This window comes from Cupriavidus sp. SIMBA_020, assembly GCF_046535395.1.
Lineage (GTDB): Bacteria > Pseudomonadota > Gammaproteobacteria > Burkholderiales > Burkholderiaceae > Cupriavidus > Cupriavidus campinensis.
Genome location: NZ_JAWRWU010000005.1, coordinates 1 through 115343 on the forward strand (window position 1 = coordinate 1; position 115343 = coordinate 115343).

Below are 115343 nucleotides of genomic sequence, written 5' to 3' on the forward strand. Positions count from 1 at the left end.
CTTCTCGTTCCCAACTGCTGACTCCGGTTTCATCTTCACACTTTAACAAGGTGTCCACCGGGACGGCAGCAGCCCACACCTTCAACTACCAACTGGCCGGCAAGCTGCGGCAACCCACCGGTGCTTCAGGGACGGCCCCCATTGGCGATCCGTTCAACACAATCCAATACGATGCCGGCAACGACGTCAGCCGCACGGTCGATCGGAATGGCAGCGATACCCGCTACAGCTACGACGCGCAGGGCCGCGAGACGCAACGCATCGAGGGCTACGGTACGGCCGACGCGAAGACCACGACGACTGAGTGGCATCCGACGTGGAATCTACCGCTGAAGGTAGCGGCACCAAGGCGTGTCGACTATTTCAGCTATGACGCGAAGGGCCAAGTACTTGTGTACGGTTGGTATCCGACCAACGACGTTACGGGTGGCCAGGGGCTCAATGTCCAGCCGTCGGGCGACGTGACGAGCACAACTTGGACGTACGACGGGAACGGCCTGGTGGCGACGGCCGTCGACAAGGTCGGGGACACGGTCACCGGGCAATGGAGCTTCGCGTACGATACCCAAGGCAACTTAACTACTGTGACGAACGGCGCAGGCCAGATCGGCTATGCAGTGCAATACGATGGCGCGGGCAGATTGCTTGAGGCTGTGGACGTCAACGGGTCCAGAGTCAAGTATGCATATGATGCGCGCGGCCGGATGACCGACGTCGATATCGACGGGATCCATACGCGATATGAGTACGATGCCGTCGGGCAGCTTGTCGGCGTCGTCGGACCCTACGATTTGGTGACGCGCTACACTTATGACGCCGCTCACAGATTGATCCAGATCCTGGACAACATCACGATTCCGGAGGCTGTCAACGAGGCAAGCCTGGTGAGCCCTTTTTCTGGGAACGACACGGCCTCTCCATCGTCGCTGGATTCCGTCTCCAACCGTCTAGCGTCTGGCTGGAACGCAGTATTGCGGTGGTTGAAGGACTGGCTCTCAGGCATCATCAGCTCTGCACATGCCCAGACGTCGCCGATGCCGAACGCGTACACGCCACCCATGCAGCCAGGGCAAAGCATGCCGGCCTACCCGGCTTCGAGTGCTGCTTCTGACCTTGACCCGAGTCTTACTAGAGAAAAGGTGACGCCAGGCTTGCATGTCTTGAGATTTTTGGTAAGAGTGCAGCAAGCGTGCGGGCAAGCCATTTCACAGGTTGTCAACCAGGTTTTCAACAAGAGCGATCCGCCTGGAGACTGCGACTGGAACAAGTACACGCAACTACGTGACGCTGTGGAGGCAGAGTGCAAAGATGTGGGCGCATTTAGTTGCCGCAGCACAGATGCGCCAGAGTTACTGCACTACAAGCGTGCACAGGCACTACGTTGCGCCCAGGCCCGCACAAGGATCATGCGGACTTGCTTCAGAGGCGGTGACGCGGCTCACGAGATGTCCGAGAGAAACGCTTGGCAGGCTGTAGCCAAGTGCGATTCGTATTTGCCAAAACTGTAGTTTGGAGTTTTGAATGGACGCCCAGGAAGTCATTACCACAATTATCGAGGCCTTCAGCGACGTTGAGCCTCCACCGCCGTGGTCAATTGTTAGCAGCAAGGAAGGACATGAGCCCGCTCGTGTTGAGAAGACGTTCGCCAGAAAATTGTGGAGCGAGTTGACGGATGATGAACTCGATCGTGATCCGGCACTTTCATTCTTCTCCGCGGAAGCATTTCGATACTTTCTTCCGGCTTATCTGGTCAGGGAGCTGGATGGGCACGAGTTCCAACAGAATCATCTGGCTTTTGTGCTCACTTATGGCCTGACAAATGACGAACGGAATAAGCCAGTCAATCCGCGCCGGTACGGGAATCTGACAGCTTGGGACAGCGCGAATCACAAATTTGCACCACTGACGAAGCAGCAAGTAAAGGCGGTCGTCGAATTTCTCAAGTTCCGGATGGAACACGATCGACAGTATGATCCATTTGACTACCAGCTCGTATCCGAGGCGATGGAGAATTATTGGATTCCGCGGAGCAATGAATAAGCGCCTGGCGGTAGTTCAATTCATCAGGCCTGTGCGTAGAAGTCAGAATGAGTACCAAATGCCACTGTACAGTGGTCGCAATTTCGTTCGCAAGTCGGAAACCGCACGATCGCCACGTGACCTTCAGTGGTGAATTCGCGAGGGTGCTGGGCCGAGGAATGTGCCCGATTGGCGTCGGCTCCTTGGCCCACAGCGGACGCTCGCCGACCAAGATGCGGTGGCCGAAACTGGCCGGTAAGGGACCGATTGACTGTAAGAACGCTTACCGCGCAGTCGGCAGCTGTGTATGGACGTGGAGTGATCGGGAAAGCGGGGCGGCTCCCCCTGCGACCGTAGGGTGCAATTGGCGTCCGGCGTGCCGTTATAAGCAGCGTACGCCGAGCCGGCGCCCATTCCAATCGCCCAACGATCCATGCAGCTGTCTTTACGAGTCCCGATTTTCGCCACGACGCTGTTGCTTGCCGGTTGCGCGCGCCCGCCATTGATTCCCGTTGCCCCCGCTGCGTCAAGGGTCTGCTGCCAGTCGCTGCAGCAATTGCCGGTGGATACCCTGACGTTCGAGGACACCAAATCGGTGTCGTTCGATGCCGAGCGTTCGCCGGTGTTTACGTTCCCCGAAGGCAATGGCGTTTTTGCGGCCTACACGCTGCCGACGGCATCGGAAGGCGCCGTGCTTGAGCTGCGCGCCTTCGTAAAGGGTGGCCCGACGATACCGTCGATGTCGATTTTTAGGCCAAATGCGCTGTTTCTCGATACGGCGCGCAATCCGCTACCCGGCCCGCGCGAAGCGCCATTGCGCACCCGCAAGGGAATTCTCGCGCGGTCCATGTCGAAAATCGCGACATACGAGGTGCCGGCGCAGGCGCGATTTGTCGTCGTGTATTCCGGAAGCCCGCACGCTGAGCGCAGCACCATCAGCTCGGAAAACGGCACCATGTACGGCATTCCCTATTCGTACACCGGGAGCGTGGATATTTCGTTGAAAAAGGCCCACGCCAAATGACGATATTGCATCCGCGACAGATCAGAATCCTGGCAACGGCTGCCCTGGTCACGATGGCGACGCTCCTGACCGGCTGCGCCACGATCATCGAAATGACGACAAACGCCGATCCCGGCCCGGATGCCGCGCGCGTTCGCTTCCGGCTGGAAGCGCCCGGAAACGTATTCATCCGGGAAGCATCCGCGACCCAGTGCTTCTACTCGACCGACGCCACGAATGGCCGAATTGCAGCTCTGAGCTACAACACACAGGCTATCCGGTGGATCGTCGAAAGTCGGCTCGACCGTATCGGCATGCCAGGCGGCGAACAATACTCGTCGATTTCCTACACCGAAGCACGGGTGCGTGCTGGCACGCCGGTCGCCTTGCGCTTTATCGAGTTAAAGGGTGGCATCAACTCGATTCCGCGCTATGCGCAATGGGTCGTCACGTTGGAGCCGGGCAGGGACTACGAAGTGCTGCTGGGCAATGCGCTTGGCTCGGTGACGGTATCCGAGATCGTGACGAGCGACGGCTTGAGCCAGCTTGTGCCGGCGAACATCGCCGTACGCACGCCATATTGCACAGGTCAGTAAGACCGAGACGCCGAAAAAGGGGGGCGCCGCCTGGCCCCTGCACGGCTCACCTACGCCCCGGCATCCTCCTGCCGTGCCGGCGCGGGAGGGCACAAGGTCCGGCAATACGATGGAGGGCAGGTAACCACGCAGGTCAGCATAACAATTGTCCACCCCCAACTTGATCATCAACCGATCAAGAAGCGATCATGGTTTTTGCCCAGCCACGGTGGCGCGCGGCCGCGACCCGACCGCCATCGCAACACACTAAACTTCGATACACCGGCTGAACGACTCCATCAAGCTGTTGCGTTGACCGGTTGAATCCGCCGAATTCACAGCCGCTCGCTGCCATAGACGCTCCTTAGCAAGGGCTTGGCAGGCGCCAAGCAAGTACCGCCCATCAGCGTCGTTCGACGCATCCGCGAGGTCGAGGCGGCGCAAGGACATCGTCCCGACTTATAGCGTGCCTGTCCTCCGGTTCGGTCAACGCACTTCCGTGCATCCCATTCTTGGTACACACGAAAGCGAAAATCTTGGTTCTTCAATTCGCGCGGTCGAGCGTACAGAATGCGGACATCAAGACGGTCTCCCAGTCACTCAGCCAGCGCCAAGTGAGACGGTCTCTAAGCCCTACGCCTTTGGAGAGCTGTCGTCATGGATCGTCTCGTCTCGATGCAGGCTTTCACGCGAGTGGTGGACGTCGGCAGCTTTGCAGGCGCCGCGGAATCTATGAATCTTCCCAAGGCCACGCTTACCCGACTGATCCAAAAGCTGGAGACGCATCTTGCGGTCAAGCTGCTGCACCGGACCACGCGCCGCATCAGCGTGACCACCGAAGGCGCCGCCTACTACGAACGCTGCGTACGCATCCTGGCCGACATCGACGAAGCGGAGTACCTGCTGACAAGCCATAACAACTCGCCGCGCGGCACGCTGAACGTGGACACCACGAGCGGGATCGCGAAAATGGTCCTTATGCCGCAACTGCATGACTTCTGCAATGCGTATCCGGAGATCAGGCTCGAACTGACCAGCAACGGCAAGCCGATTGACCTGCTAAAAGAAGGCGTGGACGTGGTGCTGCGCGTGGGCGCGCTGGAAGAAGCCATGGTGGCGCGCCGCATCGGCTGGCTACGGCTGGCGCTCTACGCGTCGCCGATCTATTTGCGCCGCTTCGGCACGCCCCAGGATCTTACGGAGCTGGCGCAGCACAAGGCGGTGAGTCTTCTGTCTAACCGCACCGGACGCGCGACGCCGTGGTCGCTCGCTCGCGGCGGCGAACGCGGCGAAGTGCTGCTGCCCTCCGTAATTGCCACGAACGATACCGATGTCCATCTGGGCTGCGCGTTGGACGGCCACGGCATTGCATGCATGTCACGGGCGACAGCCGCGCCCTATGTCGACAGTGGCCGGCTGGTGGAAATCATGTCCGGCTGGCAGAGCGACCCAATACCGATCTCCGCGATGTATCCGCAGAACCGGCACCTGTCGGCAAAGGTGCGGGTGTTCGTGAACTGGGCTGCCGACATTTTTTCCCGGCATCCGCATTTCGGTGCCGAGGCGCCGAAGCTCGCGGCCTGACCCGGGCACATACCAACACGTTACCCAACCTCGCATGTCACGCGCGACGCACACCCGAGGCGCCGTGATCTTCTGTCGCAAGTGCAGCATTCAACCTATTTCAAACTGATCCTTTCGGGCACTGATTTGAGCAAAAACAGCCTCGAAATCGTTATCTGACACCTCTAAAGTGGAGGCTCACAACCAACCGATGAAACGTCCGCGCCAGAAGTGCGCGCCGCCTTGCCGAGTGCCCTTCGGCGTATGGCTTCAACCTCGAAGATCAACATGACTACCGCAATCAACATGACCAACGCCGTTATCGAATGCATCCTGAGTCGCAGCGCGGCCAAGTACTACGATCCGGCCGCCACCTTGAGCGACGACCAGATCCGCGAGCTGGTCCGCATCGGCACATCCGCGCCGACGTCGTTCCACATGCAGAACTGGCGATTTATCGCCGTGCGCACGGCGGCCGCCAAGGCCAAGCTTAGCCCGATTGCCTGGAGCCAGCCGGCAATCACCGATGCCGCCGTGACCTTCATCATCATCGGCCAACTGGCCGACGCCAGCGTGATTCCGGAACGCCTGGCGCCGCTGGTGGCGGCTGGCGTCATGCCGGCGGCGATGGTGCCCGAGTGGGAAAACCCCGCACGCAATCTGTACCAGGACTATCCGCAACGCCAGCGGGATGAAGCCGTGCGCTCCGGCACGTTTGGCGCGGCGGCAATGATTTACGCGGCCCGTTCGCTGGGCATGGGGTCGACCCCGATGATCGGCTTCGATGCCGAGGCGGTGCACGGTGAATTTGGACTGGCGGCCAACGAGGTGCCGGTCATGCTGCTTTCCGTGGGCCCCGAGCGTCCGGGAAACTGGGCGCAGAAGCCACGCGTGCCCGTGGCCGATGTGCTGGATCTCGTTTAATCGTCAATCCCAGTCTATTTATCCAAGGAGTCCACAATGGCAAGAACCGCAGTGCTGAACCAGGAACAGGTACCCGCCGAATCGAAGGCGACGCTCGATGCATTCACGAAGAACATCGGCTTCACGCCGAACATGATGGCAAGCTTCGCGCAGAGCCCGATTGCGTTCAACGCATGGGCCACGCTGCTGGGCGGCCTGAGCAAGGCGCTCGATGTGAAGACGCGCGACGGGATCGGCCTGGCTGTGTCCGAAGTGAATGGCTGCAACTACTGCCTGACCGTTCACAGCTTTACGGCCGAGCATCTGGCCAAACTGCCGGCCGATGAGATTATCCTTGCCCGAAAGGGCCACGCCAGCGATCCGAAGCGCGACGCGGCGCTGCAGTTTGCGCGCAAGGTAATCGAGACGCGCGGCCAGGTGAGCGACGCAGACCTGAAAGCAGTGCGCGATGCGGGCTACACCGAACCAAACGTCATCGAGATTGTTGCGCTCGTGGCCATGTACTCGCTGACCAACTTCTTCAACAACGTGTTCGATCCGGACAAGGACTTCCCGGCGGTGGCGCCGGCCGGCTCGATCTGAAGCCAGCAGGGACGTAGCCTGTGCTGTGTAGTGGCTGCGTCCCGTGTGCGATAGCGATGAGGCGTTCAAGTGGATCAATATTCCGACGGTAAAGTGCCCCGGATTGACTGGCTGAGCCAGCTTCTGCAGATGATCGACATCACCGGGAAACTGCAGGTGCGCTGCGTGTACGGCGCGCCATGGCGCGTGGCCTGGGACGAGTCCGCCGCGCACGAGATTCCCTATCACATGGTGCTGAAGGGACGGGCCGTCCTTGAAGATCCGCAGACGCGCGCGCTCACGGAGCTGTTGGCTGGCGATATCCTGTTGCTGCCTCACGGCGCGGCGCATGTGCTCCACGATGGTAGCGGGCATGTGCCGGGGGCCACCTCCAATCGCCAGGGCTCCGCAGGCTGGACGCTTAGCGAGAACGACGGCAATGGCGAGCCCCTGGACATGCTCTGCGGACGGTTTTTCATCGGTCCCCCGCACGACCGGATGATTCGTGATTACCTGCCCGCAACGTTCGTGGTGCGGGCAACCGACGGCGGGGGCGCAGACAATGTCCTGTCCGCCACCAAGGATCTGGCAAGGCTGATGGGGCTCATGCGCATGGAATGCGCCACCGACAAGCCGGGCGGATACGCCATGCTCAACGCGTTGAGTTTTGCACTGTTCACACTGGTGCTGCGCGCGGCGAGTGAATCGCAACAGTCCCCGGCAGGCTTGCTGGCGCTTGCCGGCCATCCACGACTGGCCCCGGCGATTTCGGCCATGTTCGCGGATCCGGCCCGACCCTGGAACCTGGCGGAGCTCGCCGAGCTGTGCAGCATGTCTCGCGCTACATTCATGCGGCATTTCCAGTCAAGTCTTGGGCGGTCGGCCAATGACCTGCTGACCGATATCCGGATGAGCCTGGCGGCCAACGCGCTGAGAAAGCCCGGAGCGACCACCGAAGCAGTGGCTGACTCGGTCGGCTACCGGTCCGTGGCGGCATTCCGGCGTGTGTTCGCCGAGAAAATGAGCATGACCCCAGGGCAATGGCGCCGCCTGGCACGCCAGGGAACATGATGCGCGCCGTGTTGATCCTTTTGCGCAGCTTATTGCGCCGATGCAGTCTCGAAATCGGTATCGCGTAGAGCTAGATTGAAAGCTCTAGCACCCGAGCAATCCGAATGGAAAACCAAATGAGAACTCTTGCACACCAGCTTCGGCTGCAGATCGCCGAAAAGGGCGTTGAATCGCTGTCTATTCTGGCCCCCCTTAGATGGACGCTCGTCATCGTGTTCCTCTGGTTCGGCGGCATGAAGTTCACTGCCTACGAAGCCAATGGCATCGCGCCGTTTATCGCCAACAGCCCGATCATGAGCTGGATGCACATGCTGCTAGGCGTGCAAGGGGCGAGTTACGCAATTGGGATACTTGAACTGTCGACCGCGGTGGCGCTGATTCTTGGCGCGTTCCGGCCCATTTTCTCGGCATTGGGCGCTGCCATGTCGGCGGCAACCTACCTGATCACGCTTACCTTCTTCTTGAGCACTCCCGGTGTGGCGGAAGTGACGGCGGGGGGGTTTCCAGCCATCTCAGCGATGCCGGGTCAGTTCCTGCTCAAGGATCTTGTCTTGCTCGGTGCCTCGGTTTCCCTGCTTCTGGCGTCGGTCGCGGGCCAAGGGCGACTGGCAAGACCGGTCGATGATCTCGAACAGACGACGGCATGATGCGCCGACCTCCGCTTCGGGCGCGGTTGCAACCCCTAGCAGGAGGCCCGACGCCGCAGGGGATGGCGTGGCGAACCACTTCGATAGCGGCGACGGCGCCATGCCGAAATCCATCGCCTCCCGGGCGATCCGGGTATCGGGGGCGCCGTCCGGCAGCCTGAGCAGTATCGCCAGGCCCGCGGCTGTCCACGCGGCATCGCGGAGACGCAACTGCTCGCACAGCGCTTCACGTTGCGTGGAGTAAAGCCGCTTGAGACGGCGGATGCGACGGATGTAGTGGCCATCGCGCATGAACTGAGCCGTGGCGAGTTGGATGATCGGTGTGGGCGCAGGCGCAAGCGTTGCGGTGACCTCTGAGAACGGGGTGATCAGTTCCGCCGGCGCCACGACGAATCCAAGCCGCAGAGCCGGGCTGATGGTCTTGCTAAATGTGCCGATATGAATGACCCGGCCGGCTCCGCTCAGCGATGCCAAGGCGGGAGCCGCCCGGCCATCGAGCTGCAGTTCGCTGAGGTAGTCGTCTTCGATAATCCAGGCGTCGCTGGCAGCCGCCCATTCAAGTAGCTGCAGCCGTCGCGTCAACGACAGCGTCGAGCCCAACGGCGCTTGCTGCCCGGGCGTCACGACGGCCAACGCGGCATCCGGCGCACGCTCGATGCCATATTCGACGTTGATGCCCTCGGCGTCCACGGGTACCGGAACGGCGGTCAGGCGTGCAAGCTCGAGGGCCTTGCGGGTGACCATGAAGCCGGGTTCTTCCATCCAGGCCTTTTTGCCGTCCAGCCCCAGCACCCGCAGTGCGAGACCCAGGCCAGAGATGTAGCCAGAAGTGATGAAGACCTGATCAGGCAGGCAGTGCAGGTTTCTGGAAATGGCGAGATAGCTTGCAATCTCCCGACGCAGTGCGAGCTCGCCACGGGGATCGGGATATATCAATGACGAGAACGTGCCCGTTTTCAGTAGATTCGAAGAACGCGCGCGTGCGAAAAGCCGGTCAGGCAGCCCTTCCAGCGCCGGTATGCCGACCTGAAAGACAGCCGGTCCCGTGTTCATCTGGAGATAGGTACTCATGAATGACCCGGGCCGCGGCGCTTTTGGCTGGGCCACCGGTACGCGTGGCCTAGGCGCGACGCGGGTGCCCCGTGCACCGAAGGTTTCGATGATCTGCGCGTCGGACAAACGTTCGTACGCCGCTTGTACCGTGCCGCGCGCTACACCGAGGCGCGCGGCCAGGTCTTGCCATGAGGGCAGCCGGGTGCCAGGGGTGAGCACGCCCGAGTCTATCGCCCTGGCAATGCTCAGGCGAATCTGCTCCGACAGCGGAAGCTTGGCATTCCGGTCGAGACGAATTTGCAGCCTCGAATCCATATTGTCAGTACACACGGTAGTTGAAAGTTGGCAGGAGACGGAAAGTGGTACGTATCGTCACGGACGTGCATCAGAGCCGAATCACCAGTACTTGGGCGAACACCGAGGTGGAAGTCTTCGAATACGGCGAGCTGCAGGACGTTGCCCGCCCGATCGGATCGCGGCGCGTGAGCCTGCGCGCAGCCTTGCGTGAGACCGGCGGTCGTATCGAGGCGCGCTACAAGCCATCGCAGTCGCTTGCCGACTGCTATCGCGGCAGCGACCACCTCAGCCTCATCGAGCAGGGCGGCGAGGCGTACGGCTATACCCGGTTCATTCGCGGCTTTCGCTGTGTGGCGATCCATTTCGACGATGCGCTGCTGGGCGAGGCTTGCGGCGTCGCCAGCGCGGCGGCCAATTTCCCGTCGCGCCTGATGTTCGAGAACAAGCCGATCTGGGCCATGGCCGACCGTCTGGCACTGGCGTGCGTCACGCCACGCAACGGGCAACAGCTCTACTGCGAAAGCCTCGTCGGCATGCTTGCCGTGGAAATTGCAGGACTGGGGACCACCGCGCCGCTGCTGAGCTGCAAGGGCGGACTCGCGCCGTTCAGGTTGCGCCGCATCCTCGACTACATCGAAGACCATCTTGGCGACAGTATCGCCATCACGGAACTGGCGGCGATGGCGGAAGTCAGCCTCCCGCATTTTATGCGGGCCTTCCGCGCCTCCACAGGCGAAGCGCCGTTGCGCTTCATCATGCGGCGACGGGTAGTCCATGCCACGCGGCTGCTGTTAGAAACTAGTAGGCCGCTGGCCACTATTGCGAATGTCTGCGGCTTCGCGGACCGCTCGCACATGACTACGTGCTTCCGGCGCATCGCCGGCAATACGCCAGCGCGCATTCGTCGCGAACGCTCGTGAGTAACATGGCAAGGCCACGCGTAGGTTCGATATGGAGAAAGGGGCGGCGGCTTCATGGCAGGAAGTTGTGTTGTGCATGATGGCGTGGTAGCCGATGGTATGCGAAGACGTTGGCGGGCTGTAGGCCCCATCGTCATTTAGCAGCACACTCGTGAACAACGTGATCAAGGAAGAAAACGCCAGCCAGGCCCGCCAGTCAATCGATAGTGGCAAAGAGTGGAAAGTGTGCTGCGGGAGCCACCAGCGTCTGACGGGCAATCGGGCGTCGACGGGGCCAGAAGCTGCGACCGGCGCAGAACGACCCTAAGGCGACCTTCGGTGTTGCCAACAGCGGTCATTCAAATGCTAGATTAACGATACTTGGCACTAGGCCCACAACAAATGGACATTCTCGACAACAAATCCTGCGATTCTCGGACGACACTGAGCTTCGCGGTGCATAGCCGCAATGCAGATGAAATCCGGTTTTTTGCGAGAATTTCTGATGCACCCTTCACAGGCGAAGTCCTCGCTTCCACGTACCACAACGGACCTCCGACCGAGTTTTTTGATGACCTGGCGAAAAATTGGACCGGATGGGAAGGACAAAAAAGATGGGAGGCGATCGATGGCGAGTTGTCTTTGACCGCGACAACAACGTCGTTGGGGAACGTGACATTGGTCGTAATAATGAGCGCTGACTCTGGCGATTACACCGCCTCAGCAATATTAAAATTCGAAGCCGGCAGCCTCGATTGCATCGCCGATGATGTTCGTTACTTGCTTCTGGTTTGACTGAAAAAACATCTGGTATCCCGACATAGCATCCCGTATCGAACGACGGTTCCTGGCTGCGGATTCAACATCTACTCATAACCACGGCCAGCGTAGAGGAAGTCAGCAAACTCGTTCCCGGCCGTTTGTCCCGCCTTGAGGGCGCTTCATGTCCCTTCCGCGCTGCGTTGCCCACAGGGCAACGATCTTGTGTAAGGATTGCTGTTCCTCGAACATAATTTCCAGCCAACAATCCCCCTCACAACCGGTTCTCGTATCGATGCGAGAACGTCTAAAGTGGAGGATGACATGCAGGACCGAGGACTACCCCCCGCCAAACGCTGGATGGCGCTCAGTGCCGTCATCCTGGGGATGATGCTGACCGGCGCACCGGCGTCCGCCGCCGACGCGTTTCCCACCAAGCCAATATCGATGCTGGTCGCATTCCCTCCGGGGGGGCCCGCTGATGTTCTGGCGCGGGCCATGCAGCCGGCGATGGCCAAGGCGCTCGGCCAGCCCGTGGTCATCGAGAATCTGCCCGGCGCCGGCGGCGCGCTGGCAGTGCAGCGGCTGCTGAGCCGCCCGGCCGACGGCTACACGCTGATCATGGGCTCGCCCAACGAGGCCATCCTGACGCCGCTGGCGCTTGCCAGCGCCAGGTACAAGTCGGAGGACCTGGCCCTGCTGGCGCCGGTCTCGAACCACCCGCTCGTCGTGATGACGCGCAGCGATCTGCCGTACAACTCGCTTGAACAGATCATCGCGGCCGGCAAGTCGGCAGGTAGCACGAGCCTGACCTTCGGCAATCCGGGCTACGGGACCATGTACCACATCGTCGCCGAATACATGGCGCAGCTGACCGGCGCCAAGCTGCTGCAGGTGCCGTACAAGGGCGCCACCCCAATGCTGGCAGACCTGACCGGTCGCCAGATTGACATGACGATTCTGCCAAACCTCGGCGCCTCCACGCAGTTGCTGGAGACGCACAAGATCAAGGCGGTCGCGGTGCTGGACACGCAGCGCATGCGAACCCTGCCCGACGTGCCTGCCATCTCCGAAACCAGCGTCGCGCGCAAGTCCGAGTTCGTGTATTCGATCTGGCTGGGTGTCATGAGCAGGGCCGGTGTCCCGGCGGAGCGTGCCCGCGTATTGGCGGACGCCTCGCAGCAGGCGCTGCGGTCGCCCGAACTGATCAAGGCGCTCGAGCTCTCCGGCGTGCAGCCGATGAAGCCCCAGACGCTCGAGACCTCCGCAAAGTTCTACGTCGACGAGACCGAGAGGCTCAGGAAGATGGCCGCCTCGATCAAGCTGGCGCCCCAGTAATTCCACCCTTCACGGCCGTTCGCATGGCGGCGCCGGCGCTCGCGTCGCTGGCCTCGCCGCGTTCGGGCATCCCGCTCCAGGAAGGTGCTCCTTGAATATCCTAGTAGCCGGTTTTCAGCACGAAACCAATACGTTCGCCCCCACCATGGCCACCTACGAGAGCTTCGTCCGTGGCGAGGACTTTCCCGCGATGGTGCGCGGCGAGGCGATCTACGACCTGCTGGACGTGAACGTGCCGGTCAGCGGCTTCATCCACCACGTTCGCGGGCACGGTCACACCGTCACGCCGGTGATCTGGGCGGCTGCGGGCGCTTCGGCGCATGTCACGACCGATGCCTACGAGCGCATCGCCGGCGAGATCGTGGAGGCGGTGATGACGGCCTCGTACGACGCGATCTATCTCGACCTGCATGGCGCCATGGTGGCCCAGCACCTCGACGACGGCGAGGGCGAGCTGCTGGCGCGCATCCGTGCCGCGGCCGGTCCGGACATGAAGATCGTGGTCTCGCTGGATCTGCATGCCAACGTCACCGAACGGATGCTCGCGCTGGCGGATGGGGGGGTGGCGTATCGCACCTATCCGCACGTGGACATGGCCGCCACCGGCAAACGGGCCGCCGAGATGCTGCTGGAGTTGTGCAGGCGGGAGACGCGTGCGCACCTGGTGGCGCGACGCGTGCCGTTCCTGATACCGGTCAACAGCATGTCCACGATGATGCAGCCTGCTCAAGGCGTCTACGGGCTGCTTGAAGCGCTGGAGCAACAAGGCGTGCTGTCGCTGTCGTTCACACCGGGCTTTCCCGCTGCCGACTTCGCTGAATGCGGTCCCGTCGTTTGGGGGTACGGCTTCGACAAAGCCGGCGTCGAGCGGGCCGTCGAGGCACTGTTCGCGCGCATCTGCGAACCCGAGAGCCAGTGGGCCGTGCAGTTCGAGGAGCCGGATGCAGCGGTGCAGCGTGCCGTGCGGATCGCGCAAAAGGCCGCGCGGCCGGTCATCCTCGCGGACACGCAGGACAACCCGGGCGTCGGCGGCGACGGCAACACCATGGGCATGCTGCGTGCGCTGCTCAAGGCCGGCGTGCAGGACGCCGCGATCGGGATCATCTGCGATCCCGCCGCTGCCGCGGCTGCGCACCAGGCTGGCGTTGGGGCGAGGATCGATATTGCCCTTGGCGGCTGCCCGCAGGTGAGCGAGGATGCCCCGCTGCGCGCGACTTTCGAGGTGGAGGCGCTGTCCGACGGCAAGTTTGTCTACGGCGGGCCAATGATGCACGGCAAGGCTGCCAACATGGGACCCATGGCGCGACTGCGGCTCGACGGCGTGCGCGTTGCCGTCAGCTCCACCAAGGCGCAACTGCTCGACCGCAACATGTACCGCGCGGTCGGCATCGAACCGGCGGGGATGAAGATTCTCGTGAACAAGAGCTCCGTGCATTTCCGAGCCGATTTCGCCGCGATCGCGGAAGACATTTTCGTGGTGCGAGCGCCCGGTCCGTTCATCGCCGATCCGGCGGAGCTGCCATGGCAGCATCTCAAGCCCGGCATGCGCCTGAAACCGGACGGCCCGGCGTTCGCGCCGGTGCCGCGAATCTACGACAAGCTTGCGCAACTCGGCATCGAACTGCCCACGGCTTCGGCCCCGGCGGCGGCTTATGTGCCGAGCGTGCGGTCCGGCAAGCTGATCCACGTGTCCGGCCATCTCTCTCGCGTTGGCGGGCAGGTGCGGACCGGCCGCCTTGGCGACGATCTGCGCACCGCCGACGGTGTCGCGGCGGCCCGCCAGGTGGCCATCGACTTGCTCGCGACGCTGCACGCCGCCACCGGCGACCTCGATTCGATCGTGCGGGTCGTCAAGCTCACCAGCCTCGTCCATTCGACAGCAGACTTCACCGAGCAGCACCTCGTCACCAATGGCGCCAGTGATCTGCTCGCCGAGGTGTTCGGCACGCGCGGCCAGCACGCGCGCAGTGCGTTCGGCGTGCCGCAGTTGCCGCTCGGCGCCTGCCTGGAAATCGAACTGATCGTCGAGGTTGCCTGAGTTCGACCACCTCCAGTCATTCGACACCGACCCGCGGCTCGCCGAGGAGTGCGGAAGCCTGATGTTCTCGGTGGTTCGTGATGGCCAAGACGCTCACGTCACCCTGGGGACGCTCGCCGATGCGCCCTCCATTCGCCCCGGCACTTCCCCTCCCGCCGCATCCCATTCCTTCCTGTGCCTGGCCGCAATCCGGTGGGTGAGCGCCACGAGCGCCGCCACGGCGGGGTCGGCGTCTTTGGCGCGGTAGCCGAGGGTGAGCGGGGCGCGCAGGCGGTCGGTCTCGACCATGCGGCAGTAGGCCACGCCGTGGCGGTTGAGGCCGGCCATCGACGCCGGCACCACGCTCACGCCGGCGCCGGCGGCCACCAGGTTGAGGTTGGTCAGCATGCGCTCCACTTCGGCGCCGATGCGGGGCGTGAAACCCAGCGCCTCGCATTCGCGCAGCAGGTCGCCGTACATGCCCGGCGCGCCGGGCCGGCGCACCAGGATGAACGGATCGCCCTTCAGCTCGCGTAGCGATACCGGCGTGCCGCCGGCCACGCCTTCCTCCGCCCGGCGCCGCAGCAGCGCGTGGTCCAGCGGCAGGGCGATCACCATTTCTTCCTCGAGCAGGAGGTCGAAGCGCACGCCTTCCGGGTGCTGCACCGGCGCGCGGAGCAGGGCGGCGCTGAGCGTGCCATCGGCCAGTTGCTCGATGGCTTCGGCCGCGTTGCGCTCGGTCAAGGAGAGCGTCACGCGCGGAAACTGCCGCCGGCATGCGCGCAGCACCTCCGGGGTGAGCTTGTGCGCCGCCGCCGAACTGGTGAAGCCGATGGCCAGCGCGCCTTCATCGCCACGCGCCATGCGCTGCATGCGCGCGCGCATCTGCTCGATGCGGGCGAACAGCTCCACGGCGTCGCCATGGAGCGCGGTGCCGGCGGCGGTCAGCGCCACGCCGCGTGGCTGGCGGTCGAACAGGGACACGCCCAGCTCGGTCTCCAGCGCCTTCAGCTGCTGGGAGAGCGGGGGCTGCTGGATGCCCAGTTGCTCGGCGGCGCGGGTCACGGAGCCGGTTTCGGCCACGGCCAGGAAGTAACGCAGGTGTCTCAATTCCATCGGTAGGTCCGATATGTTGTGAATATGGCAGATGCAGAAAGCATATATTTTACGAGCAGCCCCCGCCGGCCTAGTATTGGCGTTTTGCCTGATACGGCAGACATAAGACCAAGGAGACACCCATGCCCGGCGCGCCACGCTTCGCCCGATTCACCTTGCTGATGGCCGCCACGGCGGCGCTTGCCGCTGGTTGCGCCAGCCAGCCCCCGGCGCCTTCGGTTTCCGCGCCGTCCGCCGCGCCAGCCGCCCCCTCCGCCGCCGCCAAGCCCCAATGGCAGCGCGTGCACCTGGGCAGCGGTGCCGGTTATGACTTCCCGGTCTACGCCAACCATCTGCTGACGGCGGACCTGCGCGGCATCCGCGAGGTGGTGTTCGTGCAGCACGGCCTCCAGCGCAATGGCGACGATTACTACGCGGCCGGCGCCGCGCTGCTCCAGGCCAGCGGCCGCAAGCCGGAAGAGGTGTTGCTGATTGCCCCGAACTTCCCCGGCACGCCCGATGCCGCCAAGCATTTCGACAACATGCCGGTCTGGACCGTGCAAGGCTGGATCGGCGGCGAAGACGCGGTGTCCGGCCCCGGCGCCGGCGTCAGCTCGCTCCAGGTGCTGGACGACCTGCTGGCCTTCGTCACCGACAAGTCGCGCTTCCCCGGTGTGAGCAAGGTCACGGTGGCGGGCCATTCCGGCGGCGCCCAGATCGTCCACCGCTACGCGGTGCTCAACAACGTGGACGAGCGCGTGCGCGCGCGCGGCATCGACCTGCGCTACGTGGTGGCCAATCCCTCGTCCTATCTCTATTTCACGCCGGACCGGCCGGTGGCGCCGGACCTGAAGCGCTTCGCGCCCTACAGCACCGCCGCCTGCGCCGATTACAACAAGTACCGCTACGGCATGCAGGACATCGTGGCCTACGCCAAGGGCGCCGATGGCATGACGCTCTACCAGCGCTACATGCAGCGTCAGGTTACCTATATGGTGGGTAGCGAGGACAACGATCCGAACCATCGTGTGCTCGATAAGGCATGTGGGGCCGAGGCCGAAGGCCCCACGCGCCTCCAGCGCGGGCGTGCCTACCAGCGCTACGAGCAATTCCTCGCCAAGCCGGGCCAGACCAGTCGCCATCGCGCCTTTGAAGTGGTGGGGGTGGGCCACGATCAGGCGCGCATGTTCGGCTCGCAGTGTGGCGCGCAGGCAGTGTTCGGCATGGACCCGGCCGCCAATGCGGCGGGCGCCGCGTGCCGCGCGCCGCAGCTGTAAGGGCCTGGGCAAGACGGGGTTTGCCCCCACGGCAGGCGGGGCGGGGTGGTGCTAGGATGCCGCGAGCTATTCGACTCGCGCCCCTGCATCCATGCCGTTCCCTCCGGTTCCGCCTGACCGGGCCCGCCGCCGCCTGACCCATGGTCTGGCCGGACTGGCCGGACTCGCGGTACTCCCGCTGTTCCCCCGCGCCGCATGTGGCGCAGACACCACGCACTTGCTGGTCGGCTATGCCGCCGGCGGGGGTGCCGACCATATCGCCCGTCTCGTTGCCGACAGCCTGACCACGGACGGCGTGCCCACCATCGTCGAGAACCGCCCCGGCGCTGCCGGCCAGATCGCCCTGCACGAGGTGGCGCGCGCCACGTCCGGCCCGCGCACCTTGCTGCTTGGCACAGTGGGCTCGGTCAGCATCGGCCCCTTGCTGGCCGCTGCGCCCGAGCCGCCGGCCACGCCGTTGCAGCCAGTGGCCATCGTCGCCAGCACGCCGCACGTGCTGCTGGCCTCCGCCGGGGCGCCTGCCGCCGCGCAAACGCTCCAGGCCCGGCTGGCGGAAGCCCGCCGGCGCCCCGGCGAACTGGCCTACGCCTCGCTCGGCACCCATTCCAGCGCCCATCTGGTGGGCGAACTGATCTGCCAGCAGGCGGGGGTGTCGATGAACCACGTGCCGTATCCGGGCAGTGCCCGTGCGCTGGTCGATCTGCAGGGTGGTCACGTGGCGCTGCTGGTCAGCACGCTGCAGGCCGCGCTGCCGCTGATGCGGCAGGGCAAGGTGCGCGCGCTGGCGGTGACCGGCGCCGCGCGCAGCCCGCTTGCGCCGGGTGTGCCGACCTTCGAGGAGGCCGGCGTGCCCGGCATGCGGCAGGACGCCTGGTACGGCGTGCTGGCGGCGCCCAGCATGCCGGCGCGCGCCTGCGCGGCGCTGGCGGACCGCTTCACGCGGCTGCTGCGCACGCCGGCACTGCAGCAACGCCTCGGGCAGGATGGCGCCGAGCCGCTGGCGCTCACTGGCGCGCAGGCGGCCGACTACCTGGCGCGCGACCGCGAGGTATGGCGGCAGGCCATCGGGCGCGTGGCCAGTCGGCTCGCCTGACGCTTGGTCCAGGCTTGGTCCGGGCGAGCTGCCTATATATATAGAGAGAGGATGGTAAGAAAGACGCCGGGGCACCCTTGCGAGTGCCCCGGCGGTGGACCCCGTTCATCTGCCGCGCCTTGATTTCAGCGCGCTGCGGCAACCGTGGAAATGCCGCGCGGGGTCCGGAAAAACAAAGAAAAAACGAAGAGGGCGCCGACTTACGGCTGGCGGCTCTTGTCCTGGTCCTTCTGGCCACCTTGCTGGCCTTGTTGTCCTTGCTGGCCGCCCTGTTGTCCGCCCTGCTGGCCTTGACGGCCGGACTCCTGTTGCTGCTGACCACCGCGTTGGTCCTGGTTGCCCATCTGGCCCCCGCCTTCGCGTTGTTGGTCCTGGCTGCCACCTTGCTGGTTACCGCGCTGGCCGGGTTGCTGCTGCTCTTGCTGCTTCTGGCCCGGTTGGGATTGGTTCCCCTGTTGCTGCTGTCCCATTGCTAGTCTCCATGTCGCGCGGCGAGGCTGCCGCAGGCCCAGAGTTGCAATGGCCGTGCCATCCCCGCCGGGGCCGCGAATGTCGGGGGTATGGCATCTGTCAGACATACAGGTAACGCATGCGTGGCTCCCCATGTGCGCCGATTTACAACGCGTGCCGTGTTTTTACCGGTCGGGCGATGCGCCCACGCCGTCCCGGGGCTCGAAATCGCCGCCAGGCCCCGTCCACGCGTCATTTGGCCGATCTGGCACGCGATGTGCGGAACAGTGGCTGTCACTTCCACGAAAAGGAGATCGAGCATGAAGACAGCACAGACCCTGCGTATTGCATTGATGACCGCCGCGCTCGCCGCTGCGGGTGGCGCGCATGCCCTGGAGATGGGGGGCGGCGGCTTTATCAAGGTGGCCGACACCGGCGTCCGCAGCGACAACAGCGCGGCCCCGCCGGCCAACAATGCGCCGGGCATGCCTGGCCATACCGAGGGTGACAAGGAAAAGCGTCCCGCCGCTACCACTGACGCCAAGCTGGATGCCAGTGTGGACAAGGGCGTGGACAACACCAAGCAGGCCGTCACGGACAGCGCGCTGACCACCAAGGTCAAGACCAAGCTGCTGGCCACCAAGGATCTCAAGTCCACCGGCATCCACGTGAAGACCAAGGACCGCGTGGTGGCCCTGACCGGCACGGTGCCGACGAAGGACCAGCACGAGATGGCGCTGGAGACCGTGCGGTCGGTGGAGGGTGTGAGTTCGGTGCGCGACAACCTGAAGGTGTCGTCGCGTTAATGCACACGCCGTTTATGTACACGCGCTAGTTTTTGCGTGGCGACCTCGTCGTCGCTCTCTGCGCGGAGCCGCGGTCATCCCACGTACCGCGGCTCTTTTTGGGGCTCTTGCGGCGTTGACCCAGGTCAAGCCGCTTTGCGCTTTTTGGCGGGAGCGGCCTTTCTGGCTGCGGCTTTCTTCGGCGCGGCTTTTTTTGTCGCCGCTTTCTTTGTCGCCGTTTTCTTGGCCGATGCCTTCTTCGCCGCCGTCTTCTTCCGCGCCGGCTTGTTGTCGCCTTCCTCTTCCTCGTCGTCCTGAAGATCCGCGTTGCGGGTAGCCGGCCGTACGCCCGCGTGCCCACGGTGGCCGATGCTCTGCTTGAGCAGCGCCATCATGTCGATAACCTTGGCGCCCTTGCCGCTCGGCGCCGCCTCCTCGGATGCCGGCGTCAGCAGGTGCGTCTTGCCGGCCTTGATCTTGGCGTGGATGCGGGCCATCAAATCGTCGCGATAGGTGTCGCGGTATTGCTCGGGCTTCCAGTCCTCGCTCATGTCCTCCACCAGCTTGGTGGCCATGGTCACCTCGCGCGGGCTCGCCGCCTTGCCTTTGCCCCCCTTGGGGAGACTCAGATCCTCGATTGGCACCACCTCGTCCGCAAAGCGCATCGTGTTCAGCACCAGCGCCTTGCCCACCACCAGCAGCGCCGCCAGGTGCTGGCGGTTGCGCAGCACCACCAGCGCCAGCGCGGCGCGGCCGGTCTTGCGCAGGGTCTCGTGCAAGAGCGCGTAGCCGCGCTCGCCGCGCTTGTCCGGCTCCAGGTAGTAGGGGGTGTCGAAGTAGTAGGGCGGAATGCTGTCCGCCTCCACGAAGCTGACGATATCCACCGTCTGCGTGGCCTCGACATTGGCCTGCCGGAAATCCTCGTCGCTCAGCAGCACGTACTCGTCCTTCTCGTACTGGTAGCCCTTGACGATGTGCTCGTTGTCGATGACCTTGCCGGTGTGCTTGTTGATGCGCTGGTAGCCCACCGGCGCCATGTCGCGCTGGTCCAGCAGGTCGAGGTCAAGCGTGTGGCTGCGCGAGGCAGCCTTCAGCGCGACCGGGATATTGACGAGGCCAAAGCTGATGGCCCCCTTCCAGATGATGCGGGACATGCCCCGGTGGCCCTAGGCGCGCTGCGGCGGTGGGGGCGGGAGATCGCCCGGGGGCGGATCGCTGACCGGCTCGGGCGGACCCGGCGGCGGCTCCGGCGGCGGGGCCTCGGGTTTCGGGGGCACGATATCGGGCTCGGGCGTGATGTGCAGGTGCAGGGGCAGGGGCAGGGGCAGATCCAGCATGAGGCTCCTTGGTCAGGCGTCTAGTTCATCGAGCATGCGGGTCAGGGCACCGAGGTCGGCGGGTTTGACCAGATGCAGGTCGAACCCCGCCGCGCGGGTGCGCCGGCGGTCGTCGGGCTGGCCGAAGCCGGTCAGCGCCACGATGCGCGCGTGGCGCAGTTCGGGAATCTCGCGCAGCCGGCGCGCGGTCTCGAAGCCGTCCATGGTCGGCATGCCCAGGTCCAGCAGCACCACGTCCGGCCGCACGCTGGCCGCGCACGCCACGGCGCTCTGGCCGTCGGGCGCCGTCACCACGGTGTGGCCGAGCGTCTCCAGCGTCATGGTCATGGCCTCCAGCGCATCGGCGTTGTCATCAACCAGCATGATGGTGTGCGCGGCGCCCGGCTGCGGGCGCGCTTTCCCGGTCGGCGGGTGCCAGTTCTGCCACGGTTCCACGGGCAGTTCCACGACGAAGGTGCTGCCCAGGTTGCGGCCCGGGCTCTCGGCGCTGACCCGGCCGCCATGCAGCGTGACCAGCTTCTGCACCAGCGTCAGGCCGATGCCGGCGCCCTCGCGCGTGGCAAAGGCTTCGTTGTCCGAGGCAGGCTCGCACGGCCGGGGCGCGTCGCCGTGCCGGTCATCGTGCTCGGCGTGCAGCGCGTTCAGGCCCGGGGCCGGGCTGGCCGCGAGATTGGCTGCGCCGATCGAGGTGGCGTCCGGGGTCGGCATCTCCTCCAGCGGGTTGCCGGACTCCGGCGCCAGTGGATCGAACAGTTGCCGTTGCAGCGACGGGGAGAGCCCGGCGCCGTTGTCGCTCACGCGCACGATCACCTTGCCATCGGCCGCGGCGGCCTCCACGGCCAGCGTGCCGCCCTCGGGCGTGTACTTGGCGGCGTTATGCAGCAGGTTGGCGAAGATCTGGGTCAGGCGCACCATGTCGCCGCGAATCGGCAGCGGCTGCTCGGGCAGCGACAGCCGCAGCGCGTGCTGGCGTTCCTCCAGCAGCGGGCGCACAGTCTCCACGGCCGTGTTCAGCGCGCCGCGCAACTCCACCAGATCCCGCCGCAGCGTGATCTTGCCCTGGTTGAAGCGGGACACGTCGAGCAGTTCGTCCACCAGCCGGGTGAGGTGATGCAGCTGCCGGCCGATGATGTCGCGCGCGCGGAACATGTCCTCGCGGCTCGGGGAGAACTGCTGGAGCATGTCTACCGCGCTGCGCATCGGCGCCAGCGGGTTGCGCAGTTCGTGGGCCAGCATGGCGAGGAATTCGTCCTTGCGGCGCTCCTCGTTATGCAGCGTGCGCTCGGCGCGCTTGTGGCGCGTTACATCCTGGCAGATGCCCGCCACGCGCAGGCAGCGGCCATCCGCGCCGCGCACCGGGAAGGCGCGCATATGGACTTCGCGGATCTCGCCGTTAGGGCGTTCGAGCTGGAATTCGGTGTCCAGCCGGCCGTCGCGCAGCATGCTCTGCCATTCGGCTTCCATGCGCGAGCGTTCCTCGGGCAGTACCCATTCGAGCCAGCGGTGCGGGTCTTGCAGCACCGATTGCGCCGGACGGCCCCAGAGCGATTCGAACGAGGGGCTGACGAACAGGAAGCGCCCGGTGGTGGGGTCGAGAATCCAGACCACATCGGCCAGCGCCTCCGCCAACTGGCGGAACAGGTCCTCGTTCTCGTGCAGCGCCTGTGAGGTGCGACGGAAGGCATCCTCGGCCCCGCGCATGCGCAACAGGGCGTTGATGCTGGAAACCAGTTCCTCGGACTCCACTGGCTCGATCAGGAAGCTGTCGGCACCGCCGTTAAGGGCTTGCACGCGCCGGTGGGAATCCGAGACGCCGGGTGACGTCAGCAGCACCAGCGTACGCGCGCTTTGCGGGTCGTTCTTGATCAGGCGGCAGACTTCCAGCCCGTCCACGTCGGGCAACTGGGTGCCCAGCAGCACGAGGTCCGGGGTGTGCTGGCGGACCAGCGACAGCGCGGCCTGGCCGGTCGACGCTTCCAGCACGGAGAAGTCGGCCCGGTGCAGGATCCGGCTCTTGACGTAGCGCGGTCCCTCACGATCCTCCACGTTGAGAATCAGCGGGCGCCGGCTGGTGTGGGCGGTCGAGGCGTTCATGGCTGGCAGGCGGCAGGATCGGCCGCGATAGTGAAGACGGATGCCCGGAGTGCGCCACGCGTGGCAAGGCCGGCCGGACGTGCCGGAGACGCGGCGTCAGGTGTCGGGAATAAGGATCGTATTGTAATAATTACCTGCATACAGCCCGGTTCCGTTGTAGTTTCGACATGCGCCGTTCAGGCTTGAAAAGTGGCGATAAATTCACGTGTGATTGGCAGTTCGAGTGGCCGTCATTTGCGCTGCGCCTCGCCGCTATGCGCTTCCGCGCTGGGCGAGGTGCCGCCTTGCGGGCCTGCCGAGCCGGGTGCCTCGACCGCCTTTTGCGGCAACTTGCTCTCCGGGGTCTGCCCGCCCGCGCTGGGGCCCTTGCCGAAGCGGGCGGCCAGTTTGTCCTGCACCTGGGCCAGTTGAGCCGCCTGCACCTTGGCTTCCTCGGCTTCCTTGGCCTTCTTGGCCTCGGCTGCCTGCTGTTGTTCAGCGGTGGGGGGAGGGAGCTTGGCCTCGGCGGTGGAGACCAGCAGGAAGGCCAGTGCCAACGTCAGCCCGCCCAGCACGGCGCGTTGCCAGAAGTCGTTGGAGAACCATGGATCAGGAAGATGTCTCATCGGATTTGCCTCGTCTTGTGTGCCGGCGTCGGCGGGGGTTTTCCGATGGGACTGGCAAGAAGCGTGCCGCACATGCCGAGACGCTGACAGACGGAGCCGGACATACGGAGCCGGACAGCTGACCGGAGCGGGCGAGTGGGGTTCGGGGTGGTCCGGCCGGCGCTCAGGACCCGGCCAGCCGCCTGCTGGCCTGGGTCAGCGTCTGGCGCACGGCGTCGTGCCCGGCCCACGGGTCATGCCGGGCCATTTCCTCAAGGCGCGGGCCCACGTTGGCGATGGTCCAGTGCGCCGCCGAGGTCAGGTCGCCCAGCTCCTCCCAGGCCACCGGCACGGACACGCCCAGCCCGGGCCGCGCACGTGCCGAGAACGCGGCAGCCGTGGTAGCCCCGACACCGTTGCGCAGGTAATCGATGAAAATCTTGCCAACCCGGTTGCGCGGCCCGCTCTTGGCCACGAAACGGTCCGGAATAGTGGCCGCCATGTGCTGCACCACGGCCTGGGCGAAGTCCCGCACCGGCTCCCAGCCCCAGTTCGCCCGCGGCGCCAGCGGCACCACCACGTGCAGGCCCTTGCCGCCGCTGGTTTTCAGGAAGCTTTGCAGCCCCAGTTCGTCCAGCAGCCCCTTGGTCAGCGCGGCGGCCTCCTGGATGGCCGGCCATTTCACGCCCTCGCCGGGGTCGATGTCGAAAATGATCCGGTTCGGCTTGTCGAGGCTGCGCGCCACCGCGTTCCAGGTGTGAAACTCCACCACATTGAGCTGCGCCACCGCCACGATGGCGGCCTCCGTGGCGATCTCCAGCAGCGGCGGATGGCCGGGCCAGAGCTTGGGGTCGAGCGGGCGCACGCCATCGATCTTGAGGGTGTCGCCATGGCGCTGGAAGAACTGCTCGCCCTCCACGCCGGACGGCGCGCGCACCAGCGCAATCGGCCGGCCCTTGAGGTAGGGCAGCATCAGCCCGGCCGCGCTGGCGTAGTAGCGCACGAGGTCGCCCTTGGTCAGCCCGGTGGAGGTGTCGATGACCCGGTCCGCATGGCTGACGACGATCTTGCCGATGGTCTCCTTCGCGGCGCCTTTCCTGGCCGGGGCCTTCTTTGCCGCCGTCTTGCCCGATTTCGCCGCCGCCGCCGGCTTCTCTACCGAGACCGCGCCGGCCGGCTTGTCCGTGCGCAGGCCGTGGAACACCGCATGCCGCACGCGGCCCTCCCTGGTCCAGGCGCCGAAGGACACCTCCGCTACCAGCTTTGGCTTGACCCAGTGGCCGCGAATGCCGCGCGGCAGGTCGTCGAACGGCGGGGCGTCCGTCACCAGCGGGTCGAGCTGCTTGCGCAGCGTGCCGAGCATCGCGGTGTCGAAGCCGGTGCCGACGTTGCCGGCGTAGCGCAGCTTGCCCTGCGCGTCGTGCACGCCCAGCAGCAGGGCGCCGAGCCCGCTGCGGCTGCCCTTCGGGTCGGTAAAGCCGCCGATCACGAACTCCTGCCGCAGCGTGCATTTGAGCTTGATCCACGTGTTGGCGCGCGTGCTGACGTAGGGCGCGTCGTTGCGCTTGCCGATCACGCCTTCCAGCTTCATGCGGCAGGCGGCGGCGAGCATCTCGTCCGGGCTGGCCTCGAAGCTCTCGCTGAAATGGAGCCGGGGCGCGGTGTTGGCCTCGAACAGCCGGCGCAGCAGCAGCCGGCGCTGGTCCAGCGGCACGGCGCGCAGGTCGTGGCCGGCGTAGTAGGGGAGGTCGAAGGCGTAGAACTGGATGGCGTCCGCGCGCGAGGTCTCGAACGCGTTCTGCAGCGCCTGGAAGTCGGTGATGCCCTGCGCGTCCACCACCACGATCTCGCCGTCCAGCCAGCCGTCGGGCAGGCCCAGCGTGCGGATCTCCGCCGCCAGGCCGCGCAGCTTGGAAGTCCAGTCGTTGCCCTGCCGCGTGAACAGGCGCACGTCGTCGCCATCGATCCGGGCCAGCACGCGGTAGCCGTCGAACTTGATCTCGTACTGCCACTGGCTGCTGTCGGCCGGTGCCTTCTCCACCAGCGTGGCGAGCTGGGGTGCCAGCGCCAGTGGCAGCTTGGCTTTCTTGGCGCCCTCGGGCAGGGCGGGGAGGTCGCGGGCCTTGGCCTTCTTGGCGGCTGCTGACTTGGCCGATTTGGCCGGTGCCTTCTTTGCAGCCTTCTTCGCCGCCTTGGCCGTGCCGGCCAGCACGCTGTCCGGCATGGCGTCCACCACATTGAAGGCCGACGCGGCCTGCGCGTACTCGTCGCGCTCCTTGATCAGCAGCCAGCCGTTGTTGTCGCGCTGGTCGTCGCGTTGGTCGTCACGTTGGCGCTTGCCGCGCATGCGTACGAGGGTCCAGTGGCCCTTGAGCTTCTCCCCGCGCAGTTCGAACTTGAGCTTGCCGTCCCGATAGGCGCGATGGGCGGCGGCCGGGTCGCCGTCGGGCACCCAGGTGCCCCGGTCCCACACGATGACCGTGCCGGCGCCGTAGTGCCCGGCCGGAATCACGCCTTCGAAGTTGGCGTAGTCGAGGGGGTGGTCCTCCACGTGCACGGCCATGCGCTTGTCGGCCGGGTCGTAGCTCGGCCCCTTGGGCACCGCCCAGCTCTTCAGCGTGCCGTCCAGTTCGAGCCGGAAGTCGTAGTGGAGCCGCCGCGCGGCGTGTTTCTGGACCACGAAGGACAGCGCCGGCGCCGCGCGCTTGCGGGCGGTCTTGGTTCCCTTGGCTGCCTTGCCCCCGCTGGGCTCCGGCGTGGCCGCGAAGTCGCGCTTGCGCCGGTATTTGCCGAGCGGTTCGGCGGCGTCCGGAGCGGGGTCGGCGGCACGGGTGGCACGGGTAGGTTGAGCCATGGTGTGTCCTTCGGAGGCGGCGGGGCTGCGGCTTTCAGCTTATGCAGCACACGCCGCTTGCGAAAGCGGGAGCCGTCCTACACGGCGCCGCTTACCCGTTGTTGTAATTCCTGACCCCCGATGCTGCGCCGCACATCGGCGTGTCGCCGCCGCCAGCCGGGAACGGGACTTGCGGACTCGACAGGGGAGACACGCCACAGTGTCGTCAGCGTCAACAGTGCGCCCGCAGCAGCCCGGATGCCCGCGCGCCGCATCCCATCCGAACCGGGCGCAGAGGACGACACGGAAATGAGACCCCTGAAACCAATTGGCTCGCAGGTCATCGTGCTGACGGGTGCCACCAGCGGCGTGGGCCTGATCACCGCGCGCAAGGCGGCTGCCGCCGGCGCCCGGCTCGTGCTGGCGGCGCGCAGCGAGGACGTGCTGCACAAACTGGCCGAGGAGTTGCGCGAACACGGGACCGAGGTCATTACCGTCAAGACCGACGTGGGCAACCAGGACGACGTGGCCCAGCTGGCGGAGGCGGCCATCGCGCGGTTCGGCGGCTTCGACACCTGGGTCAACAATGCCGGCGTGACCATCTTCGGCCGCCATGACGACGTGCCGCTGGAAGACCAGCGCCGCCTGTTCGACACCAACTACTGGGGCGTGGTGCACGGCTCGCTGGCCGCCGCCGCGCACCTGCGCCAGCATGGCGGGGCGATCATCAACATGGGCAGTGAGGCGTCCGACTGCGCCATGCCGCTGCAGGGTGCCTATGCGGCCTCCCAGCACGCCATCAAGGGTTTCACGGACACGCTGCGGCTGGAACTGGAGCAGGAAAAGGCGCCCATCTCGGTGACGCTGATCAAGCCCGCCGGGCTGGAGACGCCGATGGTCAGCCACGCCAAGAACTTCCTGCACGTGGAGCCGAAACTGGCGGCGCCGCTCTATGACCCCGCGATGGCCGCCGACGCGATCCTGTTCGCCGCCGCGCACCCGCGCCGGGACATGTTCGTGGGCGCTTCCGCCAAGGCATTCTCCGCCGCCGCCTACCATGCGCCGCACGCGTTCGACCGCTTCATGAGCCGCTTCATGGGCCGCGCCCAGCAGACGCGCGACCCGGCCGGCCCGCGCGAGGACAACACGCTCTACGAGGCCGGCAACTGCCTGCGGGAGCGCACCGGCAACCGCAAGGCGATCCAGTCCTGCCCGTACACGACGTCGGCCCGGCATCCGCTGCTGACGACGGCGCTGATGGTGGGCGCGGCGGCGACGATGGCGGGGCTGGTGCAACTGAGGCGGCGCTAGGGTGAGAGGGTGCGGGCCGGTTGTCGATTCAAGCCCGCACCAGCAGCGCCACCGGCAGGCTGGCCAGCGCGTCCTTCACGCGCACATAGCCCGCGTGGGACGGCACCGCGTGGCCGGTCAGCACATCGACCCAATCCCCCTCGGCATGCAGCGCGGTGTCGCCCCAGCAATGGGGCGGAATGCGGGGTAGCGCCGGGTCCACATGGGCGGCGGCCAGCCGCGTCACGATGACCATCGCTTCCACCGGCCCGCAGCGGCGCGAGAACGCCAGCACCTGCGGCGCCAGCTTGCCGGTGGCCGCGTGCGCGGTGTACTCGCCCCGGCTGAACAGCGCCGGCTGTTCGGCCCGGTACGCCAGCACCGACCGGATCAACTGCTGCTTGATGCGGCCATCGCGCCAGCGCGCCAGCCACTGCGCCCAGCCGGCCCGGCATTCCAGGCGCGCCTGAAGCAGCGCGTAGTCCGGCGGGCGCCGGTTGTCGGGATCGACAAGGCTGAAGTCCCAGCCCTCGTTGCCCTGATAGCAGTCCGGCACGCCGGGCGCCGTCAGCGCGAGCAGCGTCTGGGCAAGGCTGTTGAGCGCGGCGGCCGGGCCGATGCGGTCCGCGAAGCGGCCGATATGCTCCAGCACGCTGTCTTCCCCACTGTCTTTCGCACCCATGCCAAGCGCCGCCAGGAAGGCTTCGCAGGCGGCCTCGTAGGCCTCGTCGGGATGGGTCCAGCTCCCGTGGCGCTTGGCTTCGCGGATGGCCTTGCGCTGCCACGCCAGAATGCGGGCGATGAACTCGCGCTGGGCGTCCTCGCTCGCCAGCGCGCCGGGCTCCGCCGGCCAGGCGCCCAGCAGCGTCTGGTAGAGCATCGCGCGGTCGGTGCCGTCCGGCCCCTTGGGGGAGGCCACCAGCAGCGGGCCGATCTGCGCTTCCCAGCCGGCCACGGCCTCGGCCCACGTCCCGGCCATCTCGCTCAGTACCGCCAGCCGCATGCGCGCGTCCTCGCCGCGCTTGTGGTCGTGCGTGGCCACGGTCAGCATCGCGTGCGGCCAGTGCGCCTGGCGGTGCGCCATGCGCGCGTGGAACCGTTCCGGCGCCAGCGCCAGCGTGCCGGGAAAACTGCCCACTTCGTTACGGGACAGCAGCCGGCCGTAGCGATAGAAGGCGGTGTCTTCCGTGGACTTGGCCGCCAGCGCTGGCATGACCTGTTGCAGCCGGGTGCGGATGGCGCTGGCCGGGGTGTCCGCTGGGGTGTCGGCTGGGGTGTCCGCCCCGGCATCGCCTTGCAGGCAGCCGAGCAGGAAGTCGAGCGCCGCCGCCTCGTCCGGGGCGAGGTGGGTGCGCGCCTGCGCGGCGGCAGAGGCGACCATGGCGTCGTCGAAGGCCCGCGCATCTGGGTCCGCGCCATGTGGCGAGGCGGTGTAGTAGCTGCGATAAACCGGCACTGCGGCGAGGAAGGCGGTCAGCGCGTGGCGCAGTGCGTGAGCGCTGAGGTCGCGCGTGGCCGGTGCCGAGCGCGCCAGCGCGTGCAGGCGCGTGCAGATCGCGTCGATCTCGGCCACGAGGTGCCGGGCGATCACGCGGTGGCGGGCCGACTTCACATAGTCCGGGTAGGGCCGGCTGTCGCCGCTGATGCGCATCCACAGCATGTTCAGCGCGCCTTCGCCGCTGGCGTCGTGGAGCACGGCAGCCACCTCGTCCATGAAGTCGTAGCCGGTGGTGCCGTCCACGCCCCAGTCGGCGGGCAGCGGTTCGTCCTCGCCCAGGATCTTTTCCACCACGATCCACGGGTGCGCGCGGGCGCCCTCGGCGGGGCGGCCGGGGCGCAGCAGGTCCAGCCGGGCGCGCAGGCGCCGGCAGTAGCCCGCCGGGTCGGCCAGCCCATCGACATGATCCACGCGCAGCCCGTCCACCCAGCCTTCGGCATAGAGGCGGAAGGCCAGCGCGTGAACGGCCTCGAACACGTCCTCGTCTTCCTCCCGCACGCCCACCAGCTCGGTGATCTCGAAAAAGCGCCGCCAGTTCAGCTCGGCGGCGCCGGTGCGCCACCACGCCAGCCGGTAGTGCTGGCGCTCCAGCAGCGCGTGCAGGCCCTCGGGAGTGCTCGGGTCGCCCGGCGCAGCCATGTCGGGCATCGGCTCGGGCATCGGCTCGGCCAGCGGCAGGCTGTGGTCGCCATAACGCAGCGTGGCCGGCCCGCCCGGGGGCCGCTCCAGCCGGAGCGCGCCCGAGGCCAGCGTGTCCCAGTAGGGGTCGCCGAGGATCGGCAGCAGCACCTTGCCGTGCAGCGCGGGGTCGGCCGGCTGCCAGTCGATGTCGAAATATTGCGCATGGGCGCTGCGCTGGCCGTGCGCGAGCACGTCGCGCCACCAGCCGTTGTGCGTGGCATCGGCAGCCATATGGTTCGGCACGATGTCCACCACCAGACCCAGCCCCGCCGCGCGGGCGCGCGTGGCCAGCGCCAGCAGGCCAGCTTCGCCGCCCAGTTCCGGGTTGACCTGCGTGAAATCGGTGACGTCGTAGCCGTGGGTGGAGCCGGGGCGCGCCGTGGTGACCGGCGATAGATACAGGTGGCTGACGCCCAGCCCGGCGTAATAGGGCACCAGCGCCTCGGCATCGGCGAAGGTGAACCCCGCGTGCAGCTGGAGGCGCGCGGTGGCGCGCGGCACGCCGGCGTGGTCGAGGTCGGTCATGGGCGTTGCAGGCAGGTCACGCAGCAGTGTTCCGGCAGCGTGCCGGCAGCCAGCGTGGCGATGGCGCCGGGCTGGCTGGCGTGGATCATCGCGCCGCCGCCACCGCCTTCGCAGTCCACCACCACGGGCTCCTCGCCCAGATTCAGCCAGATCGACAGCCGGCTGCCGTCGCCCAGCCGCCAGCGCGCCACAAGGGCTTTGTCGCCCAGCACGGTCACGCCCTCGGCGCGGGCGTTGCGCAGGCGCGGCATCAGCTCGTTGCGGCGGATGGACAGCAGCTCGCCGTAGTAGTGGTTCCACGCGCGGCAATAGCCGTCGGTGTCGTCGCAGATCGGGCGGGAGGCTTCGAAGGTCTCCGGCGCGTTGGGATCGGCGATCTGTGCCGAGCGGGTGTCGTCGCGGAAGGCTTCGGACGCCGCAAATTCGCGCCGGCGGCCGTCGCGCACGGCCCGGGCCAGTTCGGGCGGGTGATCGGTGAAGTACAGGAATGGCGTGCGTGCGCCGTGCTCCTCGCCCATGAAAACGAGCGGGATCTGCGGGCAGAGCAGTTGCAGCGCCACGGCGGCGCGCAGCGCGTCCGGCTCGGCCAGGCTGGCCAGCCGCTCGCCGAAGGCGCGGTTGCCGGTCTGGTCGTGGTTCTGGAGGAAGGTGACGAAGGCCGTGGGCGGCAGATGCGCGCTGGGCTGGCCGCGCCGCACCTCGCGGCCCTGCAGCGGGCCGTTTTCGTCGCCGGAGCGGTGGGGCGACACCTCGCCCTGCCACGCGAAGCCTTCGGCCAGTACCCGGGCGAGGTGGCGGATCGGCGGCGTGCTGGCCGCCTTGTCGTCGCCCACCTTTACCGCCACGCTCTCGGGCAGGCTGGCGTGGTACTCCTTGTAGTAGCCGTCGTGCTCGCCGGTCAGCAGCACGTGCAGCGCGTGGTGGGCGTCGTCGTTCCACTGGGCGTCGTAGCCGGCAGCCAGCAGCGCCGCGTCGTTGTGGTCGTTCTCCAGCACCAGGTGCAGATGGCGGCCCGGCAGGCACTGGCGCAGGTCGTGCGCCAGCTGCGGCAGCCAGCCTTCGTCCTCGATGGCATGCACGGCGTCCAGCCGCAGGCCGTCGAAGCGGAACGATTCGAGCCAGTAGCGCGCGCTCTCGCCAAAGAAGCGCCGCACCTCCGGGCGCCGGAAGTCGATGGCCGGCCCCCAGGGGGTCTGGCGGTCGGTGCGGAAGAACGGGCTGGCGTAGCGGTGCAGGTAGTTGCCCTCGGGGCCGAAGTGGTTGTAGACCACATCGAGCAGCACCATCATGCCCAGGCCGTGCGCGGTGTCGACCAGCGTGCGGAGTTCGTCCGGCGTGCCATAGCTGCGCTCGGGCGCAAACGGCAGCACGCCGTCATAGCCCCAGTTGCGCGCGCCGGGAAACTCGGCCAGCGGCATCAGTTCGATGGTGGTGAAGCCCAGCGCGGCCAGCCGGTGCAACTGCGCGGTGGCCCCGGCGTAGCCGCCGGCCAGCCCCACGTGCATTTCATAGATGACGGCCTCGTGCCAGGGGCGCCCGCGCCACTCGGTGTGCTGCCACGGGAACGGCTCGGCCGGCTGGCACAGCACGCTGGCGCCGTGCACGTCGTCGGCCTGGAGCCGGGAGGCAGGGTCCGGCACGATGGTGCCGTCGTCGAGCCGGAACCAGTAGCGCGCGCCGTCGCAGCAGGCGGTCACGGCTTCGAACCAGCCGTGTTCGGTGGGCGCCATCATCACTGGCGTCATGCCGGCCACTTCGAGCCGCACGGGCTGGTCCTGCGCGGCGGCGTCCGGCGCCCAGAGGCGGAAGCGCACGCGGCCATCGGCCAGCCGCACGGGGCCGAAGCGGTATGCCTCGGCGCCTTCATCGTCACACGGCAGCAGGCGCGTGTCCGCGCCAAGCGTCTGCCATTGCGGAACCGGGGAGACGGGCCGGGCGCCGGAGCCGGGCGCGGGCATGGCATACATCATGGTGCGCTACCTTCAGGCCGGCAGGCCCGATGTGACCGGTTCCACGGCAGGCGTGGTCGGGGAGGGACGGCGGACGCGCGACGGGCGCGCGGCGGGAGCCGCCATGGCTTCCGGCTGCAGGGCGGGCACGGCGGCAGGCACGGGGGCAGGCATGTTGGCGAGGGCCGGCGCCAGCGCGCGGTACATCGCCAGATACTGCTGTGCCGGGCTCCCCCAGCCGAACTCCGTCTGCATGCCGGCGCGCTGCATCGCGCGCCAGTGGCGGGGGCGGTGGAACCAGTCTAGTGCGCGCGCGATGGCGGCGCCCATCGTTTCGACCGATTCGCCATCGAACACGATACCGGTGGCGCGTGGGGCGGGCGCGGTGTCCTCGCCGACTTCGCCAACGTCGCGCACGGTGTCGGCCATGCCGCCCACGCGCGAGACGATGGGCACCGTGCCGTAGCGCATGGCGTAGACCGGCGTGAGACCGAACGGCTCGAAGCGGCTGCCGTGCAGCAGGGCGTCCGCGCCGGCGTGGAGCAGGTGGGCGTCTTCTTCGCGATAGCCGATGGAGATGCCCACGCGGTCCGGGTGGCGGGCGCCGAGCGCGCGGTACGCCGCCTCCAGCGCCGGGTCGCCGCAGCCCAGCACCACGAACTGCACATCGTCATGGCGGCGCAGCGCGGCCTCCATCGCCAGCACCGCCACATCGGCCATTTTCTGGTGCGTGAGCCGGCTGCCCATGGCGATCAGGGGCAGGTCCGGCGCCTGCGGCAGGCCATGGCGGGCCTGGAGCGCGGCCTTGCAGGCGCGCTTGCCGGCGAGGTCGCGGGCGTCGTAGCGCTGCGGCAGCAGGCGGTCGGCGTGGGGCGACCACGCGTCCGTGTCCACGCCGTTGGGAATGGCGCCGAGCACGTCGGCGCGGTGGCGCAGCAAGCCATCCAGCCCGTGGCCGAAGTGCTCGGTAAGAATCTCGCGCGCGTAGGTGTGGCTCACCGTGCTCACGCGGTCCGCGTAGCGGATGCCGGCCTTCAGGAAATTGAGCTTGCCCCAGAACTCGATGCCGTCCGGCGTCAGGCAGGCCGGCGGCAGGCCCAGCGCGGGGGCGCATTCCATCGGGAACACACCCTGGAAGGCGAGGTTGTGGATGGTGGCCACCGTGGGCACCGGCAGGCCGCGCGCGCGCATCAGCAGTGGCGTGAGCGCCGCATGCCAGTCGTGCGCGTGGACCAGTTGGGGCGCGGGCAGCGGCGTCTCGCCGGCGGCGACCAGTGTGGCGGCGTGGGCCAGCGCGGCGAAGCGCTGGGCGTTGTCGCAGAAGTCTCGCCCGGTGGCGTCCACATAGAGCGAGCCGGGGCGGTCGTAGAGCGATGGGCAGTCCAGCAGCACCACGCGCACGCCGCTGTCCGGCGCCTGGCCCTCCAGCAGCCGCGCCGGGCTGTGGCCGGGCGGCAGCGCCATCGGCAGCCGGATCGCGCCGAGGCTGCGCAGGTGCTTTGCCGCCGCCATGGCCCGGGGATAACCGGGCATCAGGATCGTGACATCGGCGCCGCGCTGATGCAGCGCCTGCGCCAGTCCGCCCACCACATCTGCCAGCCCGCCGGTCTTTGCCAGGGGATGCGCCTCTGCCGCCACAAACAGGATGTTCGCGTTCAAGATGAGACTCCGCTTCCAGGTCGGTTGGAAACGAACGCGCGGGCGGGCTTGCCTGCCGCCATGCGCCGGGTTCGTTCTTCTTGTCTTGCCTGCGCAGGGCGCCGTCGCAAATGAGACCACCGGGACCACCGGGACCACCGACCCGCGCAGTCAGAAGCCGGCGGATGGCGAGCGAACAACCCGGGATGCGAAGGGCGCCAGAAAATCGCGCGGCTTCAGCAATGCGAACTCCGTGCCAGCATGCTGCACTGCGTGACGGGCGCGCCGCGTCGTGGCCGGCGGGGGGCTGGCGGCGGGGCGGGCGGCCCGGCGGGGCCGGGTTGTGTATAAGGTGCCCGCCCGCTTGTAGAAACTACCGCGCCCGCCGCCGTTGAGAGCATTTACGATCCGCTGCCCCCGCAGCGCTCGCTGAAGGTGCCGATGCCGTCGGCCTCCGCGCGGCGGGCGCCCTGCACCTGCCCGCTCGACCGGTGCAGCAGGCACACCGGCACCGCCTGCGCGTGCCAGACGCGCTTGCAGTACTGCTCGATCGCCCGGTCGGACGAGAACTGCCCGGAGCGCGCGCTGGAGAGCACGGACATGCGCTGCCAGCGCTCGGGGTCGCCGTAGGCGGCCGAGACCTGCTGCTGGCAGTGCAGGTAGGAGGCGAAGTCGGCCATCAGCAGGTAGGGGTCGTGCTGGAGCAGGCCGTCGAACAGGGGGCGGAACACGGCGGCGTCGCCCTTCGAGAAGAAGCCGTGCTGGATCAGGTCCACCACGGCGCGCAGTTCGGGGCTGCTGTCGTAATAGGTGGAGGGGTGGTAGCCCGCGGCCTTGAGCGCGTAGACCTCGGACGCGTTGAGGCCGAACGGGAAGAAGTTGTCGGCGCCGATGGCGTCGCGCAGCTCGATATTGGCGCCATCCATGGTGCCGATGGTGATGGCGCCGTTCATCGCGAACTTCATGTTGCCGGTGCCGGAAGCCTCCTTGCCGGCCAGCGAGATCTGCTCGGAGAGGTCGGCGGCGGGGTAGATCTTCTGGCCGTGGGTGACGTTGAAGTTGGGCAGGAACACCACCTTCAGGCGGTCACGCACCTGGGGGTCGCGGTTGACCACGCCCGCTACCGAGGTGACGAAGCGGATCATCAGCTTGGCGTAGTGGTAGCCGGGCGCGGCCTTGCCGGCGAACAGGAAGGTGCGCGGCTGCACGTCCGCGTGCGGATCGGACTTGATGCGGTGGTAGAGCGCGATGATATGGAGCACGGCCAGGTGCTGGCGCTTGTACTCGTGGATGCGCTTGACCATCACGTCGAACATCGAGTTGGGGTCCACCACCACGCCGGTGGCGTCGCGCACCAGCCGGGCCAGGTCCTGCTTGTTCTCGCGCCGCACGGCCTGCCAGCGCTCCCTGAAAGAGGGGTCGTCGGCATAGGGCTCCAGCGCCCGGATCTGCCCGAGATCCTTGATCCAGCCGTCGCCGATGGCCTCGCTGACCAGCCGCGTCAGCCGGGGGTTGGCCAGCGCCAGCCAGCGGCGCGGGGTGACGCCGTTGGTGATGCTGGTGAACTTCTCGGGCCACATCTCGTAGAGATCCTTGAGCACGTCCTCGCGCATCAGCCGGGAATGCAGCTCCGCCACGCCGTTGATGGTGTGACTGCCAACGCACGCCAGATGGGCCATGCGCACGTGGCGCTCACCATGCTCGCTGATCAGCGAGAGCCGCGCCAGCCGCGATTCGTCGCCATAGAAACGGATGCGCACCTCGTCCAGGAAGCGCGCGTTGATCTCGTAGATGATTTCCAGGTGGCGCGGCAGGATGCGCTGGAACAGCGGCAGCGGCCATTGCTCCAGCGCCTCCGGCAGCAGGGTGTGGTTGGTGTAGGCGAAGGCGCGGCGGGTGATGTGCCAGGCTTCGTCCCAGGCCAGGCCATGGTCGTCGATCAGCAGCCGCATCAGCTCGGCAATGCCCACCGCCGGGTGGGTGTCGTTCAGCTGTACCGTGAACTTCTCGTGGAAGCGCGTGACCGGCAGGCCCTGGGTGGCGAGCAGGCGCAGCATGTCCTGCAGCGAGCAGGCCACGAAGAAGTATTGCTGCTCCAGCCGCAGCTCCTTGCCCTGCTGGGTTTCGTCATTGGGGTAGAGCACCTTGGTAAGGTTCTCCGACGTCACTTTCTTGTTCACCGCGCCCAGGTAATCGCCCCGGTTGAAGGTGTGGAAGTCGAACGCCTCGGTGGCCTCCGCGCGCCACAGCCGCAGCGTGTTGACCGTGTTGACCCGGTAGCCGAGGATCGGCGAGTCGAACGGCACCCCCACCACCGTCTTGGCCGGCACCCAGCGCACGCGGTAGCGGCCCCGGTCGTCGGTGTAGTGCTCGGTATGCCCGCCGAGGCGCACCTCCACCGCCCATTCGGAGCGCTGAATCTCCCACGGATTGCCGTTGCGCAGCCAGGTGTCGGTGCTCTCCACCTGCATGCCGTCGATGATGCTCTGGTGAAAGATGCCGTACTCGTAGCGGATGCCGTAGCCCAGCGCCGGAATCTCCAGCGTGGCCAGCGAATCCATGAAGCAGGCCGCCAGCCGGCCCAGGCCGCCGTTGCCGAGGCCGGGTTCCTCCTCCTGCGCGAGGATGTGGTCGAGGTCCAGGTTGAGCGTGGCCATGGCGCCGCGCACCGCCTCCACGATGCCGAGGTTGACGAGGTTGTTGCCCAGGTGCGGCCCCATCAGGAATTCGGCGGACAGGTAGGCCACCGTGCGCGATGGCTGGCTCTGGTAGGCCTCGGCCGTGCTGATCCAGCGCTGCACCAGGCGGTCGCGCACGGTGTGGGCCAGCGCCTGGTAGAGGTCGTTGCCGCTGGCGTGGCCGGGCAGCTTGCCCTGGGTGTAGAACACGTGATCGAGAAAGGCGCGCCGGATGGTGGCGCTGGACATCGACGTCCGGGTGTCGTCCGCCAGCTCGGCGGCCGCGGAGGGACCAGAGGGTGCTGGCCGCAGCCGGGATGCTTCGTTCATCACTTGGCTCCTGAAAGGCTGAAAAAGCAGGCTGGTATGGAAACTGCTGCCTTGTCATGGGTGTCTACCCGTGGGTGTCCTACCCTTGGGTGTTCTACCCATTTCCTGCGACGACGAGGCCCCCAGCATGTCGAACCATATTCCGCATGATCCCGCGCGCCGGCCAGACCGCCGGCCCGACCAGTGTCCCGACCACAACAAGGAAAAAGGGGATCAACCCGCGCGCAACCTGCCTGACAAGCATCCCGTGCCGCCGTCTGTGAAGCGGCACAACAGCGAATCGGACGAGCCGCCGGTCGAGAACTACTGATTGCCATTGCCGAGAGACCGCGGTCACCGCCGCCCGGTTCACCGCCGCCTGGTTCACCGCCGACGGCGGTTTTGCATGGATTGCCGGCAAAGATAAAGATAAAGGTAAAGGTGCCCGTGGGCGCCCGTCCATGGCGCGGGCGGGCGCACCGTCTATGATGGAAGCGCCAGTTGCCGGCTCCGGCGCACCCCTGGCCTTCAGCCTGTTCAGCCTGGCTTCCAAGAATAATCACGACAACGCCATCAGAGAGGGAATTCCTATGCCGGATCGGCAGACGCCGGATCTCGCATCCATCGGGGAGGGGGGCCTTGCCGCTGCGGGGGCCATGCGTGGCACGGCACCCCAGACCGCGCGCGCGGGTGCCTGGCTCGCCGCGCTGGATGACGTCGCCATCTTCGATCTCACTCCCGAGGGGCGCGTCCGTACATGGAGCGATGCCGCCGAACGTGCCTTGCTCTACACCGCAGAAGAGGTGACCGGCTGCCAGCTCGCCCGCTTTCATACCCCCGAATCGGTGCAGTCCGGCGAGCCCGCGCGCCTGCTGGACACCGCCCGCACGCTGGGCCGGGCCGAGGAACGCGGCTGGCGCGTGCGCCGCGACGGCACCGCGTTCTATGCCAGCGTGGTCATCCAGGCGATGACCGATGCCGATGGGGGCCAGGACGGCTTCACGGTGGTCTACCGCGATATCACCATCCGCTATGCCGCCGAGGAGCGCACCCGGGAGGTGGAGGCGCGCCACCAGCAACTGCTCGATACGCTGCACGAGCAGGCGGTGTGCGAACTCGGCCTCGATGGCGAGATCCGCGTCTGGAACAGCGGCGCGGCCGCGCTGTTCGGCTACAGCGCGGAGGAGGCCGTGGGCCGGCCGGTCTCGCTGCTGTATTCGCGCCAGGACGTGGCCAGCGGCCATGATCTCGCCACGCTGGGCGAGGTGCGCGCCAACGGCCAGTGGACCGGCGAGGCGCGCCTGCAGCGGCAGGACGGCGCGCTGGTGCGCTGCCACATCCGCCAGGCGCTGCTGCGCGATGCCGGCGGTTGCCCGGTGGGCATCCTGTGGACGGCGCGCGATATGTCGGACATGGCCCGGCTTGAGGAACTGGAGGGCGCCGGCCGGCGCGTGCAGGCCTTCCTGGCCATCCTGGCCCACGAGCTGCGCAATCCGCTGGCGCCCATCCGCAACGCCGTGGACGTGATCCGCCTGACGCCCTCGACCGACACGCGCATCCGCCACTGCGCCGAGATCATCGGCCGCCAGTTGCAACTGCTGACGCGGCTGGTCACCGACCTGATGGACGTGGGCCGCGTCACCACGGGCAAGCTCAAGGTGCAGCCGGTGCCGACCATGGTCAACGACATCGTCACGTCGGCGGTGGAAGCCATCCGGCCCGCGCTGGAGGCGGCGGGGCAGAGCTTCTCGCTCACGCTGCCCGCCGGCCCGGTCTTCGTCAATGCCGATGCGGGCCGGCTGGGGCAGGTGCTGTTGAACCTGCTGAGCAACGCCACCAAGTACACGCCACGCGGCGGCGCGGTCTCGCTCCACGTGGCCACCGAGGGCGGCAACGTGATCACGGCCATCAGCGACTCGGGGCAGGGCATCGCGCCGGAGGCGCTGGACCGCATCTTCAACCTGTTCGCGCAGGAGGGCGACGATGGCGAGCGCGGCGGGCTCGGCATCGGCCTGGCGCTGGCGCGTGCCGTGGTGGAGGCGCATGGCGGCGCCATCCAGGCCAGCAGCGGCGGGCTGGGGCGCGGCAGCACCTTCACCGTGATCCTGCCGGAGGTGGAAATGGACGGCGCCACCGTGCCGCGCGCGGCGGCCACCGATTGCACCGGGCTGCGCATCCTGATCGTGGATGACAGCGCGGACTCCGCCGACAGCATGGCCGAACTGCTGACCGTGCTCGGCCACGAGGCCCGCCCGGCCTATAGCGGCACGCAGGCGCTGGAGCTGGTGCGCGGCTTTGCCCCGGACGTGGTGCTGCTCGACCTGGAGATGCCGGACATGAACGGCTTCGAGGTGCTGGCGGTGCTGCGGCCCGATCCGGCCAACACAGCCCGCGTCGATGGCACCGATGGCACCGGCACGCGCATATTCGCCCTGACCGGACACGGTACCTCGGACGACCGCAAGCGCACGCTGGCGGCGGGCTTCGACGCGCACCTCGTCAAGCCGCTGTCTATCGACGCGCTGTGCCGCGCGCTGGCGGGGGATGGGGCGGAGTGATGTCACGAGGCCGTCCCTGCCAACCACGCCCATCTCAGCCATCCCCCCGCACCGCCGCCACGCGCACGCGCACCTCCGCATGATCGAAGAGCTCGCGCACATCGGCGTCCAGCCGGCGCTGCCAGTTGGGATGCCCGCTCACCGTGCCGGGCAGGTTGGGCTGCTCGGCGGCGCCTAGCAGGTCTTCCACGGGCACCAGCCGTAGCGGGGTCCGGGCGCGGGCCAGCCAGCGCAGCACCGCTTCCACGGGGGCGGACGCCGCGTCGGGCTCGGCACCATAGGCACCATAGGCACCATAGGCACCATCGACCACATCGACATCATCGACCACGCCGCCCGCGCACATGGCCCGCCACAGCGCCGTGCGCTCGGCGGCGCGCATCGCCATCAGGCCGGCTTCGGTCTCCCCCTCGCCCAGTTGATGCAGCCGCGCGCGCCAGGCGATGTCGTTTCCGGCCCACCAGCCGACGATGGTCGGCAGGTCGTGCGTGGTGGTGGTGGCCACCGCCTGGGCGGGCCATTGCCCGGGCGGCAGGAAGGGGGCGGGGATTTCCGTGTCTTCGCCATCCTCGTCCGCCGGCTGGCGTTCGAACCACAGCACGTCGATGCCCATCACGCCGCGCGCGGCCAGTGCCGTGTTGAGCGTCTCCGGCACCGTGCCGAGGTTCTCGCCGATGATGATGGCGCGCTGCCGCCACGATTCGATCGCCACCAGCCGCAGCAGGTCATCCAGCGGATAGGTCAGGTAGGCGCCCGCCGTGGCCGGCGCGCCGGCCGGCACCAGCCACATCCGCGCCAGCCCCAGCACGTGGTCGATGCGCAGCCCGCCGGCATGGGCGAGGTTGGCGCGCAGCATCTCGACAAAGGCGGCGTAGCCGTTGCGGCGCAGCCCGCGCGGCGAGAACACCGCCACGCCCCAGTCCTGCCCGAGCGGGTTGTAGACGTCTGGCGGCGCGCCGGCGTGGAAGCCGTTGAGGATCTCGGTCTGGCGCATCCACGCGTGGCTGCCGCCGGGGTCGGTGCCCACGGCGAGATCGGCGATCAGCCCCACGGCCATGCCGGCGGCGCGCGCGCGCTGCTGGGCGGTCTCCAGCCCGTGGGCGGCCAGCCATTGCAGGAAGGCGTGATAGCCGATCTCCTGCGGATATTGGGTCTCGAAGGCGGCCACGGCCGGGCTGCCTGGCGAGCGCAGGGTGACCGGCCATTGGCGCCAGTCGGATGCCGCTTGTCGTTGATCGTCATTGCTCGCCTGCGCCAGCAGGCTGGCCTGGATGGCCTCGAAGCAGGCATGGGCCAGCAGCCCGCTGCCGCCCCGCGCGCGGAAGGCGGCGAAGGCCTGCTGGGCGTCTGCGCCAAGCAGCGTGTCGTGGCGGTCCCACAGCCAGCGCAGCAGCGCATGGCGCGCCACGGACAGCGTGGGCCAGTCGATTTCATCGCGCGCCTCGGCGGCGGCGAGCCGGTGGCCGATGTTCAGCGCCGCGATGCCCTGATCCACCGCGTCCTGCCCGAACACGGCGGCGGGGTCGGCGTAGAGCGCATTGTGGAAGATCCGGCTCGACGGCGCATAGGGGCTGTAGCGCGCCGGCAGTCCGGCAAAGCCCGCGTGGAGCGGGTTGATGGCGACCGCGTCGGCGCCTTCACGCGCGGCCGCCTCGCAGGTCAGCGCCAGCGTGGTGAGGTCGCCCAGCCCGGTGGGCGCGTCCCGGCGCAGGCTGTATAGCTGCACGGAGAGCCCCCACGGCTTGATCGCCTGCACGGCGCCTGGATTGGCGGCCAGCGCATCAGCCACGCCGTAGCAGCGCGGCGGCGCCACGGCCAGCGTGGTGGCCACATCGCCCAGCAGCAGGCGGTGGTAGCCCCAGTCCGCGACCGGGGGGATTTCCATCAACCCGTCCGCATTGCGCCGGGCGATGCCCTCGATCACGCGGCCATCCTCCAGTTCCAGCCGATAAGGGCGCTGCGCCAGCGTGTGCGGCCACGGCACGGCCACGGGCTGGCCCTGGTCGGCGGTGAGCAGCGGCGGCAGCGGATGGGCGGCGTCGTCGGCGGCCAGCCGCGCGAGCGAGGATTCACAGGCGCCGGGCGTGTCGCAGGGCAGGTCGAGCGCGGCCAGCACCGCGTGCAGGGCATCTTCGGTGAGGGCCTGGGGCCGGCCCCAGGCATCGCGCCACTGGGCCTGCAGGCCGGCACGCTCGGCCAGCCGCAGCAGGGCGTCGGCGTCGTGGCTCATCGCGGGGGTTCCTCCTTGCGGGCCTTCGGCACGCTGGCCAGCAGCAGGGCCACGCCGTGGGCCACCACGGTGTAGCTGGGCTGGCCGGCGCCACCCTCGCCACCCTCGCCACCCTCTCCACCCTCTCCGTTCGGCAGCGGGCTTTCGCCGGCGTCCGGCGCGGCGCTGTCGAACAGCACGCGCCAGTCCTCGCCGGGGGCCGGCGCGCGGAAGGTCACGTCGTCATTGCTGGCGTTCAGGCACAGCAGCATCACGGCCACCTCGTCCTCGCCGTTGCCGTGCGTGGCGCGGCGCAGCGCCAGCGTGCGGTCCTCGCCATTGGCCCACTGCTCGGGCGACAGCTCGTTGCCATCGGGGCCGAACCACGCGATGTCCGGCACGCCGGGCGCCGGGCGCGAGCGGCCGTGCACGAAGCGGTTCTCGGTCAGCATCGGCACCTGCCGGCGCAGCGCCAGCAACTGGCTCACGCAGGCCATCATCGGCGCGTTGGCGGGGTTGGCGGCGTCCTCCCAGTTCAGCCACGAGAGCGGGCTGTCCTGGCAGTAGGCGTTGTTGTTGCCCTGCTGGCTGCGGCCCCATTCGTCGCCGGCGGTGAGCATGGGCGTGCCCTGGGAGAGCAGCAGCGTGGCCATCATCGCCCGGGCCACGCGGCCACGGGTCTCCAGGATCTGCTCGTCGTCGGTGGGGCCCTCCACGCTGCCGTCCGGGCTCCAGTTGGCGCTGGCGTTGTCGTCGTTGCCGTCGCGGTTGTCCTCGCCGTTGGCCTCGTTGTGCTTGCTGTGGTAGCTGACCAGGTCGGCCAGCGTGAAGCCGTCGTGCGCGGTGATGAAGTTGACGCTGGCCCACGGCTTGCGATGGCGGCGGTCGAACAGGTCCGCCGAGCCGGTGAGCCGCGCGGCCAGTTCGCCCCGCTGGCCGGCGTCGCCGCGCCAGAAGCGGCGCACGTTGTCGCGGAACTTGTCGTTCCATTCGGCAAAGCCGGGCGGATGGTTGCCCACCTGATAGCCGCCGGGGCCGAGGTCCCACGGCTCCGAGATCAGCTTCACGCGCGACAGCACCGGGTCCTGGAGCAGGGCGTCGAAGAAGCCCGCGCCGGGGTCGAAGCCGGTGGCCTCGCGGCCCAGCGTACTACCCAGGTCGAAGCGGAAGCCATCCACGTGAAAGGCCTCCACCCAGTAGCGCAGCGAGTCCATCACCATCTGGAGCACGCGCGGGTGCGACAGGTTGAGCGTGTTGCCGCAGCCGGTGTCGTTGATGTAGTAGCGCTCGTCGCCCGGAATCAGGCGGTAGTAGCTGGCGTTGTCCAGCCCGCGCCAGGACATGGTCGGCCCCAGTTCGTTGCCTTCGCAGGTGTGGTTGTAGACCACGTCGAGGATGACCTCGATGCCCGCCGCGTGGAGCCGGCGGATGGCCACCTTGGCCTCGTGCAGCTCGTTGGCGGACAGGTAGAGCGGCTCCGGCGCGAAGAAGGCCAGCGTGTTGTAGCCCCAGTAGTTGCGCAGGCCGCGCTCCACCAGGAAGCGGTCCTGCAGGAAGGCGTGGATCGGCAGCAGCTCCACCGCCGTCACGCCGAGCCGGTGCAGGTGATCGACGAAACGCGGATCGGCCAGCGCGGCGAAGGTGCCGCGATGGTGCGGCAGCAGGTCTTCGCGCAGCATGGACGCGCCGCGCACATGCACCTCGTAGATCGAGGTTTCCGGCCATGGCCGGTCCAGCGGGCGGTCATCGCCCCAGTAGAAGCTCTCGTCGACAACCACGGCCTTCGGCATCATCGGCGCGCTGTCGCGGCGGTCGGGCGTCAGGTCCGCGCGCGGGCTGTTGAGCCGGTAGCCGAACAGCGCGTCGGACCAGCGCACCGGGCCGCTCAGCAGGCGCGCGTAGGGGTCCAGCAGCAGCTTGTGCGGATTGAAGCGCTGGCCCCTGCCTGGCTCGTAGGGGCCGTAGGCGCGGTAACCGTACAGCACGCCGGGCTGGGCCAGCGGCAGGTAGCCGTGCCAGACCTCGTCGGTGCATTCGGGCAGCGACAGGCGCTGGATCTCCTTGCGGCCATTGGGCGAAAACAGGCACAGCTCGATGCGTGTGGCGTTGGCGGAGAAGACCGCGAAGTTGACGCCCAGGCCGTCCCAATGCGCGCCAAGGGGGTAGGGCTTGCCGGGCAGCAGACGGTCGATGGTGGCAATCGCCATGTGCATGGCTCCTTTGTTCTGGTTTTTCTGGGTGGCTCGTGATGATGGGGTCTCGTGCGCGCAGGGGTCAGCCGGGTGGCCCATCCGGCTTGTAGCGGAGAACCAGCGTCGCCAGCGGCGGCAGGGTCAGCGTGACCGAGGCCGGCTGGCCGTGCGACGCCGCGTTGGCCGCCTCCACGCGGCCGCCGTTGCCGAGGTTGCTGCCGCCGTAGTAGCCGGCATCGGTATTCAGGCATTCCTCCCAGTCGCCGGCGAACGGCACGCCGAGGCGATACCCCTCGCGCGGCACGGGGGTCATGTTGACCACCACCAGCACCACCTCCTGGCTGTCTGGCGCGGCGCGGCGCAGGTAGGCGAAGACGCTGTTCTGGTGGTCATCGCCGACAATCCACTGGAAGCCCTCGGGCCGGTGATCCAGAGCGTGGAGGGCCGGCAGCTCGCGGTACAGCCGGTTCAGGTCGCGCACCAGCGAGTGCACGCCACGGTGCAGCGGCTGGTCCAGCAGCGGCCAGTCGAGTTCCTCGTCGTGGTTCCACTCGCGCCATTGGGCAAACTCGCCGCCCATGAACAGCAGCTTCTTGCCGGGGTGCGTCCACATGAAGCCGTAGTAGGCGCGCAGGTTGGCAAAGCGCTGCCAGTCGTCGCCGGGTGCCTTGCCGATCATCGACCCCTTGCCGTGCACCACTTCATCGTGCGAAAGCGGCAGCACGAAGGCTTCGGACCACGCGTAGACCAGGCCGAAGGTCAGCTCGTTGTGATGCCAGGGACGGTGGATGGGGTTCTGGCTCAGGTAGCGCAGCGAGTCGTGCATCCAGCCCATGTTCCACTTGAAGTCGAAGCCGAGCCCGCCGGACGCCACGCTGGCCGTTACGCCGGGCCATGCGGTGGATTCCTCGGCGATGGTCAGCGCGCCGGGGCAACGTTCGTGGACGATGGTGTTGAGGTCGCGCAGGAAGGCCACGGCCTCCAGGTTCTCGCGCCCGCCGAAGCGGTTGGGTACCCACTGGCCCGGCTCGCGGCTGTAGTCGCGGTAGAGCATGGACGCCACGGCGTCCACGCGCAGCGCATCGGCATGGAACTGCTCGAGCCAGTGCACCGCCCCCGCCAGCAGGAAGCCGCGCACCTCGTTGCGGCCGAGGTTGTAGATCAGCGTGTTCCAGTCCTGATGGAAGCCTTCGCGCGGGTCCTGGTGCTCGTAGAGCGCCGTGCCGTCGAATTCGGCCAGCCCGTGCGGGTCGGTGGGGAAGTGCGCGGGCACCCAGTCGAGGATCACGCCGATATCGGCCTGATGGCAGCGGTCGACAAAGGCAGCAAACTGTTCCGGCGGGCCGAGCCGCGAGGTGGGCGCGAACAGCGACAGCGGCTGGTAGCCCCAGGAGCCGCCGAACGGGTGCTCGGTGATCGGCAGCAGCTCGATATGCGTGAAGCCGAGATCGCGGATATAGGGCACCAGCCGGTCGGCCAGGATCTCCCAGCCTTGCGCGGTGTCATTGGCGGCGCGCTGCCAGGACATCGCGTGGAGTTCGTAGACGGACATCGGCGCGGCGTAGGGATCGGTGCGGGCGCGCTTGTCCATCCACGCCTGATCGTTCCACTGGAACGGCGGGGCGCCGTGGCCGCGGCAGGCCACCACGGACGCCGTGGCGGGCGGCGGCTCGGTGGCCAGCGCCACCGGGTCGGCCTTGTCCGGCAGGGCATGGCCGTGCGCGCCGATGATGTCGTACTTGTAGCGGCTGCCGCCGTGGGCGCCGAGCGCCTCCGGGATGAACAGCTCCCAGATGCCGGCGCCGTGGCGCAGGCGCATGGGGTGGCGCACCGGGTTCCAGCCATTGAAATCGGCGATGACCGACACGCGCTGGGCGTTGGGCGCCCACACCGCGAAGCGCACGCCGGCTTCGCCATCGACGGTCAGGCATTGCGCGCCGAGGCAGTTGCCGAGTTCGAGGTGGCGGCCTTCGTTGAGCAGGTGCAGGTCCAGATCGCCCAGCAAGAGGCCGAAGGCGTAGGGGTCGGCGCTGCATTGCTCGTTGCCGTCCGGCCAGCGGATCAGCAGGCGGTAGTCGCCCGGCTTTGGCGGCTCCGCGTCGGGCAGGCGGCCGGCGAACACGCCGCCGGGGTGCAGGGCAGTCATCGCGGTCATCGGTGAAGCCGCGGTGATCGGCTTGCCCGCCCGGTCGGCCAGCGAGACCGATTCGGCGCCGGGGGCGATGGCGCGCACCACCACGCCGTGCTCGTCCCGGTGGGGGCCGAGCACGCCGAACGGATCGGCCAGCCGGCCTTGCAGCAGGGCGTCGATCACGGCGTCGGGCAGCGTCGGGGCCGGTTCCATCGTGGCGCTATCAGTTCGTGCCATCGTTGGCTCCCAGCAGCTTGCGGACCAGCCGGGCCAGCCCGCTGGTGGGCAGGTCGATCCATGCCACGCGGTTGGCGGCTTCGTAGCCCACTTCATAGGCGGCGCGCTCAAGCAGGAACAGGTCGAGCAACTGTCCCATCTGCCCAGCTTCTCCAGCTTGGGCCCAGTGCCGCGGCGCGGCCTGCATCGACAGCTGGTAGCAGTGCAGGAACGCCTGGCTGGCAGCGCTGCGGAAGCGCTCCAGCAGCGCCGCGCGGCGCTCCGCCAGCGCGGGCGGCAGCGTGGCGTGGGTGCGCTCGTGGCGGTCCGTGCCCACCGTGGCCGCCGCGTAGTCCAGCGAGCGCAGCAGGCCGGCCACGTCGCGCAGCGGCGAGGTCTTGCGCCGGCGGAAGGCCAGCGGCTGGCGCGGCTCGCCTTCGAAATCGACGATATAGGTGTCGCTCTGGGCGATCAGCACCTGCCCGAAGTGGAAATCGCCGTGGATGCGGGTCTGGAGGCTGCCCGGGGCGGCCTGCGCCAGCCGCGCCACCAGCTTGGGCAGCTTGCCGCGCGCGGCGAGCAGCGTTTCGATATCCGTGGCGAAGGCGCCGGTGGCGTTCTCGCGGCGCGCCTCGAGCAAATCGAGCGCCTCGTTGAGGGACTGCAGCGCGCCCTCGGCCCATTCCTCGGCCTGGGCCTCGGTGGCGGGTTCAGGCGAGAAGGCGGCCTCGTCGGTGGGCTGGGCCAGCACGGCGTGCAGCTCGGCCAGGCGGCGGCCCAGCGTGCCGACCATGGTCGAATAGCCGGCCATGGCCTCGACGAACTCGCCATTGGCGTCTTCGGAGGGCATCGCGTCGTCGATCAGGCGGCTCAGGTAGTCGAGCGTCCAGTCCCAGCCATCGCCCTGATTGAGGATGTAGCCCTGCAGCAGCATCAGCGTATGCGGCGTGCCGTCGGCGCCGGTGCGCACCACCTCGCCCAGCAGCGGCGCGGAGTGCGTGTAGCCGTGGCTGGTCAGGTAGCGCGTCATCTCGGCTTCGGGGTGGATGCCACCCGCCACGCGGCGCACCAGCTTGAGCACGCTGTTGTTGCCGTAGGCCAGCGAGCTGTTCGACTGCTCGGCGGACATCCATTGCACGGGCTGGTCCTCCAGCGTGACGTCGGCCAGCCCGGGCTCGGGCAGGAAGCGGATCACGCCGTGCGGGGTCGGCGCCTCGGTGCCGTCGCGCATGGCCTTGACCACGGCGCGCGCGTAGGCTTCCACCACAAAGCCGTCGGTGGCCACGCCCACGCGGCTGCCCCGGCGCACGCGCGCCATGGACAGGCCGTGCATCAGTTGCGGCATGCCTTCGGTGTTCTCGCGGTCCCACAGCAGCGCCACCGGCAGCTGGTAGCACTCGACGCGGCCCGGCAGGGTCACCTCGACCTCGCAGTGGAACACCTCCTCGTTGTTGCCGACCCGGGCGATCGGCCACGCATAGGCCACGCTCACGCGCTCGATGCGGTCGCCTTTCGAGGCGAACCAGCGCCGGCGCGCGAGGTAGATCGGCAGGACTTCGGTGGTCAGCGCGCGGCGGGCGGACTCGGTGAGCTCCGAGCGGCCAGCGTTGTTCTGGAGCACCAGGGTGATTTGATCGGCCATTTGCTCGGGAGCATCCACGTGCCAGGAAGGCGGCTGGGCGTCCTCGCTCAACACAAACCAGTAGAAACCATACGGCGGCAGCGTGAGCAGGTAGGTCAGCTGGCCGATGGCGGGGAAGGGCGTGGCGCCGAGCATCTCCACCGGCACGCGGCCCTGGAACTGCGAGAGGTCCAGCTCCACCGCCTGCGGCGCGCGCGACAGGTTGGCCACGCACAGCACGTGCTCGCCGTCGAACTCGCGCAGGTAGGCCAGCACCTTGCGGTTGCCGGGGAAGAGGAAGCGCAGCGTGCCGCGCCCGAAGGCGTGATGCTGCCGGCGCAGGGCCAGCATGCGGCGCATCCAGTTCAGCAGCGAGTGCGGGTCGCGGTTCTGGGCCTCCACGTTGACCGCTTCATAGCCGTACAGCGGCCCCTGCAGCGGCGGCAGCACCAGCCGCTCGGGGTCGGCGTGGGAGAAGCCGCCGTTGCGGTCCGGCGACCACTGCATCGGCGTGCGCACGCCGTCGCGGTCGCCGAGGTGGATGTTGTCGCCCATGCCGATCTCGTCGCCGTAGTAGATCACCGGCGTGCCGGGCATCGAGAACAGCAGGCTGTTCATCAGCTCGATGCGGCGGCGGTCGCGCTCCATCAGCGGTGCCAGCCGGCGGCGGATGCCGAGGTTGATGCGCGCGCGGCGGTCGGAGGCGTAGACCTCCCAGAGGTAGTCGCGCTCGCTGCTGGTGACCATCTCCAGCGTCAGTTCGTCGTGGTTGCGCAGGAAAATCGCCCACTGGCAGTTCGGCGGCACCTCGGGGGTCTGGCGCATGATGTCGGTGATCGGGAAGCGGTCTTCCCGGGCGATGGCCATGTACATGCGCGGCATCAGCGGGAAGTGGAAGGCCATGTGGCATTCGTCGCCCACCACGCCGCCGTCCGGGCTGGCCGCGCCGGTGGTGTCGGCCGTGCCGCCCCCGCTCGCGCCGCCGAAGTACTGCTGGGCGTCTTCCGGCCACATATTGGCCTCGGCCAGCAGCAGGCGGCCGGCGTAGCGCTCGTCCAGGTGGCTGCGGATCTTGCGGATGACCTCGTGCGTCTCGGGCAGGTTCTCGTTGGTCGTGCCTTCGCGCTCCACCAGATAGGGCACGGCGTCCAGCCGCAGGCCGTCGATGCCGATATCGAGCCAGAACCGCATCACGCTCAGCACCTCGTTGAGCACCTGCGGGTTGTCGAAGTTCAGGTCCGGCTGGTGCGAATAGAAGCGGTGCCAGAAGTAGGCGCCGGCCTCGGCGTCCCAGCTCCAGTTCGACTTCTCGGTGTCGCAGAAGATGATGCGCGTGCCGGCGTAGGACTGGTCGTTGTCGGACCACACATAGTAGTTGCGGGCCGCCGAGCCGGGCCTGGCCTTGCGCGCGCGCTGGAACCACGGGTGCTGGTCGGAGGTGTGGTTGATCACCAGCTCGGTGATCACGCGCAGCCCGCGCGCGTGGGCCGCCGCAACGAAGCGGCGCGCCTCGGTCAGCGTGCCGTAGTCCGGGTGCACGTTGCGGTAGTCGGCAATGTCGTAGCCGTCGTCGCGGCGCGGCGAGGGATAGAACGGCAGCAGCCAGATCGTGTCCACGCCGAGGTTGACCAGATAGTCCAGCTTGGCCAGCAGCCCCGCGAAGTCGCCGACGCCATCGCCATTGGCGTCATAGAACGACTTGATGTGCAGTTGATAGATGACCGCGTCCTTGTACCAGAGCGGGTCGGCGTTGAGCAGGGCGGCGCTGACGCGGTCGGATGCGCGCTTCATGCCGTATCTCCGGTTTGTTGTTGGGGCCGGACGTGCCACAGCGCGAACGGCAGTTCATGCGGATTCAGGCGGATGCGCTGGGCCTTGCCGGTCCAGGTGAAGCGGCGGCCGGACATCAACTCCTCGGCCTGCAGGGTGCCGTGGTCGGGCAGGCCCCACTCCCACAGCGGCAGTTCGATCGCGGATTCGCGCGGCGCGCGCGGGTCCAGGCTGATGGCCACCAGCAGCACGTCGCTGCCGAAGGTGGGGCCGCTGCCCGGTTTGCCGCCGCCGGGTCCTCCTCCTCCCCCTCCTCCTGCAGGGACACCGGGCTCGGCCGGCACGTAGCGCGCGAAGTACAGCACCGCGTCGTCGCTGGCGTGGTAGAAGCGCACGCCAAGGTGGTCCTGCAGGGCCGGATGGCTGGCGCGGATCTGGTTCAGCCGCGAGATCTCGGCCACGATGTTGCCCGGCTGGTTCCAGTCGCGCACGCGGATCTGGTACTTCTCGGAGTCGAGGTATTCCTCGCGCTCCACGCCGTTCAGCACCAGCGGCGCGCCCTCGCAGACCTCGAAGCCGTTGTACATGCCCCAGAGCCCGGAGAGCAGCGCCGCCAGCGCCGCGCGGATCAGGAACGCCGGGCGGCCACCGTCGTGCAGGAAGTACGGGTTGATATCCGGCGTGTTGACGAAGAAGTGCGGGCGGTAGAACTCGCGCAGCGGGGTCTGCGTCAGTTCGGTCATGTACTCGGTCAGCTCGGCCTTGGTGTTGCGCCAGGTGAAGTAGGTGTACGACTGGGAGAAGCCGAGCTTGGCCAGCCGCGCCATCATCTTGGGCCGCGTGAAGGCCTCGGCCAGGAACAGCGTGTCCGGGTGCTTGGCGCGCACGTCGGCAATCATCCACTCCCAGAACGGCAGCGGCTTGGTGTGCGGGTTGTCCACCCGGAAGATGCGCACGCCCTGGTCGGCCCAGAACATCACCACGTCGCGCAGCGCCTGCCAGAGATGCTCGCCGGCGGGCGGAGGCGCGTAGAAATCGACGTTGACGATGTCCTCGTACTTCTTGGGCGGGTTCTCGGCGTAGCGCAGCGTGCCGTCCGGCCGGTGGGAGAACCACTCGGGATGCTCGCGCAGCCACGGGTGGTCTGGAGAACACTGGATGGCGAAGTCGAGGGCCAGCTCCAGGCCGTGGTCGGCGGCGGCGCGGCGCAGCCGCTGGAAGTCTTCGAACGTGCCGAGCTGCGGGTGCAGGGCATCGTGGCCGCCTTCGGCGCTGCCGATGGCGTAAGGGCTGCCCACGTCGCCCGGCTCGGCCTTGAGGCTGTTGTTGCGGCCCTTGCGGTGCGCCTGGCCGATGGGGTGGATCGGCGGGAAGTAGAGCACGTCGAAGCCCATCGCACGGATGGCCGGCAGCCGGCGGATCACGTCGTCGAAGGTGCCATGGCGGTTCTCGTCGCCGCTTTCCGAGCGCGGGAACAGCTCGTACCAGCTGGCGAAGCGGGCGGCGAGGCGGTCTGCCTCCACCGGCATCACCGTGGGATGGCGGCTGATGAACGGGCGCCCGGCGGGCGTGTCCATGGCGGCGTGCATGGCGGTTCCGGTGCGCGGGGAGAGCAGGATTTCGAGCCGCAGGGCGTCGTCGCCGGCGGCGGCTTTCAGTTCTGCCAGCAGCGCGCCGGCATCGGGGATGGCGCTGCCCTCGGGGGTGTCCAGCGTGGCGGCCACCAGCCGGGCGCCTTCCTCGATCTCCAGCGTCACGTCCACGCCGGCCTTGCGTTTCTTGCCGATCTCGTCGAGCCAGCTCGCGAAGGTATCGCGCCATGCTTCGACAGTGAACTCATGGCGGCCCAGCGCCACGATCGGGAAGCTGCCGCGCCAGCGGTCGTTGATGACGGGTTCCATTGGCGAGGCATGCCAGACCTGCTCGCCCGGCGCGCGCCACAGCACGGCGGCGGCAAGCTTGTCGTGGCCGTCCATCCAGATATCGGCGGTGACCTCCACGCGCTCGCCCACCGTGCGGCGCACGGCAAAGCGGCCGTGGTCGGCTGTGGGGGCCAGGTTCTCGATGGCGACGCGCGGCGCCTGCATGGCGGTGGCCAGGTCGCGGTCGATGGCCTTGCGGTGATTGCCATTGCCATTGCCGCTGCCATTGCCGCTGCCATTGCGGCGCGCGCGGGGCTGCGCGCTGACCGGCAGCGCTTCATACAGGCGGATATCGGCAGGCGCCAGGGTGATGGTCGCGCTGGGGTCGAGCTGGTTGGCGGCGTGTAGCGTGCCGCCGGGGCCGCCATCGGCGGATCGCAGCGTGGCGGCGGCCTGCGGCAGCGCACTCAGCACGCGGTCCGCGCCGAACGAGGCCGGCTCGATCGGGCTGGGGTTCAGCACCACGGTCAGCGCGCTGGGGCCGGTGGCGCCATTGGAGCCATTGGAGCCATTAGCGAGGTGGCGCGGCAGGCGGGCCAGCACGGTCAGGGGGGCGTCCGGGCCGCTGACCTGCCGGACCGCGACGGCCGGCGCGGGATCGCGCGCGGCCAGCCACGCGTTGCACTGGATCAGCTCGTGGGTGAGGTCGTAGGGGGCATCGACGATGTCATCGGGATGGCCATCGGACTGTGCTTCGGGGGCGCTCCCTTGGGCGCCGGTCTCGAAGCCGGCGGGCACCATCAGCCCGTCGCCAATGGCGGCGGCGGTCCACAGCGCGCGGCGGGCGGCCAGCACGTCAGTGCCATCGGGCGCCAGCGCGGGTGCGGCCAGCACGCGGCCGAAGGGGCGCAGGCGCGCCATCTCCTCGGTCAGCCACGCGCTGCGGTAGTCCCACCACGGGAGCGAGCAGAACGCGCCGTCGAACGGGGCGAGGGCCAGGTCGGCCAGCTGTTGCGGATGGGTGCCGGGGGTGAAGGCGAGGAACACGGGATCGCCGCCGTTCTTGCTGCTGCCCCGCCCGGCGGTCTCGATGATCTCTGCCCAATGCCGGCCCGGCACGCGCGATGGCGCGCGGCAGCAGAAGCCGGCAGCGCCGGCATCGATCGCTTCGCGGATCTGGGCGCTCCACCATGCCACCAGGGCGGGGGCGAGCCCCTCGTCGTACCAGCGCAGCCGCACGCCGGGCAGGTGGCTGTCCGTGGCGTCCGGGCTGCCGGCGGGGCGGGCATGGTCCACCCAGCCATCGTGCATGGCCGCCGCCTCAGCGGGAAAGCGGTCCAGGGAGAGATCGAGCAGGGGAAGCAGCCCATGTGACCGGCACGCCGCAAAGGTCGATGCCAGGAGGTCGGGGCGGATATGTGGGATGGCCCAGCCGGCCAGCAATACATGGTCGAAACCGAGTGTGGCGGTGCGCGCGAGCGTTTCCGGGTCCACCGTTCGGGAATCGGTCAGGTTCAGTTGGCAGATTCGCACGTGACAGGTCCTTGGCCGTGGCGCCACCTGCGCGCCGATTCAGACCCGGCACGCGAAGGCTGTGCCAACGCGGCGGGGTCGGGGGGCGCGCGGGCCGGGAACTGCGGTGCAGCAAGGGCAGGGGGCCGATGCGTCCGGCCGCGCGTCCGGACCGTATATGTAAGAAATACACGGTGGCCGGCGGATGTAAAGTAAGGAATACGGCTTTCGCGAAATCCGATGGGGCGGAAGGCTATCGATAAATGATGGCGATAATCGGCATTCCGGCGGGAAGTAAATCGGCAAAAAAATCCCCGCCAAGCGGCGGGGACGATTTTCAGCGGGTGCCGGGCCATTATCCCGCCCGATAGACATCCAGCCGGTTATAGAGCGTCTTCAGGCTGATGCCAAGCGCCTTGGCGGCCTGTCGCTTGTCGCCGTCGAAGCGCGCCAGCGTGGCCAGGATAATCTCCCGCTGGGTATCGGCCAGGGTCGTTCCCACCCGCACGCTGACCACGCCATCGACGGTAGTGGGGCGCATCGGCTGGCTGGAGAGATTGGGATTGCCGATTTCCACGAGTTTATCGGCCAGAATATAGGCGCGATAAACGGAATTCTTGAGTTCGCGCACATTGCCGGGCCAGTCATAGCGCACCAGCCGCTCCAGCGTGCTGGCCGAAAATGCCTTCTCGGTCTGTTCCATGGCGTTGAATTCGGCCAGGAAATGCCGCGCCAGCGGGACGATGTCTTCGGTGCGTTCACGCAGCGGTGGAATATGGAGCGGGAAGACCGCCAGCCGGTACAGCAGGTCCTCGCGCAACTGGCCGTCGCGCACGGCTTCCATGGGGTCGCGGTTGGTGGCAGCCAGGATGCGGACGTCGCTCACCAGCAGGGTATCGCCGCCCACGCGGTGGAAGTTGCGGCTCTCCAGCACGCGCAGCAACTTGATCTGCATCTCCACCGGCATTTCGGTAACTTCGTCGAGGAACAGCGTACCGCCCTGAGCCTGCTCGAAGTAGCCGGCCTTCTGCTCCAGCGCGCCCGTGAAGCCGCCTTTCTCGTGCCCGAACAGCTCCGATTCGATCAGCGTGGGGGCGATGGCGCCGCAGTTCACCGCCACGAACGGGCCGCCGGCGCGGCTGCTGCGTTCATGCACGGCCCGCGCCACCACTTCCTTGCCGCTGCCGCTCTCGCCCACGGCGAGCATCGTCACGTCCGTTGCCGCCACCCGGTTGAGCTGGGTGATCAGCCGCTGCATGGCTGGCGCGGTACTCTCCCAGAGCAGGGAAACCTGCCCGGGCGCGGCACGGCGGCCCGGCGCGCGCGGCGGGGGCGCCGAGGAACGTGCGGAAGGAAGCGTCGCGGTGGTTGACACGGGTGGCAGTGTGGCCGCCTGCGCCCGCCATCCCAGGAAAGTGGGGGAAGGGGGCCGACGGCATCGGATTGGTCATTGATGCTTTAATGCTAACTGGTCGCGTTACGGGTGGCTACCGCCCAAGGCCCCGTCGCGGAAAGGTCCGACACCTGTGTCAGACGGACACCGGCATATCGGCCAAGAGGCTGTGGCTAGACTTCAGCCTATCTTGCGGCCTGTGCCGCCCGTTGCACGGCGAGACCTTTGCCAACCTTAGCCAGACCTTTGCGAGACCTTTGCCAGGCGGTTTGTCATCGCGGCAGCGCCGCACAACCACTCCGCATCCACCGAATCGAAAGGCCAACGGGCCCATGAGAATCAGACTCCGGACCGATTTCCGACAGGAATCCCGCGCCAACGGACCCCAGCGCAGCCTATGCCACACATCCTGATCGTAGACGACGACGAAAACGCTTGCGCGGCGCTGGCAGAAATTGTCGCGATCGAGGGGTTTTCCTCCGCCACCGCCGGCAACCTGCGCGAGGCGCGCCTCCAGATTGGCTGGCGCATGCCCGATGCGGTGCTGGCCGACCTGCGCCTGCCCGATGGCAGCGGCATGGAGCTGTTCGAGGAAGTGGGCTCGTCCGGCGTGGAAGTCATCCTGACCACCGGCTACGCCAGCGTGGAGAGCGCCGTGGAGGCGCTGCGCCTGGGCGCCACCGACTACCTCGTCAAGCCGATCAACGTCACGCGGCTCCAGACCGTCCTCAAGCGCATTGCCACTACCGGCGAGCTGAAGGCGGAAATCCATTCGCTGCGCGGCGAGTTGCGCCGCTACGGGCGCTTTGGCCGGCTGCTGGGCAGTTCCGAAGCCATGCAGGCGGTCTACGACCAACTGAGCAAGGTTGGCCCGACCGAGGCCACCGTGCTGCTGATTGGCGAGAGCGGCACGGGCAAGGAACTGGCGGCGCAGACCGTGCACGAGCTGTCCGCGCGCCGGCGCCAGCCGTTCCTGGCCGTGAACTGCGGCGCGATCTCGCCCACGCTGATCGAAACCGAGATGTTCGGCCATGAGCGCGGCAGCTTCACCGGCGCCGATCGCCAGCACAAGGGCTATTTCGAACGCGCCGACGGCGGCACGCTGTTCCTGGACGAAATTACCGAGATGCCGCTGGAGCTGCAGGTAAAGCTGCTGCGCGTGCTCGAGACCGGCACCTTCATGCGCGTGGGCACCAACCGCGAGCAGCACGCCGATGTGCGCGTGCTGGCCGCCACCAACCGCAACCCCGAGGAAGCCGTGGCCGAGGGCAAGCTGCGCGCCGACCTGTACCACCGGCTCAACGTGTTTCCGATCGAGCTGCCGCCGCTGCGCGCGCGCGGCGACGACGTGGTGCAGATCGCCAACACCATGCTGGAACAGCTGAACGGCGAGCAGGGCACCCAGCGGCGCTTTTCGGCGAGTGTGCTGGAGAGCCTGCGCATGCACGCCTGGCCCGGCAATGTGCGCGAGCTGCGCAACTTCGTGCAGCGCGCCTACATCATGGCCGACCAGGATGTGATTACCGAGGTACAGATTCCGCTGCAAGTGGCGGCGGCGCCCTCGGCCGGCACGGCGGTTGTGTCGGTGCCGGTGGGCATGTCCCTGGCCGAGGCGGACCGCCAGCTGATCTTCGCCACGCTGGAGCAGTGCTCGGGCGTGAAGAAGCACGCGGCGGAGATTCTGGGTATCAGTTTGAAGACTTTGTACAACCGGCTGGAAGACTATGCCGCCAAGGGCGAACTGCCCGAATGGCTGCGCGCGTCCCGTAATGGCGACTCCGGCCCGCCCGCTGCCTCGTAAGGGCGGGCGCTGGCAGGGTGGTGACAGGAAATCCGCAGCGCCGGGCTTGCCGGTGCATGGTTCTTGCATGAAGACCGCTTTGGCGGATTCCTTTCGATTGACACGCTCTGACTGAGCTGACCTGAAGATGGCCATGGCCGACGCACCCAGCCCCACTCCACAACCCTCGCACGACCGCGCCGCCGGGGACCTCGCGTTCCCGGCCGTGCGCAGTATCGCCGAGGTGGCCGCGCTGATCGAGCAGGCGTCCCATGATTTGCGCTCGTCACTGAACGCGATCCAGAGCTGGGGCTACGTGCTGGACCGCTCCATCGACACCCCGGCAGCCCCGGCGCAGCGCGCGCTCGACGGCATCCGTTCCGGCATGCAGCAGCAGCTGGCGCTGATCGAGGAAATGGAGGAGGCCGTGCGCCTGCTGGCCGACGAGCGCAAGCCGGAATGGGAAACCACGGACCTGCGCGCGGCCGCGGAGGAAGCCATGGCGGACAAGCGCGCGGCGGCCGAAGCACGCGGCGTGATCCTGGCCTCGCTGGAATGCCAGAGCCCGGGCGGGGCGGACTTCTGCGTGCAGGGCGACGGGCTGCGCCTGGCGCCGCTGCTGCGCCATCTGCTGATCCATTGCATCTGGCGCGCGCCGGCCGGCGGATCGGTGCGTGTGCACCTGGTGGCCGAGGCCGACTACGTGAAATTCCGCATCTCCGAGAGCCCGCCGCTGGACCGCTCGCGCGGGGCCTCCCGGCTGGCGGTGCTGACCGACTTCTTCGGGCGCAGCGTGGCCGAAGCCGGTGCCCACTCGCCCCGGCAGAGCACGGCGCTGCTGCTCACGCGGCGCATGGTGGAACTGCAGGGCGCCCAGCTGACTGCCGAGAACGATAACTGCGACGCCGACAACGTCAGCGTCTGCATCGCCGTGCGCATTCCGCGCCGGCCGGCCGTCTGACCCTTAGTCGTTCTGCCGCTCTGCCGCATTCCGGCATTTTTTACCGCATCCAGCACAATCTGCACCCATCCGCCCCCTTTCCGCCGCCTGAAAAAGCGGCGGCAATGACGCCTGGCGCGCGCTGGCCGCAGCCCTTTCAGGTGACCCACCCGCTGGCCCAGCGTTTGCATGGTTATCCGTGGAGCCCCGCCATGAGGGGACCCGAACTCGATACCCAACAGGAGAGATGCCATGCAGAAAGCCCACGCTTCCAAGGGATCGCAGAACCCCTTCCCCACGGCTGCCAATCATCCTGCAGCGCCTGCCATCACCGGCGCCGAGAAGGCGGATGGCAAGCACGAGAAGGACAAGCCCAAAAAGAAGACCTATCAGGCCGCCGTGGACGATTCGCTCGACATGACGTTCCCGGCCAGCGACCCGATTTCACCGAGCGCGGCGTTGCATGCCGAGAAAAAGACCACCACCAGGCGTGATGACGTGGACTGGACCCTGAAGAAGGGTAGCGAGCACCAGGTGGCCAGCGGCAAGGCTGCCGCTGAACGGAAGGGCGCCAGCGACAAGGCGGGCAAGTCCGGCAAGGCTGGCAAGTCCGGCAAATCCGCCCAATCCGCCCCCAAGGACAAGAGCACGGCCAAGTCCGGCAAGAAGTAGCCTGAATCACAAGCGGCCCCCTGCCTTTGGGGTGGCCGCTTGTGATTCTTCGTGCGCCCTGGCACATCTGTACCGCATCAACGCTTTGAACGGAGCATCCGTATGTCTACGATCATCGCAGGACGATTCGATACGTTTGACCACGCAGAGACCGCCGCCGCCCGCTTGCGGGCCAAGGGGGTGAGCGAGCAGGACCTCAGTCTGTTCTATGTGAACCCGGCCGGCCAGCATGCCACGTACCCGATCGGGGGCGACCAGGCGGTGGACCCGGCGGCCCGACAGTCCGGCAAGGGTGCCGGACGGGGCCTGATGATTGGCGCGGCGCTGGGCGCGGCCGTGGGGATCTGCCTGGCCGCCGCCGTGCGCGCGTGGTTCGCCACGCCGCCGCAGCCCTGGGTGATCGTGCTGACGCTGGCGATTGCCACGGGCGTGGGCGCCTATGGCGGGTCGCTGATGGGTGCGCTGTCGATGACGAGCGCCGGCAAGCGCGATCCGCGCACCGGCGAGGTTCGCATGCGGCACGCCGGCGTGCTGCTGGCCGCGCACGTCTCGCCGGATAACACGGCGCTGGTGGCCAACGAATTGCGGCAGGGCGGCGCGGCAGACGTCGAGCGTGCCGAAGGCCAGTGGCGCGATGGCCGCTGGGAAGATTTCGATCCGTTGGCGCCGCCGGTGCCGGCGGGTCCGTTGGTCGGGGAAGATTCAGCTCGCGCGCGGCAGCAGTAGTAGGCGTAGGCGTAGGCACCGCGCGGTTTTTTTATCACCATGCCTTTCACCCCTTCACAAGAGGAGCAGCCATGCATCGCATAGACAACACGCCAGAACCGCCCGGCATGCCGCCCAGCGGGCCCGGAGCGAAGGGCGCAGCCATCATCGGCGGGGCGGAGCAGCACAGTGCCGGCCCGGGACCGTTCGTGATGGCGTCCGATACGCTCGAGGGCAACAAGGTGGTGGACCCTTCGGGCGAGGAGATCGGCACTATCGACCACATCATGCTCGACGTGCTGGGCGGCCGCATCGCCTATGCGGTGCTGGCGATGGGCGGCTTCCTCGGCATTGGCGAGAAACTGCACGCCCTGCCGTGGTCGGCGCTGACGCTGGACACGCGGCGCAAGTGCTTCGTGCTGGGCGTGGAGCGCGAACGCATCAAGGCGGCGCCGGGTTTCGACAAGGAGCACTGGCCGACCATGGCGAACTCGCAGTGGGCCACCACGATCCACGAGTACTACGGCATTTCGCCGTACTGGGAGAAGGATCGGTACGATCCGTGGGCTTGAGGCCCAATCGAACAAAGCCGGCGCCCGAGGGCGCCGGTTTTTCGTTGCGCGGAGGAGGGGCTCAGACCGGCTCAGACCGGCTTCAGACCTTGTGGTTGACCTGCCCCGAGGGTTTGCTCGACGGATCGGCGCGCATGCCGCTGGCCGCAGGCTGTCCGGCAGGCTCCGGGGGCGGCGGTACCCGCGTGCTGAGCTGGTTCGACACACCGAGAATGCCCGGTGGCGTGGCGGCGGCTTTCTCAAGCCGTTGCGACAGGTCGATGTCCTCCACGCGGCCCGTGAGCGTGACGCGCCGGTCTACCACGTGCACGGCCACGCCATCGGGCATGTCGCCGCCGCACGCTTCGGCGATGCATGTGCCCACGCGTTCGCGCAGCAATTCGTCGTCTTCGTCTGGACTGGTCCGGGCGGTGTCCTGGGTTTCGGTCTGCATGGCGCTTCCTTTCACTGGGTAACAAGAGTCCTGCATGGGCGTGCGACGCAATCGGCATGCCTGCGGCGCCGCATCGGAGGCGCCGCCCAAGCCGGCGCTGTCTTGTAAAAACGACGCGTCACAACGCGCTGACAGCCTTGTAGGACACCGCCGCCTGATCGGGCCACGGTCCGCTCTCTACAATGTAGACAGTCATGTGTTTCCGCAGGAGCCTTTCATGAAGCAGCACCGGATCATGCATCTGTTCGATCACTTCGCCGGCGCCGCTACGCGCCATGCGGGCTCGCCGGCGGCCTTCGTGCTGGCTCTGCTGGTGGTAGTGATCTGGGCCGTGACCGGCCCGATCTTCGGCTATTCGGAGACCTGGCAGCTGGTCATCAACACCGGCACCACGATCATCACCTTCCTGATGGTGTTCCTGATCCAGCAGAGTCAGAACAAGGACTCGATGGCGGTGCACCTGAAGCTGAACGAGTTGCTGGCGTCGAGCAAGCCGGCGAGCAACCATCTGATCTCGATCGAGGAACTCGACGAGGACGAGTTGCGGCAACTGGTGCTGTTCTATCGCCATCTGGCCGAGTTGGCGGACCGGGAGGGCGGGGTGAAGTGCAGCCACTCCCTGGACGACGCCAACGAAAACCACGCCGCGAAACGGCGCGCGCGGCACGCGGCACGTGAATCGGGTGCCGCCCACGCCGATGCCGAGCCCGCCACCTAGCTGGCATGGATCTGGCTCCACATTCCTGGCACGTCTGTTCCCTGAGGAGACCATTTTGGCCACCCCGGCAACTCCGAATCCAGCAGTTTCGACGACATCCTCCGAGCCGGCGCCGCTGGCCCAGCCACGCGAGGTGCGCGTAGTGGTCTATGGGCGCGCCGATTGCGACGACCCGGCTAGCCATCCGGGCACCACGCTGCGGAACATCGCGGAGCGCGTGGCGGCACTGGCTGGCTTCCGCTACGCGGGCAGCTACGACGCCGTGACCCACGGCGCCGCGACGGACCGCCTCTACTTCGTGCCCGCCGACACGCTGACCGGCATCGACAGCGCGCACCAGCTCGGCATCGCCAGCCTGCACGACCTGCTCGGTGGCGTGGTGCCGCACGATTTCGTTGGCACGAAGGCGATTTCCCACGGGTTGGTTGCGCCCGATGCCAGGGCCCCGGAGGGCTGGAGCCAAGACTTCGGCGCGCGCATCGAGCCGTACGTCTTGCCGGGCTACACCGCGTTCTCGGTGGAGGATGCGCGGCGGGCCGGGCAGGCCATGCTGGGGGGGGGCAAGGTTCGCGTGAAGGAGCCGCGCGGCATCGGCGGACTCGGCCAGCAGGTGGTGGCGAACGCCGCCGAACTCGACGCCGCACTGGCGGCGCTGGACGCCCGGCAGATCGAGCGCGAAGGGCTGGTGCTCGAACGCAACCTCGAGGACGTGACCACCTTCAGCGTCGGGCAAGTGGAAGTGGGGGACCTGCGCGCGAGCTATTGCGGCACCCAGGGCCTCACCCGCAACCACGCCGGCGAACTGGTCTATGGCGGCTCCACGTTGCGCGTGGTGCGGGGCTCGCTGGAAGACCTGTGCGCGCATCCGATCGAGGCGCATCTGCGCGAGGCCGTGCAGGCCGCGCTGGCCTATCACGCCGCCGCGGTGGCGTGCTATCCGGGCACGATGGTCTCCCGCTGCAACTACGACGTGGCGATGGGCACCGACAACGGCCGGCAGCGGCTGGGCGTGCTCGAACAGTCCTGGCGCGTGGGCGGCGCCACCGGGGCCGAACTGGCCGCGCTGGCGGCGTTCCAGGCCGACCCCCAATGCGTGAGGGCCACCGCCAGCACGCGCGAGATCTATGGCACCGACGTACCCGTGCCGCCCGGCGCGGACGTCTATTACCAGGGAGAAGACCGCAACGTCGGCCCGTTGACGAAGTATGCAATTCTGGAGTCCAGTTCTGATGGCCACACATGAGGAATCGTTACAGATCCATACCGATGGCGGCACCATCGCCGGCACGCTGATCACGCCGGCCACCAAGCTCCCCGGCGTGTTGTTCGTGCACGGGTGGGGCGGCAGCCAGCAGCAATACCTGGCGCGCGCGCGCGAGGTGGCCGGTCTGGGCTGCGTCTGCATGACTTTCGACCTGACCGGTCACGCCGGTACCGCCGCGCAATACGAAACCGTCAGCCGCATGCGCAACCTGGCCGATGTGCTGGCTGCCTATGACGTGCTGGTGCGGCACCCCGAGGTAGACCGCAATGCCATCGCCGTGGTGGGCAGCAGTTACGGCGGCTACCTTGCCGCCGTACTCTGCGAACTGCGCCCGGTGCGCTGGCTGGCCCTGCGCGCCCCGGCGCTCTACATGGATAGCGGATGGGAGTCGCCCAAGCGGCAGCTGCACCACGACCAGGATCTGGTGGCCTACCGGCGCAAGGTGGTGGCCCCCGATACCAACCGGGCGCTGCGCGCCTGCACCAACTTCAAAGGCGATGTGCTGGTGGTGGAATCCCAGCATGACAACATCGTGCCCCACGCGGCGGTACTCAGCTACGTGGACGCCTGCTGCGAGGCCTGGTCGATCACTTACCGGATACTGAAAGGCGCCGACCACGGTCTTTCGACGGAAGACCACCAGCGCGCCTACGGCAAGCTGCTGGTGGGATGGCTGCGCGAGATGGTGACCGAAGCGCGTACCGGCCCGGCGGTGGCGCCGCCCCGGCCGAGTGCATCCTCCACCGTCAAGGCGACGTCGACCCCATCCCCCGAATTCACGGTAGCGCGGCAAAAGCCACCCCCGCCGCGGGCCGATGCCGGCCTGGCACCCGATGAGGACGACAACGAGACCGCCGTGGCGGCTGGCGATGCCGATGACGAGAACGATCCGCAGGTGATTGCGGCGTCGGCGCCATCGACCCGCAAGTAGCCCCGGGGCGTCCCGCGAAGATCGCTTTGTAGCGATTGCAGGTCGTGTGGTTTCTGCCAGACGCGCCGGAATTTTTTGCAATAGCCGTGTAAGTGGCCGCGTCTGAAGCGGCTATCGGCTGGCATGCCTTGTGCGTTGGCGGAGCCACATGAGCCCCGCGTCCGTCACCCCTTCGCCCGCAGAGACTGCCGAGCAACCGGTCGACGCGGCGCTGCGCGCCGTGGGGTTGCGCCATGCCGATGACGGCGAGGCGGGGATCACGCGGCGCCGCGCGGGCGCGGGCTTTTACTACGTCGATGCCAAGGGCAAGCGGATCGATGACAAGGCCACGCTCGCGCGCATCCAGGCCCTGGCGATTCCGCCGGCCTACGAGTCGGTATGGATCTGCGCCGATCCCGCTGGGCATCTCCAGGCCACGGGCCGCGATGCGCGCGGCCGCAAGCAATACCTCTATCACCCGGACTGGGCCGCGCTGCGCGACACCGACAAGTACACCCGCCTGATGGCCTTCGGGCATGCGTTGCCGCGCCTGCGTGGGCGGCTGGCCCGCGACCTGGCGCGCAACGGCATGCCGCGCGAGAAGATCCTCGCTGCTGTGGTCACATTGCTGGACGCCACCCTCGTGCGCGTCGGCACGCTGCGCTACGCGCGGCAGAATCGCACCTATGGGCTGACCACGCTGCACCGGCGCCACGTGGCGGTGCGCGGCAGCCGCCTGCGCTTCCAGTTCACGGGCAAGAGCGGTGTGACCCACGATGTGTCCGTCAACGATGCGCGGCTGGCCCGCATCGTCCGCACCTGCACGGAGCTGCCAGGCCAGCGGCTGTTCAAGTTCAAGGACGGGGAGGGCGAGATCCGCGAGATCGGCTCGGTCGATGTCAACGCTTACCTGCAGGAGGTGACCGGCGGCGATTTCACGGCCAAGGACTTCCGCACCTGGGCCGGCAGCGTCCACGCGCTGGCGCTGCTGCGCAAGACCACGGCCGACAGCGAGACCGCGCGCAAGAAGGCCGTGACCGAGGTCATCCGCGAAGTGGCGCAGCGGCTGCGCAACACCATGGCCGTCTGTCGAAAATGCTACGTACACCCGGATGTGCTCGCGGCCTTCATGGATGACACCTTGCAAGCCTTGCCGGCCCCGCGTGCCGGCGTGCGCCTGCGTGCCGACGAAGCGCGCCTGCTGGCGCTGCTGGAGAGCACCTGTGCGCCGGCGGCGACGCCTCGCAAAGCAGCATGAGCGAGGCGGTGTTGTCCGGCATGGCAATTGCATTGCTACGCCTACCAATGCATAACAACAGCGTAGCGAGTCTAGCAAGAGGCCAAGGTGGAAAACGCAGTCTTCAGTTGCCTGAGTATTGACGGCAACCATCAGGAAACGGTGCATCAGGACTACCCGCAAGCGGAGTCCATCGTTGCAGCCCTCAACAACCACAACCATCAAGAAGTGCCGATGCCACGGCTGGCCACGGTTCCCTGCAAGGGGCGCGGTGGCACGGTCCGGCCGCTACGCGGGCGGGATCTCCGGCAGGCGCGCGTGCTGATGCAGGCGTTGTGCGAGATGCGCCTGGACCTCGGCAATGGCGAGGGGCGCTGGGAGCCCTCCACGCTGGCTAGTCGGCAGATGTCGACGATGGCGCTCTGGCGCAACCGTGCACGCCATCTGTTCACGGAAGCGGAATGGGAAAGCGGCATCGAGGCCCGGCTCGACGCGGGCTTCCGGCAGGCCGCCAATGGCTGTACGCGCGAAGCCGCCAACGAATTCAAGCGTGCCTATTACCTGCTGTGCTGCGTGCTGACGCAGGCGCGCGACCTGGCGCGCCGGGGCGACGCCCCCGACCGGCGCGATGCACCGCAGCCGGCGCAATCGCCGCGCCCCGATACGCCGCGCCCCAACGCGCCGCTGGACCGCGGCGCCTGAAGGGGTGTCTGACTAAGCCTTCTTCTTGCTGGCCGTCTTTGACCCAGCCGGCCGCTTGCGGCACGGCCCGATATAGCCGGGCAGCCCGCGCGCCTTGGTGCTCAGCGCCAGTTGCACTGCACGGGCGAGTGCGGTGGCAAAGCCGTGATGGGTGTCGAACGGCCCGTCGATGTGCTTGCGGAAGAAGTCGGCCCAGCGGAAATCCGGATAGGCCGCCTTGACCTTGCGATAGCCGCCGGAAAGCTGCACGAACGCCTCCAGGCTGCGGTAGGGATCGTCGCGCATGGCATGGATGTCCGGCGGCAGCGCCTTGATGGGCTGGCGCCGGCCCTGCTCGTCGTACGGGTGGACCATGTGGTTATCCACCATGTATGCCCAGAACTTGCGCTGCGACAGATGGCTCAGGTCTTCCCGCACGTGCGCCGGAACCATCTCCATGCCCATCTCATGCCAGGCACGAACCCAGTGATGGTGATCCACCACGTACAGCGTGTGCTCCGGGCCGAGCACCACGTGGACGCGGTGCTTGTCGAGAAACGCGGGCAGGTCGGCATGCGACAGGCGCCGCGTGACATGAACTTTCTGTGCGACGTGGTAGGCGCCGATGGTGATCTGCGTGGGCCGCAGATGATCCATCGGCACCATCAGCTTTGCGCCTTCGCGCAGAGGTTTTGCCATGGGGGGTCTCAGCTCTTGTTGAGCGTGCGTTCGGGGGAGGGGGTGGCTTCGTCGCCGGCAGCCCAGCTACCAATGCTGTCACGCTGGGCGGAATCGGCGGCCTCGCCCGGCCGGCGCACGCGGATCTGGTTCTCCACGTCCTTCACGCCGTACACGGCATCGGCGATTTCCTCGACGATGTATTTCTGGCGCCGGTCTCCCACGGTGCCGCCGAGCTTGACCAGGCCCTTGTCGACATCGACGGTCACATCGGACACATCCACGTCGGGGTGGTGGGCCAGGCGGTCGCACACATCGCCCAGCACGCGCGCGTCGGGCCGTTCATAGTTCTTGGGGCCCACTGGACGGCGGCTGCCCACCCCGGTGCCGGAGAGTGTTTGCGGCCGCGTGGGGTGTTCGCGATAGCCCGGGTCGCCCGGATACACGCGTTGGGCGCCGTTGTACGACTGCCCGCCGCTGCGGCTGTCGCCGTAGTAGCCGGCGCCGCCATAGGTTGGCTGGCCGCCGCGTTGCGCGCGGTCGCGCTCGGCCTGCTCGCGCCAGTTGGGGGAGGTTGGATCGCCGCGCCAGTCTTCGCCCCATTCCTGTCCCCAGTCCTCATGCGTCGGGCTGGCCGGCTCGGGCTTGGCGCGGCCCACGCGGCTGGTACCGCGGTCTCCTCGGAAATTGAACATGTCGCGCTCCTTGCGGTTCGGTGTTCGCCCAGCTGCAAGTTCCATGCCGCGCGCACCCGTGCCGGGGCGATGTGCGCGATGCCCGTCGCGCGGGGCGGCGGGTGCAATCCTTGCCACACGTTGTAACCGTTACGCGCGGCGAGGGCGCGCGCCGCCTGACCTTCCATGGCGGGCGCGCCACGGCGCGCGGCATGGAATTTGCGCTGACTTTGCCTGACATCCCATTTCGAATCCCATCCCAAAAGGTATTGTCATGGCTACACCGAAGCAGGTACCGCCCCAGCATCAGCAGCGCCAGCCGGGTCTGGAAAGCGAGATGGAACCGCGCCCGGACAGCGGCGCCGATGACTACGTGGGGAGCGGGCGCCTGGCAGGCAAGGTCGCCCTGGTGACGGGCGGCGACAGCGGCATCGGCCGCGCCATCGCCGTGGCCTACGCGCGCGAGGGCGCCGACGTGGCCATCGCCTATCTGGACGAACATGGCGACGCGAAGGAAACCGCAAGCCTGATCGAACAGGCGGGCCGTCGGGCACTGGTCATCGCCGGGGATCTGGCCGACGTGAGTCATGCCGACGAGGTGGTGGCCCAGACCGTCAAGCAGTTCGGCCGGCTCGACATCCTGGTCAACAACGCCGCCGAGCAGCATCCGCAGGATTCGCTGGACGACATCGGCACCAGCCAGCTGGAAGCTACCTTCCGGACCAACGTCTTCGCGATGTTCCACGTTACGCGCGCCGCGCTGCCGCACCTGCAGAAGGGTGCGTCGATCCTGAACACGACGTCAGTGACCGCCTACCGCGGCAGCGGGCATCTGCTCGACTATTCGGCGACGAAGGGGGCCATCGTGTCGTTCACGCGCTCGCTGGCGCTCCAGATCGTCAAGCGTGGCATCCGCGTCAACGGCGTGGCCCCGGGGCCGATCTGGACGCCGCTGATTCCGTCCACATTCACCGAGGAGGAAGTGGCCGCGTTCGGCAAGAAGACGCCGATTGGGCGGCCCGGCCAGCCTTTCGAGGTGGCGGCCGGCTATGTGTTCCTGGCGTCGGACGCCGCGAGCTACATCACCGGCCAGATCCTGCACATCAATGGCGGCGAAGTGGTCAACGGTTGACCACGCCCGTATCGATTCGATCAATCGCGACACATCGCAAGGGAGCACATCATGTCATCCATCGTAGCCGGCCGGTTTGCCTCCATCCCCGAAGCCGAGGAGATCGCCCAGAAGCTGTACGCGCGCGGGTTCTCGGTCTGGGATGTGTCGATCATGTCCGTCAACCCGGGCGGCGCGCGCCCGCCGGGCGTGCTGCTGGCCGCCCGCGCCAAGGGCGACCGCCGCGAGGAAGTGGCGGACGTGCTGCGTGAAGGCGGCGCCTGCGACATCGAGCGGGCCAGCGGCACGTGGGAAGGCGGGCAGTGGGCCGACTTCGACCCGAAGCGGCAGCCCAAGCTGGTGGACACGCCGGAGGGTGAGTGCTGGCCCGCGCCGGCGGCATCGCGGCATTCCAGCCAGTCCAACGGCGACGCCCGGCCCGCCCATGCCGGGCCGGTGGCCGAGGAGGCGGTCGCCGTGGACAGCACGGGTAACGAAGACCCCGGCAGCGAGCTGGAGCATTACGTGGACCGGCAGGTATCGAGCCACAGCTAGCTGGGGTGCCATCCATGGCCAAGACCGAAACGGCGGATCTCGACACCCTGCGCCCCACGCAATTGACGCTGGGCTTTTACCAGGTCCATGAGAAGATGGACGTCAGCGCCCAGCCGCGTGAGCCGGCCGCGATGCGCAAGTTCTTGCGCGACCACCGCATCCGGACCATCGCCGGGCCGGGCGGGGCGCTGTATATCGCCGATCATCACCATTGGGCGCGCGCGTGGCTGGAACTCGGCTGGCGCACCGCGCCGGTCCGCATCGACCTCGATCTGAGCGACCTGTCGCCCAGCGCCTTCTGGAAGAAGATGCGTGCGCTCGGGCATGTGCATCCGGTGGATGAGCACGGCAAGCATCTGGACGTCGATGCGCTGCCCGCCACGGTGATGGGGATGCGCGACGACCCGTACCGCAGCCTGGCCGCCTTCACGCGCAACGCCGGCGCCTACCAGAAACCGGGCAATGCCTACGGCGATTTCAGCTGGGCGGGCTTCTTCCGGCGCCATGTGGAGGAAGACATGCATAGCATCGCCGGCTTCGCCCGCGCGATGACGCTCGCCATTCCGCTGGCGCGCAGCAGCAAGGCACGCAGGCTCCCGGGATGGATTGGCCCCTGCGTGCCGCGCAAGAAGTAACCCCCCTGAAATGCCTCGTGCCCCTGCGGATAGGATCCGGCAGGGGCACGAAGTTCCGCGAGATGCGGCTGCGAGATGCGGCAGCGATCAGCTCTTGGCCTTGTGCGTCGGCTTGCCCTTTTGCTTGGTGCTGGCCATCTTGTCCAGTTCCTTTTCGCTCATGGACTTGTACATCGACTTGGACGCGCCTTTCAGCGCGCCAGCCTTGGTGTCTCCACGCTTGGCGGAGAGTGCCGCACCGGCGGCCATTTGCTGTGCCTTCGATTTCGCTGGCATGCCAATCACTCCTTATATTCGGCCCAATACCACCAGCAGGACCACGATGAGAACGATAAGACCCAGCCCGCCGCTGGGCCAATAACCCCAGCCCGTGCTATACGGCCACGCCGGAAGCGCGCCGACGAGCAGCAGAATCAGAATAATGAGAAGAATGGTGCCGATACCCATGGCGTGCTCCTTGTTTCCCTATTGTTGTTCCGGAGGCGCAGCCCAAGCCTTGCCTCAGCGTTGCCTTGTAACTTCAGGGTAGAACAGCAGGCGGCACAACCAAGGCGGTCTAGGGCTGATATCGGTGTAGGAATTGGACGACTTTGGGTTAACTAGGGTAGTTTGCCATTGCTCAAAACGCCGCGCGATAGATCCCCAGCGCGTCCGCCTCGCTCACTTCGCGCGGATTATTGACCAGCAGGCGGGTCTGGAGCATGGCGTCGCTGGCCAGACGGTTCAGGTCGCCTTCCTTCACGCCGACTTCGCGCAGCGTGCGCGGGATGCCGGTGGCCAGCACCAGTCCTTCGATATGGGCGATCAGCGCGGCGGTCTTGGTTTCGCAGCTGCCGGTCGTGCCGGGCAGCACCACGTCGGTCAGTTCCGCGTAGCGCTTGCTGGCGGCGTCGGCATTGAACTTCATCACGTGCGGCAGCACGAGGGCGTTCGAGAGGCCGTGCGGCACATGGAAAATGCCGCCGATCGGGTAGGCCAGCGCGTGCACGGCGGCCACCGGCGAGTTGGCGAAGGCCTGGCCGGCGAACATCGCGCCGAGCAGCATCGCCTCCCGGGCATTGCGATCGTTGCCGTTGTCGCAGGCCAGCATCAGGTTGCGCGAGAGCAGGTCCAGCGCGCGGATGGCCAGCATGTCCGAGACTGGATTCTTGAGGTGGGCGCTGGTGTAGGCCTCGATGGCATGCACCATGGCGTCGATGCCGGTGGCGGCGGTGGCCGCGCGGGGCAGGCCGAGTGTCAGTTCGGCGTCGAGGATGGCGAGGTCGGCGAACAGCTGCGGCGCCACCACGCCCATCTTGGTGGTTTCGCCGGTCGTGACGATCGACACCGCCGTCACTTCGGACCCGGTGCCGGCCGTGGTCGGCATCTGCACCAGCGGCAGCCGGGCGCCGGTGACCTTCTTCACGCCGTACATGTCCTTGAGCGCCTGCGTGGCGGGCAGGAGGACGGCGATCAGCTTGGCCACATCCATCGACGACCCGCCGCCCAGCCCCAGCACCACCTCGGCATCGGCCTGGCGCGCGCGCTCGGTGGCGTCCAGCACGATGTGCTCGGGCGGATCGGCAATGACATCGTCGATCACGGTCACCTGCCAGTCATGCCTGGCGAGGTCTTCCAGCGCCGGCGCGAGCAGGCCGCTCTTGGCCAGGAAGCCGTCGGTCACCACGCACAGGCGCTTGGCCTGCGGGAACGACTCGCGCAGCAGGGCGCCCAGCCGGCGCGCGGCGCCGAATTCGACGATGACCGTCGGCACGGTCTGGAAGCGGAACGGGTTCATGTTGTCTCCGGAGTATCGGGGCAGGCCGGGCGATCGGGGTCGCCCTTGGTCAGCAATCGGTGCCATGCTGGCGGGCCGGCACAGTATGCACCGGCCCGCCCGCCTGCATCACATCTGCAGGCAGAGGTACTTGATCTCGAGATATTCGTCGATGCCGTGGCGCGAGCCCTCGCGGCCCACGCCAGACTGCTTGATGCCGCCGAACGGCGCCACCTCGTTCGAGATCAGGCCGGTGTTCAGGCCGACCATGCCGTACTCGAGCGCCTCGGCCGTGCGCCAGGCCCGCGCGATATCGCGCGTATACAAATAGGCGGCCAGCCCGTATTCGGTGGCGTTGGCGGCAGTTACTGCCTCGGCGTCGGACTTGAAGCGGAACAGCGGCGCCACCGGCCCGAAAATCTCCTCGCGGGCCATGCGCATGTCGGCGGTGGCGTCGGCGATGACCGTGGGGGTGTAGAAGGTGCCGCCCAGCTTGTGCGCGGCGCCGCCGGTCAGCACGCGGCCGCCCTTGGCGCGGGCGTCGTCCACCAGGGACGCCACCTTGTCCAGCGCGGCGTCCTCGATCAGCGGGCCGATCGTCACGCCGTCTTCCAGCCCGTTGCCCACGCGCAGTTGGCCGGTGCGCTCGGCCAGCTTCGTGGCGAAGGCTTCATAGATGCCGTCCTGCACGTAGAAGCGGTTGGCGCAGACGCAGGTCTGCCCGCCGTTGCGGTACTTGGCGGCGATGGCGCCTTCCACGGCGGCGTCCACGTCGGCATCGTCAAAGACGATGAACGGCGCGTTGCCGCCCAACTCCAGCGAGAGGCGCTTCACGGTGGGCGCCGACTGCGCCATCAGGATGCGACCGACCTCGGTCGACCCCGTGAACGACAGCTTGCGCACGATGGGGCTGCCCGTCAGCACGGCGCCGATGGTCTTGGCATCGCCGGTCACCACCTGGAGCACGCCGGCGGGAATGCCGGCCCGGTGCGCCAGTTCAGCCAGTGCGAAGGCGGACAGCGGGGTCAGCTCGGCCGGTTTGATGACGATGGCGCACCCGGCTGCCAAGGCAGGGCCTGCCTTGCGGGTGATCATCGCTGCCGGGAAATTCCACGGCGTGATGGCGGCGCAGACGCCCACGGGCTGGCGCAGCGTGACCAGGCGCTTGTCGGCGGCCGGCGTGGCCAGCACTTCGCCGTCCACGCGCTTGGCTTCCTCGGCAAACCATTCGATAAAGCTGGCCGCGTACGCGATCTCGCCGCGCGCCTCGGCCAGCGGCTTGCCCTGCTCGCGCGTCATCAGGTAGGCCAGGTCGTCCGTGTTGGCGATCATCAGGTCGAACCAGCGGCGCAGCAGGTTGGCGCGTTCCTTGCCGGTCTTGGCGGCCCAGGCGCGTTGCGCAACCTCGGCAGCGGCGATGGCGCGCCCGGTCTCGGCCGCGCCCAGGTCGGCCACCTTGGCGATCACTTCCCCGGTGGCCGGGTCCGTGACGTCGAAGGTGGCGCCGGAGTCGGCGCCAATCCATTGGCCATCCACATAGGCCAGCTGTTTCAGTAGCGAGGGATCCTTGAGTTGCATGGCGGCTTTCCTGAGCGGGTTGATTCATATCGTTCAATAGATGGAACGATATTCGGTATGTCGAACGTGAGCGTATGATACGCCCATGCACGGCAGACTGCCAACCGCCCGGAAGCGTTCCGCGCAGCCGGTACAATCCGCCCAACTCTTCCGTATTGCCCGATGCCCAAGTCCGCCTACAACGTTCCCGCCGATGATGCCGCGCCGTCGCTGAAGTCCACGTCGCCGGCGGTGGTGCGCGCGGTACATGTCATGGATGCCGTGGCCGCCGCCCCGGAACCGCTGACGCTGGCCGACCTGACCCGGCTGACCGGCGCGCCCAAGAGCTCCCTCCACGGCATGTGCGACACCCTCGTGCAGCTGCAACTGCTCAAGCGCCTGCCGAATGGGGCGATGGCGGTCGGCCCGCACGTGATGGCCTGGGCCAACGCCTTCCTGTCGCAGACGCAGATGACGAGCGAGTTCCGCGCGCTCTGGGAGCAGACCGATGCGTTTCACGACGCCACGGTCACCTTGTCGATGCTCGATGGTGCGGAGGTGGTCTACCTGGCCTGCCAGAACGGCGACCGCCCGCTCGGCGTCACGTTCCGTATCGGCATGCGCCTGCCGGCGCCCTACACGGCCACGGGCAAGGCGATGCTGAGCACGCTGCTGCCGGCCGAGGTGCGCGACCTGTTCGCGCCGGGCATGCCGCCGCCGCTCACGCGGGCCAGCGTGGCGGACGTGGATGATTTGCAGGCCGAACTGACCCAGGTGCGGGAGGTGGGATATTCGACCGACAACGGCCAGATGCGCGACGGCATGACGTGCTTCGGCGCCCCGGTGTTCGATGCGGCCGCCCCCTGCGCGGCGGGGGCCATCGCGGTCAGCTATCTGACCAACGAGATCGATGCGGCCACCGGCGAGCGGATCGGCCAGCAGGTGCGGGCGCTGGCGGACCAACTGTCGGCCCGGCTCGGCGCCCGGCGGTAACGTCCCCGATCGGGGAAGCCGTCACGCGGTCAGGCCATGTTCGACCGCGAACACGGCCACCTGCACGCGGCTGGCCAGATTCAGCTTCTTGAGGATGTTCTGCACATGGATCTTGACCGTGCTCTCGGCCACGCCGAGATCGCGCGCAATCTGCTTGTTGCTCTCGCCCCGGGTCAGCCCGCGCACGATCTCGCGCTCCCGCACGGTCAGCCGCGCGCCGTCCTCGGCGCTCGGCGCCGTTGGGGCGGACGGCTGCGCCGGCGCGCGGAACTGCGCCACGAGCTTGGCCGTCATGCCATCCGAAATCACCGGCTCGCCGGACGCAGCGCGGCGGATGGCCGAAGCCAGGAAGTCCGCCTCGATATTCTTCAGCAGATAGCCCCGGGCACCGCCGCGCAGCGCGCTGGCCAGCTCTTCGGCCTCCTCGGACACGGTGAGGATCAGCACCGCCGTGTCCGGCAGGTCCTGCGCCAGCAGGGCCAGTGTCTCGAGCCCGGACAGCCCGGGCATGTTCAGGTCCAGCAGGATCACGTCGGGGCGATGCTGCTTGGCTCGCTTGAGCCCCTCCACGCCATCGGCTGCCTCGTCCACGACGGCAAAATCGGGCTGGCGCTGCAACAGCGCGCGAATGCCCGAACGGAACAGCGTGTGATCGTCGATCAGCAGGATGCGGATGGTCATGACTGGAGACTCATTTCGTTGATTTCATTGGCCTCGCTGGCCTCGCTGGCCTCGCCGGACACATGGGCGCCGGGCACGCGCAGGGCCACGCGGGTGCCGCGCCCGGGTGCGGACTCAATCGACAACTGTGCGTTGAGCCGCGCGGCGCGCTCGCGCATGATGTGCAGGCCCACCTGCATCTCGCAGCGTGTGGCGAGCCCGGCGGCGTCGAAGCCCTCGCCATCGTCCTGCACCACCAGTTCAAGATCGCGCCCGCCTCGCAGCCGCACCAGCACGTGGCCGGCCTGCGCGTGCTTGCGCACGTTGGAGAGCGCCTCCTGCAGGACGAACAGCACCTGCAGCTGGGCATCGGGCGGCAGCGGCCGGGCGTTGTCGTAGCCTTCCACCTCCAGCCGCGCCTCGGTGGCGCACTGGCGCCGGAAGCGCGCCACGGTGTCTTCCGCTGCCTGCCGCAACTCGCCCTGTGTGAGCCGGGTGCGGAAGTTCAGCAGCAACTCGCGCACATCCTGGTAGCTCTCGTCCACCCCGCAACGGAGCATCGGCACGATCGCCGCCACATCGGCCAGCGCCCCGCGTGAGACGGCTTCCTCGAGCAGCTGGGCTTGCAGGTTCAGGTAGTTCAGGCCCTGGGCGATGCTGTCGTGCAGGCCCTGCGCCACGAGATTGCGCTCCTCCACCACGGCCAGCTGGCGCGCGGTGGCGGACAGGCGCTGGTGTTCTAGCGCCACGCCCAGATGCTGGGCCAGCGTTTCGAGCAGTTGCCGGTCTGACGCGTTAAGCACCCGTGGCGAGCGGAAGTGGAGGGAGAACATGCCGATCACCCCGCGCGGCGTGTCGATGCGGAACGCCGCGAAGCCGCCGAAGCCGCACGCCATCGGCGGCGACGGTTGCGCATGGGGCGGGGCCGGCCAGGTGACCACGCGCTGCCGCGTGGCGGCGCCGCAGTGGCAGGCATCGGCCGCCATGCGCTGCTCCTGCTCGATCAGCGCGGCGGGCAGCCCTTCGGAAACCACCATGTGGAGGTTCTCCGGCACCGCGTCGAGCATGCGCACGCTGCCGCCATCGGCGTCCAGGCGCCGCATGATCCGGGTCAGGAAGCCTCGGCACAGCGCCTCGGCCTCGTTCGGCTGGTTCAGGTAGGCGGCGATGTCGTAGAGCGTCTCGAGGTCGCGGTTGCGCCGGGCCAGTTCGGCGGTCTTCTGGGCCACGCGGGCTTCAAGTCCCCGGTAGAGTTCCTGGAGCTCGGCTGCCATCCGATTGAAACCGGTGCTCAGCGTGCCGAATTCGTCACGGCTGGTGACCGGCAGGCGCAGCGAGAATTCGCGGGCCGCCATGCGGCGCAGCCCGTCCTGCAGCGTCAGCACGGGCAGGATGATCCAGAGATAGAGCAGGTAGATGACTGCGACGGTGCCCATGCAGGCGATGGCGGCCAGCGCGGCCTGGGACATGCGCAGCAGGTCCGTCTTGCGTGCGTTGTCGGCCTCGATCATGCGCACCAGCTGGTTCGCCTGCGCGACAAAATCGGACAGTGCGGCCACATAAGCGGGCGGCGTGCCATCGGGCGCGTTTATGTCCTGCTCGGCCAGCGGCTTCATCCGCTCGTCCCACGCCCGGGCCACGCGGTCCAGCTGGTCGTGGATGGCTGGCACGGCGGGCAGGAACAGCGGCCGCTTGGCGTCGCCCCGGCGCAGTTGCGCCAGCGTCTCGTCCAACTGGGCGATCCGTGGCGCGAGGGCGTGGGGTTGATGAGCGCGGGCCCGGGTCAGTTCGATGGCCACCGCGTTGGCATGCATCCGTACGCTGCCGGCATCGTTGATCGCCGCGCCGGCGCCTTCGAGGTTCCAGGAGAGCCACAGGGTGCCGCCGATCATCGTCAGGACAACCAGCAGCGAGATCAGGGACAGCGAGATGATGCGCGTGGAGAGGCGGTGGCGCAGCCCCGGCAGCCCGACCGCCGAGGTGGCTTGGGGGTCCGCGTGCGTATCGAACGCGGCGTCAGGAAAGGGGGCTGGCATGTTGTGGGGGCGAGGGCAGGGCGTCAGGACACCTGCCATTCTGGTGCCGGCGATTGTGCCGTTTCCTGCGCTGGATCAAATTGCCGAGGGATGGATTGGGAACTCGCGCGGGATTCGCTTTCCGGCAACACCCCGATCAGGCTGGCACGACCCCCGCCGGCTTTTCGCCCGACATCAGGTAGTGAATCAGGTCCGCCACGGGCCGGATGGCGTCGCCAAACGGCAGCGTGCCCTTGCCGCGGAAGAACAGGCCGCGCTCCACGTCGCCCTTGAGCGCCTGCGAGAGCTTGCGGTCGATGCAGAACTGGCCGATGCGCGCCACGCCGTCACGCAGGCCGCACGATTGCAGGCAGTCGAAGCCCTCCAGGCATTCGCGCACCTTGGCGCGCGCCTGGAGCGCCGACTCCCGGGAGAGATAGCGCTTGAGCCACGGCGTCAGCACCGCGCGCGCCGGCAGTCCCGCCACGCTCGTGAATTCGCCGATCTGTTCCTGCGGCGCGGAAGCCAGCACCTGTTTGAAAGCCAGATGCGCATCGCATTCCTCGGTCACGGCGAAGGCGGTGCCCACCTGCACGCCGGCCGCGCCCTGCGCCAGCCAGTGATGCAGCTTGCCGTGGTGGCCCAACCCGCCAGCCAGGATCAGCGGTACTGATTCCCAGGCCAGCCCCAGGCTGGCGAACAGCGCGCGGCATTCGTCCAGCACGCGCGCGAACGAGAACCGCGCGTCGCCGATGTCCTCCATGCGCGAGGCGCCGAGGTGCCCGCCGGCATGCGCGGGATGTTCGATCACGATGGCATCGGGCAGCCGCCCCTTCTTCATCCACTTGCGCAGGACCAGGCTGACGCCACGGGCGTCGGACAGGATCGGGATCAGGGCCACCTTCGGGTGATTGGCGGTCAGTTCGGGGAGGTCGAGCGGCAGGCCGGCGCCCATGACGATGGCATCCGCGCCACTGTCGCACGCCTGCCGGACCAGCGCCGCGTGGGCGCCGACGGCCTTCATCACGTTGACGGCGATCATCCCTTGCCCGCCCGCCAACGTCTTCGCCGCGCGCACCTCGCGGTCAAGCGCGATGAGGTTGGCGTGTTCGATCGCGGCCTTGTCGCGTCTGGCGGTGCCGGCCATCAGGTCGGGGTGATGGTGGCGCAGGTCGATGCTGGCGATGGTGCCCATGGCGTTGTGGCGGGCCACGGTGCCGGCGAGCCGGTGCGCGGATATGCCCACGCCCATGCCGCCCTGCACGATAGGAAGCAGCTTGCGGCCGGCCAGGTTGAGCCATCGATGTGTCATGAGGAAATCCGGAGTCAGGAGGGGCAAAAAACGGCCCAGCGTCTCACGCGCATCGGGGTGGCAGTTTGCGCCAGATCAATTTGAGGGGGATCGGCGGCCTGTTCCGAGGGCCTAGTTCGATGGAACCAGAAGAATGTAACCCCGCCGGGGTTTGCTCGGGGTCAAAGGTTCCCCCTATGGGCATGACTAGCATCCTTGGTCGATCCCCACCCCATGCGCCGCAACGCGCATTTCTCGCCATGGATGCTTCCCCGCCCGCTGCACCCGATGTGCATGATGCGCATCATGTACCAACGTCCCCATCCGACTCGCCATCCCGCCAGCCCCGCCAGCCGCGCCGGCCGCAACTGGTGGCCCCGGCCGGTTCACTGGCGGCCCTGCGCATGGCCCTGCAGCACGGCGCGGATGCCATCTACCTGGGGTTGCGCGACGCCACCAACGCGCGCAACTTCGGCGGCCTGAATTTTTCGGAGGACGACATCCGCACGGGCGTGGCGGAGGCCCGCGCGCGCGGCGCGGAAGTGCTCTTCGCCATCAACACCTTTGCGCAGATGGGGCAGGTGGACCGCTGGCACCGCGCCGTGGACGCCGCCGCCGTGCTGGGTGCCGACGCAGTGATCATGGCCGACCCCGGCCTGATGGCCTACGCAGCGGAGAAGCATCCGGACCTGCGCCTGCACTTGTCCGTGCAGGGCTCGGCCACGCATGCCGATGCCATCGCGCTGATGCGCGAGCGCTTCGGCATCCAGCGCGTAGTGCTGCCGCGCGTACTGACGCTGGCGCAGATCGCCAAGCTGGCCAGGCAGACCGATGTGGAACTAGAGGTCTTCGGCTTTGGCAGCCTGTGCGTGATGGCCGAGGGCCGCTGCCTGCTGTCCTCGTACGCAACCGCCGATTCGCCCAATAACCGTGGCGTCTGCTCGCCGGCCCACGCCGTGCGCTGGGACGAGACGGACGGCACGATGCACGCGCGGCTCTCCGGCATCCTGATCGACAGCTACGCGCCCGGCGAGCCGGCCGGCTATCCCACGCTGTGCAAGGGCCGTTTCACCGTGGAGGGCGAGCACGGCTACGTGCTGGAGGAGCCCACCAGCCTCAACGCGCTGTCGCTGCTGCCGGCACTGATCGACATCGGCATCGCCGCCATCAAGATCGAAGGGCGCCAGCGCAGCCCGCGCTATGTGGCCGATGTGGTAGGCGTGCTGCGCGCCGCTATCGACGATGCCTGGCGCGACCCCCGGCGCTTCGTGCCGCGCCAGGAATGGCAGGCCACGCTGGGGCGCCACGCCGAGGGCGACCAGGTGACCCAGGGCGCCTACGACCGTCCGTGGCGCTGAAACCGTCCGCAACCCACCCACCATGATCACTTCCTCTTCCCCCTATCCAATCGCCATCGCGCTCGGCCCGCTGCTCTACTACTGGCCCCGCGCGGACGTGCTGCGTTTCTATGCCGACGTCGCGGACGCTCCCGTGGACCGCATCTATCTTGGCGAGGCAGTCTGCACGCGCCGCCACGAACTGCGTCCTGCTGACTGGCTGGACGTGGCGCGGATGCTGCGCGATGCCGGCAAGGAGGTGGTGCTGTCCACCCCGGTGCTGGTCGAGTCGGACAGCGACATCGCGGCCATGCGCCGCGTCTGCGAGCAGGACGAATTCCTCGTGGAGGCCAATGATCTCGGCGCGGTGCGCGCGCGGCACGGGCGGCCGTTCGTCGCCGGACCGCATCTGAACGTCTATCACGCCGATACGGCGGCCTGGCTGGCTACGCTGGGCGCGCGCGGGGCCGTGGCGCCGGTCGAGATGGACCACACGGCGCTGGCGGCGCTGGCGGCGGCGCGCCCCGCCGGCATGCAGATCGAGGCGATGGTCTGGGGCCGCATGCCGCTGGCGATCTCCGCGCGTTGCTTCACAGCCCGGCACCACCGGCTGCGCAAGGACGCCTGCGAGTTCCGTTGCCTGGACTACCCGGACGGGCTGGTCGCCCGCACGGGCGAAGGGCAGCCGTTCTTCGCGCTGAACGGCATCCAGACCCAGTCCGCAAGCTGCCTGGACCTCTGCGCACACCTGCCGGAGATCCAGGCGATGGGCGTGGATCTGGTCCGCGTCAGCCCGCACGCCGCCGGCACGCTGGACGTGGTGTCGCTGCTCGACGCCGTGCGCCATGGCCGTACCGGCGCCGCGCCCAGCGGCATCGTGCCCGCCGGCGCCCCGGCGAGCAACGGCTACTGGACCGGCCAGCCCGGCATCGCCTGGATAGCCGGCGCGCCCGCATGACTGCCACGGAACCATCGATGACTTTCTCCTCCCTGATTGCCCGCATCCACCGCCGCCTGCCCGCGCCCGCGCAGGCCCTGCCGTTCGTGATGGCGCTGGAGTCCGCGCGCCGCGCCGGCTGGCTCCAGCCGCCGGCCGCGCTGGACGGCCATGCCTTCCTGCTGGGCGTGGAAGACCTCGGGCTGGACCTGCGTTTGCGCTGTGTGGGGGGCGCGTTCCGGATGGGGCCGTTCGATCCCGGATCAGCCCCGGCGCTGACACTACGCGCCCGCGCCGCCGACTACCTGCAACTGCTCGCCGGCCATGCCGATACCGACACGCTGTTCTTCCAGCGCCGGCTCTCGATTTGCGGTGACACCGCGCTTGGGCTGGAGGTCAAGTACTGGCTCGATGCCACGCCGCGGCCGGCCTGGGTGGAGCCCTTCGTGGCGCGGCTGGCGGTGCTGTTTCCGGAAGTCCGCGCCGCTTGAACGGGGCGGGCGTGCCCGTCAGGCCTCGGACGCCAGATCGCCGTAGCGCACGCCGCGCGGCTTGAAGCAGCAACGGGCGCGGAGTACGGCGCCGGGGAGTTTGGCGAGCGCGGGCATGGCCGCGAAGCCGTCGAGCGTCGCCTGAAGGTCGGCCGGGCTGCGCGCCCGCACCACCGCGAACAGGTTGAAGGGCCATGCTGCACCCCGGCGAGCGCGCCGGTAGCAGAGCGCCACGGCGGGCAGGCGGGCGAGCCGCTTGCCCAGGGCATCCACACGCTCGTCGGGCGCATTCCATACGCACATCGCGTTGTGCACGAAGCCGAGCTGACCGGGCTGGAGAATGGCGCCGAAGCGGCGGATCACACCGGCATCGCGCCAATGTGCCAGCCGGCGCCAGAGTTCGTGCTGCCCGATGCCCGTGCCGCGCGCCATGGCGCGGTAAGGCTCGGGTGTCAGTGGCAGGCCGTCTTCCAGCGCGGCCACCAGCCGCCAGTCGGCATCGGTCATCAGGGGCCGTAGCGGCACCCCGGCATCGACGTGGTACTCACATTCCAGTGGCAGCGCCAGGGGCGTCTGGCGGACGTCCTCCCCGATGCCGTCGAGTGCCGCCGCCAGGCTGCCGACATTGCGCGCACCGGCCACGAACCAGAGGTTGTAGCGGTGGCCGGTCCGGCAGTAATGATGACCAATGGACGGGTCGGCATTGAGGCGCCGCGCCACGCTCTCCAGCCGCCCTGGCGGCACGGACAGCGCCGCCAGCGTGGTGGCACCGATGGTGTTTGGCGCGAAGCGGGCGCCGATATGGCTGATGCGGCCGCTGCCGACGTCGCGCGCCAGCAGCGACAGCAAGCCATGCTCGGACAGGCCGAGCGCCCGGGCCAGGCACCGGTAGGGCCGTGGCTCCAGCGGGAAATCTTGCCGAAGGCGTTGATAGAGTGCAGTCTCGTCGATCATGGCGATATCCGGGGCGGCGGGCAGGATTGCGTGCCCGCCATGATGAGCCGGATGCCCGGCCGCCCCGTTGACGCCCATCAAGCGCGCGGATCAGCGCCCCCGCACAAGCTGCCAGGCCCGCCCCAGGTAGGTGACCGAGGCGAAGCCGCTCCAGACATGCACCAGCCGCGTGAACGGGAAGATCGCGAACAGCGAGATGCCCAGGAACAGATGCACGCGGAACAGCAGCGGGGCATCGGCGATGAAGTCGGGCGCGTCAGCGCGCAGCGTGACGATGTGCTGGGCCCAGGTCATCAGCTGCACCATCATGTGGCCGTCCATGTGGCCGGCGGACACGTAGATGGTCGAGAGCCCGGCCAGCAGCGTCGCCAGCAGCCAGAGCAGCAGCACCTTGTCGCCAGTACGCGTGACGGCGGCAACCCGGGCGTTGGTGAAGCGCCGGTGCAGCAGGATCAGCAGGCCGATCAGGCAGATCGTGCCCATGACCCCGCCGGCGCCCATCGCCACGGCCTGCTTGAGGGTGTGGGAGACGCCGAGCGCGTCCCACACCGCCACGGGCGTGAGCAGGCCCGCCAGATGGCCGAAGAACAGCCCGAGGATGCCAATGTGGAACAGGATGCTGCCCAGCCGCAGGTTGCCGCGATAGAGCAGCTGGGAGCTGTCGGCCTTCCAGCCGTACTGCTCGCGCTCGAAGCGCGCCAGGCTGCCGAACAGGAACAGCGCGGCGGCGATATACGGGTAGATGCCGAAGAGGAACTGGTGGGCGAATGACATGGTGGTCGCCTGCGTCGTCATGGAGGTCATGGAGGTCATTGGGGGGAGGGCGCGCGCCGGTCGTGGAAGCGCACCACTTGTTCAGCCGGCATGGCGGCCGCCAGCAGCGGCTCCACGCCATCCGCGCCGGGGCCGAACCGTTCCAGCGCTTCGTCCATGTCCCGCACGGGCGGATCGGTGCGGGCCTCGGGCTGCACGGGCGTGAGCGAGCGCAGCACCGTGAACACGGCGGCGTACGGGCTGTCGTGGCGCGCCAGCCGGTCGCCGATGGCCGCCAGCACGTGGATGGCCTCGCCCAGCAACTGCCCGGCGCGCGCCGCCTGCCCGTCATCGGCCAGCGCGCCGAGGAACTCCAGGAACAGCGGCACGTAGTCCGGCAGCTCGTTCGCCACCGGCTCGAAGCCGGCGCGCCGGTATTCGTCGATCAGATCGACCATGGCCTGGCCCCGGTCGCGGGACTCGCCATGAACGTGCTCGAACAGGTGCAGCGAATGCGCGGGATTGCGGTCGAAGGTGGCCACGTACTGCTCCTGCAGCGCGATTAGCGGGCTGTCGCGCAGCGGGCCGGTCAGCGGGGCCAGCACCGCGCGGGCGGCCGGCCAGGCGTCGAGCGCCTGTTCGATCTCGGGCATGGCCGCCTGCAGCGGCGCTTCGGGGTAGCCCAGCAGGGCGCTGAGCACGGGGTACAAGGTCATGATGGCTCCAATGTCAGCAGGTATCAGCAGGTTTCGGTCGGCTTCTTGCGCGACTTGGGCATGTCCGCGAACACCACGCTGCCCTCGGGCTTCCTGCCGAACAGCGAGCCCTCGGACGTGCCGCCCGAGCAGCCGTTGCCGAACGTGAAGCCGCAGCTGCCTTTCTCGTTGAAGCTGTCCTCGACCCGTTCCTTGTGTGACGATGGAATCACAAATCGATCCTCGTAATTGGCGATGGCCAGCAGGCGATACATGTCCTCGACCTGCGCCGGGGTCAGCCCCACCTGCCGCAGCACGGCGAGGTCTGCCTCGCCATCTACCACTTCCGAGCGCTTGAACGCCCGCATGGCCAGCATGCGCTGCAAGGCGGTCAGCACGGGCGCCACGTCGCCGGCGGTCAGCAGGTTGGCGAGGTACTTGAGCGGAATGCGCAGGCTCTGCACGTCCGGGATCATCCCGTTCATGCCCATGAAACCGCCTTCCGCCGCCGACTGGATCGGCGAGAGCGGCGGCACGTACCAGACCATCGGCAGCGTCCGGTACTCGGGATGCAGCGGGAAGGCGATCTTCCACTCGCAGGCCATGCGGTAGACCGGCGACTTGCGCGCGGCGTCGAGCCAGCCCTGCGGAATGCCCTGCCGCAGCGCCTCGGCCTGCACGGTGGGGTCGTTCGGGTCGAGGAAGACGTCGAGCTGGGACTGGTACAGGTCGCGCTCGTCCTCCACGCCGGCGGCGCTGGCGATGCGGTCCGCGTCGTACAGCATCACGCCGAGGTAGCGGATGCGCCCGACGCAGGTCTCGGAGCAGACCGTCGGCTGGCCGCCCTCGATGCGCGGGAAGCAGAACGTGCACTTCTCCGCCTTGCCGCTCTGCCAGTTGAAGTAGATCTTCTTGTACGGACAACCGGAGATGCACATGCGCCAGCCACGGCATTTGTCCTGGTCGACCAGCACGATGCCGTCGTCCTCGCGCTTGTAGACCGAGCCGCTCGGGCAAGACGCCACGCAGGCCGGGTTCAGGCAGTGCTCGCACAGGCGGGGCAGGTACATCATGAAGGTGTTCTCGAAGGTCGAGTACATCTCCTTCTGCACGTTCTCGAACAGCTGGTCACGGCTGCGCGAGGCGAACTCGCCGCCGAGGTCATCCTCCCAGTTCGGCCCCCATTCGATCTTCTCCATCTTCTTGCCCGTCAGCACGGACACCGGCCGGGCGGTGGGCGGCGTCGGCATCAGCGGCGCCTTCTGGAGGTGCTCGTAGTCGTAGGTGAACGGCTCGTAGTAGTCGTCGATCTGCGGCAGGTTCGGGTTGGCGAACAGGTTCGAGAGGATGCGGGCGCGGCCGCCCTGGCGCGGCGTGAGCGAGCCGTCGGGCTGGCGCTGCCAGCCGCCGTTCCACTTGCGCTGGTTCTCCCATTCCTTGGGGTAGCCGATGCCAGGCTTGGTCTCGACGTTGTTGAACCAGGCGTACTCCACGCCGTCGCGGCTGGTCCAGACGTTCTTGCAGGTCACTGAGCAGGTATGGCAGCCGATGCATTTGTCGAGGTTCAGCACCATGGCCACCTGGGCGCGGATCTTCATCGCGGGGCTCCTTCTTCTTGCGCGGACTGGGGCAGAGGGGTATCCATCCAGTCCACCTTGTTCATCTTGCGCAGGATCACGAATTCATCGCGATTGCTGCCGACCGTGCCGTAGTAGTTGAAGCCGTAGGCCAGTTGCGCGTAGCCGCCGATCATGTGGGTCGGCTTGGTGACCGCCCGCGTGACCGAGTTGTGGATGCCGCCGCGCATGCCGCTCATCTCGGCGCCGGGCACGTTCACGATCTTTTCCTGCGCGTGATACATCAGGCACATGCCTTGCGGCACGCGCTGGGACACCACCACCCGGGCGGTCAGCGTGCCGTTCACGTTGAAAACTTCCACCCAGTCGTTGTCCCGGATGCCGTTGGCACTGGCCTCGGCCTCCGAGATCCACACGTGCGGGCCGCCGCGCGAGAGCGTGAGCATGCGCAGGTTGTCCGAGTAGGTGGAGTGGATGCCCCACTTCTGGTGCGGGGTGATCCAGTTCAGCACCAGCTCCGGGTTGCCGTTGGGCTTCCGGCCCAGCATCGGCGCCACCGTGCGGGTGTCGATGGCCGGCTTGTAGACGCAGGCGCCCTCGCCAAAGTCGAGCATCCAGCGGTGGTCCTGGTAGAACTGCTGGCGCCCGGTCAGCGTGCGCCAGGGAATCAGCTCGTGGACATTGGTGTAGCCGGCGTTGTAGCTGACTTCCTCGGACTCCAGCCCGGACCACGTCGGCGCCGAGATGATCTTGCGCGGCTGGGCCTGTACGTCCCGGAAGCGGATCTTGTCGTGCTCGCGGCCCAGCGCCAGGTGGGCGTGCGGGCGGCCGGTGATCTTGGATAGCGCTTCCCACGCCTTCACGGCCACGTGGCCGTTGGTCTCCGGCGCCAAGGTCAGGATCATCTCGGCGGCGTCGATGGCGGTCTCCAGCCGAGGCCGGCCGTAGCTGACGCCGGGCGCGGTCACGGTCTGGGTCAGGTGACCCAGTTCGGCCACCTCGTGCCTGGTATCCCAGCCGATGCCCTTGCCGCCGTTCCCGAGCTTGTCCAGCAGCGGGCCCACGGAGGTGAACTTCTTATAGAGGTCCGCGTAGTTGCGCTCCACCACGGTCATCGACGGCGCGGTCTTGCCGGGGATCAAATCGCACTCGCCGCGCTTCCAGTCGCGCGGCTCGAAGGGCTGGCCCAGCTCGCCCGGCGTGTCGTGCAGCAGCGGGGTGCAGACCAGGTCCTTGCGCGTGCCCAGGTAGGGGCCGCCAATCTCGCTGAACTTCGCGGCGATGGCCTTGTAGATCTCCCAGTCGGTCTTGCTCTCCCACAGCGGCTGCACGGCTTCGGAGAGCGGGTGGATGAACGGGTGCATGTCCGACGTGTTCAGGTCGTCTTTCTCGTACCAGGTGGCCGTGGGGAGCACGATGTCGCCGTAGAGGCAGGTCGTGCTCATGCGGAAGTCGAGCACCGTCAGCAGGTCCAGCTTGCCCTCGGCGGCCGGGCGCACGTTGACCTCGCTCGGGCGGATGGCGTCGCGCTCGTCGCTGAAGACGGCGTTCTGCGTGCCGAGCAGGTACTTGAGGAAGTATTCGTGGCCCTTGCCGGAACTCCCCAGGATGTTGGAGCGCCACACGAACATATTGCGCGGGAAGTTTGCGGGGTTGTCGGGGTCGTCGCAGGCGAATTGCAGGGCGCCGGACTTGAGCTGGTCGACGGTATAGGCCACCGGGTCCTGCCCGGCGCGCTCGGCGGCGTCCACCACATCGAGCGGATTGGCGCCCAGTTGCGGCGCGGACGGCAGCCAGCCCATGCGCTCCGACTTGGCGTTGAGGTCCAGCAGCGACAGGCCGGCGTAGCGCGCCTTGTCCGCCGTGGGCGCGAGGATCTCGTCCACGGCCAGCTTCTCGTGGCGCCACTGGCTGGTGTGGTTGTAGAAGAACGAGGTGCCGTTCATCTGGCGCGGCGGGCGCGACCAGTCCAGCCCGAAGGCCAGCGGCGCCCAGCCGAACTGGGGCCGCAGCTTCTCCTGCCCCACGTAGTGCGCCCAGCCGCCGCCGCTCTTGCCAATGCAGCCGCACATCATCAACAGGTTGATGATGCCGCGGTAGATCATGTCGTTGTGGTACCAGTGGTTCAGCGCGGCGCCCACGATGACCATGCTCTTGCCCTGCGTGCGGTGGGCGTTCTCGGCGAATTCGCGCGCCACCTGCGTCACCAGCCGGGCCGGCACCGTGGTGTGCTTCTCCTGCCAGGCCGGGGTGTAGGGCACGTCGTCATCGAACGAAGCCGCCACGTTCGGCCCGCCCAGGCCCTGGTCTACGCCATAGTTGGCCAGTTGCAGGTCGTAGACCGTGGCGACCAGCGTCGTGCTGCCATCGGCCAGCGTCAGGCGGCGCACCGGCACGCGGCGGCGCAGCAGCGCGTCGTGCTCGCCGCCGAAGTAGGGGAAGCCGACCTCCACCACAACGTCTTCATGGCCGAGCAGCGACAGGCGCGGATCGATAGCGCGGCCGTCCTGGCTGTCGCGCAGCTCCAGGTTCCAGCGGCCGGCCGTGTCGTCACCGGGCGTCCAGCGGAAGCCGATCGAGCCGTTCGGGGCAGTCACCTCCCCGCTGGCATGGTCGATCAACAGCGTCTTCCACTCCGCATGCCGGGATTGCCCGAGGTTGCCGTCCAGGTGGGAGGCGCGCAGGAAGTGGTCGGGCACCAGCGTGCCATCCTGCTCGCGCAGCCGCACCAGCATCGGCATGTCGGTGTACTGCTTCAGGTAGTCGCGGAAGTAGGCGGATTTGCCGCCCACGTGGAATTCCTTGAGCACGACGTGGCCCATGGCCATGGCCAGCGCGGCATCGGTGCCCTGCTTGGGGGCGAGCCAGATGTCGCCGAACTTGACCATCTCGCCGTAGTCGGACGAGACCGCCACGGTCTTGGTGCCCTTGTAGCGCACCTCGGTGTAGAAGTGGGCGTCTGGCGTGCGTGTCTGCGGCACGTTGGAGCCCCAGACCATCAGGTAGGTGGCGTTGTACCAGTCGGCGGACTCGGGCACGTCGGTCTGCTCGCCCCAGGTCTGCGGGCTGGCCGGCGGGAGGTCGCAGTACCAGTCGTAGAAGGACAGGCAGGCGCCGCCGAGCAGGCTCAGGTAGCGCGCGCCGGCCGCGTAGGACACCATCGACATGGCCGGGATGGGCGAAAAGCCGATCACGCGGTCCGGGCCGTACTGCTTGACCGTGAAGGCGTTGGCGGCGGCGATGATCTCGGTGGCCGTGGCCCAGTCGGCCCGGACGAAGCCGCCCAGCCCGCGGACGCTCTTGTAGCGGGCGGCGCGTTCGGGGTCCTGGCTGATCCAGGCCCAGGCGGCGATCGGGTCCATGGTCTGGCGGGCTTCGCGCCACATTTCCATCAGCCGGCCGCGGATCATCGGGTACTTCACGCGCTGGGCGGAATAGACGTACCAGCTGTACGAGGCGCCGCGCGGGCAGCCGCGCGGCTCATGGTTGGGCAGGTCCGGGCGCGTGCGCGGGTAGTCGGTCTGCTGGGTTTCCCAGGTAATCAGGCCGTTCTTGACGTAGACCTTCCACGAGCAGGAGCCCGTGCAGTTGACGCCGTGGGTGGACCGCACCACCTTGTCGTGCTGCCAGCGGGTGCGGTAGCCGTTCTCCCACTTGCGGTCTTCGTTGACCACGGCGCCGTGGCCGTCGGCATAGGTGGACGTGACGCGCGACAGGAACTTCAGTCGATCGAGGAAATGACTCATGGTTTGGCTCCAGCAGGGACACTTGCAGCTTACGGAGCGCGTGCCGCGCAAGCCATTCGCTGGTGGAGCAGGGGGAGTGACGGCAATCGGCCTAGGCGGGACCCGCCGGCATCGTCCGGAAGAACTATGCCGACGGGCGGGGTTGACGCGCGGGTGAAACCGGGGGAGGCGGAGGATCAGGCGGAAATCAGCAGGGCATGGCCGCGTTGCGGCGCGCGTAGCACCACCAGGTAATCGCGGCGCAGCTGATATAGAACAAGATGAACAGGTGGAGCGCGGCGTCCGGCGCGCCGGTCATCTCCAGCGCGGTGCCGAAGCTCTTGGGGATGAAGAAGCCGCCGTAGGCCCCGATGGCGCCGGAGAAGCCGAGCACGGCGGCGGATTCCCGGGCGGCGTCCTGCACGGCCACGCGCTGGGCGGGCGCGCCCGGGCCGGCGGCGCGCAGGCGTTCGGTCAGGAAGATCACCGGGATCATGCGGAACGTGGAGCCGTTGCCGATGCCGGTGAGCGCGAACAGCACGATGAACGCGCCAAGGAAGCCGCTGAAGCTGCCGCCCGTGCCGTTGTGCGGCAGCGCCGCCAGCACGGCCACCACGCCGCCGATCATGCCGAGGAAGCTCCACAGCGTGACCCGCGCGCCGCCGAGCTTGTCTGACAGCCAGCCGCCCACCGGGCGCGTCAGCGCGCCAACTCATCGGCTTCTCGGCCGGCCTGGCGCTGCTGACCAAGTCGCAGTTCCCGAACGTGAACCCCACGGCCTACGCCTTCCTGGGCCCGCTGGGTTGCCGGTGAAGTGGAAGCCGGCGCGGTCCAGGTTTACGGCCACAACGCTCCAGAGCATCCAGACCACGAAGGCCAGCATCAGCGCGGGAATGGAGATGTAGAGGTTGCGGTAGGCGATGCGCGCGCCCTGGTATTTCCAGAACGCCGGGTCTTCAGGTTCCCAGCGGGTCAGTACGGAGGTGCTCATGGCGTTGTCTCGCTGTAGTGCATCCACACCAGGCTCACGCAGACGGTGCCGTACATCAGCATGAAGCAGCTGCTGCGCACGCCGGTCAGGTCGGCCAGCGCGCCAAACAGGATCGGCAGGATGAAGCCGCCGAGCCCGCCGGCCAGCCCCACCACGCCGGAGACGGCGCCGATGTTCTGCGGGAAGTCATTGGCGATGAACTTGAATACCGACGCCTTGCCGATGGCGAAGGCGATGCCCACCGCGAACAGCAGCACCGTGAACAGCGTGGGCGACAGCCCAAGGTGGAACGCCAGCGGGCCGTTGGCGGTCTGGATCACGAGGTCGGTCTGCGGGTAGCTGAGCAGGAAGAAGCCCACCCAGCTCACCCACATCACCCACCAGGTAGTGCGATGGGCGCCGTAGCGGTCTGAAATCCAGCCGCCAATGGCGCGCAGCACGCCGCCAGGCAGGGAGAAGCACGCGGCCAGGAAGGCGGCGACGCGGATGTCGAAGCCGTATTCGCCGATGTAGTAGCGCGTCATCCACAGCGCCAGCCCCACGTAGCCGCCGAACACCACCGAGTAGTACTGCGAGTAGCGCCAGACCCGTGGGTCGCGCAGCATGGCCAGCTGGGCGCGCCAGCCGGCGCTGCTGGCAGCCACGCGGTGCGCCGGGTTGGTCGCCGAGAACATCCAGAACAGCAGGGCCGTGGCCAGCATCGCCACCGCGTAGACCTTCGGCACGATGGTCCAGGTGCCGGCGGCGGCGATCAGCGCCGGGGCGACGAACTTGGTCAGCGCGGCCCCGGAGTTGCCGGCGCCGAAGATGCCCATCGCCAGCCCCTGCCGATGGCGCGGAAACCAGCGCGCCACGTAGGGCGTGCCCACCGAGAACGAGCCGCCGGCCAGCCCGAGCAGCAGCCCGAGCGCCAGCAGTTGCCAGAGGGTGGTGGCGTAGGCGAGCAGCCAGATCGGCACCACGGTGGCCAGCATCAGCAGGAAGAAGACGATGCGGCCGCCGTAGCGGTCGGTCCAGATGCCCAGCGGCACGCGGATCAGCGAGCCGCTCAGCACCGGCATGGCGGCCAGCAGGCCGAATTCGGTGTCGTTCAGGCCAAGCTGCTGTTTGAGCGGAATGCCGAGCACGGCGAACACCATCCAGACGGCGAAGCAGATGGTGAACGCGAACGTGCTGGAGGCCAGCACGCCGTTGGCGCGGAGGGAGATCGCCGGCGCGTTGTGCAGGACGGCGGAGGAGGGGGGAGAGTTGGAGGAGGTGGGGGAGGTGGGGGAGGCCATCGAGAGGTCCTAATGGACAACAAGGGATGGCCCCCAGCGTAGGCACGGCTGCCTGCCATGCCTATTCGCCGGCCGGGGAGCGGGCGGGGCGGGTGGCCCCTGTCGAAGGAACTAGTCCGGTTGGGCGCGGACCGTCAGGCAAGACCGGGCGGGCGGATCAATAGGCTTCCGGCGCGAGCCCGGCGGATTGCCCGTCATCGCCGCGCCGCTCGGCCCGCACGGCCAGCAGCGCGATGCCCAGCGCGGCCAGCGGCGCCAGCGCCGCGATCCACGGCAGCGCAGTCAGGCCCGGGCCATGGTCGACCACCACGCCGCCGAGCCACGCGCCAATGCCGTTGCCGAGGTTGAACGCGGCGATATTGAAGCTCGACGCCAGGTTCTGCCCCGCGCCGTGGGCGTGGCGCAGCACGCGCAGTTGCAGCGGGGAGACCGTGGTGAACGCGGCCACGCCCAGCACGCCGACGAACGCCACCACGGCCACCGGCTGGTGGAGCGCCAGCGTCATTGCCGCCAGCACCACCGTCAGCGCCGCCAGCGACCCGAGCAGCGCGCCCGTGGGACGCCGGTCCGCCATGCGTCCGCCGAGGATATTGCCGATGATCATGCCGCCGCCAAACAGCAGCAGGATCGGCGATACCGCCGCCTCGCCATAGCCCGAGACCCGGGTCAGCAGCGGCTGCACGTAAGTAATCACCGCGAAGATGCCGACCGATTGCAGCACCGTCATCAGCAGGCCGAGCAGCACCTGCGGGCGGGCGATGGTGCGCAGTTCGTCAGCGAGGCGGGCCGGCGCGGTGTCGTCGCGGCTGCGCTGCACCAGCAGGGCGATCACTGCCAGCGAAGCCAGGCCGACGACGGTCATCGCCCAGAACGTGCTGCGCCAGCCGAAATGCAGGCCGAGCCAGGCGCCGGCGGGCATGCCGAGCAGCGTGGCCAGCGTGAGGCCGGAGAACATCACCGAGATGGCCGAGGCGCGGCGGTTGGCGGGCACCAGGCCGGTGGCCACCACGGCGCCTACGCCGAAGAAGGTACCGTGGGTGAGCGAGGTCACCACGCGCGCAATCATCAGCGTGGTGTAGTCGGGCGCCAGCGCGCAGGCGGCATTGCCGATGGTGTAGATCGCCATCAGTACCAGCAGCACAGCCTTGCGCGGCATGCGGCGGGTGAGCAGGGTGAGGATCGGCGCCCCGGCGAACACGCCGAGCGCGTAGCCGGAGACGAGCATGCCGGCGGCGGCAATCGTCACGCCAAGGTCCGCCGAGACCTGGAGCAGCAGTCCCATGATGACGAATTCGGCACATCCGATGCCGAACGAGCCGGCGGTCAAGGCATACAGCGCCACGGGCATCCGCGAGGACGGGCCGGGGGCGGGGGTGGGGGTGGAAGGGGAGGAAGGGAGGGGCGCGGCCATGGTGGGGAGTGGGGACAGTGGGGACGGATTTCGGAAGGCGCCAGTGTCGGCCTTTCGCAGCTTCTGAAAAACGGGCAAGATCCAGAATCAGTTTCAAGAAATTCTTGAGAATCGGATGGGATCATGGACCGGATTGGTGACATCGGCTTGTTTCTGCGCGTGCTGGATCTCGGCTCGATCAGCGCGGCGGCGCGCAGCCTCGACCTCTCGGTGGCCGTGGCCAGCCAGCGGCTGCAACGGCTGGAGCGCGACCTTGGCGTGCGCCTCTTGCATCGCACGACCCGGCGGCTGCACGCCACCCCGGAGGGCGCGGTGCTGGCTGAGCAGGGCCGCGTGCTGGTGGAGGACCTGGAGGCGCTCTCCGGCTCGCTGCGGCAGGCGGGTGCCGGCGTGACCGGGGTGCTGCGCGTCACCACCTCGGCCTCGTTCGGGCGGCAATATCTGTCGCCGCTGCTGCCGGCGTTCCTGCGCGCCCATCCCGGCGTGCGCCTCAGCATCAGCCTGACCGACCATGTGCTCGATCTGGTCAGCAGCGGCTTCGACCTCGCCATCCGCATTGGCGCGCTGGCGGATTCCACGCTGGTGGCGCGCAAGCTGGCGGACAACCAGCGCCTGCTGTGCGCCTCGCCCGACTACCTCGCGCAGCATGGCTGGCCGCAGACGCCGCAGGACCTCGCCCATCATCAATGCCTGATCCTGGTGGGCAGCCAGGGGCGGTCCGATGTCTGGCGGCTGGGCGATGGGGCCGGCGGCGAGGTGGCCGTGCGCGTGCAGGGCCGGGTGGAGGCCAATACGGGGGAGTTGCTGGCCGATGCGGCGCTCGCCGGGTTTGGCATCGCCATGCATTCGGTCTGGCATGTCAGCGCGGACCTGCGGGCCGGCCGGCTGGTGCCGGTGCTGCCCGACTACCCTCTGGCGGACAGCGGCATCTACGCGGTGATGCCGCAGCGCCGGCTGGTGCCGCCGCGCGTGCGGGCCTTTGTGGATTTCCTCGCCGAACAGTGGGGCGAAGCCCCGCCCGGGGGAGCCGGCTGGGTCGATGGCACGCCCGCCGGGTGATGGTCACGAGACAAACTGCTTAAATTTTGAGCAGTCCGGTGGGGTAACGCACAGACGCGGCCCCGGGGGCGCGACGCCACAGGATATCCACAGAATCTGTGGATATCCTCAACGTGGCCCAGGCAACGCCCAAAGATGGTCGCCTACGGCTATGCTGTGCCACCATCCTCGGTCAACTGTCAGCTTCGTGCTTCCTATGCGCAAGATCCGGCTTGTTGCGGCAAGGGTTTTCCCGATTTTCCTCGTGCTCATGGCCGGCGCCGGCCTGTCCGGCTGCGTGGCGCAGTACCGCGTGCCCTCGGACGCGCCCTATGCCAGCGTGCGGCTGCTGACCAACACCGACGAGAACACCACCTTCAGCGTGGTGGACCCGGCCAGGTGTCCGACCCCGGCCCGGCCGCTGGTACTGGCGGGCATGGGCAAGCAACTCGCCGCGATGGGGCGCGACCGGGGGCTGGGCATGGCCGGGGGCTCCCCCGAGCCGCCTGCGCAGACGCGCGAGCGCAAGGTGGCAGTCGGCAAACGGGTGTTTGTCGCGGTGACGTCAATGGCGGCGCCGCCTGCCGACGCCGTGCGCTGCGCGGCCGGGGTGTCATTCATTCCGCAGTCGGGCGCGCAATATGAAATCCGCTATACGCGCGATGAAGCGGCGAGCCAATGCGCGGCGCGCGTGCTGCGCCTGCTGCCGCGGCCCGATGGCGGGGCCAATCTGGTGCAGGAAGCCAGCCAGCAGGGTTTCCGGGCGTTGCGAAAGGAGTTGGTTTGCGACGCGCCGGGCGTTGAGCCGGCGCGCGCAGGGCAATAAGCGCGAGTGCTTATCGGGTGAGACGGTGGGCCGGACTCAGCCTGATCGGACTCAGGCCTGTTCGAACTCAGGCCTGTTCGATCAGGAAGCGCTCGGGGCGCTTGCCCAGCCATGCCGGGGCACGGCCACGGCCAGACCAGGTCTTGCCGGTTTTCGGGTCCAGGTATTTCGGGGGCAGCGCCGCAGTCTTGCGTGCCGCGCCGGCACCGCTGCCAGCGGGACGACCACGACGGCGCTTCGGCGCAATATCGTCGACCGTGAGGTCGTAATCGGCCATCAATTGGCGAATCTGCGCTACCACGCCCGAGACTTCATTGGCGCGTACTTCGCTGAGTTTGGCTTCCAGTGCTTCTTTTTCAGCCAGCAGTTGCTTGTAAGTCGGCATTTTGGATCCCCGTTCAGATTGTTGTTCGCGGCATGTTACAGGACATTGCTTGCGATTTGTCGTTCAAGTCGTCCCAAAAATATTACAAAAGATAAACGGATTTTCCTAATAAAAAACGTTTGTTCCAGATGTGGGATCTGAATCGGACTACGCAAGTGTGCATTTTCGTATTTGACTGATTTCAATGCCGGCGCATTTCGGAGAATCCCTAGCAATGTCGAAATCGCGGAACGAGAATTGCCGCGCGTGACAGGCGCCGCGCAGGATTGGCGGCACTGATATTTTTGGCGACTTGGCAGAAAAAAACCCCCGGAGGGAAAGACTCCGGGGGTTGCGAATTCCACTGGTTACCCAGGGTGGTACCGCACACATCGTTGGCCGACGGGGGTCGGACATTTCTTAGATTGCCCAGCCTCCGGCATAGAAGGCGGCCAGCGCCACGGCAATGGCCACCGTGCCGATATTGAGCTTGCGCCATTCACCGGAGACGAGTCGGCCAATCACCAGCGTGCAGAAACCGAGCATGATGCCGGTGACGATATTGCAGGTCAGCACGATAAAGACCGCGCAAACCAGACCGGCCATGGCGTCGACCAGATCGTCCATATGCAGGCGGCTCACGCTCGACAGCATCAGCAGGCCCACGTACATCAGCGCGGGTGCCGTGGCGTACGACGGCACCAGCCCGGCCAGTGGCGAGAAGAACATCACGGCCAGGAACAGCACGCCGACGGTGACCGCCGCGAGCCCGGTGCGCGCGCCGGCGGCCACGCCCACGGTGGACTCGATATAGGCCGCCGCCGGGGCGCCGCCGAACATCGCCGAGAAGATCGAGCTGACCGAGTCGGCGGTCAGGGCCCGGCCGCCGTTATGGATGCGGCCGGTGGCGTCGAGCTGGTTGGCCTGCCCGGCCACGGCGCGGATGGTGCCGGTGGCGTCGAACACGGCGGTCATCACCAGCGCCAGCACGCTGGGCAGCACGGCGGCGGACAGCGCGCCCCGGATGTCCATGGCACCGATCAGCGAGGCATGGCCGGGGGCCGAGAGGCTCGGCAGGGCGAACACGCCGGTGTACTTCACGGCCGGGTCGAAGGCCAGGCCCAGCGCCGAGATGGCGATGATCACCAGCAGGATGCCGCCCGGCACGCGGCGGCGCTCCAGGCCGAAGATCGCCGCCAGCCCGAGCACCGACATCACCACCGGGAAGGCGGTGATGTGGCCCAGTTGCACGGGCAGGCCGGCGCCGGGGTTCTTGACCACCAGGCCGACCTCGTTCGAGGCAATCAGCAATAGGAAAAGTCCGATACCGATTCCCGCGCCATGGGCCACGCCGGCCGGCAGGTTGCGCAAGATCCAGGATCGCACGCCGGTGACCGAGATCGCCGTGAAGACCACGCCCATCAGGAACACGGCGCCGAGCGCCACCTCGGGCGAGAGCTTCTGCCCGAGTACCAGGCCGAAGGCCATGAAGGCGGTGAGCGAGATGGCGCAGCCAATGGCGATGGGCAGCCGGGCCCAGAGCCCCATCAGCAGCGAGCCGAACGCCGTGGTCAGGCACACGGCCACGAACACCGCGCTGGTGTCGAAGCCGGCCTTGCCGAGCATGCCCGGCACCACGAACACGGCATAGACCATCGCCATGAAAGTGGTGGTACCGGCCACCACCTCGCGGCGCTGCGTGCTGCCGCGCGCGCTGATCTGGAAGTACTCGTCGATTTTTCCCGCGCTGCCGGTGCGCGTGCCCTGCGCGTGCGCTGCGTCATCCACGTCCGTGACGGACGGATACGGCTGTTCGATCATGATGGTCTGCCTCCTTGCAGGGGCGCCGCGCCGGTCCGCGTACGGGTCCGGCGTCAGCTTGTCTCACGTGGTTCTGGGTGCGAGGGCGGAGGTCCCGGTGGCATCGGTGCGCGGGGTGCGGGCGTCTCTTTCCTCGGTGTCCGGCCCGGGGGGGCCGGTGGCCGGTCGGCTGCCTCTGGCGGGCAGGATCCGGCGAGGCTCAACGGTAGGGGAGGGCTGCGCCGCTTTCATCATCGGGGCGCGATGCGGAACATGCGGGGCGCCGAATATCCACGGGTTTGCGGTGCTTCCGGAGGCTCAGGGATTTCCCTCGGTGGGCGGCCGGACGGGGTTTCCGGCCATGCGACCGGCCCCGCAAGGTAGGTTCCGGTCACATGGCCGGGGCCTGCCGCGGGAAAGCTGGCCGGATCGCTAAAGGTCCCGGCGGCGGCGCCGATAGACCTTTGGCAACACCTGTCCATTTACCCATAAGTCACCCCGGCCACCCCAGCCAGCAGCGGAGCAAGCACGATGACCAGCGCGATGAGAGACATTGACGAGCGCACGAACCTGACCAACAACAATCAGTTCGAACTGCTGTTGTTCCGACTTGGCGACGCGGCGAACAGCGGGCAATCCGAACTGTTCGGCATCAACGTGTTCAAGGTCCGCGAAATCCTGGTGATGCCCTCCGTGACCACCGTGGTGGGCGCCGAGCCGTCCATCCTCGGCATGGCCGACATCCGTGGCCAGGTGATTCCCGTGATCGACCTGCCGCGCCTGCTGGAGTGCCAGCCGAAATCCGGCCTGAACATCATGCTGGTGACCGAGTACGCGCGCTCCACGCAGGGCTTTGCCGTGGAAGCCGTGGAAGAAATCGTGCGCCTGGACTGGAGCCAGGTGATCTCGGCCGAGACCAGCGTCAAGGGCGGGCTGGTGACCAGCATCGCCAAGCTCGATGCCGGCGGCGAGAACCCGCGCCTGGTGCAGGTGCTCGATGTGGAGCAGATCCTGCGCGATGTGCTGCCCACCCGCCAGCCGGACGTGGACCCGGCCACCGTGGGCCCGGCGCTGAACCTGCGCCCCGGCACCAAGGTGCTGGCCGCCGATGACTCGGCGCTGGCGCGCGGCCTGATCGAGAACGGCCTGAAGGCGATGGGCGTGCAGGTGGTGATGACCAAGACGGGCCAGGAGGCGTGGGAGATGCTGGGCAGCATCGCCGACCTCGCCGCCACCCAGGGCAAGACCATCCGCGACGAGATCGCGCTGGTGCTGACCGACCTGGAAATGCCCGAGATGGACGGCTTCACGCTCACGCGCAAGATCAAGGGCGACGCGCGGCTCAAGTCCCTGCCCGTGGTCATCCACTCCTCGCTCTCCGGCGAGGCCAGCGAGGAGCACGTGCGCAAGGTTGGCGCCGATGCCTATGTGTCGAAATTCCTGGCGAAGGATCTTGCGGACACCATCCGTGGCGTGATGGCGCGCCATCCGTAAACGCATCTTTTCCCCTCGCCCGCAGACGGGAGAGGGGAGCACAGCATCCCTGTCCGAAACCAGTTGCATAAAAATCGGGCAGTCCAGCTCTTTCCAATGCTGGCGCGGGTTTGCGGGTCGCGGGGTGGGAGATTATCCACTGGAACTGTGGATAGCTCCCGTTCGCATTTGGCCCCCCGCCGACCCCGCTTCCCTGGGCTTCCCGATGTTTACTTCGGCTGCGCCACCGTACGCAGGTACGGCTTCAGCGTCTTGAAGCCCTGTGGATATTTCTTCTTCGCATCGTCGTCCGAGACCGAGGTCGGGATGATCACGTCCTCGCCCGGTTTCCAGTTGACGGGCGTGGCCACGGTGTGCTTTGCGTTGAGCTGGAGCGAGTCCAGCAGGCGCAGCACCTCGTCGAAGTTGCGGCCCGCGCTCATCGGATAGACCAGCATGGCCTTGACCTTCTTGTCCGGGCCGATCATGAACACCGAGCGGATCGTGGCGTTGTCCACGGCGGTGCGCTTGCCGCCGCTGGCCTCGGGGTGAATCATGTCGTACAGCTTGGCCACGTGCAGGTCCGCGTCGCCGATCATCGGATAGTTGACCGCGCTGCCCTGGGTCTCCTCGATGTCCTTGGCCCAGCGCTGGTGGTCGTCCACGGGGTCGATGGACAGGCCGATGATCTTGGTATTGCGCTTGTCGAACTCCGGCTTGAGCTTGGCCATGTAGCCCAGCTCGGTCGTGCAGACCGGGGTGAAGTCCTTCGGATGCGAGAACAGGATCGCCCAGCTGTCACCCATCCATTCGTGAAAGCGAATCTTGCCTTCGGTGGTATCGGCGGTGAAGTCGGGCGCTTCCTCGCCTAGTCGAATTGCCATGTCGCACTCCTTGTCTCTGTCAGGGCCAGGTGGATGATTGGGCTGCCGGCGTCGCCGGGGAACTCCAGTATAGGAATTGCGCAGTGAAAAAACTCCCCCGCTGCGTGTCGTTCGCGCGTCACATTCAGGGTGGGCGGAGGAACGGCTGGGGCTACGCCGGCCGTTCCAGGTCCGCGATCACCGCGCGCAGGAAGCGCGCCGCCTCGCCGCCCGTGACCACGCGGTGGTCGAAGGTCAGGGACAGCGGCATCACGCGATGCACGGCGGGCTGGCCGCCGGCCGCCACCACTTCGTCACGTATACGCCCGGCGCCGAGGATGGCAACCGTGGGCGGCACGATGATGGGCGCCGCGTAGCGCCCCGCGATCATGCCGAAGTTGGATAGCGTGATGGTGTTGCCGCGCATCTCCTCCGGGGCGATGGTGCGCGCGACGATGTCCGCGCGCATGCGGTCCAGCCCGGCGCGCAGGTCGGCGGCGTCGCGCTTGCCAACGTTGCGCAGCACCGGCACGAACAGGCCCTCGGGCAGGTCCGCGGCGATGCCCACGTCGATCCGCTCCAGCACATGGCGCCGGCCGCTCTGGCCCTCGTACCACGCGTTGAGCCCCGGCTCGGCATGCACGCCGGCCACCAGCGCCCGCACGAGGCGGATCGTGATGTCGTTGCCCGGCCCCGCATCCTGCTGCCAGGCGTGCAGGTCGGCATCGTCCATGACCGTGGCCGCCGCCACCTCGCTCTGCGCCCGGGCCATGTTCTGGGCCATCGCCCGGCGCACGCCGCGCACCACTTCGGCCGGGCCGAGATCGGCCAGCGTGGTGGCCACGCGCTGCACGTCCGTGGCCGTGATCAGGCCGTCATGGCCGGAGGGCGTGACCATGGCGAGGTCTACCGACAGCTTGCGCGCCAGCGCCCGCACCGCCGGCGTGGCCTTGATGCCGTGCGCGCCACCCGGCCCGAGCGGCGCCACCGGGGCTGCCGCCTCCGCCAGCACCTGCGTGCCGACCTTGACCGCGCCCACCACGGTGCCGGCATCGTCCTGGGCGCTGCCGGCGCCCTCGAAGCCCACCAGCGGTGCGCCAAGATGGACGATATCGCCCGGCTGCGCGAACAGCCTGGCCACCTGGCCGCTGAATGGCGATGGAATCTCGACGATGGCCTTGGCGGTCTCCACGGACAGCAGTGGCTCGTCCGCCGCCACGCTGTCCCCGGGCTTGACGTGCCACGCCACGATCTCCGCTTCCTGCAATCCCTCGCCCAGATCGGGCAGCTTGAAGGTCCGCATGAACGTCTCCTAGGCCGCCAGCGCGCGCCGCGCGGCATCGACAATCCGCGCCACGGAGGGCAGGTAGCTGTGCTCCAGCCGGGCCAGCGGCACCACGGTGTCGTAGCCGGTCACGCGCTGCACCGGCGCGCTGAGCGAATAGAGACCGGCATCGGCCAGATTGGCCGCAATCTCCGCGCCGAGCCCCGCCGTGCGCGGCGCCTCGTGCACGATCACGCAGCGGCCGCTCCGCGCCACGGATTCGAGGATGGTGTCCATGTCGAGCGGCTTCAGCGTCGCCACGTCGATCACGGCGGCACTGATGCCTTCGTCGGCCAGTTGGTCGGCGGCGGCCAGCGTCTCCTGCAGCATCGCGCCCCAGCTCACCAGCGTAAGGTCGGCGCCGTCGCGCAGCGTGAAGCAGGCGTCGAGCGGCAGCGCCTCGCCATCGTCGGGCACTTCCTGCCGGAACAGCCGGTAGAGCCGCGTCGGCTCCAAAAAGATCACCGGGTCCGGGTCGCGGATGGCCGCCAGCAACAGCCCGTAGGCGCGCGCGGGTGAAGACGGCATGACCACGCGGATGCCGGGCATGTGCGCGAACATCGCCTCCGGGCTCTCGGAGTGATGCTCGGGCGCGTGGATGCCGGCCCCGCTGGGCGCGCGCACCACCATCGGACAGCCCAGCCGGCCGCGCGTGCGGTGGCGCATGTGGCCGGCGTGGTTGAGGATGTTGTCGATGGCCGGGTAGATGAAGCCCGCGAACTGGATCTCGGCCACCGGCTTGAGCCCCATCGCCGCCATGCCGATGGCCGCGCCGACGATGCCGCCTTCGGCCAGCGGGGTGTCGATCACGCGCGCCTCGCCAAAGCGGGCTTGCAGGCCCACCGTGGCACGGAACACGCCGCCGTTGACGCCGATGTCCTCGCCTAGCAGCACCACGTCCGGGTCGTGCGCCAGCGCGTGGGCCAGCGCCAGGTTCACCGCTTCCACCAGATGCAGTTCAGCCATGGTGGGCTCCTGGCTGGTTGGCTTGCCCCACCTCGTATTGGCGCGCCATGTCGCGCTGGGCTTCCAGCGCGGCGGGCAGGGTGGCGTAGAGGCAGTCGAACATCGCGCCGGTGTCTGGCGGCGGCAGGGCCAGGTAGGCGTCCACGGCGGCGGCCACGGCCTGCTGGCATTCGCGGATCAGCGCCTCCTCCCGGCCCGCGTCCCAGGCGCCCTGCGCGGCGAGATAGTCGCGCAGCCGCGCGATGGGCTCCTGCGCCCAGGCGGCCTTGACCGCCGCGTCGTCGCGGTAGCGCGAGGCATCGTCGGCCGTGGTGTGATCGCCCAGCCGGTAGGTCACTGCCTCGATCAGCGTGGGGCCGCCGCCGGCCCGGGCGCGCGCGATCGCCTCGCCCACGCGGTGCCGCACTGCGATCACGTCGTTGCCATCGACCTGCTCGCCGGGAATGCCGGCGGCAATGGCCTTCTGGGCAAGCGTCTGCGCGGCGGTCTGCTTGCTGCGCGGCATCGAGATTGCCCACTGGTTGTTGTTGACGACGATGACCAGCGGCACGTGCCAGGCGCCGGCCATGTTCATGCCTTCGTAGAAATCGCCCTTGGAGGTGCCGCCGTCCCCGACGATGGTCACCGCCACGCGGGGCTGCCCACGCAGCTGGAACGCATAGGCCACGCCGGCGCCGTGGCCCACCTGGGTGCCGATCGGCACGCAGTTGCCAAAGTCATGCGGCGCCGCCGCAAAGCCGCTGCCGCGCTCGTCGCCGCCCCAGTACAGCAGGCTCTCGGTCATGGTGACGCCCCGCACAAACTGCGCGGCGTGGTCGCGGTAGGACGGCACCAGCACGTCGTCCGGCAGCATGGCGGAGGCCACCCCGACCCCAATGGCCTCCTGCCCAAGCGCGGACGCAAAGGTGCCGATCTGCCCCGTGCGCTGCATGGCGATGGCCTTGAGATCGAACTGGCGGGTCAGCACCATGGCGCGATACAGCGGCAGCAGCGCGGCCGGGTCGCGGGCGAAGGGGGGAAGGTCTGGGCTGGCGGTGCCCTGGGCGGAAAGGTAGCGGGTGAAGCCGATCTCGAAGCGCGCAACAGTGTCCATGTGGATGTCCCCGTGTTGGAACCCTGTCAGGTTCGCGGTGCCCTGTGCGGCGCAGCATCTTGTGGACGCTGCTGCCTTCGAGTGTAGGGCACGGATGCGGGGAGCGGGCGTGCGCTGCCGCACGGGGCGGCCGGGGGGAGAAAACCGGGGGCCTTACACTGGCTTCCAGACCGGCGAGGCCGCTACGGTCACTTTCCTCGGCAGGATGGACTGCGCGGCGAAGGCGTCGGCAATGCGCTGCTGTTCCTCGAGCGAGGCGGCGTCCACGGCCTGCACCTGGTAGGTACGGCGCAGGTTGGCGGCCTCCACGGTGGCCGGGTCGAGCCCGATCAGCGGCGCATGCCACGCCGCCGCCGGACCCGGGTTGCGCTTGATCCAGTCGCCTGCGCGGCGCAGCGCGTCATACACCACGGCCAGCACGTCCGGCCGGCGCTTGGCGTACGGCGTGGCGGCCAGATAGAAGCGCCGGTAGCTGGCCAGCTTCGTCCCATCACGCAGGATGCGCGCATTGGCCTGGCGCTGCACCGCTGCGAGGAACGGGTCCCAGATCACCCAGGCCGCCACGCTGCCGCGCTCGAAGGCCGCGCGGGCATCGGCGGGTGTCAGGTAGGCCGGCTCGATATCGCGCACGGACAGCCCCGCTTCGGCGAGCGCCTCCACCAGCAGGTAGTGCGCCCCCGCGCCCTTGGCAAACGCCACGCGCTGGCCCTTGAGCTGGGCGACGGTGCGGATCGGCGAGTCCTGCCGCACCACGATGGCCTGCGCCGTGGGCGAGGGCGTCTCGATGGCGTAGTAGGTCAGCTGCGCGCCGGCGGCCAGCGCGAAGGGCGGCACCGCGTCCGCCACATCGGCAGTGAGGTCGAGGTTGTTGACGTTGAGCGATTCCAGCAGCGGCAGCCCCGAGGTGAACTCGTGCCACTGCACGCTCACCTTCAGCGGGGCGAGGGCTTTCTCCAGTGTCTCGCGCGACTTGAGCCAGATCATCAGCGTGGAGGACTTCTGGTAGCCGATGCGCAGCGTTTCGGGGCCCTCGGCGACATTGGCCGCGTGCGACAGGGGCGACAGCAGCGGGAGCGCGGCGCTCCCCAGGCCGGCCAGGACCAGGCGGCGGCGGGTGGGGCCGCGGGTGGCGTCAGATTCGTGCGACATGGCGGATTTCCTTCGTTCGGGTGGGTGTCTAGCCCGCCAGCCTAGCCGCCAACGCCCGCGCGGCGAACGAAGTTTCCCGCCTTTGCTTATGCGGATCGGCGCCATATGCGGCGACCGCATAACCGCGCGCGATTTGATTCGTTGTTCCGATATCGCCCGCTCTTTACAGTGCATCGCTTGTACACGGTTCCCCCGGTCCCCCCAGACGCCCAGAAGCGCATTGCCATGACGACTGCCACCCTCCAGGATTTCGAGATCCGCCCGTTCGACGCCGCGCTTGGTGCGGAAGTGATCGGGCTCGATCTGAACCAGCCGCTGTCCGCGGCGGACTTCCAGCGCCTCCATCGCGCCCATCTGGACCACCACGTGGTGGTCTTCCGCGACCAGCGCATCACGCCCGCGCAGCAAATCGACTTCAGCCGCCGCTTTGGCCCGCTGCAGATCCACGTGCTGCACCAGTTCCAGCTGCCCGGCCATCCCGAGATCCTGATCGTCTCGAACGTGGTGGAAGACGGCAAGCCGATCGGGCTGGGCGATGCCGGCCACTTCTGGCACTCCGACCTCTCTTATAAGGAGAAGCCCAGCCTCGGCTCGCTGCTGCACGCGCGGGAGCTGCCCGAGGAGGGCGGCGACACGCTGTTCGCCAATATGCACACCGCCTGGGACGCGCTGCCCGCCGACCTGCAACGCCAGGTGGAGGGCCTGCAGGCCGAGCACACCTACCTGGCGCGCTACGCCGAGCTGCAGGCGCGCAGCCCTTGGCGACCCAACCTGTCGCCCGAGCAGATCGCCCAGGTGAAGCCGGTGCTCCAGCCCGTGGTGCGCACGCATCCGGAGACGGGCCGCAAGGCGCTGTTCGTCAGCGAGCACTTCACCACGCGCATCGCCGGCCTGCCGGAGGACGAAAGCCGCGCGCTGCTGGACGAGCTGTTCGCCCATAGCGTGAAGCCCGCGCACGTCTACCGCCACCCGTGGCAGCCGAACGACCTCGTGTTCTGGGACAACCGCTCGCTGCTGCATCTGGCCGCCGGTACGCCCGACCACCTGCGCCGCGTGATGTACCGCACCACCATCGAAGGCGATACGCCGTTCTGAGCACGAAACCGAGCCAACCACATCCATCCGGAGCCCCTACATGTCCCTGTCATTCCTTTCGACCACCCTGAAACGCCGCGCCGCCGCCGCCATGCTGACCGTGCTGATTGGGCAGTGCGCCAGCCTCGCCCTGACCGGCGTGGCGCACGCCGAGGGCCGCCTGCGCATTGCCGAGCAGTTCGGCGTGGTCTACCTGCTGCTGAACGTGGCGCGTGACCAGCAACTGATCGAGAAGCACGGCAAGCAGCAGGGCGTGGACGTCAAGGTGGAATGGACCCAGCTCTCGGGCGGCGCCGCTGTCAACGACGCGCTGCTCTCGGGCGCCATCGACATCGCCGGCGCCGGCGTGGGCCCGCTGCTGACGCTGTGGGACCGCACGCATGGCCGGCAGAACGTGCGCGGCGTGGCCTCGCTCGGCAACTTCCCGTACTACCTCGTCAGCAACAATCCCAAGGTGAAGTCGATTGCCGATTTCTCCGACAAGGACCGCATCGCGCTACCGGCTGTCACGGTGTCAGTGCAGTCGCGCGTGCTGCAACTGGCGGCCGCCAGGCAGTGGGGCGACAAGGAGTTCAACCGGCTCGACAAATGGACCGTGGCCGTGCCCCACCCGGACGCGGCGGCGGCCATCATCGCCGGCGGCACCGAGATCACCGGCCACTTCGGCAACCCGCCGTTCCAGGAGCAGGAGCTGGCCGGCAACCCCAACGCGCGCATCGTGCTCAGCTCGTACGACGTGCTGGGCGGGCCGAGTTCCGCCACCGTGCTCTACGCCACCGAGAAGTTCCGCAACGAGAACCCCAAGACCTACCGCGCCTTTGTCGATGCGCTGGCCGAGGCTGCGCAGTTCGCCACCGCCAACCCGGAGGCCGCCGCCGACCTCTATATCCGCGTGAACAAGGCCAGGATCGACCGCGCGCTGCTGGTCAGGATCCTGCGCAACCCGCAGGTGCAGTTCAAGATCACGCCGCAGAACACCTTCGCGCTGGCCGAGTTCATGCACCGCGTGGGGGCGATCAAGAACCAGCCGAAGTCCTGGCAGGACTACTTCTTCCAGGACCCGGCCACGGCCCAGGGGAGCTGAAATGTCTGAACCGCTGCACGCTGGCGCGCATCTGCGCGTGATTCCGGGCCGGCCCTCGCTGTCCTCGCCGCTGTTGCAGGTGGACGGCGTCTCGCTCGAATACCGCACCGACGCGCGCGTGGTGCGCGCCACGCACCGCGTGAGCTTCAACGTGCACGGCGGCGACCGCTTCGTGCTGCTGGGCCCGTCCGGCTGCGGCAAGTCCACGCTGCTCAAGGCCGTGGCCGGCTTCGTGCCGCCGGCCGAGGGCGAGATCCGCCTGGAAGGGCGGCGCGTGGCGGCGCCGGGGCCGGACCGCATCGTCGTGTTCCAGGAATTCGACCAGCTGCCGCCGTGGCAGACGGTGAAGCAGAACGTGATGTTCCCGCTGCGGCGCTCGCGCGGCATGGGCGCCGCCGAGGCTGCCGAGGTGGCGCTGCACTTCCTGAACAAGGTGGGGCTGGCGCAGTTTGCCGATGCCTATCCGCACACGCTCTCCGGCGGCATGAAACAGCGCGTGGCGATTGCCCGCGCGCTGGCGATGCGGCCCAAGGTGCTGCTGATGGACGAGCCCTTCGCCGCGCTGGACGCGCTGACCCGGCGCCGCATGCAGGAGGAACTGCTCGAACTGTGGCACGACGCCGCCTTCACGCTGCTGTTCGTGACCCATTCGATCGAGGAAGCGCTGGTGGTCGGCAACCGCATCCTGCTGCTGTCCCCGCACCCGGGGCGCGTACGTGCTGAACTCAACAGCCACCAGTTCAGCCTGGCCAGCCAGGGCAGCGCCGATTTCCAGGCCGCCGCGCAGCGCATCCACCAGATGCTGTTCGATCAGCCAGCGGAGACCGCCAGCGCGCGGGGCAGGGCGCACGCGTAGGGTCCCAGCGAACCAGGCCCAGCGAACTTTTTCGACCGATCATGACCACCCTCGACACCCCCATCCGCCCTGAATACGAACTGGCGCTCGAGCCGTTCACCGCCGTGCCGCTGTCGCGGCCGCTGCCCTTTCATCGCCGCCTCTGGCAGCAGGGCTGGGTGCGCAAGGCGGTGATCCTGCTGGCGCTGGCGGTGCTCTGGGAAATCCTCGCCCGCATCCAGGACAACGACCTGCTGCTGCCTACCTTCCTGGCCACGGCACGGGCGTTTGCCGAAGGCATCGCCAATGGCGAGTTGCCGGGCAAGGCGGCGGTGTCGCTGTCGGTGCTGGTGCAGGGCTACGCGGCGGGCATTGCGCTGGCCTTCATGCTGACCACGCTGGCCGTTTCCACCCGGCTCGGGCGGGACCTGCTGGACACGCTGACCGCCATGTTCAACCCGCTGCCGGCCATCGCGCTGCTGCCGCTGGCGCTGCTCTGGTTCGGCCTGGGCAGCAAGAGCCTGATCTTCGTGCTGATCCACTCGGTGCTGTGGCCGCTGGCGCTGAACACCTACGCGGGCTTTCGCGGCGTGCCCGAGACGCTGCGCATGGCCGGGCGTAACTACGGGCTGCGCGGCCTGCGCTACGTGGTGCTGATCCTGCTGCCGGCGGCGCTGCCGGCCGTGCTGTCCGGGCTCAAGATCGGCTGGGCCTTTGCCTGGCGCACGCTGATTGCGGCGGAACTGGTGTTCGGCGCGTCGTCGGGCAAGGGCGGGCTGGGCTGGTACATCTTCCAGAACCGCAACGAGCTGTACACGGACCGCGTGTTCGCGGGCCTCGCCACGGTGATCCTGATCGGGCTGGCGGTGGAGGGGCTGGTCTTCACCACGCTGGAACGCGTGACGGTGCGGCGCTGGGGCATGCAGCACTGAGGAAGGGGCGGGTTGCCCGGTGGGCAGGGGCGGAGTAAGGTACGTGGTCTCGTCCGGAGCCCCCATGACCGCCATCCACAATGCCGCCGCCCAGGGCTTTTCCGCCCAGGCCGATACCTACGCCCGTGGGCGTCCCGAATATCCCGCCGAACTGACGCACTGGCTGCGCGACACCCTGGGGCTCGCCCCGGGCAGGTCGGTGGTCGACCTCGGCGCCGGCACCGGCAAGTTCACCCGCCTGTTGGCCGCCACCGGCGCCAGCGTGGTGGCCGTGGAGCCGGTGGCCGAGATGCGCGCCCAGCTGGCCGCCAAGCTGCCAGACGCCACCGTGCTGGCCGGCACCGCCGAAGCCATCCCGCTGCCCGACGCCAGCGTGGACGCTGTGGTCTGCGCGCAGGCTTTCCACTGGTTCGCCAACCCCGCCGCCATGGCCGAGATCCGCCGCGTGCTGCGTCCCGGCGGCAAGCTCGGGCTGGTGTGGAACGTGCGCGATGAATCGGTCGACTGGGTGGCCCGGCTCACGGCCATCATGACCCCGTTCGAAGCCGATGCACCGCGCTACTACCGGGGCGACTGGAAGCGGGTCTTTCCCGCCGAGGGCTTCGGGCCGCTGCGCCTGACGGAATTCCCCTACACCCACACCGGCGCGCCCGAGCAGGTCATCGTGGACCGCGTGATGTCGGTCAGCTTCATCGCCTCGCTGCCCCCGGCGCAGCAGGGCGCGGTGCGCGCCCAGCTGCACGAGGTCATCGCCACCGCCCCGGCGCTGCGTGGCCAGGCGGTGGTGGCGTTCCCCTACACCACGGCCGCCTATTGCTGCGAACGGGGCTGAGAGGCCCGGCTCGGTCGGATTGACAAGCCACGGGCCGTTCTATACGGTGGACGCCCATTCCAACCGGCCGCCCGCCGTCCCGCCATGCCACGTAAAGCCGCCCAACTCTCCGAAGCCGACAAGCATGGTGCCGCAGGCGGCGCCGTGGCCGTGGACCGGGCGCTGTTCGTGCTCTCGGTGTTCCGGGAAGGGGACACCGCGCTGGGCCTGGCCGAACTGGCGCACCGCAGCGGTCTATATAAGAGCACGCTGCTGCGGCTGCTGGCCTCGCTGGAGCATGCCCGGCTGGTGCAGCGGCAGGCCGATGGCCGCTATGGGCTCGGCCCGGAAGTCGCCCGGCTCAACGCGGTCTACGCGGCGTCTTTCTCGCTGGAGCAGGTGGTGATGCCCGCGCTGCGCGAGCTGGTGCGCGACACGCGGGAGTCCGCCGCCTTCCACGTGGAGCAGGGCGAGCACCGCCTGTGCCTCTATCGCGTGGATTCCCCCCAGCCCGTGCGCGACCACATCCGCGCCGGCGATCTCCTGCCGCGCAACCGTGGCGCCGGTGGCCGCGTGCTGCGGGCGTTCTCGGGCGCACGGGGCGAGATCTACCAGCGCATCCGCGAGGAAGGGGTGATTGCGATGGTGGGCGACCGCAGCCCGGACATCGCCGGGGTCTCCGCGCCGGTGTTTGGCCCGGCCGGCGAACTGAAGGGCGCGCTGACGCTGACCTGCCCGACCCCGCGCTTCTCCGAAGCCTTCCGCGACCAGGTGCTCGCCGCTGCGCGCCAGCTTACGGCGGCGCTCGGCGGCACCTTCCCGGAAGTCCAGCCGGCGCCTGCCACCCCGGTGGTTCCCGCAGGGCAGAACGACCTATCTGACGAAGACTGATCCGCACGGATTTCCGTAGTAATTTCAAAACGTTGCGTGCGCGCTAACCCGGCTTAACGGGGGTGCCGCCGCAAGCCATGCACGGGCTATGATGCGCCTCTCCGGTCGCAATTCCCGTTATCAGCGGGCATCCTGCGGCCAGGATCAGGGTAAACCGCAATAACGGCAGCCGCCCCCGGTAGCTTTAGAGGATGTTGAATCCGTGCACCTGGCCCAGCAGACCATTCTGGTCGTCATGATGGTGGTGTTCTCCAGCACGCTGGTGATGGCGGCGGGGCTGGTGCTTGCGCTGCGCGCCAACGAGGCCGGGCGGCTCTGGGCGAGCGGCCATGTCATCGCCTCCGGCGCCGGGCTGGTCGTGGCGGCCAGCGTGGGCGCCGGGTCGCTCCATCTCGGCGCGCTTGGCGCGGGGGCCTATATTGTCGGCCGGCTGGCCATCTATCGCGGCGTGCGGGTCTATTACGGCCTGCCCGATCGCGCCAACCTGCTGCGCGCCACCGGCGCCGTGGTGATGGTCCTGATGGTGCTGATGAGCGGGCTGGCGGACGGCCCGATGCTGATCCACGCCATCGGCTACGGCGTGCTGGCCATGACCTCGTTCACCACCCTCATCACCCTGCTGCGCAGCGCGCGCGGCCGTACCAGCATCGGCGGGCCGCTGGTGCTGGCCTCCCATCTGGTGCTGCTGGGCTCCCAGGTGGCGGCGCTGGGGCAGGCGGGCTCGTTCCATAGCCAGGCGATGGTGCCGTTCTTCGCCCAGACCGCCTCGTCGGTCTGGCCGCTCGCGCCGCTGGTGGCGGTGCTGCTGGGCCTGTTCGGCTTCAGCCTGATGGCGATGGAGCAGATCATCGCCCGCAACGAGAGCGGGGCGCGGGTCGATGCACTGACCGGCCTGCTGAACCGTGGCGCGCTGGACATGACCGCCATGGGACTGGTGGCGCGCTGGCAGCGCGAGCGCGAGGCGCTGTCCTGCCTCGTCATCGACGTGGACCACTTCAAGCAGGTCAACGACACCCACGGCCACCACGCCGGCGACAACGTGCTGCGCGAGATTGCCGCCGCGCTGGACAACTCGCGCCGCGCCTCGGACATCGCCGCACGCTACGGTGGCGAGGAGTTCTGCATCCTCTGCCCGCACACGGACGAACACCAGGCCACGGCGCTGGCCAACCGCATCCTGCGCAAGGTGCGCGCGATCGAGTTGCCGGGGCGGGGCGGGCACGCCAGCGTCAGCATCGGCGTGGCGCAGCTGCATGGCGGCGCCACGAGCCGCGAGTCGCTGTGGCGCAACCTGTTTTCCGAAGCCGACCGCGCGCTCTACATGGCCAAGCAGCGGGGCCGCGACCAGTTCGTGCTGGGGTCGAGCATGGTGATCGACGAGAAACCGGAAGCGCGGGACGACGCGCAGGACGAAGCGCAGGACGGCGCGCCAGCCCCGATGGACTGCGCCACCGCCGCCTAGGCCGGCCTACCCCAGCGCCCCCCCGAAGCGATACCGCTTGCCCGGGTGCCACAGCACCACCAGCGAAGCCACCGCGTCACGCGAGAACGTGCGCCGGCGCAGCACCAGCGCCGGTTCTGCCTCGCCAATGGCCAGCATCTCCGCCACCTCGGCCGTGGGTAGCTGCGCCTCGATCTGGTACTCGGCGCGCTGTAGCGGCGCCACCCGCATCAGGTGCTCGTTGGGCGTGACCGCGCCAAAGTCGATTTCCATATAGCCGGGCGCCAGCGCCGGATTGACCCAGCGGTCTTCCACCTGGATCGGCGCGTCGTTCTCGTAGTGCAGGATCACCGAATGGAACAGCATGCTGCGCTCGGCCACGCCGAACTGCGTGGCCAGCATCCGCGTGGCGCGCTGGCGCTCCAGCCGGAACAGCGCACTGCGGTGGCGGTGGCCGCGCGCGCGGATCTCCTCGGCAATGCTGCGGATCTCTACCACGGTGGCCTGGTAGCGCTGCGGCGCCACGAAGGTGCCGGCGCCCTTGCGCCGCACCAGCACCTGCTCCGCCTCCAGCTCGTTGAGCGCGCGGTTCACGGTCATGCGCGAGACGCCGAACTGGGCGGCGAGCCGCAGTTCGGGCGGGATGGCGTCCCCCTCGCCCCAGGTGCCGGCCTCGATTTCCCCCTGCACATAGTCCTTGATGCGCTGGAAGGCGGGCGTCGGCGTGGCCGACGAGGGGGTCGATGACATGCAGGCTCCTGGCTCTCTGTAATGGTGCGCGCGGTCCGCTTCGGTGAAATGCGGCGCCGGCCACCCCTGGCGATGCCCGCGCATTGTGCCGCATCGCACCAACGGTGTGCCACAGCGGGGCGCAACGCGGGGATTGCGCCGCTTATGCGGAAACCGCTTTTCGATCTGCAAAAAGTTGTCTATACAGTATCAGACAGGATCGATAAGATCAGTCTATACAAGCTGCTGCCGAAGACAAGCCGGAAGCGCTGTCACGGCGACGGTATCGAGATCGCAAAGCACGGGGAGCCCGCAGTGAATCGTCATCTTTTCAGGCTGGCAGCGGCATGGCTGCTGCCGGTAGCGCTGTCATGGGCCACGGCCGCCAGCGCACAGCCAGACACCCATTCGACCTATCCCGCCAAGCCGGTGCGGATCATCGTGCCATTCGCCGCCGGCGGCGTGGCGGACGCGCTGCCGCGCCTCATCGGCCAGAAGCTGGGCGAGCAATGGGGCAAATCCATCGTGGTGGACAACAAGCCCGGCGCTGCCGGCAATATCGGCATGGAGGCCGTGGCCCGCGCCGCGCCGGACGGCTACACGCTGGGGCTGGCCCCAGCCGGCAACCTGACCGTGAATCCCATCCTGTTCCCGAAACTCGGCTATGAGACGCGCGACTTCGTGCCGGTGACCATGCTCGCGGCGTCGCCAAACGTGCTGGTGGTGAATCCGGCCGTCCAGGCCCGCTCGCTGAAGGAGCTGGTCAGCTACGCCAGGGCCCATCCGGGCGAACTCAATTTCTCCTCGCCGGGCAACGGCAGCGGCGCGCATCTGGCGGGCGAGCTGCTGAACCTGGAGGCCGGCATCAAGACGGTTCACGTGCCCTACAACGGCATGGCGCCCGCGCTCAACGACGTGCTGGGCGGGCAGGTGCAGATGATGTTCGGGGGCATTTCCACGGTGTTGCAGCACATCCGCACCGGCAAGCTGGTGCCGCTGGCCGTGGCCAGCCCGCGCCGCCTGCCACAGCTGCCGAACGTGCCAACCGTGGCGGAATCGGGCTATCCGGGCTTCGACGTGACCTCCTGGTACGGGCTGGTGGCACCGAAGGGCACGCCGGACGCCATCGTCCAGAAATGGCAGGCCGGCGTGGCCACCGTGCTGCGCCAGCCCGACGTGCGCGAAAAACTCGACGCGCTGGGCCTGGAGCCGGTGGGCAACAGCGCGCAGGCGTTCGGCGGCACCATCGCCGCCGAGACGCTCAAGTGGCGCGCCATCGTGCACCGCGCCAACATTCCCCCGATGCAGTAAGGAGACCACCGTGAAAGAGCTGTACCTGACCTACCTGAACGGGCCGGACGTGGCCGCACTGGCGCTGACCGATGCCGAGATCCTGGCGGCGGTGGAAGGCGCGCTGGCCGCGCAGGGCCGCCGCGAGACCGTGATCGAGCCGCGCGTGCACCTGGTGCCGGAGTCGTCGGACAAGGGCCATTTCAACGTGCTGCGCGGCTTTATCAAGCCGCTGCACGTGGCCGGGGTGAAGGTGGTTTCGGACTATGTCGATAACTACAAGCAGGGCCTGCCCTCGGAAATGGCGCTGCTGAACCTGTTCGACCCGGACAACGGCGTGCCGCTGGCCGTGATCGACGCCACGGCCATCACCGACATGCGCACCGGCGCCGTGACGGCGCTCGGCGCCCGGCATCTGGCGCGCAAGGGCAGCAAGATCCTCGGCCACGTGGGCGCGCGCGGGACTTCGTACTGGAACGTGCGGTTGCTCGATTCGATCTTCGATTTCGACGAAATCCGCGTGCATTCGCGCCGGCCCGAGAGCCGCGACGCCTTTGCCACGCGGCTGACGCGCGACCTCGGCAAGCCGGTGATCGTGACCGACGACTGGGAGTCCTGCGTGCGCGGGGCGGACATCATCGTGGAAGCCTCCCGCCTGCCGGCGCCCACGCCGATGCTGCTGACAGAATGGATCAAGCCCGGCGCGCTGGTGATTCCGTACGGCACGATGAGCGCGGTGGAACTGTCCCTGACCGACATCATGAGCAAGATGGTGGTGGACGACTGGGGCCAGTGCCGCAAGGGGCTGCCGTTCGGCGCGCTGCGCCAGCACGTGGACAGCGGGCGGCTGAACGAGGAAAACCTCCACGCCGAGCTGGGCCAGATCGTGGCCGGGCTGAAGCCGGGCCGCGAGCGTGACGACGAGACCATCCTGTTCTGGCACCGCGGGCTGTCCACCACGGACATCGCCCTCGGCCACGCCATGCTGACCAAGGCGCGGGCGCTGGGGCTCGGCCAGACGCTGCGGTTTGCCTGAGATGGCGCACGGCGTTGCCTCGACGCGCATGTACAACGCCACGCCGGCAGTGGCCGAGGCATGGCAGCGGCTGTTCGCGCAGGTCTTTGCGGATCTCGACTGGCCGGTGCGCGTGATTCCGCACGCCTGGCCGGCCTCCCTGAAGGCGCTGTGGCAGCGGCGCGACCTCGTGTGCGGCTTCATGTGCGGGCTGCCGTTCGCCGAGCACGTGGCGCCCGTGGTGCCGCTGGCGGCGCCGGTGCCGGCGGTGGCGGCCTACGCCGGGCTGCCGCGCTATCGGAGCGAACTGCTGGTGCGGCGCGAATGCGGCTGGCGCAGCCTGCCCGATACCTTCGGGCAGCGCTTTGGCTGGATGGTGCCGCATTCGCAGTCGGGCTATCAGGCGGCGCGGCTGCTGCTGGCCCAGCATGCGGGGGAGGCGGGCCGGGCGCTGTACGCGGCCTCGGTCGGCCCGCTGGACACGCCGCCGCGTGTGCTGGAGGCGCTGCAGGGTCGGCAGATCGACGTGACCGCCCTCGACAGCTATTTCCTCGAACTCGTACGAAAGCATGAGCCGGCGTGGCTGGCCGGGGTGGACACCATCGCCGTCACGCCGTGGACGCCGATCCCGCTACTGGTGGCCGCCGAGACCCTGCCGGCGCCGGACCGGGAGCGGCTCGTGGACAAGCTGTGCAGCCTGCACGAGGACGCCCGCTACGTGGCCCTGCTTGAGGCGGTGGTGGTGCAGCGCTTCGTCGTGCCAGACGTGCCGGCGTACGACAGCCTGCCGCTGGCGGCGGCAGGGGAGACGCACTATCCGGAGATCCGCTGAGGCGGCTTCCTGGCGTTATTGCGCGCCCGGCTGCGCGCCCGGCACATCCCGCTGCGGCACGCCGTCGTACGTCCAGATGAACTGGCGGGGGATGGGGCCCTTGTTGCGGCCGCCTTGCTGGGTTTGTTCCCAGGCGTGGGAGAGGATGCCGACCGAGCGCGACAGGCAGAACAGGCCGCGCGCGAGCGGGGCCGGGAAGCCCAGTTCGGCGTAGATCACTGCCGTGGCGCCGTCGATATTCATCGGAATCGGCTTCTCCCGGCCCGCGCCGAGCGCCTGCTCCACCGCGCGGGCGATGCCCGCGTAGCGGCCGGAGACCACGCCGGCAGCCGCCGCCTGATCCACCAGCGCCAGCAGGCGCGGCGCACGCGGGTCGAGCGGATGGAAGCGGTGCCCGAATCCGGACACAAACTTGCCGCGCAGCTCCCGGTAGGCTTGCAGCGCCGCCGCTACGGCTTCTTCACGCGTGGCGCCGGCATCTTCGCGCTGCGCCACGTCCTGATACAGCTCCACCGCCTGCTCGCCGGCGCCGCCGTGCACGTCGCCCAGCACGTTCACGGCCGACGCCATCGCGTTGTTCAGCCCCACGCCGCAGGTGGCGGCCATGCGCGCAATCGCGATGCTCGGCGCCTGCGGGCCATGGTCCACCGCCGCCATCAGCGCGGCGTCGAGCAATTCGCCCTGGCCCGGCCCCGGCAGCTCGCCGCGCAGCATCAGCCAGATCATCTGGGCGAACGAGACATTGCCGATCAGCTGTTCGATCGGGTAGCCGCGATAGCGGATCTCGCCCGGCTTCATGTCGATGATTTCGGTATGCCACCAGTCCTGCGAGGCCTGCTGGCCGGCGTCGGTCGTCTTGTCGCTCATAGCGCGCGCTCCTGTTTCAGGGTGTCGATGTCGGCGTCGGCGTAGCCGAGTTCGACGAGGATGTCGCGGGTGTGCTGGCCCAGTTCGGGCGGCGGGGTATCCACGGCGGGCGCCTGCCCGTTGACCTTGAAGCCGGTGCGCACCAGCCGGATGTCGCGGCCCACGCCGGGCACATCGGGGAAATGGCCGACCATGCCGCGGTCACGCACCTGCGGATGGGCGAGGGTGTCCGGCACGTTAAGCACCGGCCCGGCCGGCACGCCGGCCTCGTTCAGCCGTTGCCACCAGACCGTGGCGGGCTCGCGGGCGAGTTCCGCTTCCAGCGCCTCCGTCAGCGCGCGGCGGTTGGTCAGCCGCGCCTGGCGCTGCGCGAAGCGCGCATCGGTGGCCAGCTCGGGGCGGCCCAGCACGCGGCACACGGCTTCGAACTGCTCCTGCTTGTTCGCGGCGATGTTGAGCAGGCCGTCGCCGGTGCGGAACGTGCCGGACGGGCTGGCCGTCATGTTCTCGTTGCCCATCGGCGAGGGCGCCTTGCCGGCGATCAGGTGGTTGGAGACCACCCAGCCCATCGTGGCGAGCGTGGCTTCCAGCATCGACACATCGAGGAAATAGCCCTCGGTGCGCGTGGTGTCCGCCAGCGACGCCGCGATGGCGAAGGCCGCCGTGATGCCGCCGATGGTGTCGGAGACCGGATAGCCCACGCGGTACGGCGCGGTTTCGGGGTCGCCGGTGATGCTCATCACGCCCGACATGCCCTGGATGATCTGGTCGTAGGCGGGCAGGTCCGAGAGCGGGCCGTCCTGGCCGAAGCCCGAGATCGCGCAGTAGATCAGGCGCGGATTCACAGCCTTCAGGTCTTCATGGCCAAGGTCGAGCCGCTTCATCACGCCGGGCCGGAAGTTCTCGACCAGCACATCGGCGCTGGCCACGAGCTTGCGGAAGACCTCCTTGCCGCGCGCGTGCTTGAGGTTGAGCGTGATCGAGCGCTTGCCCGGGTTCTGGGCGAGGAATGACACGCCCATCAGCCGCTGGTTCAGGTCGGCATCGGCGCCAAGCTGGCGCGCGAGGTCGCCGGTGCCCGGCGTCTCCACCTTGATCACCTCCGCGCCCATGTGCGCCAGCTGATGGCAGCAGAACGGGCCGGCCAGCACGTTGGTGAGGTCGAGCACGCGGATGTTGCGGAGCGGCTTGACGGGTTGCGGTTGCGGTTGCGGCTGCGGCTGCGGCTGCGGTTGGGATTGCGGTTGCATGACGGGTCCTGCCTTGAAAAGATTACTCAGCCTTGGCGCCGGACTCACGCACGATGGTGCCCCAGCGCGTGTTCTCGGCCTTGATGACGCTGGCCAGGTCGGCGGGGCTGCCGCCGCGCGGCTCGCTGCCTTCCTCGCGCAGCCTGGCCACGGTGTCCGGGTCCTTCAGGGCCTTGTTCACCTCGGCGTTGAGGCGCTGCACCACCTCGGCGGGCGTGCCGGCGGGCGCCACGAGGGCCTTCCAGTCCTCGGCCTGGAAGCCGGCGTAGCCCTGTTCGGCCACGGTGGGCACGTTGGGCAGCAGCGGCAGGCGCTTGGCGGAGGTCACGGCCAGCGCGCGCAGCTTGCCGGCCTTGAGCATCGGCAGGGCGATGGGCGGCGTGGCGAAGTAGAAGTCGGTCTGGCCGCCCATCAGGTCGGTCAGCGCCGGGGAGGCGCCCTTATACGGCACGTGCAGCGCCTTGATGCCGGCGCGGCGCTGGAACATTTCGCCGGTCAGGTGGCCCACCGTGCCGGTGCCGGCGGACGCCATCGACAGCTGCTTGGCCTTGCCCGCCGCCACCAGATCGGCCAGCGTCTTGAACGGCGCATCCTGCCGCACGATCACCACCACCGGCTGGGCGGATACCAGCACCACGGGCGTGAAGTCGCGCACGGCGTCGTACGGCATCTTGGGATAGAGCGACGGATTGATGGCGAGGTTGGCGGTCTGGCCCATGCCCACCGTGTAGCCGTCCGCGCGGGCCTTGGCCACCGTGTCCAGCCCGATATTGCCGCCGGCGCCGGCGCGGTTCTCGACCACCACGGTCCAGTGGGTGGCCGCCCCGACCTTGTTGAAGACGAGGCGCGACAGTACATCCGTGCCGCCAGCCGGCGGAAACGGCACCACCAGCCGCACGGGCTGGCTGGGCCAGGCATCGGCGGCCTGTGCGGCGGGGGCGCTGGTCAGCAGCGGCGCCGCCAGCAGGGCGGCCACCAGCGCGCAGGCCGGCAATGTAGGGCGGGAAGGAAGGCGGGAAGGAAGGCGGGAACGGATCGGGGCGGAACGGAACATGCGGGTGTCTCCTGCGGTTTTCGTATG

Annotated in this window: 93 protein-coding genes and 3 pseudogenes; 50 read left to right on the forward strand and 46 right to left on the reverse strand. The window is 68.2% G+C overall.

Annotated features, from left to right (window positions below; all coding sequences use genetic code 11):
- From SB751_RS11485 to SB751_RS11525, 9 genes and pseudogenes are all read left to right on the forward strand, one after another.
- Nucleotides 1-1508, forward strand: a pseudogene (locus SB751_RS11485) (hypothetical protein); the annotation flags it as partial.
- 13 nt (nucleotides 1509-1521) lie between these two features.
- Nucleotides 1522-2040, forward strand: a complete 519-nt coding sequence (locus SB751_RS11490) for a DUF6714 family protein (RefSeq protein WP_410748059.1) — start codon at nucleotides 1522-1524, stop codon at nucleotides 2038-2040.
- A gap of 412 nt (nucleotides 2041-2452) precedes the next feature.
- On the forward strand, nucleotides 2453-3043 hold the full coding sequence (locus SB751_RS11495; protein ID WP_211943528.1) for a MalM family protein: 591 nt from the start codon (nucleotides 2453-2455) through the stop codon (nucleotides 3041-3043).
- Nucleotides 3040-3618, forward strand: coding sequence for a hypothetical protein (locus SB751_RS11500; RefSeq protein WP_313816036.1), 579 nt, complete (start codon nucleotides 3040-3042; stop codon nucleotides 3616-3618). The genes SB751_RS11495 and SB751_RS11500 overlap by 4 nt, the downstream gene beginning before the upstream one ends.
- A 636-nt stretch (nucleotides 3619-4254) precedes the next feature.
- Nucleotides 4255-5181, forward strand: a complete 927-nt coding sequence (locus tag SB751_RS11505; protein WP_313816038.1) for a LysR family transcriptional regulator — start codon at nucleotides 4255-4257, stop codon at nucleotides 5179-5181.
- Nucleotides 5182-5448: 267 nt separating this feature from the next.
- On the forward strand, nucleotides 5449-6084 hold the full coding sequence (locus SB751_RS11510; protein WP_377731599.1) for a nitroreductase family protein: 636 nt from the start codon (nucleotides 5449-5451) through the stop codon (nucleotides 6082-6084).
- Nucleotides 6085-6120: 36 nt separating this feature from the next.
- A complete protein-coding gene (locus SB751_RS11515) occupies nucleotides 6121-6666 on the forward strand; it encodes a carboxymuconolactone decarboxylase family protein (RefSeq protein ID WP_144196839.1) in 546 nt (181 codons plus the stop codon).
- A gap of 93 nt (nucleotides 6667-6759) precedes the next feature.
- Entirely contained in the window at nucleotides 6760-7716 is a 957-nt protein-coding gene (locus SB751_RS11520) for a cupin domain-containing protein (RefSeq protein WP_410748115.1), read from the forward strand.
- Nucleotides 7717-7832: 116 nt separating this feature from the next.
- Nucleotides 7833-8363, forward strand: coding sequence for a YkgB family protein (locus tag SB751_RS11525; RefSeq protein WP_144196840.1), 531 nt, complete (start codon nucleotides 7833-7835; stop codon nucleotides 8361-8363).
- Here the strand turns inward: SB751_RS11525 and SB751_RS11530 are convergent.
- Nucleotides 8325-9731: pseudogene (locus SB751_RS11530) on the reverse strand (PLP-dependent aminotransferase family protein); the annotation flags it as partial. The gene SB751_RS11525 and the pseudogene SB751_RS11530 sit on opposite strands and share 39 nt — an antisense overlap.
- A 44-nt stretch (nucleotides 9732-9775) precedes the next feature.
- Between SB751_RS11530 and SB751_RS11535 the strand changes: the two are divergent.
- The 4 genes from SB751_RS11535 (at nucleotide 9776) to SB751_RS11550 (ending at nucleotide 14747) form a co-directional block, all read left to right on the forward strand.
- A complete protein-coding gene (locus tag SB751_RS11535) occupies nucleotides 9776-10633 on the forward strand; it encodes a helix-turn-helix domain-containing protein (protein ID WP_211943531.1) in 858 nt (285 codons plus the stop codon).
- A 381-nt stretch (nucleotides 10634-11014) separates the two neighbouring features.
- Nucleotides 11015-11407 (forward strand): DUF6228 family protein, encoded by a 393-nt coding sequence (locus SB751_RS11540; RefSeq protein WP_410748060.1) that lies wholly within the window; start codon nucleotides 11015-11017, stop codon nucleotides 11405-11407.
- Nucleotides 11408-11695: 288 nt separating this feature from the next.
- Nucleotides 11696-12709, forward strand: a complete 1014-nt coding sequence (locus SB751_RS11545; RefSeq protein WP_144196844.1) for a tripartite tricarboxylate transporter substrate binding protein — start codon at nucleotides 11696-11698, stop codon at nucleotides 12707-12709.
- Between the two features lie 91 nt (nucleotides 12710-12800).
- Nucleotides 12801-14747, forward strand: coding sequence for an Atu1372/SO_1960 family protein (locus SB751_RS11550; protein ID WP_410748061.1), 1947 nt, complete (start codon nucleotides 12801-12803; stop codon nucleotides 14745-14747).
- Nucleotides 14748-14840: 93 nt separating this feature from the next.
- On the opposite strand, the gene SB751_RS11555 is transcribed toward SB751_RS11550, so the two are convergent.
- Nucleotides 14841-15842, reverse strand: a complete 1002-nt coding sequence (locus SB751_RS11555; protein ID WP_144196846.1) for a LysR family transcriptional regulator — start codon at nucleotides 15840-15842, stop codon at nucleotides 14841-14843.
- A 122-nt stretch (nucleotides 15843-15964) separates the two neighbouring features.
- On the opposite strand from SB751_RS11555, the gene SB751_RS11560 reads away from it, so the two are divergent.
- The 4 genes from SB751_RS11560 (at nucleotide 15965) to SB751_RS11575 (ending at nucleotide 19447) form a co-directional block, all read left to right on the forward strand.
- Entirely contained in the window at nucleotides 15965-17098 is a 1134-nt protein-coding gene (locus tag SB751_RS11560; protein ID WP_092301428.1) for a hypothetical protein, read from the forward strand.
- Nucleotides 17099-17189: 91 nt separating this feature from the next.
- On the forward strand, nucleotides 17190-18191 hold the full coding sequence (locus SB751_RS11565) for a tripartite tricarboxylate transporter substrate binding protein (protein WP_092301425.1): 1002 nt from the start codon (nucleotides 17190-17192) through the stop codon (nucleotides 18189-18191).
- Nucleotides 18192-18310: 119 nt separating this feature from the next.
- Entirely contained in the window at nucleotides 18311-18667 is a 357-nt protein-coding gene (locus SB751_RS11570) for a hypothetical protein (protein WP_186296799.1), read from the forward strand.
- Nucleotides 18668-18961: 294 nt separating this feature from the next.
- On the forward strand, nucleotides 18962-19447 hold the full coding sequence (locus SB751_RS11575; protein ID WP_144196848.1) for a BON domain-containing protein: 486 nt from the start codon (nucleotides 18962-18964) through the stop codon (nucleotides 19445-19447).
- A 125-nt stretch (nucleotides 19448-19572) separates the two neighbouring features.
- Here the strand turns inward: SB751_RS11575 and SB751_RS11580 are convergent, their stop codons facing one another.
- The 4 genes from SB751_RS11580 to ligD all read right to left on the reverse strand — a co-directional run bounded on the left by SB751_RS11580 (nucleotide 19573) and on the right by ligD (nucleotide 26295).
- Nucleotides 19573-20580 (reverse strand): Ku protein, encoded by a 1008-nt coding sequence (locus SB751_RS11580; protein ID WP_144196849.1) that lies wholly within the window; start codon nucleotides 20578-20580, stop codon nucleotides 19573-19575.
- Nucleotides 20581-20775: 195 nt separating this feature from the next.
- The gene (locus SB751_RS11585; RefSeq protein WP_144196850.1) at nucleotides 20776-22857 is read right to left on the reverse strand and encodes a response regulator; all 2082 of its coding nucleotides are present in this window, start codon (nucleotides 22855-22857) and stop codon (nucleotides 20776-20778) included.
- A gap of 230 nt (nucleotides 22858-23087) precedes the next feature.
- Nucleotides 23088-23462, reverse strand: a complete 375-nt coding sequence (locus tag SB751_RS11590) for a hypothetical protein (RefSeq protein WP_144196851.1) — start codon at nucleotides 23460-23462, stop codon at nucleotides 23088-23090.
- Between the two features lie 163 nt (nucleotides 23463-23625).
- Nucleotides 23626-26295, reverse strand: coding sequence for a DNA ligase D (ligD, locus tag SB751_RS11595; RefSeq protein WP_410748062.1), 2670 nt, complete (start codon nucleotides 26293-26295; stop codon nucleotides 23626-23628).
- Between the two features lie 288 nt (nucleotides 26296-26583).
- Here ligD and SB751_RS11600 point away from each other — a divergent pair, with 288 nt between their 5' ends.
- Entirely contained in the window at nucleotides 26584-27585 is a 1002-nt protein-coding gene (locus SB751_RS11600) for an SDR family oxidoreductase (protein ID WP_144196853.1), read from the forward strand.
- Nucleotides 27586-27613: 28 nt separating this feature from the next.
- Here the strand turns inward: SB751_RS11600 and treY are convergent, their stop codons facing one another.
- The 4 genes from treY to SB751_RS11620 all read right to left on the reverse strand — a co-directional run bounded on the left by treY (nucleotide 27614) and on the right by SB751_RS11620 (nucleotide 36863).
- Nucleotides 27614-30268 carry a malto-oligosyltrehalose synthase gene (treY, locus tag SB751_RS11605; RefSeq protein ID WP_313816067.1) on the reverse strand — a complete coding sequence of 885 codons (2655 nt, stop codon included), beginning with the start codon at nucleotides 30266-30268 and terminating at the stop codon, nucleotides 27614-27616.
- A complete protein-coding gene (treZ, locus tag SB751_RS11610; protein ID WP_410748116.1) occupies nucleotides 30265-32235 on the reverse strand; it encodes a malto-oligosyltrehalose trehalohydrolase in 1971 nt (656 codons plus the stop codon). The genes treY and treZ overlap by 4 nt, the downstream gene beginning before the upstream one ends.
- Nucleotides 32236-32250: 15 nt before the next feature.
- Nucleotides 32251-33876 (reverse strand): glycogen synthase GlgA, encoded by a 1626-nt coding sequence (gene glgA / locus SB751_RS11615; protein WP_410748063.1) that lies wholly within the window; start codon nucleotides 33874-33876, stop codon nucleotides 32251-32253.
- Between the two features lie 380 nt (nucleotides 33877-34256).
- Complete coding sequence (locus tag SB751_RS11620; RefSeq protein WP_410748064.1) at nucleotides 34257-36863, reverse strand: glycogen/starch/alpha-glucan phosphorylase; 2607 nt, start codon at nucleotides 36861-36863, stop codon at nucleotides 34257-34259.
- A gap of 127 nt (nucleotides 36864-36990) precedes the next feature.
- On the opposite strand from SB751_RS11620, the gene SB751_RS11625 reads away from it, so the two are divergent.
- Together SB751_RS11625 and SB751_RS11630 are read left to right on the forward strand one after the other, a co-directional pair.
- Nucleotides 36991-37173: a hypothetical protein gene (locus SB751_RS11625; protein WP_092301406.1), complete on the forward strand. Its 183-nt coding sequence runs from the start codon at nucleotides 36991-36993 to the stop codon at nucleotides 37171-37173.
- A 325-nt stretch (nucleotides 37174-37498) separates the two neighbouring features.
- Complete coding sequence (locus SB751_RS11630) at nucleotides 37499-39400, forward strand: PAS domain S-box protein (protein ID WP_410748065.1); 1902 nt, start codon at nucleotides 37499-37501, stop codon at nucleotides 39398-39400.
- A 34-nt stretch (nucleotides 39401-39434) separates the two neighbouring features.
- On the opposite strand, the gene malQ is transcribed toward SB751_RS11630, so the two are convergent.
- The 6 genes from malQ to SB751_RS11660 form a co-directional block, all read right to left on the reverse strand.
- Nucleotides 39435-41630: a 4-alpha-glucanotransferase gene (gene malQ / locus SB751_RS11635; protein WP_410748066.1), complete on the reverse strand. Its 2196-nt coding sequence runs from the start codon at nucleotides 41628-41630 to the stop codon at nucleotides 39435-39437.
- Nucleotides 41627-43816, reverse strand: a complete 2190-nt coding sequence (gene glgX, locus SB751_RS11640) for a glycogen debranching protein GlgX (protein WP_144196858.1) — start codon at nucleotides 43814-43816, stop codon at nucleotides 41627-41629. The genes malQ and glgX overlap by 4 nt, the downstream gene beginning before the upstream one ends.
- A gap of 67 nt (nucleotides 43817-43883) precedes the next feature.
- A complete protein-coding gene (glgB, locus tag SB751_RS11645) occupies nucleotides 43884-46169 on the reverse strand; it encodes a 1,4-alpha-glucan branching protein GlgB (protein ID WP_244844738.1) in 2286 nt (761 codons plus the stop codon).
- On the reverse strand, nucleotides 46156-49560 hold the full coding sequence (gene treS / locus SB751_RS11650) for a maltose alpha-D-glucosyltransferase (protein WP_144196859.1): 3405 nt from the start codon (nucleotides 49558-49560) through the stop codon (nucleotides 46156-46158). Before treS ends, glgB begins: the two co-directional genes overlap by 14 nt.
- Nucleotides 49557-52934 carry an alpha-1,4-glucan--maltose-1-phosphate maltosyltransferase gene (locus SB751_RS11655; protein WP_410748067.1) on the reverse strand — a complete coding sequence of 1126 codons (3378 nt, stop codon included), beginning with the start codon at nucleotides 52932-52934 and terminating at the stop codon, nucleotides 49557-49559. Before SB751_RS11655 ends, treS begins: the two co-directional genes overlap by 4 nt.
- 334 nt (nucleotides 52935-53268) lie before the next feature.
- Nucleotides 53269-54288 (reverse strand): sigma-54 interaction domain-containing protein, encoded by a 1020-nt coding sequence (locus SB751_RS11660; RefSeq protein ID WP_144196861.1) that lies wholly within the window; start codon nucleotides 54286-54288, stop codon nucleotides 53269-53271.
- Nucleotides 54289-54703: 415 nt separating this feature from the next.
- Here SB751_RS11660 and SB751_RS11665 point away from each other — a divergent pair, with 415 nt between their 5' ends.
- The 5 genes from SB751_RS11665 (at nucleotide 54704) to SB751_RS11685 (ending at nucleotide 58975) form a co-directional block, all read left to right on the forward strand.
- Nucleotides 54704-56107 (forward strand): sigma-54-dependent transcriptional regulator, encoded by a 1404-nt coding sequence (locus SB751_RS11665; protein WP_144196862.1) that lies wholly within the window; start codon nucleotides 54704-54706, stop codon nucleotides 56105-56107.
- 133 nt (nucleotides 56108-56240) lie between these two features.
- On the forward strand, nucleotides 56241-57047 hold the full coding sequence (locus SB751_RS11670; RefSeq protein ID WP_244844740.1) for a sensor histidine kinase: 807 nt from the start codon (nucleotides 56241-56243) through the stop codon (nucleotides 57045-57047).
- 231 nt (nucleotides 57048-57278) lie between these two features.
- On the forward strand, nucleotides 57279-57698 hold the full coding sequence (locus tag SB751_RS11675; RefSeq protein WP_410748068.1) for a hypothetical protein: 420 nt from the start codon (nucleotides 57279-57281) through the stop codon (nucleotides 57696-57698).
- Nucleotides 57699-57800: 102 nt separating this feature from the next.
- Nucleotides 57801-58424, forward strand: coding sequence for a hypothetical protein (locus SB751_RS11680; protein ID WP_211943282.1), 624 nt, complete (start codon nucleotides 57801-57803; stop codon nucleotides 58422-58424).
- Nucleotides 58425-58531: 107 nt separating this feature from the next.
- A complete protein-coding gene (locus tag SB751_RS11685; RefSeq protein ID WP_377731621.1) occupies nucleotides 58532-58975 on the forward strand; it encodes a PRC-barrel domain-containing protein in 444 nt (147 codons plus the stop codon).
- 82 nt (nucleotides 58976-59057) lie between these two features.
- Here the strand turns inward: SB751_RS11685 and SB751_RS11690 are convergent, their stop codons facing one another.
- Nucleotides 59058-59408: a BON domain-containing protein gene (locus tag SB751_RS11690; RefSeq protein ID WP_144196865.1), complete on the reverse strand. Its 351-nt coding sequence runs from the start codon at nucleotides 59406-59408 to the stop codon at nucleotides 59058-59060.
- Between the two features lie 217 nt (nucleotides 59409-59625).
- On the opposite strand from SB751_RS11690, the gene SB751_RS11695 reads away from it, so the two are divergent.
- The 5 genes from SB751_RS11695 (at nucleotide 59626) to SB751_RS11715 (ending at nucleotide 64239) form a co-directional block, all read left to right on the forward strand.
- Nucleotides 59626-60126: a low affinity iron permease family protein gene (locus SB751_RS11695; protein WP_144196866.1), complete on the forward strand. Its 501-nt coding sequence runs from the start codon at nucleotides 59626-59628 to the stop codon at nucleotides 60124-60126.
- 55 nt (nucleotides 60127-60181) lie between these two features.
- The gene (locus tag SB751_RS11700; RefSeq protein WP_244844744.1) at nucleotides 60182-61369 is read left to right on the forward strand and encodes a DUF3182 family protein; all 1188 of its coding nucleotides are present in this window, start codon (nucleotides 60182-60184) and stop codon (nucleotides 61367-61369) included.
- The gene (locus tag SB751_RS11705) at nucleotides 61356-62321 is read left to right on the forward strand and encodes an alpha/beta hydrolase family protein (RefSeq protein ID WP_144196867.1); all 966 of its coding nucleotides are present in this window, start codon (nucleotides 61356-61358) and stop codon (nucleotides 62319-62321) included. The genes SB751_RS11700 and SB751_RS11705 overlap by 14 nt, the downstream gene beginning before the upstream one ends.
- Nucleotides 62322-62469: 148 nt before the next feature.
- A complete protein-coding gene (locus tag SB751_RS11710) occupies nucleotides 62470-63558 on the forward strand; it encodes a DNA topoisomerase IB (protein ID WP_410748069.1) in 1089 nt (362 codons plus the stop codon).
- Between the two features lie 87 nt (nucleotides 63559-63645).
- Nucleotides 63646-64239: a hypothetical protein gene (locus tag SB751_RS11715; RefSeq protein WP_144196869.1), complete on the forward strand. Its 594-nt coding sequence runs from the start codon at nucleotides 63646-63648 to the stop codon at nucleotides 64237-64239.
- 12 nt (nucleotides 64240-64251) lie between these two features.
- Here SB751_RS11715 and SB751_RS11720 read toward each other — a convergent pair whose 3' ends face one another.
- Nucleotides 64252-64917, reverse strand: a complete 666-nt coding sequence (locus tag SB751_RS11720; RefSeq protein WP_250025851.1) for a ParB/Srx family N-terminal domain-containing protein — start codon at nucleotides 64915-64917, stop codon at nucleotides 64252-64254.
- A gap of 8 nt (nucleotides 64918-64925) precedes the next feature.
- Nucleotides 64926-65591 (reverse strand): BON domain-containing protein, encoded by a 666-nt coding sequence (locus SB751_RS11725; RefSeq protein WP_246118921.1) that lies wholly within the window; start codon nucleotides 65589-65591, stop codon nucleotides 64926-64928.
- A 253-nt stretch (nucleotides 65592-65844) separates the two neighbouring features.
- On the opposite strand from SB751_RS11725, the gene SB751_RS11730 reads away from it, so the two are divergent.
- Genes SB751_RS11730 through SB751_RS11740 form a run of 3 tightly spaced genes read left to right on the forward strand, consistent with a single transcriptional unit; the run spans nucleotide 65845 to nucleotide 67871 of the window.
- The gene (locus tag SB751_RS11730) at nucleotides 65845-66702 is read left to right on the forward strand and encodes an SDR family oxidoreductase (RefSeq protein ID WP_410748070.1); all 858 of its coding nucleotides are present in this window, start codon (nucleotides 65845-65847) and stop codon (nucleotides 66700-66702) included.
- A 51-nt stretch (nucleotides 66703-66753) separates the two neighbouring features.
- Entirely contained in the window at nucleotides 66754-67236 is a 483-nt protein-coding gene (locus SB751_RS11735; RefSeq protein WP_144196873.1) for a hypothetical protein, read from the forward strand.
- 14 nt (nucleotides 67237-67250) lie between these two features.
- Nucleotides 67251-67871: a ParB-like protein gene (locus tag SB751_RS11740; RefSeq protein ID WP_144196874.1), complete on the forward strand. Its 621-nt coding sequence runs from the start codon at nucleotides 67251-67253 to the stop codon at nucleotides 67869-67871.
- Nucleotides 67872-67958: 87 nt separating this feature from the next.
- On the opposite strand, the gene SB751_RS11745 is transcribed toward SB751_RS11740, so the two are convergent.
- The 4 genes from SB751_RS11745 to SB751_RS11760 all read right to left on the reverse strand — a co-directional run bounded on the left by SB751_RS11745 (nucleotide 67959) and on the right by SB751_RS11760 (nucleotide 71205).
- Nucleotides 67959-68147 (reverse strand): DUF3008 family protein, encoded by a 189-nt coding sequence (locus SB751_RS11745; protein ID WP_092301347.1) that lies wholly within the window; start codon nucleotides 68145-68147, stop codon nucleotides 67959-67961.
- Between the two features lie 12 nt (nucleotides 68148-68159).
- The gene (locus tag SB751_RS11750; protein WP_082016542.1) at nucleotides 68160-68318 is read right to left on the reverse strand and encodes a DUF3309 family protein; all 159 of its coding nucleotides are present in this window, start codon (nucleotides 68316-68318) and stop codon (nucleotides 68160-68162) included.
- 172 nt (nucleotides 68319-68490) lie between these two features.
- Nucleotides 68491-69648 (reverse strand): iron-containing alcohol dehydrogenase, encoded by a 1158-nt coding sequence (locus SB751_RS11755; RefSeq protein ID WP_410748071.1) that lies wholly within the window; start codon nucleotides 69646-69648, stop codon nucleotides 68491-68493.
- Nucleotides 69649-69756: 108 nt separating this feature from the next.
- Nucleotides 69757-71205, reverse strand: coding sequence for an NAD-dependent succinate-semialdehyde dehydrogenase (locus SB751_RS11760; RefSeq protein WP_250025857.1), 1449 nt, complete (start codon nucleotides 71203-71205; stop codon nucleotides 69757-69759).
- Nucleotides 71206-71367: 162 nt separating this feature from the next.
- Here SB751_RS11760 and SB751_RS11765 point away from each other — a divergent pair, with 162 nt between their 5' ends.
- Nucleotides 71368-72177 carry an IclR family transcriptional regulator gene (locus tag SB751_RS11765; RefSeq protein WP_410748072.1) on the forward strand — a complete coding sequence of 270 codons (810 nt, stop codon included), beginning with the start codon at nucleotides 71368-71370 and terminating at the stop codon, nucleotides 72175-72177.
- 21 nt (nucleotides 72178-72198) lie between these two features.
- Here the strand turns inward: SB751_RS11765 and SB751_RS11770 are convergent, their stop codons facing one another.
- From SB751_RS11770 to SB751_RS11780, 3 genes are all read right to left on the reverse strand, one after another.
- Nucleotides 72199-72858 (reverse strand): response regulator, encoded by a 660-nt coding sequence (locus tag SB751_RS11770; RefSeq protein WP_211943288.1) that lies wholly within the window; start codon nucleotides 72856-72858, stop codon nucleotides 72199-72201.
- Nucleotides 72855-74873, reverse strand: coding sequence for a type IV pili methyl-accepting chemotaxis transducer N-terminal domain-containing protein (locus SB751_RS11775; RefSeq protein ID WP_410748073.1), 2019 nt, complete (start codon nucleotides 74871-74873; stop codon nucleotides 72855-72857). Before SB751_RS11775 ends, SB751_RS11770 begins: the two co-directional genes overlap by 4 nt.
- A gap of 136 nt (nucleotides 74874-75009) precedes the next feature.
- Nucleotides 75010-76164: an NAD(P)H-dependent flavin oxidoreductase gene (locus SB751_RS11780; protein WP_144196880.1), complete on the reverse strand. Its 1155-nt coding sequence runs from the start codon at nucleotides 76162-76164 to the stop codon at nucleotides 75010-75012.
- Between the two features lie 383 nt (nucleotides 76165-76547).
- Here SB751_RS11780 and SB751_RS11785 point away from each other — a divergent pair, with 383 nt between their 5' ends.
- The 3 genes from SB751_RS11785 to SB751_RS11795 are packed head-to-tail and all read left to right on the forward strand — an operon-like array spanning nucleotide 76548 to nucleotide 78908.
- On the forward strand, nucleotides 76548-77501 hold the full coding sequence (locus SB751_RS11785; RefSeq protein ID WP_313816101.1) for a peptidase U32 family protein: 954 nt from the start codon (nucleotides 76548-76550) through the stop codon (nucleotides 77499-77501).
- A 22-nt stretch (nucleotides 77502-77523) separates the two neighbouring features.
- A complete protein-coding gene (locus SB751_RS11790; protein WP_144196882.1) occupies nucleotides 77524-78438 on the forward strand; it encodes a U32 family peptidase in 915 nt (304 codons plus the stop codon).
- A gap of 17 nt (nucleotides 78439-78455) precedes the next feature.
- Nucleotides 78456-78908 (forward strand): SCP2 domain-containing protein, encoded by a 453-nt coding sequence (locus SB751_RS11795; protein ID WP_144196883.1) that lies wholly within the window; start codon nucleotides 78456-78458, stop codon nucleotides 78906-78908.
- Between the two features lie 18 nt (nucleotides 78909-78926).
- On the opposite strand, the gene SB751_RS11800 is transcribed toward SB751_RS11795, so the two are convergent.
- From SB751_RS11800 to SB751_RS11840, 9 genes and pseudogenes are all read right to left on the reverse strand, one after another.
- A complete protein-coding gene (locus SB751_RS11800) occupies nucleotides 78927-79862 on the reverse strand; it encodes an Lrp/AsnC family transcriptional regulator (RefSeq protein WP_144196884.1) in 936 nt (311 codons plus the stop codon).
- A gap of 90 nt (nucleotides 79863-79952) precedes the next feature.
- Nucleotides 79953-80636: a respiratory nitrate reductase subunit gamma gene (gene narI / locus SB751_RS11805; RefSeq protein ID WP_144196885.1), complete on the reverse strand. Its 684-nt coding sequence runs from the start codon at nucleotides 80634-80636 to the stop codon at nucleotides 79953-79955.
- A gap of 35 nt (nucleotides 80637-80671) precedes the next feature.
- The gene (gene narJ, locus SB751_RS11810) at nucleotides 80672-81331 is read right to left on the reverse strand and encodes a nitrate reductase molybdenum cofactor assembly chaperone (RefSeq protein ID WP_144196886.1); all 660 of its coding nucleotides are present in this window, start codon (nucleotides 81329-81331) and stop codon (nucleotides 80672-80674) included.
- A gap of 23 nt (nucleotides 81332-81354) precedes the next feature.
- A complete protein-coding gene (gene narH, locus SB751_RS11815; protein ID WP_250025860.1) occupies nucleotides 81355-82908 on the reverse strand; it encodes a nitrate reductase subunit beta in 1554 nt (517 codons plus the stop codon).
- The gene (locus SB751_RS11820; protein WP_144196888.1) at nucleotides 82905-86633 is read right to left on the reverse strand and encodes a nitrate reductase subunit alpha; all 3729 of its coding nucleotides are present in this window, start codon (nucleotides 86631-86633) and stop codon (nucleotides 82905-82907) included. Before SB751_RS11820 ends, narH begins: the two co-directional genes overlap by 4 nt.
- A 187-nt stretch (nucleotides 86634-86820) precedes the next feature.
- A pseudogene (locus SB751_RS11825) lies at nucleotides 86821-87321 on the reverse strand (nitrate/nitrite transporter); the annotation flags it as partial.
- 3 nt (nucleotides 87322-87324) lie between these two features.
- Nucleotides 87325-87603 (reverse strand): hypothetical protein, encoded by a 279-nt coding sequence (locus tag SB751_RS11830; RefSeq protein ID WP_410748074.1) that lies wholly within the window; start codon nucleotides 87601-87603, stop codon nucleotides 87325-87327.
- Nucleotides 87600-88883, reverse strand: a complete 1284-nt coding sequence (locus tag SB751_RS11835; RefSeq protein ID WP_410748075.1) for an MFS transporter — start codon at nucleotides 88881-88883, stop codon at nucleotides 87600-87602. Before SB751_RS11835 ends, SB751_RS11830 begins: the two co-directional genes overlap by 4 nt.
- Nucleotides 88884-89040: 157 nt before the next feature.
- The gene (locus tag SB751_RS11840; RefSeq protein WP_244844752.1) at nucleotides 89041-90231 is read right to left on the reverse strand and encodes an MFS transporter; all 1191 of its coding nucleotides are present in this window, start codon (nucleotides 90229-90231) and stop codon (nucleotides 89041-89043) included.
- Between the two features lie 186 nt (nucleotides 90232-90417).
- On the opposite strand from SB751_RS11840, the gene SB751_RS11845 reads away from it, so the two are divergent.
- Nucleotides 90418-91353, forward strand: a complete 936-nt coding sequence (locus SB751_RS11845; RefSeq protein ID WP_144196892.1) for a LysR family transcriptional regulator — start codon at nucleotides 90418-90420, stop codon at nucleotides 91351-91353.
- Between the two features lie 250 nt (nucleotides 91354-91603).
- A complete protein-coding gene (locus SB751_RS11850; protein ID WP_313816434.1) occupies nucleotides 91604-92158 on the forward strand; it encodes a hypothetical protein in 555 nt (184 codons plus the stop codon).
- 67 nt (nucleotides 92159-92225) lie between these two features.
- On the opposite strand, the gene SB751_RS11855 is transcribed toward SB751_RS11850, so the two are convergent.
- Both SB751_RS11855 and SB751_RS11860 read right to left on the reverse strand, forming a co-directional pair.
- Entirely contained in the window at nucleotides 92226-92543 is a 318-nt protein-coding gene (locus tag SB751_RS11855) for an H-NS histone family protein (RefSeq protein ID WP_144196893.1), read from the reverse strand.
- 399 nt (nucleotides 92544-92942) lie between these two features.
- Entirely contained in the window at nucleotides 92943-94343 is a 1401-nt protein-coding gene (locus tag SB751_RS11860) for an NCS2 family permease (RefSeq protein WP_144196894.1), read from the reverse strand.
- A gap of 510 nt (nucleotides 94344-94853) precedes the next feature.
- Between SB751_RS11860 and SB751_RS11865 the strand changes: the two genes are divergently transcribed.
- Nucleotides 94854-95816 carry a chemotaxis protein gene (locus SB751_RS11865; protein ID WP_144196895.1) on the forward strand — a complete coding sequence of 321 codons (963 nt, stop codon included), beginning with the start codon at nucleotides 94854-94856 and terminating at the stop codon, nucleotides 95814-95816.
- Between the two features lie 209 nt (nucleotides 95817-96025).
- Here SB751_RS11865 and SB751_RS11870 read toward each other — a convergent pair whose 3' ends face one another.
- From SB751_RS11870 to SB751_RS11890, 5 genes are all read right to left on the reverse strand, one after another.
- A complete protein-coding gene (locus SB751_RS11870; RefSeq protein WP_144196896.1) occupies nucleotides 96026-96679 on the reverse strand; it encodes a peroxiredoxin in 654 nt (217 codons plus the stop codon).
- Nucleotides 96680-96830: 151 nt separating this feature from the next.
- The gene (locus SB751_RS11875; RefSeq protein ID WP_144196897.1) at nucleotides 96831-97961 is read right to left on the reverse strand and encodes a dihydrolipoamide acetyltransferase family protein; all 1131 of its coding nucleotides are present in this window, start codon (nucleotides 97959-97961) and stop codon (nucleotides 96831-96833) included.
- 9 nt (nucleotides 97962-97970) lie between these two features.
- Entirely contained in the window at nucleotides 97971-98948 is a 978-nt protein-coding gene (locus tag SB751_RS11880; protein ID WP_144196898.1) for an alpha-ketoacid dehydrogenase subunit beta, read from the reverse strand.
- The gene (gene pdhA, locus SB751_RS11885) at nucleotides 98941-100041 is read right to left on the reverse strand and encodes a pyruvate dehydrogenase (acetyl-transferring) E1 component subunit alpha (protein WP_144196899.1); all 1101 of its coding nucleotides are present in this window, start codon (nucleotides 100039-100041) and stop codon (nucleotides 98941-98943) included. The genes SB751_RS11880 and pdhA overlap by 8 nt, the downstream gene beginning before the upstream one ends.
- 153 nt (nucleotides 100042-100194) lie before the next feature.
- On the reverse strand, nucleotides 100195-101190 hold the full coding sequence (locus SB751_RS11890; RefSeq protein ID WP_144196900.1) for an aliphatic sulfonate ABC transporter substrate-binding protein: 996 nt from the start codon (nucleotides 101188-101190) through the stop codon (nucleotides 100195-100197).
- 225 nt (nucleotides 101191-101415) lie between these two features.
- On the opposite strand from SB751_RS11890, the gene SB751_RS11895 reads away from it, so the two are divergent.
- The 7 genes from SB751_RS11895 (at nucleotide 101416) to SB751_RS11925 (ending at nucleotide 108300) form a co-directional block, all read left to right on the forward strand.
- Complete coding sequence (locus SB751_RS11895) at nucleotides 101416-102285, forward strand: TauD/TfdA dioxygenase family protein (RefSeq protein WP_410748076.1); 870 nt, start codon at nucleotides 101416-101418, stop codon at nucleotides 102283-102285.
- 40 nt (nucleotides 102286-102325) lie between these two features.
- Entirely contained in the window at nucleotides 102326-103369 is a 1044-nt protein-coding gene (locus tag SB751_RS11900) for an ABC transporter substrate-binding protein (RefSeq protein WP_186296801.1), read from the forward strand.
- A gap of 1 nt (nucleotide 103370) precedes the next feature.
- Nucleotides 103371-104225 (forward strand): ABC transporter ATP-binding protein, encoded by an 855-nt coding sequence (locus SB751_RS11905; RefSeq protein ID WP_144196902.1) that lies wholly within the window; start codon nucleotides 103371-103373, stop codon nucleotides 104223-104225.
- Between the two features lie 41 nt (nucleotides 104226-104266).
- Nucleotides 104267-105136: an ABC transporter permease gene (locus SB751_RS11910; protein WP_211943294.1), complete on the forward strand. Its 870-nt coding sequence runs from the start codon at nucleotides 104267-104269 to the stop codon at nucleotides 105134-105136.
- Between the two features lie 64 nt (nucleotides 105137-105200).
- Nucleotides 105201-105968 (forward strand): class I SAM-dependent methyltransferase, encoded by a 768-nt coding sequence (locus SB751_RS11915; RefSeq protein WP_410748077.1) that lies wholly within the window; start codon nucleotides 105201-105203, stop codon nucleotides 105966-105968.
- A gap of 84 nt (nucleotides 105969-106052) precedes the next feature.
- The gene (locus SB751_RS11920) at nucleotides 106053-106838 is read left to right on the forward strand and encodes an IclR family transcriptional regulator (protein ID WP_144196905.1); all 786 of its coding nucleotides are present in this window, start codon (nucleotides 106053-106055) and stop codon (nucleotides 106836-106838) included.
- 202 nt (nucleotides 106839-107040) lie between these two features.
- A complete protein-coding gene (locus SB751_RS11925) occupies nucleotides 107041-108300 on the forward strand; it encodes a sensor domain-containing diguanylate cyclase (protein WP_144196906.1) in 1260 nt (419 codons plus the stop codon).
- A 6-nt stretch (nucleotides 108301-108306) separates the two neighbouring features.
- Here SB751_RS11925 and hutC read toward each other — a convergent pair whose 3' ends face one another.
- Nucleotides 108307-109029, reverse strand: coding sequence for a histidine utilization repressor (hutC, locus tag SB751_RS11930; RefSeq protein ID WP_144196907.1), 723 nt, complete (start codon nucleotides 109027-109029; stop codon nucleotides 108307-108309).
- 294 nt (nucleotides 109030-109323) lie between these two features.
- On the opposite strand from hutC, the gene SB751_RS11935 reads away from it, so the two are divergent.
- From SB751_RS11935 to SB751_RS11945, 3 genes are read left to right on the forward strand one after another with little or no spacing between them, the layout of a single operon-like run.
- A complete protein-coding gene (locus SB751_RS11935; RefSeq protein ID WP_244844750.1) occupies nucleotides 109324-110319 on the forward strand; it encodes a Bug family tripartite tricarboxylate transporter substrate binding protein in 996 nt (331 codons plus the stop codon).
- Between the two features lie 10 nt (nucleotides 110320-110329).
- On the forward strand, nucleotides 110330-111334 hold the full coding sequence (locus tag SB751_RS11940) for an ornithine cyclodeaminase family protein (protein ID WP_144196908.1): 1005 nt from the start codon (nucleotides 110330-110332) through the stop codon (nucleotides 111332-111334).
- A 1-nt stretch (nucleotide 111335) separates the two neighbouring features.
- Nucleotides 111336-112145, forward strand: coding sequence for a phosphate/phosphite/phosphonate ABC transporter substrate-binding protein (locus tag SB751_RS11945; RefSeq protein WP_144196909.1), 810 nt, complete (start codon nucleotides 111336-111338; stop codon nucleotides 112143-112145).
- Between the two features lie 15 nt (nucleotides 112146-112160).
- Here the strand turns inward: SB751_RS11945 and SB751_RS11950 are convergent, their stop codons facing one another.
- From SB751_RS11950 to SB751_RS11960, 3 genes are read right to left on the reverse strand one after another with little or no spacing between them, the layout of a single operon-like run.
- Complete coding sequence (locus tag SB751_RS11950) at nucleotides 112161-113012, reverse strand: citryl-CoA lyase (RefSeq protein ID WP_144196910.1); 852 nt, start codon at nucleotides 113010-113012, stop codon at nucleotides 112161-112163.
- The gene (locus SB751_RS11955) at nucleotides 113009-114262 is read right to left on the reverse strand and encodes a CaiB/BaiF CoA transferase family protein (RefSeq protein ID WP_410748078.1); all 1254 of its coding nucleotides are present in this window, start codon (nucleotides 114260-114262) and stop codon (nucleotides 113009-113011) included. The genes SB751_RS11950 and SB751_RS11955 overlap by 4 nt, the downstream gene beginning before the upstream one ends.
- 22 nt (nucleotides 114263-114284) lie before the next feature.
- A complete protein-coding gene (locus tag SB751_RS11960) occupies nucleotides 114285-115316 on the reverse strand; it encodes a Bug family tripartite tricarboxylate transporter substrate binding protein (RefSeq protein WP_250025865.1) in 1032 nt (343 codons plus the stop codon).
- Between the last annotated feature and the right edge of the window lie 27 nt (nucleotides 115317-115343).

Coding starts and splice junctions, on each gene's coding strand:
- SB751_RS11790 (WP_144196882.1), top strand. CDS start 77,524: ATGATCACTTCCTCTTCCCCCTATCCAATCGCCATCGCGCTCGGCCCG.
- SB751_RS11710 (WP_410748069.1), top strand. CDS start 62,470: ATGAGCCCCGCGTCCGTCACCCCTTCGCCCGCAGAGACTGCCGAGCAA.
- SB751_RS11690 (WP_144196865.1), bottom strand. CDS start 59,408: ATGCAGACCGAAACCCAGGACACCGCCCGGACCAGTCCAGACGAAGAC.
- SB751_RS11895 (WP_410748076.1), top strand. CDS start 101,416: ATGACGACTGCCACCCTCCAGGATTTCGAGATCCGCCCGTTCGACGCC.
- SB751_RS11490 (WP_410748059.1), top strand. CDS start 1,522: ATGGACGCCCAGGAAGTCATTACCACAATTATCGAGGCCTTCAGCGAC.
- SB751_RS11855 (WP_144196893.1), bottom strand. CDS start 92,543: ATGCCGACTTACAAGCAACTGCTGGCTGAAAAAGAAGCACTGGAAGCC.
- SB751_RS11505 (WP_313816038.1), top strand. CDS start 4,255: ATGGATCGTCTCGTCTCGATGCAGGCTTTCACGCGAGTGGTGGACGTC.
- SB751_RS11735 (WP_144196873.1), top strand. CDS start 66,754: ATGTCATCCATCGTAGCCGGCCGGTTTGCCTCCATCCCCGAAGCCGAG.
- SB751_RS11915 (WP_410748077.1), top strand. CDS start 105,201: ATGACCGCCATCCACAATGCCGCCGCCCAGGGCTTTTCCGCCCAGGCC.
- SB751_RS11730 (WP_410748070.1), top strand. CDS start 65,845: ATGGCTACACCGAAGCAGGTACCGCCCCAGCATCAGCAGCGCCAGCCG.
- SB751_RS11905 (WP_144196902.1), top strand. CDS start 103,371: ATGTCTGAACCGCTGCACGCTGGCGCGCATCTGCGCGTGATTCCGGGC.
- ligD (WP_410748062.1), bottom strand. CDS start 26,295: ATGGCTCAACCTACCCGTGCCACCCGTGCCGCCGACCCCGCTCCGGAC.
- SB751_RS11785 (WP_313816101.1), top strand. CDS start 76,548: ATGGCCCTGCAGCACGGCGCGGATGCCATCTACCTGGGGTTGCGCGAC.
- glgX (WP_144196858.1), bottom strand. CDS start 43,816: ATGGCGATTGCCACCATCGACCGTCTGCTGCCCGGCAAGCCCTACCCC.
- treY (WP_313816067.1), bottom strand. CDS start 30,268: ATGACCGACCTCGACCACGCCGGCGTGCCGCGCGCCACCGCGCGCCTC.
- SB751_RS11880 (WP_144196898.1), bottom strand. CDS start 98,948: ATGGCTGAACTGCATCTGGTGGAAGCGGTGAACCTGGCGCTGGCCCAC.
- SB751_RS11920 (WP_144196905.1), top strand. CDS start 106,053: ATGCCACGTAAAGCCGCCCAACTCTCCGAAGCCGACAAGCATGGTGCC.
- SB751_RS11795 (WP_144196883.1), top strand. CDS start 78,456: ATGACTTTCTCCTCCCTGATTGCCCGCATCCACCGCCGCCTGCCCGCG.
- narI (WP_144196885.1), bottom strand. CDS start 80,636: ATGTCATTCGCCCACCAGTTCCTCTTCGGCATCTACCCGTATATCGCC.
- SB751_RS11860 (WP_144196894.1), bottom strand. CDS start 94,343: ATGATCGAACAGCCGTATCCGTCCGTCACGGACGTGGATGACGCAGCG.
- SB751_RS11580 (WP_144196849.1), bottom strand. CDS start 20,580: ATGTCCCGCATCATCTGGAAGGGGGCCATCAGCTTTGGCCTCGTCAAT.
- narH (WP_250025860.1), bottom strand. CDS start 82,908: ATGAAGATCCGCGCCCAGGTGGCCATGGTGCTGAACCTCGACAAATGC.
- SB751_RS11625 (WP_092301406.1), top strand. CDS start 36,991: ATGTCGAACCATATTCCGCATGATCCCGCGCGCCGGCCAGACCGCCGG.
- SB751_RS11740 (WP_144196874.1), top strand. CDS start 67,251: ATGGCCAAGACCGAAACGGCGGATCTCGACACCCTGCGCCCCACGCAA.
- SB751_RS11780 (WP_144196880.1), bottom strand. CDS start 76,164: ATGACACATCGATGGCTCAACCTGGCCGGCCGCAAGCTGCTTCCTATC.
- SB751_RS11890 (WP_144196900.1), bottom strand. CDS start 101,190: ATGTCGCACGAATCTGACGCCACCCGCGGCCCCACCCGCCGCCGCCTG.
- SB751_RS11680 (WP_211943282.1), top strand. CDS start 57,801: ATGTCTACGATCATCGCAGGACGATTCGATACGTTTGACCACGCAGAG.
- SB751_RS11820 (WP_144196888.1), bottom strand. CDS start 86,633: ATGAGTCATTTCCTCGATCGACTGAAGTTCCTGTCGCGCGTCACGTCC.
- SB751_RS11720 (WP_250025851.1), bottom strand. CDS start 64,917: ATGGCAAAACCTCTGCGCGAAGGCGCAAAGCTGATGGTGCCGATGGAT.
- SB751_RS11870 (WP_144196896.1), bottom strand. CDS start 96,679: ATGGCAATTCGACTAGGCGAGGAAGCGCCCGACTTCACCGCCGATACC.
- malQ (WP_410748066.1), bottom strand. CDS start 41,630: ATGAGCCACGACGCCGACGCCCTGCTGCGGCTGGCCGAGCGTGCCGGC.
- narJ (WP_144196886.1), bottom strand. CDS start 81,331: ATGACCTTGTACCCCGTGCTCAGCGCCCTGCTGGGCTACCCCGAAGCG.
- SB751_RS11725 (WP_246118921.1), bottom strand. CDS start 65,591: ATGTTCAATTTCCGAGGAGACCGCGGTACCAGCCGCGTGGGCCGCGCC.
- SB751_RS11900 (WP_186296801.1), top strand. CDS start 102,326: ATGTCCCTGTCATTCCTTTCGACCACCCTGAAACGCCGCGCCGCCGCC.
- SB751_RS11585 (WP_144196850.1), bottom strand. CDS start 22,857: ATGAACGCCTCGACCGCCCACACCAGCCGGCGCCCGCTGATTCTCAAC.
- SB751_RS11750 (WP_082016542.1), bottom strand. CDS start 68,318: ATGGGTATCGGCACCATTCTTCTCATTATTCTGATTCTGCTGCTCGTC.
- SB751_RS11840 (WP_244844752.1), bottom strand. CDS start 90,231: ATGCCCGTGGCGCTGTATGCCTTGACCGCCGGCTCGTTCGGCATCGGA.
- SB751_RS11675 (WP_410748068.1), top strand. CDS start 57,279: ATGCAGAAAGCCCACGCTTCCAAGGGATCGCAGAACCCCTTCCCCACG.
- SB751_RS11955 (WP_410748078.1), bottom strand. CDS start 114,262: ATGCAACCGCAATCCCAACCGCAGCCGCAGCCGCAGCCGCAACCGCAA.
- glgB (WP_244844738.1), bottom strand. CDS start 46,169: ATGGCACGAACTGATAGCGCCACGATGGAACCGGCCCCGACGCTGCCC.
- SB751_RS11755 (WP_410748071.1), bottom strand. CDS start 69,648: ATGAACCCGTTCCGCTTCCAGACCGTGCCGACGGTCATCGTCGAATTC.
- treZ (WP_410748116.1), bottom strand. CDS start 32,235: ATGTATGCCATGCCCGCGCCCGGCTCCGGCGCCCGGCCCGTCTCCCCG.
- SB751_RS11685 (WP_377731621.1), top strand. CDS start 58,532: ATGCCGCCCAGCGGGCCCGGAGCGAAGGGCGCAGCCATCATCGGCGGG.
- SB751_RS11565 (WP_092301425.1), top strand. CDS start 17,190: ATGCCGTTCCCTCCGGTTCCGCCTGACCGGGCCCGCCGCCGCCTGACC.
- SB751_RS11560 (WP_092301428.1), top strand. CDS start 15,965: ATGCCCGGCGCGCCACGCTTCGCCCGATTCACCTTGCTGATGGCCGCC.
- SB751_RS11765 (WP_410748072.1), top strand. CDS start 71,368: ATGCCCAAGTCCGCCTACAACGTTCCCGCCGATGATGCCGCGCCGTCG.
- SB751_RS11770 (WP_211943288.1), bottom strand. CDS start 72,858: ATGACCATCCGCATCCTGCTGATCGACGATCACACGCTGTTCCGTTCG.
- SB751_RS11945 (WP_144196909.1), top strand. CDS start 111,336: ATGGCGCACGGCGTTGCCTCGACGCGCATGTACAACGCCACGCCGGCA.
- pdhA (WP_144196899.1), bottom strand. CDS start 100,041: ATGGACACTGTTGCGCGCTTCGAGATCGGCTTCACCCGCTACCTTTCC.
- hutC (WP_144196907.1), bottom strand. CDS start 109,029: ATGTCATCGACCCCCTCGTCGGCCACGCCGACGCCCGCCTTCCAGCGC.
- SB751_RS11695 (WP_144196866.1), top strand. CDS start 59,626: ATGAAGCAGCACCGGATCATGCATCTGTTCGATCACTTCGCCGGCGCC.
- SB751_RS11875 (WP_144196897.1), bottom strand. CDS start 97,961: ATGCGGACCTTCAAGCTGCCCGATCTGGGCGAGGGATTGCAGGAAGCG.
- SB751_RS11495 (WP_211943528.1), top strand. CDS start 2,453: ATGCAGCTGTCTTTACGAGTCCCGATTTTCGCCACGACGCTGTTGCTT.
- SB751_RS11510 (WP_377731599.1), top strand. CDS start 5,449: ATGACTACCGCAATCAACATGACCAACGCCGTTATCGAATGCATCCTG.
- SB751_RS11775 (WP_410748073.1), bottom strand. CDS start 74,873: ATGCCAGCCCCCTTTCCTGACGCCGCGTTCGATACGCACGCGGACCCC.
- SB751_RS11575 (WP_144196848.1), top strand. CDS start 18,962: ATGAAGACAGCACAGACCCTGCGTATTGCATTGATGACCGCCGCGCTC.
- SB751_RS11950 (WP_144196910.1), bottom strand. CDS start 113,012: ATGAGCGACAAGACGACCGACGCCGGCCAGCAGGCCTCGCAGGACTGG.
- SB751_RS11845 (WP_144196892.1), top strand. CDS start 90,418: ATGGACCGGATTGGTGACATCGGCTTGTTTCTGCGCGTGCTGGATCTC.
- SB751_RS11705 (WP_144196867.1), top strand. CDS start 61,356: ATGGCCACACATGAGGAATCGTTACAGATCCATACCGATGGCGGCACC.
- SB751_RS11540 (WP_410748060.1), top strand. CDS start 11,015: ATGGACATTCTCGACAACAAATCCTGCGATTCTCGGACGACACTGAGC.
- SB751_RS11555 (WP_144196846.1), bottom strand. CDS start 15,842: ATGGAATTGAGACACCTGCGTTACTTCCTGGCCGTGGCCGAAACCGGC.
- SB751_RS11670 (WP_244844740.1), top strand. CDS start 56,241: ATGGCCGACGCACCCAGCCCCACTCCACAACCCTCGCACGACCGCGCC.
- SB751_RS11590 (WP_144196851.1), bottom strand. CDS start 23,462: ATGAGACATCTTCCTGATCCATGGTTCTCCAACGACTTCTGGCAACGC.
- SB751_RS11665 (WP_144196862.1), top strand. CDS start 54,704: ATGCCACACATCCTGATCGTAGACGACGACGAAAACGCTTGCGCGGCG.
- SB751_RS11910 (WP_211943294.1), top strand. CDS start 104,267: ATGACCACCCTCGACACCCCCATCCGCCCTGAATACGAACTGGCGCTC.
- SB751_RS11515 (WP_144196839.1), top strand. CDS start 6,121: ATGGCAAGAACCGCAGTGCTGAACCAGGAACAGGTACCCGCCGAATCG.
- SB751_RS11800 (WP_144196884.1), bottom strand. CDS start 79,862: ATGATCGACGAGACTGCACTCTATCAACGCCTTCGGCAAGATTTCCCG.
- SB751_RS11960 (WP_250025865.1), bottom strand. CDS start 115,316: ATGTTCCGTTCCGCCCCGATCCGTTCCCGCCTTCCTTCCCGCCTTCCT.
- SB751_RS11525 (WP_144196840.1), top strand. CDS start 7,833: ATGAGAACTCTTGCACACCAGCTTCGGCTGCAGATCGCCGAAAAGGGC.
- treS (WP_144196859.1), bottom strand. CDS start 49,560: ATGAAGCGCGCATCCGACCGCGTCAGCGCCGCCCTGCTCAACGCCGAC.
- SB751_RS11630 (WP_410748065.1), top strand. CDS start 37,499: ATGCGTGGCACGGCACCCCAGACCGCGCGCGCGGGTGCCTGGCTCGCC.
- SB751_RS11745 (WP_092301347.1), bottom strand. CDS start 68,147: ATGCCAGCGAAATCGAAGGCACAGCAAATGGCCGCCGGTGCGGCACTC.
- SB751_RS11620 (WP_410748064.1), bottom strand. CDS start 36,863: ATGAACGAAGCATCCCGGCTGCGGCCAGCACCCTCTGGTCCCTCCGCG.
- SB751_RS11830 (WP_410748074.1), bottom strand. CDS start 87,603: ATGAGCACCTCCGTACTGACCCGCTGGGAACCTGAAGACCCGGCGTTC.
- SB751_RS11500 (WP_313816036.1), top strand. CDS start 3,040: ATGACGATATTGCATCCGCGACAGATCAGAATCCTGGCAACGGCTGCC.
- SB751_RS11760 (WP_250025857.1), bottom strand. CDS start 71,205: ATGCAACTCAAGGATCCCTCGCTACTGAAACAGCTGGCCTATGTGGAT.
- SB751_RS11835 (WP_410748075.1), bottom strand. CDS start 88,883: ATGGCCTCCCCCACCTCCCCCACCTCCTCCAACTCTCCCCCCTCCTCC.
- SB751_RS11545 (WP_144196844.1), top strand. CDS start 11,696: ATGCAGGACCGAGGACTACCCCCCGCCAAACGCTGGATGGCGCTCAGT.
- SB751_RS11865 (WP_144196895.1), top strand. CDS start 94,854: ATGACCAGCGCGATGAGAGACATTGACGAGCGCACGAACCTGACCAAC.
- SB751_RS11600 (WP_144196853.1), top strand. CDS start 26,584: ATGAGACCCCTGAAACCAATTGGCTCGCAGGTCATCGTGCTGACGGGT.
- SB751_RS11850 (WP_313816434.1), top strand. CDS start 91,604: ATGGCCGGCGCCGGCCTGTCCGGCTGCGTGGCGCAGTACCGCGTGCCC.